77 protein-coding genes are annotated in these 85845 nt (G+C 71.8%); 28 read left to right on the top strand and 49 right to left on the bottom strand.

The window, feature by feature from the left end:
• The coding region (locus AB0I91_RS31630; RefSeq protein WP_499640234.1) for a hypothetical protein at window positions 1-241 on the bottom strand (241 nt) is incomplete at its 3' end.
• Between the two features lie 212 nt (window positions 242-453).
• On the bottom strand, window positions 454-2013 hold the full coding sequence (gene dnaA, locus AB0I91_RS31625) for a chromosomal replication initiator protein DnaA (RefSeq protein ID WP_498771360.1): 1560 nt from the start codon (window positions 2011-2013) through the stop codon (window positions 454-456).
• A 464-nt stretch (window positions 2014-2477) separates the two neighbouring features.
• On the opposite strand from dnaA, the gene rpmH reads away from it, so the two are divergent.
• Genes rpmH through AB0I91_RS31600 form a run of 5 tightly spaced genes read left to right on the top strand, consistent with a single transcriptional unit; the run spans window position 2478 to window position 4853 of the window.
• On the top strand, window positions 2478-2621 hold the full coding sequence (rpmH, locus tag AB0I91_RS31620; protein ID WP_073897783.1) for a 50S ribosomal protein L34: 144 nt from the start codon (window positions 2478-2480) through the stop codon (window positions 2619-2621).
• A gap of 13 nt (window positions 2622-2634) precedes the next feature.
• The gene (gene rnpA / locus AB0I91_RS31615) at window positions 2635-2976 is read left to right on the top strand and encodes a ribonuclease P protein component (RefSeq protein WP_230569488.1); all 342 of its coding nucleotides are present in this window, start codon (window positions 2635-2637) and stop codon (window positions 2974-2976) included.
• The gene (gene yidD / locus AB0I91_RS31610) at window positions 2973-3245 is read left to right on the top strand and encodes a membrane protein insertion efficiency factor YidD (RefSeq protein WP_230569489.1); all 273 of its coding nucleotides are present in this window, start codon (window positions 2973-2975) and stop codon (window positions 3243-3245) included. Before rnpA ends, yidD begins: the two co-directional genes overlap by 4 nt.
• A 3-nt stretch (window positions 3246-3248) precedes the next feature.
• Window positions 3249-4292, top strand: coding sequence for a membrane protein insertase YidC (gene yidC / locus AB0I91_RS31605; RefSeq protein WP_498771363.1), 1044 nt, complete (start codon window positions 3249-3251; stop codon window positions 4290-4292).
• A gap of 18 nt (window positions 4293-4310) precedes the next feature.
• Window positions 4311-4853, top strand: coding sequence for a Jag family protein (locus AB0I91_RS31600; RefSeq protein ID WP_498771365.1), 543 nt, complete (start codon window positions 4311-4313; stop codon window positions 4851-4853).
• Window positions 4854-4949: 96 nt separating this feature from the next.
• Here the strand turns inward: AB0I91_RS31600 and AB0I91_RS31595 are convergent, their stop codons facing one another.
• A complete protein-coding gene (locus AB0I91_RS31595; protein WP_499640232.1) occupies window positions 4950-5939 on the bottom strand; it encodes a methyltransferase domain-containing protein in 990 nt (329 codons plus the stop codon).
• A 45-nt stretch (window positions 5940-5984) separates the two neighbouring features.
• Here AB0I91_RS31595 and AB0I91_RS31590 point away from each other — a divergent pair, with 45 nt between their 5' ends.
• The 4 genes from AB0I91_RS31590 (at window position 5985) to AB0I91_RS31575 (ending at window position 9318) form a co-directional block, all read left to right on the top strand.
• Entirely contained in the window at window positions 5985-6443 is a 459-nt protein-coding gene (locus AB0I91_RS31590; protein WP_499640230.1) for an NUDIX hydrolase, read from the top strand.
• A gap of 165 nt (window positions 6444-6608) precedes the next feature.
• Window positions 6609-7286, top strand: a complete 678-nt coding sequence (gene rsmG, locus AB0I91_RS31585) for a 16S rRNA (guanine(527)-N(7))-methyltransferase RsmG (protein WP_498771371.1) — start codon at window positions 6609-6611, stop codon at window positions 7284-7286.
• 128 nt (window positions 7287-7414) lie between these two features.
• Entirely contained in the window at window positions 7415-8311 is an 897-nt protein-coding gene (locus AB0I91_RS31580) for a ParA family protein (RefSeq protein WP_170185177.1), read from the top strand.
• A complete protein-coding gene (locus tag AB0I91_RS31575; protein ID WP_498771373.1) occupies window positions 8308-9318 on the top strand; it encodes a ParB/RepB/Spo0J family partition protein in 1011 nt (336 codons plus the stop codon). The genes AB0I91_RS31580 and AB0I91_RS31575 overlap by 4 nt, the downstream gene beginning before the upstream one ends.
• 372 nt (window positions 9319-9690) lie before the next feature.
• Here AB0I91_RS31575 and AB0I91_RS31570 read toward each other — a convergent pair whose 3' ends face one another.
• Window positions 9691-10635, bottom strand: a complete 945-nt coding sequence (locus AB0I91_RS31570) for a D-alanine--D-alanine ligase family protein (RefSeq protein ID WP_499607646.1) — start codon at window positions 10633-10635, stop codon at window positions 9691-9693.
• A gap of 13 nt (window positions 10636-10648) precedes the next feature.
• Window positions 10649-11941, bottom strand: a complete 1293-nt coding sequence (locus tag AB0I91_RS31565; RefSeq protein WP_230569496.1) for an aminotransferase-like domain-containing protein — start codon at window positions 11939-11941, stop codon at window positions 10649-10651.
• Window positions 11942-12110: 169 nt separating this feature from the next.
• Between AB0I91_RS31565 and AB0I91_RS31560 the strand changes: the two genes are divergently transcribed.
• Both AB0I91_RS31560 and AB0I91_RS31555 read left to right on the top strand, forming a co-directional pair.
• A complete protein-coding gene (locus AB0I91_RS31560; protein WP_498771378.1) occupies window positions 12111-12749 on the top strand; it encodes a GNAT family N-acetyltransferase in 639 nt (212 codons plus the stop codon).
• 69 nt (window positions 12750-12818) lie between these two features.
• Window positions 12819-13571: an ArsR/SmtB family transcription factor gene (locus AB0I91_RS31555; protein ID WP_498771380.1), complete on the top strand. Its 753-nt coding sequence runs from the start codon at window positions 12819-12821 to the stop codon at window positions 13569-13571.
• Here the strand turns inward: AB0I91_RS31555 and AB0I91_RS31550 are convergent.
• Window positions 13568-13987: a hypothetical protein gene (locus AB0I91_RS31550; protein ID WP_498771382.1), complete on the bottom strand. Its 420-nt coding sequence runs from the start codon at window positions 13985-13987 to the stop codon at window positions 13568-13570. The genes AB0I91_RS31555 and AB0I91_RS31550 overlap by 4 nt on opposite strands.
• A gap of 40 nt (window positions 13988-14027) precedes the next feature.
• Between AB0I91_RS31550 and AB0I91_RS31545 the strand changes: the two genes are divergently transcribed.
• Entirely contained in the window at window positions 14028-14252 is a 225-nt protein-coding gene (locus AB0I91_RS31545) for a hypothetical protein (protein WP_230569500.1), read from the top strand.
• A gap of 4 nt (window positions 14253-14256) precedes the next feature.
• On the opposite strand, the gene AB0I91_RS31540 is transcribed toward AB0I91_RS31545, so the two are convergent.
• The 7 genes from AB0I91_RS31540 to AB0I91_RS31510 all read right to left on the bottom strand — a co-directional run bounded on the left by AB0I91_RS31540 (window position 14257) and on the right by AB0I91_RS31510 (window position 19364).
• Complete coding sequence (locus tag AB0I91_RS31540; RefSeq protein ID WP_499640228.1) at window positions 14257-14535, bottom strand: hypothetical protein; 279 nt, start codon at window positions 14533-14535, stop codon at window positions 14257-14259.
• 205 nt (window positions 14536-14740) lie between these two features.
• Entirely contained in the window at window positions 14741-15883 is a 1143-nt protein-coding gene (locus tag AB0I91_RS31535) for an N-acetylmuramoyl-L-alanine amidase (protein ID WP_498771386.1), read from the bottom strand.
• Window positions 15884-16053: 170 nt separating this feature from the next.
• Window positions 16054-16380: a thioredoxin gene (trxA, locus tag AB0I91_RS31530; RefSeq protein WP_498771388.1), complete on the bottom strand. Its 327-nt coding sequence runs from the start codon at window positions 16378-16380 to the stop codon at window positions 16054-16056.
• A gap of 29 nt (window positions 16381-16409) precedes the next feature.
• Entirely contained in the window at window positions 16410-17408 is a 999-nt protein-coding gene (trxB, locus tag AB0I91_RS31525) for a thioredoxin-disulfide reductase (protein WP_498771390.1), read from the bottom strand.
• 116 nt (window positions 17409-17524) lie between these two features.
• The gene (locus tag AB0I91_RS31520) at window positions 17525-18283 is read right to left on the bottom strand and encodes an RsmA family anti-sigma factor (protein WP_498771392.1); all 759 of its coding nucleotides are present in this window, start codon (window positions 18281-18283) and stop codon (window positions 17525-17527) included.
• On the bottom strand, window positions 18280-18897 hold the full coding sequence (gene sigM / locus AB0I91_RS31515; protein ID WP_053714533.1) for an RNA polymerase sigma factor SigM: 618 nt from the start codon (window positions 18895-18897) through the stop codon (window positions 18280-18282). Before sigM ends, AB0I91_RS31520 begins: the two co-directional genes overlap by 4 nt.
• A gap of 92 nt (window positions 18898-18989) precedes the next feature.
• Window positions 18990-19364 (bottom strand): VOC family protein, encoded by a 375-nt coding sequence (locus tag AB0I91_RS31510; RefSeq protein WP_498771394.1) that lies wholly within the window; start codon window positions 19362-19364, stop codon window positions 18990-18992.
• Between the two features lie 256 nt (window positions 19365-19620).
• Between AB0I91_RS31510 and AB0I91_RS31505 the strand changes: the two genes are divergently transcribed.
• Complete coding sequence (locus AB0I91_RS31505; RefSeq protein ID WP_499607659.1) at window positions 19621-20259, top strand: TetR/AcrR family transcriptional regulator; 639 nt, start codon at window positions 19621-19623, stop codon at window positions 20257-20259.
• 3 nt (window positions 20260-20262) lie between these two features.
• On the opposite strand, the gene AB0I91_RS31500 is transcribed toward AB0I91_RS31505, so the two are convergent.
• Genes AB0I91_RS31500 through AB0I91_RS31485 form a run of 4 tightly spaced genes read right to left on the bottom strand, consistent with a single transcriptional unit; the run spans window position 20263 to window position 26237 of the window.
• Window positions 20263-21792: a protein kinase family protein gene (locus tag AB0I91_RS31500; protein WP_498771398.1), complete on the bottom strand. Its 1530-nt coding sequence runs from the start codon at window positions 21790-21792 to the stop codon at window positions 20263-20265.
• A 37-nt stretch (window positions 21793-21829) separates the two neighbouring features.
• Complete coding sequence (murJ, locus tag AB0I91_RS31495; RefSeq protein ID WP_498771400.1) at window positions 21830-23443, bottom strand: murein biosynthesis integral membrane protein MurJ; 1614 nt, start codon at window positions 23441-23443, stop codon at window positions 21830-21832.
• A 14-nt stretch (window positions 23444-23457) separates the two neighbouring features.
• The gene (locus AB0I91_RS31490) at window positions 23458-25722 is read right to left on the bottom strand and encodes a DUF6049 family protein (protein ID WP_499640226.1); all 2265 of its coding nucleotides are present in this window, start codon (window positions 25720-25722) and stop codon (window positions 23458-23460) included.
• Window positions 25719-26237 (bottom strand): NUDIX hydrolase, encoded by a 519-nt coding sequence (locus AB0I91_RS31485; protein WP_123744843.1) that lies wholly within the window; start codon window positions 26235-26237, stop codon window positions 25719-25721. Before AB0I91_RS31485 ends, AB0I91_RS31490 begins: the two co-directional genes overlap by 4 nt.
• A gap of 111 nt (window positions 26238-26348) precedes the next feature.
• Between AB0I91_RS31485 and AB0I91_RS31480 the strand changes: the two genes are divergently transcribed.
• Together AB0I91_RS31480 and AB0I91_RS31475 are read left to right on the top strand one after the other, a co-directional pair.
• The gene (locus tag AB0I91_RS31480; protein ID WP_499640236.1) at window positions 26349-27812 is read left to right on the top strand and encodes a CCA tRNA nucleotidyltransferase; all 1464 of its coding nucleotides are present in this window, start codon (window positions 26349-26351) and stop codon (window positions 27810-27812) included.
• 97 nt (window positions 27813-27909) lie between these two features.
• Window positions 27910-28170 (top strand): response regulator transcription factor, encoded by a 261-nt coding sequence (locus AB0I91_RS31475; RefSeq protein ID WP_123744844.1) that lies wholly within the window; start codon window positions 27910-27912, stop codon window positions 28168-28170.
• A gap of 33 nt (window positions 28171-28203) precedes the next feature.
• On the opposite strand, the gene AB0I91_RS31470 is transcribed toward AB0I91_RS31475, so the two are convergent.
• Window positions 28204-29511 carry an MFS transporter gene (locus AB0I91_RS31470; RefSeq protein ID WP_499640224.1) on the bottom strand — a complete coding sequence of 436 codons (1308 nt, stop codon included), beginning with the start codon at window positions 29509-29511 and terminating at the stop codon, window positions 28204-28206.
• Window positions 29512-29794: 283 nt separating this feature from the next.
• Here AB0I91_RS31470 and AB0I91_RS31465 point away from each other — a divergent pair, with 283 nt between their 5' ends.
• Window positions 29795-30376, top strand: coding sequence for a YqgE/AlgH family protein (locus AB0I91_RS31465; protein ID WP_498771409.1), 582 nt, complete (start codon window positions 29795-29797; stop codon window positions 30374-30376).
• Here AB0I91_RS31465 and AB0I91_RS31460 read toward each other — a convergent pair.
• Window positions 30373-30777, bottom strand: a complete 405-nt coding sequence (locus AB0I91_RS31460) for an SdpI family protein (protein WP_499640222.1) — start codon at window positions 30775-30777, stop codon at window positions 30373-30375. The two genes, AB0I91_RS31465 and AB0I91_RS31460, sit on opposite strands and share 4 nt — an antisense overlap.
• 250 nt (window positions 30778-31027) lie before the next feature.
• On the opposite strand from AB0I91_RS31460, the gene leuS reads away from it, so the two are divergent.
• Complete coding sequence (gene leuS, locus AB0I91_RS31455; protein WP_499607670.1) at window positions 31028-33829, top strand: leucine--tRNA ligase; 2802 nt, start codon at window positions 31028-31030, stop codon at window positions 33827-33829.
• Window positions 33830-33850: 21 nt separating this feature from the next.
• On the opposite strand, the gene AB0I91_RS31450 is transcribed toward leuS, so the two are convergent.
• Together AB0I91_RS31450 and AB0I91_RS31445 are read right to left on the bottom strand one after the other, a co-directional pair.
• A complete protein-coding gene (locus AB0I91_RS31450) occupies window positions 33851-34456 on the bottom strand; it encodes a hypothetical protein (protein WP_498771415.1) in 606 nt (201 codons plus the stop codon).
• Between the two features lie 164 nt (window positions 34457-34620).
• Window positions 34621-35370, bottom strand: coding sequence for a TetR/AcrR family transcriptional regulator (locus AB0I91_RS31445; protein WP_499607673.1), 750 nt, complete (start codon window positions 35368-35370; stop codon window positions 34621-34623).
• A gap of 122 nt (window positions 35371-35492) precedes the next feature.
• Here AB0I91_RS31445 and AB0I91_RS31440 point away from each other — a divergent pair, with 122 nt between their 5' ends.
• A complete protein-coding gene (locus AB0I91_RS31440; RefSeq protein WP_499640220.1) occupies window positions 35493-37622 on the top strand; it encodes an MMPL family transporter in 2130 nt (709 codons plus the stop codon).
• Between the two features lie 16 nt (window positions 37623-37638).
• Here the strand turns inward: AB0I91_RS31440 and AB0I91_RS31435 are convergent, their stop codons facing one another.
• Together AB0I91_RS31435 and AB0I91_RS31430 are read right to left on the bottom strand one after the other, a co-directional pair.
• Window positions 37639-38652 carry an outer membrane protein assembly factor BamB family protein gene (locus AB0I91_RS31435; RefSeq protein ID WP_499607678.1) on the bottom strand — a complete coding sequence of 338 codons (1014 nt, stop codon included), beginning with the start codon at window positions 38650-38652 and terminating at the stop codon, window positions 37639-37641.
• 270 nt (window positions 38653-38922) lie between these two features.
• Complete coding sequence (locus AB0I91_RS31430) at window positions 38923-40965, bottom strand: DUF2339 domain-containing protein (protein WP_499640218.1); 2043 nt, start codon at window positions 40963-40965, stop codon at window positions 38923-38925.
• 96 nt (window positions 40966-41061) lie between these two features.
• Between AB0I91_RS31430 and AB0I91_RS31425 the strand changes: the two genes are divergently transcribed.
• Window positions 41062-41922: a ribokinase gene (locus tag AB0I91_RS31425; protein WP_499640216.1), complete on the top strand. Its 861-nt coding sequence runs from the start codon at window positions 41062-41064 to the stop codon at window positions 41920-41922.
• A gap of 277 nt (window positions 41923-42199) precedes the next feature.
• Complete coding sequence (gene ptsP, locus AB0I91_RS31420; protein ID WP_498771428.1) at window positions 42200-43831, top strand: phosphoenolpyruvate--protein phosphotransferase; 1632 nt, start codon at window positions 42200-42202, stop codon at window positions 43829-43831.
• Here the strand turns inward: ptsP and AB0I91_RS31415 are convergent.
• Window positions 43825-44697: a LysR family transcriptional regulator gene (locus AB0I91_RS31415; protein WP_498771430.1), complete on the bottom strand. Its 873-nt coding sequence runs from the start codon at window positions 44695-44697 to the stop codon at window positions 43825-43827. The genes ptsP and AB0I91_RS31415 overlap by 7 nt on opposite strands.
• 51 nt (window positions 44698-44748) lie before the next feature.
• On the opposite strand from AB0I91_RS31415, the gene AB0I91_RS31410 reads away from it, so the two are divergent.
• The gene (locus AB0I91_RS31410; RefSeq protein ID WP_498771432.1) at window positions 44749-44943 is read left to right on the top strand and encodes a hypothetical protein; all 195 of its coding nucleotides are present in this window, start codon (window positions 44749-44751) and stop codon (window positions 44941-44943) included.
• A 4-nt stretch (window positions 44944-44947) separates the two neighbouring features.
• Here the strand turns inward: AB0I91_RS31410 and AB0I91_RS31405 are convergent, their stop codons facing one another.
• Genes AB0I91_RS31405 through macS form a run of 6 tightly spaced genes read right to left on the bottom strand, consistent with a single transcriptional unit; the run spans window position 44948 to window position 51029 of the window.
• Window positions 44948-46126 carry a glycine C-acetyltransferase gene (locus AB0I91_RS31405; protein WP_499607688.1) on the bottom strand — a complete coding sequence of 393 codons (1179 nt, stop codon included), beginning with the start codon at window positions 46124-46126 and terminating at the stop codon, window positions 44948-44950.
• Entirely contained in the window at window positions 46126-47160 is a 1035-nt protein-coding gene (gene tdh, locus AB0I91_RS31400; RefSeq protein ID WP_498771436.1) for an L-threonine 3-dehydrogenase, read from the bottom strand. Before tdh ends, AB0I91_RS31405 begins: the two co-directional genes overlap by 1 nt.
• 36 nt (window positions 47161-47196) lie before the next feature.
• On the bottom strand, window positions 47197-48660 hold the full coding sequence (locus AB0I91_RS31395) for an SDR family oxidoreductase (protein WP_499640214.1): 1464 nt from the start codon (window positions 48658-48660) through the stop codon (window positions 47197-47199).
• 42 nt (window positions 48661-48702) lie between these two features.
• Window positions 48703-49272, bottom strand: coding sequence for a DUF1707 SHOCT-like domain-containing protein (locus AB0I91_RS31390; RefSeq protein ID WP_498771440.1), 570 nt, complete (start codon window positions 49270-49272; stop codon window positions 48703-48705).
• A gap of 3 nt (window positions 49273-49275) precedes the next feature.
• Complete coding sequence (locus AB0I91_RS31385) at window positions 49276-49926, bottom strand: response regulator (protein ID WP_498771442.1); 651 nt, start codon at window positions 49924-49926, stop codon at window positions 49276-49278.
• Entirely contained in the window at window positions 49923-51029 is a 1107-nt protein-coding gene (gene macS, locus AB0I91_RS31380) for a MacS family sensor histidine kinase (protein WP_498771444.1), read from the bottom strand. The genes AB0I91_RS31385 and macS overlap by 4 nt, the downstream gene beginning before the upstream one ends.
• 223 nt (window positions 51030-51252) lie before the next feature.
• On the opposite strand from macS, the gene AB0I91_RS31375 reads away from it, so the two are divergent.
• Window positions 51253-52449, top strand: coding sequence for a GGDEF domain-containing protein (locus AB0I91_RS31375; protein WP_498771446.1), 1197 nt, complete (start codon window positions 51253-51255; stop codon window positions 52447-52449).
• On the opposite strand, the gene AB0I91_RS31370 is transcribed toward AB0I91_RS31375, so the two are convergent.
• On the bottom strand, window positions 52450-53631 hold the full coding sequence (locus AB0I91_RS31370) for an AI-2E family transporter (protein ID WP_498771958.1): 1182 nt from the start codon (window positions 53629-53631) through the stop codon (window positions 52450-52452).
• A gap of 170 nt (window positions 53632-53801) precedes the next feature.
• Between AB0I91_RS31370 and AB0I91_RS31365 the strand changes: the two genes are divergently transcribed.
• From AB0I91_RS31365 to AB0I91_RS31355, 3 genes are all read left to right on the top strand, one after another.
• Window positions 53802-55997, top strand: coding sequence for a hypothetical protein (locus tag AB0I91_RS31365; protein WP_498771448.1), 2196 nt, complete (start codon window positions 53802-53804; stop codon window positions 55995-55997).
• A gap of 169 nt (window positions 55998-56166) precedes the next feature.
• The gene (locus AB0I91_RS31360; RefSeq protein ID WP_498771450.1) at window positions 56167-56964 is read left to right on the top strand and encodes a hypothetical protein; all 798 of its coding nucleotides are present in this window, start codon (window positions 56167-56169) and stop codon (window positions 56962-56964) included.
• Between the two features lie 199 nt (window positions 56965-57163).
• The gene (locus tag AB0I91_RS31355; protein WP_499640212.1) at window positions 57164-60595 is read left to right on the top strand and encodes a beta strand repeat-containing protein; all 3432 of its coding nucleotides are present in this window, start codon (window positions 57164-57166) and stop codon (window positions 60593-60595) included.
• A 77-nt stretch (window positions 60596-60672) separates the two neighbouring features.
• Here AB0I91_RS31355 and AB0I91_RS31350 read toward each other — a convergent pair whose 3' ends face one another.
• The 3 genes from AB0I91_RS31350 to AB0I91_RS31340 form a co-directional block, all read right to left on the bottom strand.
• Entirely contained in the window at window positions 60673-61455 is a 783-nt protein-coding gene (locus AB0I91_RS31350; RefSeq protein ID WP_498771454.1) for a GGDEF domain-containing protein, read from the bottom strand.
• A 66-nt stretch (window positions 61456-61521) separates the two neighbouring features.
• The gene (locus tag AB0I91_RS31345; RefSeq protein WP_498771456.1) at window positions 61522-62406 is read right to left on the bottom strand and encodes an exonuclease domain-containing protein; all 885 of its coding nucleotides are present in this window, start codon (window positions 62404-62406) and stop codon (window positions 61522-61524) included.
• 25 nt (window positions 62407-62431) lie between these two features.
• Entirely contained in the window at window positions 62432-62989 is a 558-nt protein-coding gene (locus AB0I91_RS31340) for a TetR/AcrR family transcriptional regulator (RefSeq protein ID WP_498771458.1), read from the bottom strand.
• Window positions 62990-63331: 342 nt separating this feature from the next.
• Between AB0I91_RS31340 and AB0I91_RS31335 the strand changes: the two genes are divergently transcribed.
• Window positions 63332-64582 (top strand): hypothetical protein, encoded by a 1251-nt coding sequence (locus AB0I91_RS31335; protein ID WP_499640210.1) that lies wholly within the window; start codon window positions 63332-63334, stop codon window positions 64580-64582.
• Window positions 64583-64843: 261 nt separating this feature from the next.
• On the opposite strand, the gene AB0I91_RS31330 is transcribed toward AB0I91_RS31335, so the two are convergent.
• The 8 genes from AB0I91_RS31330 to AB0I91_RS31295 all read right to left on the bottom strand — a co-directional run bounded on the left by AB0I91_RS31330 (window position 64844) and on the right by AB0I91_RS31295 (window position 70910).
• On the bottom strand, window positions 64844-65254 hold the full coding sequence (locus AB0I91_RS31330) for a VOC family protein (RefSeq protein WP_498771462.1): 411 nt from the start codon (window positions 65252-65254) through the stop codon (window positions 64844-64846).
• A 112-nt stretch (window positions 65255-65366) separates the two neighbouring features.
• Window positions 65367-66728, bottom strand: a complete 1362-nt coding sequence (gene dnaB, locus AB0I91_RS31325) for a replicative DNA helicase (RefSeq protein WP_073897890.1) — start codon at window positions 66726-66728, stop codon at window positions 65367-65369.
• Between the two features lie 412 nt (window positions 66729-67140).
• Window positions 67141-67599 carry a 50S ribosomal protein L9 gene (rplI, locus tag AB0I91_RS31320; protein ID WP_498771960.1) on the bottom strand — a complete coding sequence of 153 codons (459 nt, stop codon included), beginning with the start codon at window positions 67597-67599 and terminating at the stop codon, window positions 67141-67143.
• Between the two features lie 13 nt (window positions 67600-67612).
• Window positions 67613-67852, bottom strand: a complete 240-nt coding sequence (gene rpsR, locus AB0I91_RS31315; RefSeq protein ID WP_015805710.1) for a 30S ribosomal protein S18 — start codon at window positions 67850-67852, stop codon at window positions 67613-67615.
• 51 nt (window positions 67853-67903) lie between these two features.
• The gene (locus tag AB0I91_RS31310) at window positions 67904-68401 is read right to left on the bottom strand and encodes a single-stranded DNA-binding protein (RefSeq protein ID WP_053714490.1); all 498 of its coding nucleotides are present in this window, start codon (window positions 68399-68401) and stop codon (window positions 67904-67906) included.
• A gap of 12 nt (window positions 68402-68413) precedes the next feature.
• Window positions 68414-68755 (bottom strand): 30S ribosomal protein S6, encoded by a 342-nt coding sequence (rpsF, locus tag AB0I91_RS31305; RefSeq protein WP_123748234.1) that lies wholly within the window; start codon window positions 68753-68755, stop codon window positions 68414-68416.
• 127 nt (window positions 68756-68882) lie between these two features.
• A complete protein-coding gene (locus AB0I91_RS31300; RefSeq protein ID WP_498771468.1) occupies window positions 68883-69818 on the bottom strand; it encodes a trypsin-like serine peptidase in 936 nt (311 codons plus the stop codon).
• A gap of 84 nt (window positions 69819-69902) precedes the next feature.
• A complete protein-coding gene (locus AB0I91_RS31295) occupies window positions 69903-70910 on the bottom strand; it encodes a hypothetical protein (RefSeq protein WP_498771470.1) in 1008 nt (335 codons plus the stop codon).
• A 156-nt stretch (window positions 70911-71066) separates the two neighbouring features.
• Here AB0I91_RS31295 and AB0I91_RS31290 point away from each other — a divergent pair, with 156 nt between their 5' ends.
• Both AB0I91_RS31290 and AB0I91_RS31285 read left to right on the top strand, forming a co-directional pair.
• A complete protein-coding gene (locus AB0I91_RS31290) occupies window positions 71067-71837 on the top strand; it encodes a deoxyribonuclease IV (protein ID WP_498771472.1) in 771 nt (256 codons plus the stop codon).
• 23 nt (window positions 71838-71860) lie between these two features.
• Entirely contained in the window at window positions 71861-73243 is a 1383-nt protein-coding gene (locus AB0I91_RS31285; protein ID WP_499640208.1) for a glycosyltransferase family 87 protein, read from the top strand.
• 1 nt (window position 73244) lies between these two features.
• Here the strand turns inward: AB0I91_RS31285 and AB0I91_RS31280 are convergent, their stop codons facing one another.
• The 7 genes from AB0I91_RS31280 to AB0I91_RS31250 form a co-directional block, all read right to left on the bottom strand.
• Complete coding sequence (locus AB0I91_RS31280; RefSeq protein WP_499640206.1) at window positions 73245-74840, bottom strand: glycosyltransferase family 87 protein; 1596 nt, start codon at window positions 74838-74840, stop codon at window positions 73245-73247.
• A 90-nt stretch (window positions 74841-74930) separates the two neighbouring features.
• A complete protein-coding gene (locus AB0I91_RS31275; RefSeq protein WP_498771478.1) occupies window positions 74931-76112 on the bottom strand; it encodes a hypothetical protein in 1182 nt (393 codons plus the stop codon).
• Window positions 76113-76176: 64 nt separating this feature from the next.
• Complete coding sequence (locus AB0I91_RS31270) at window positions 76177-76626, bottom strand: hypothetical protein (RefSeq protein ID WP_499607714.1); 450 nt, start codon at window positions 76624-76626, stop codon at window positions 76177-76179.
• Window positions 76623-80396 carry a golvesin C-terminal-like domain-containing protein gene (locus tag AB0I91_RS31265; protein WP_498771482.1) on the bottom strand — a complete coding sequence of 1258 codons (3774 nt, stop codon included), beginning with the start codon at window positions 80394-80396 and terminating at the stop codon, window positions 76623-76625. The genes AB0I91_RS31270 and AB0I91_RS31265 overlap by 4 nt, the downstream gene beginning before the upstream one ends.
• Window positions 80397-80525: 129 nt before the next feature.
• Entirely contained in the window at window positions 80526-81029 is a 504-nt protein-coding gene (locus AB0I91_RS31260) for a hypothetical protein (RefSeq protein WP_498771484.1), read from the bottom strand.
• Window positions 81026-81994 (bottom strand): S8 family serine peptidase, encoded by a 969-nt coding sequence (locus AB0I91_RS31255; protein WP_498771486.1) that lies wholly within the window; start codon window positions 81992-81994, stop codon window positions 81026-81028. The genes AB0I91_RS31260 and AB0I91_RS31255 overlap by 4 nt, the downstream gene beginning before the upstream one ends.
• Before the next feature lie 22 nt (window positions 81995-82016).
• Complete coding sequence (locus AB0I91_RS31250; protein ID WP_499640204.1) at window positions 82017-85331, bottom strand: hypothetical protein; 3315 nt, start codon at window positions 85329-85331, stop codon at window positions 82017-82019.
• Window positions 85332-85845: the final 514 nt, after the last annotated feature.

The raw sequence follows: 85845 nt of genomic DNA, 5'->3' as shown, positions 1-85845 counted from the left end.
GGTGGCTGCCCGAACGCGTCGACCCACTGGCGCGCGCCGCGTTCCTGCCGTTCGGCATCGGGCGCACCCGGGTGCGACCCGGATCCGCGGCGGACGATGTCCGGCCGACCGCCACCCGCCGAGCCACCTGCCCGCCGAGCACGCCGGCCGCCCGCCGAGCCGGCTGCCGGATGGCCGTCGACTGGGTGCCCGCGACCGCACGCCGGCCCGACTGCTGGGGGGCGTGCCGGGACGCCGCCATGGCGGTCTGCCGGATGCGGGCGGCCGGGTACGGCGGATGCGAGGACGGCTGTCGACCACCGGAGCGGTGGGGCCGGGGTGGGAGAAGCCGGGTCCACCGGGATGCGCGGCGCCGGGTGCAGGAGGTCCAGGCGCGGTTGAGGGGCGTCCGGCGCTTGGACCGAGCTGACCGTCAGGCGCGGCGGCGGGAGGGTGGACGCAAGCGTTTGCGGGTCAGGGGGTGTGGCGGGCGCGCTGCTTGATGCGCGACGTCAGCTCCTGCACCTGCTCGTACACCCGGCGGCGCTCGGCCATCTCCTTGCGGATCTTCTTGTCCGCGTGCATGACGGTCGTGTGGTCGCGGCCGCCGAACGTCTGGCCGATCTTCGGCAGCGACAGGTCCGTCAGCTCGCGGCACAGGTACATGGAGATCTGCCGCGCCTGGGCCAGGACCTTCGTCTTGCCGGGCCCGCACAGGTCGTCTATGGACACGGAGAAGAACTCCGCGGTGACCGCCATGATCGTGGGCGCGGTGATCTCCGGGGCGTGCGAGTCCGGGATCAGGTCGCGCAGGACGATCTCGGCCAGCTGCACGTCGACCGGCTGCCGGTTGAGCGAGGCGAACGCGGTGACGCGGATGAGCGCGCCCTCGAGCTCGCGGATGTTCCGCTCGATCCGGGCCGCGATGAACTCCAGCACCTCGGCGGGCGCGGCCAGCCGGTCCTGCGCGGCCTTCTTGCGCAGGATGGCGATGCGCGTCTCCAGCTCGGGCGGCTGGATGTCGGTGATGAGGCCCCACTCGAACCGCGTCCGCAGCCGGTCCTCCAGGGTCTCCAGCCGCTTGGGCGGCCGGTCGGAGGACACCACGATCTGCTTGTTCGCGTTGTGCAGCGTGTTGAAGGTGTGGAAGAACTCCTCCTGCGTGCCTTCCTTGCCCTCCAGGAACTGGATGTCGTCGACCAGCAGCACGTCGATGTCCCGGTACCGGCGTTGGAAGGCGACCTTGCGGTCGTCACGCAGGGAGTTGATGAAGTCGTTGGTGAACTCCTCCGTCGACACGTACCGCACGCGCATGCCGGGGAACAGCCGCTGGGCGTAGTGCCCGACCGCGTGCAGCAGGTGCGTCTTGCCGAGCCCGGACTCACCCCAGATGAACAGCGGGTTGTACGCGCGGGCGGGCGCCTCGGCGACGGCCACCGCGGCGGCGTGCGCGAAGCGGTTGGACGCGCCGATGACGAAGGTGTCGAAGTTGTACTTCTCGTTCAGCCTGGTCTGCGAGGCCACCGGGTTGGCGGGCCGGGTGTAGGGCATGCCGCTCGGCGCGGCGTGACCACCGCTGAACGTGGGCCAGATCTCGGTGACGGCGGCGAGCGCCTCGCCCTCCTCGTCGACCTCTTCGCCTTCACCCTCGGTGTCGCCCTCGGTCTCCGCGTCGAAGGCCGGCACACCGTTGATGGGCACGGCGCCGGGCGGCGGTCCGGGGACCGGTCCGGGCACGGGCACGGCCACCGGGATCTGCGCCGTCGGCGGGTCGGGCGAGTCGACCTTCACGGCCAGCGAGACGGCTCGGCCGAGCCGGCGGGAGAGGGCGGCGGTGATCGGTTCGCGCAGCGCGCGCTCGATGGCTTCCTTGGCGAAGTCACTCGGCGCGGCGAGCAGCGCGGTCCCGTCGAGCAGCCCGATGGGCCGGGTCACGCGCATCCAAGCGCGCTGTTGGGGGGACAACGTGCTGGCTGCGAGCTCCTGCACGACCTGCTCCCACACGAGACCCAGATCGGTCTGGTGGTCGGACACCTCCGCGCTCCCCTCCCCTCGGTGACGTCTCCGCGGTCAGTCCCCGGGGAACTTCCACGACGTGGACACGGAGAATAGAGGCATCCACAGAGTTATCCACAACTGTGCACGAACGCGGCCCGGAGCGCAGCGGATCCCCCCGTTGCTCCCGAGCACCTGCGGCCGGCGTGGCGGGGGCTGTCGTCCCTCGTGCAACCCGGCCCGCGCCAACCCGCATCACCCGCGAAGGCAGCACGCTAACAAGGTGCGGGCCTTGCCACAAGGCGTACCGCCGCGCAAGCCTTTTCCGTGCCTGGAACGCCGCCCGGCCCGCCCCGGGTGCGACCCCGATTTGGCCCGCGCCCCGGGGCTGCGTACCCTCGTAACCGTCTCCCGCTTGCGTGGGGTGCTTTTCGCGCGCCTAAGGCTTGATCGCTGGGGACAACCACAGACCTGCTTGGCAGTTAAGCACCGGGAGTCCGACCGTGAGCAAGGGTAAGCGCACCTTCCAGCCCAACAACCGCCGCCGTGCCAAGACCCACGGGTTCCGGCTGCGCATGCGCACCCGCGCCGGTCGCGCCATCCTGGCCGCGCGCCGTGGCAAGGGCCGCAAGCAGCTGTCCGCCTGATCGCCGCAGCGCCGTGCTACCCGCGGCCAATCGGCTGACCCGCAGCCAGGACTTCGGCCTGGTGGTCCGCCGAGGCCGCCGGGCCGGCCGGTCCCGGCTGGTGGTGCACGTCCTGACGTCGGCGCAGCCCACCTTGGACCCGTCCAAGGTGGGCTTCGTCGTGAGCAAGGCCGTGGGCAACTCCGTGGTCCGGCACCGCGTGAGCCGCAAGCTCCGGCACGTGGTCCGGGACCGGCTCGACGTGCTGCCGCCCGGAACTTCACTGGTCGTGCGCGCGTTGGCACCGTCAGCCGATGCGGACAGCGCCGAGCTCGGCCGTGACCTCGACGCGGCGCTGCACAAGGTGCTGCGATGACGACCGTCCAGGTGAGCCCCGTCGTGCGGGTGCTGCTGCTACCGGTGCGCTTCTACCGGAAGTTCATCTCACCGGCACTGCCCCCGACCTGCCGTTTCCACCCGAGTTGCAGTGCGTACGCGGTGGAGGCGTTGACCGTCCACGGTGCGTTGCGCGGTTCCTGGCTGACCCTGCGCCGGCTGGGTCGCTGCGGACCCTGGCACCCTGGTGGCCTGGACCCGGTTCCGCCGAGGCGAAACGCGGTCCCCGACCTTCCTGCCGAGGAGTAGCTAGTGCTCAACTTCATCTACTACCCGGTGTCCTTCATCCTGTGGTGTTGGCACTGGGTGTTCGGCCACATCTTCGGCGAGTCGAGCGGGTTCGCGTGGGCCCTGGCCGTGGTGTTCCTCGTCTTCACGCTGCGCGCGATCCTGTTCAAGCCGTTCGTCGGCCAGGTCCGCTCGATGCGCAAGATGCAGGAGTTCGCGCCCGAGCTGCAGAAGATCAAGAAGAAGTACGCGAACGACAAGCAGCGCCAGGCGCAGGAGATGCAGAAGCTCCAGTCGGAGCACGGCGTCAACCCGCTGGGCGGCTGCCTGCCGATGCTGGTGCAGATCCCGGTCTTCATCGGCCTGTTCCACGTGCTGCGCTCGTTCCGGCCCGGCTGGGGCGAGGTCTACTTCTTCGACGCGCAGGGCGTGGAGTCGTTCGTCAACGCGAAGCTGTTCGGCGCGAACCTGTCGACCTTCATCACGATGCCGGCCCAGGAGCTGGAGCAGTTCGCCACCAGCCGCAACGCGGTGCTGCTGGTCTCGATCCCGTTGATGATCATCGCCTCGATCGCGACGCACTTCACCGCGCGGCACTCGGTGGCCCGGCAGACGCAGGCGGCGGCGGACAACCCGCAGACCGCGATCATGAACAAGCTGACGCTCTACATCTTCCCGCTCGGCGTGCTCGTCGGTGGTCTCTTCTTCCCCGTCGCGATCCTGCTCTACTGGCTGAGCAACAACGCGTGGACGCTGGGCCAGCAGTACGTCGTGTACCACCGCATCGACCGCGAGGAAGAGGCGAAGAAGGTCGAGGCCACCGCGCAGCGGTCGGCGCTCGCGCCGAAGCCGGGCGTGAAGCCCGCGACCAAGCCCAAGCCCGGCCAGAAGCCGCAGCCGCAGCGCAAGCCCGCGGGCGCCCAGCCCGCCTCCGGTGCTGCCTCCGAGGCCAAGGCCACCCCGGACGCGAGCGAGTCGACGCCGACCGCGAAGCCGTCCACCGAGGTTCCCGGTCTGAGCCCAGACCGATCCCCAGGCAAGAAGCAGGGCAACAAGAAGCGTCGTTGACCCTGGAGAGGAGACATCGTGTCGGAGACGTTGCAGGCGGCCGACGTGGACGCACCGGAGGCCGACAAGGCTCCGCCGGCGCGCTCGGGGAGTTCGGAGGACCTGCTCGTCCAGGAGGGCGACATCGCCGGGGACTACCTCGAGCGGCTGTTGGACCTGCTCGACTACGACGGCGACATCGACCTCGACGTCGAGGCGGGTCGGGCGATCGTGAGCATCGACGGCGGTGACGACCTGGAGAAGCTGGTCGGTCCCCGCGGCACGGTCCTGGAGTCGTTGCAGGAGCTGACCCGGCTCGCGGTGCAGCAGGAGACGGGTGTGCGCAGCCGCCTCATGCTCGACATCGCCGGGTGGCGCGCCGGACGACGTGCCGAACTCGCCGACCTCGGCCGGACCACGGCGGAGAAGGTGGTGGCGACGGGTGAGAAGGTGCGGCTGCACCCGATGACCCCGTTCGAGCGGAAGGTCGTGCACGACGCCGTCGCCGCCGTGGCGGGCGTGCACAGCGAGAGCGAGGGCGAGGAGCCCCAGCGCCGCGTGGTGGTGCTGCCGAAGCCCTGAGCGGGTGCTCGAAGCGGTTTGGCCGAACGGCCCCGGTCCCTGGTGGGACCGGGGCCGTTCTGGTTGGCGGGTGGGGTGGGCGGTCGGTGGGTGGGGTTAAGAAGACTCGATCAGGTAGCGCTCGTCGGTGATCTCCCGGCCCCAGAGGGTCGGGTCCGTGAGCGGGTGGACGTTGCCCTCCCCCAGCAGCGCCACGCACTCGGCGGCGGTGAGGCCGGCGCCCGTGGACCAGCGGCCCTCGATCAGGATCAGGCGGCCGTTCGGCTTGAGGAGCGCGCGCCACCGGTCGAGCGCGGCGGCCGGGTCGGGCAGCGCCCAGAGGACGTGCCGGGCCAGCACGACGTCGAAGCTGCCCGGCGGGTACGGCGGGTCGGCCGCGTCGCCCTGGCGGAAGTCGACGCCGGGAGCCTTGGCGCGGGCCGCCGAGAGCATCCGTTCGGAGAGGTCGAGGCCGCTCGCGTGGTGGCCGGCCTCGGCGAGCAACGCGGTGAGGCTGCCCGTGCCGCACCCGAGGTCGACCACCGCGGCGGGAGCGGGTGGGAGTCGTGGGAGGAGCACGTCGGCCCACGCCTGGCGGACGGCTGGGTCGCGCAGTCCGTGGTCGGCGTCCTCGTCGAACGTCGCGGCCTGGGCGTCCCAGAACCGGGCTGGGGCGAAGGTGGTCAGCCACGCGCGCTGCTCGTCGGTCTCGGGCACGTCCCGGCCGCGCGCCTCGGAGATCGCCTGCCACGCCGCTTCCGGTGACGCGCCGTCCATGACGAGGAGCGCGCCGGCGAGCAACGAGGAGCGGCCGATCCCGCCCCAGCAGTGGACGACGACGTGCCGGCCCGCGCGCATGTCGCGGAGCACGGGGTCGAGGTCCGGAGTGGTGGCGGGGATGCCGAAGTCCGGGATCGGCAGCCAGTGGAAGGTGATGCCGGCGTCGCGGGCGGCCTCGGGTTCGTCGGTCAGGTCGAGCTCGGCCAGCTCCGTCTCGGTGAGCGCGCACACGATCACCTCCACGCCGGCCGCCGCGAGGTCGGCGATGTGCTGGAGGCCGTAGGGGTGACCCATCGTGCTCAGCACCCCCGGTCTGATCTTGTACATCCCTGTCTCTTCCCCTCGTCGTGTTTCACGTGAAACGGTCGCGGCATGACTGGGAACATCCGCAAGCTCCGCGTCGCCGCCTACGCCGTGATCATCGAAGACGGCCGGCTGCTCCTCTCCCGCTGGCTCGGACCGGACCGGCCGATGTGGATCCTGCCCGGCGGCGGGCTCGACCACGGTGAGGACCCGTACGACGCGGTGGTCCGCGAGGTGTTCGAGGAGACCGGCTACCGGGCGGAGGTGGACCGGCTGCTCGGCATCCAGAACGTCCACGGTCCGCTGGCGCGGGACGGGGTCGACTTGGACTACCACCGCATCCGGATCATGTACGAGGCGCACGTCGTCGGCGGCGAGCTGACGTTCGAGGTCGGCGGGAGCACGGACCATGCGGCGTGGTTCCCGCTCGAGGAAGTGTCGGAGTTGGATCACGTCGAGTCGGTCGACTACGCGTTGGAGCTCCTCCGGGTGCTCCCCAAGGACGGTCGGATTGAAAGTTTCACGTGAAACGCGACTCGGATTTGGCGTGTCGCCGGGGTGATCCGTCATAGTGGGGACCGGCACATCTCGTGGGGCTCATCGCCTCCTTGGCGAGACGCCCAACCCCATCGCCCACACCCGGCCGCCGCCGGCGTCTGGTGTGGTTTCACGTGAAACGTCCCGGACGGAGACATGGCCGCAGAGGTGGAAGACCGCGCGAAGAAGGTCTTCGGTGACCACTACGACAAGGCGGTCGCCTTCACGGCACTGCTCACCGAGCACGGCGTCGAACGCGGGCTCATCGGCCCGCGGGAGGTCGACCGGCTCTGGGAGCGGCACATCCTCAACTCGGCCGTCGTGGCGGAGTTGCTGCCCCAGGGCTCACGCGTCGTGGACGTGGGCTCGGGCGCGGGCCTGCCGGGGATCCCCCTGGCGATCGCGCGGCCGGACCTGGAGCTGACGCTCCTGGAGCCGATGGCACGGCGGGTGGCGTGGCTGACCGAGTGCGTCGACGCGCTCGGGCTGAACGTCGCCGTGGTGCGTGGCCGGGCCGAGGAGCCGCCGGTGCGGGAGCAGCTGGGTGACAGCGACGTCGTGACGGCGCGCGCGGTGGCCCCGCTGGAACGGCTGACGCGGTGGTGCCTGCCGCTGCTCCGGCCGGGTGGACGTCTGGTCGCTCTCAAGGGCGAGAGCGCCGCGGAAGAACTGGAACGCGACGCCGAGGCGGTGCGCCGGGCCGGAGGGATCCGACCGCGCGTCATCACCTGCGGTGGTGAAGTACTCGAACTGCCGACGACGGTCGTGCTCGTGGAGCGCGATGAGCAGGCGAGCCGCCGTGAAGGCGCGCGTCGCAGAAGGAAGGATCGGTGAACGTGTACCCCGACCCCCTGCAACCGGTGTTCCAAGCGGCCGGTGTTTCACGTGAAACCGAACCCGAAGGCGTGGTGGACGCGGGTGAAGTGCTCCGTCCCGCATCCGAGTCGAACTTGGCAAACAACGTGGAACCGGCAGGAGACAGCACCGTGTGGACCCCCATCGCGGAAGAAGCGGCACGCGCCACCCGCGTCCTGCACCCCGACTCCCTCCAACTCCCCCGTCCGGACCGGCGCCGGGTCATGGTGGTCGCCAACCAGAAGGGTGGCGTCGGCAAGACCACGAGCACGGTGAACCTGGCCGCCGCGCTCGCCATCCACGGTCTCAAGGTGCTCGTCATCGACCTCGACCCGCAGGGCAACGCGAGCACGGCGCTGGCCGTCGAGCACCGCTCCGGCACGCCGTCGGTGTACGAGGTGCTCATCGGTGAGCTGTCCGTGGCCGAAGCGGCTCAGGTCAGCAACCAGTCCCCCAACCTGTACTGCGTGCCGGCCACGATCGACCTGGCGGGCGCGGAGATCGAGTTGGTCTCGATGGTCGCCCGCGAGTCGCGGCTGAAGGAAGCGCTGAGCCCCGAGGCGCTGGACTCCATCAAGCCGGACTACGTGTTCATCGACTGCCCGCCGTCGCTCGGCCTGCTGACCGTCAACGCGATGGTCGCCGCGCAGGAGGTGCTGATCCCGATCCAGTGCGAGTACTACGCGTTGGAGGGGTTGGGTCAGCTGCTGCGGAACATCGAGCTGGTGCAGGCGCACCTGAACCCGACGCTCAACGTGTCCACGATCCTGCTGACGATGTACGACGGCCGCACGAAGCTGGCCGACCAGGTGACCAGCGAGGTGCGCGGCCACTTCGGCGACACGGTCCTCAAAACGGTGATCCCGCGCAGCGTGAAGGTCTCCGAGGCACCAGGATTCGGTCAGACGGTGCTCACCTACGATCCCGGCTCACGGGGCGCGATGAGCTACCTCGACGCGGCACGGGAGATCGCCGAGTTCGGCGCGGAGATGGGGTCGGCATGACGGAACAGCGCAAGGGTGGCCTCGGCCGCGGGCTCGCGGCCCTGATCCCGAGCGGCCCACCGCCCGGCACACCGTCGCCGTCGCCGGCGCGGTCGGGTTCCAACGGGTCGGCGAACGGGTCGTCCAACGGGGCGTCCACCCCTGCGCCCTCCCCTGGCCCGACCGGGGAGGTGGCCGGCGCGGTGTACCAGGAGCTGCCGGTCACGGCTATTCGAACGAATCCGAAGCAGCCGCGGCAGGTGTTCGACGAAGAGGCGCTGCGGGAGCTGGAGCACTCGATCCGCGAGTTCGGGCTGATGCAGCCCATCGTGGTGCGGGCGACCGGGACCGACACCTACGAGCTCGTCATGGGCGAGCGGCGGTGGCGGGCGACCCAGCTGGCGGGGTTGAAGACGATCCCGGCGATCGTCCGGCACACGGCCGACGACGTGATGCTGCGTGACGCGCTGCTGGAGAACATCCACCGCGTGCAGCTGAACCCGTTGGAAGAGGCGTCCGCCTACCAGCAGCTGCTGGAGGAGTTCGGGGTGACGCACGAGGAGCTGGCCGACCGGATCGGCCGGAGCCGGCCGGTGGTGACGAACACGATCCGGCTGCTGAAGCTGCCGCTGCCGGTGCAGCGGCGGGTGGCGGCCGGGGTGCTGTCGGCGGGGCACGCCCGGGCGTTGTTGGGGGTCGAGGACCCGGGGGTGCAGGAGGAGCTGGCTGCCCGGATCGTCGCCGAGGGCATGTCGGTCCGGGCTACCGAGGAAGCGGTGACGCTGGCCAAGGGCGCGGAGCCGGCCAAGGCGAAGGCCGTGCGGCGCAAGCCGATGCAGGCGCCCGGGTTGCAGGAGCTGGCGGAGCGGTTGTCGGACAACTTCGACACTCGGGTGAAGGTCGAGTTGGGGCAGCGGAAGGGGCGGATCGTGGTGGAGTTCGGGTCCGTCGACGATCTGGAGCGGATCATTCAGCTCATGTCGCCGGAGGCTGGGCAGAGGGAGCGGTCGGGGCCTGGGTCGGTGTGACGGGTCGGGGCAGGTTCGGGTCGGTGGTCACGCTCAGGTCCGGCTGCTCGGGTCAGGTCCGGCTCGATTTGACATGGGGCCCTTACGGGCACTCCAGGCAGGCCAAAGCCGGCAGGCCCGGCGGGGAAAAGCGTCCCGCCAGGCCTGCCGGCTTCGACCAGCCTAAAGCACCCGAACCCATGTCAAATCGGGCCTCGGTGGGGTGCGCTGCGGGTCCGCTGGGGTGATTTTTGAGGGTTGGTTGGATCTTGGGTGGAAACGGACAAATGGGATTCGTTTGGGGTGTAAGGGATCACCCAGGGGTCTTTTGTCACGGTGACGATGACGGCCCGTGTCCAGTTGGACACGGGCCGTTGTGGTTGGTTGGAGGGTTTAACGGGTGACTGCGCGCTCGATGAGGCCGGCGTAGATGTCGCCCAAGGACTGGCCGGCGGCCTCCACCGCCATCGGGAGGAGGGAGGTCTCCGTGAGGCCGGGTGAGACGTTGACTTCCAGGAAGTTGACGGTGCCGTCCGGGGCGACGATGGCGTCGGTGCGGGAGACGTCGCGCAGGCCTAGGAGGCGGTGGGCGGAGACGGCCAGTTCGCCGACTGCTTGGGCGGCCTTCTCGTCGAGGCGTGCCGGGGCGTGGAAGTCGGTCAGGCCGGCGGTGTAGCGGGCGGTGTAGTCGTAGACGCCGTTTTCCGGGACGATCTCGACCGGCGGGAGGGCGTAGGGGCCGTCCGGGCCGTCGACGACCGAGACGGCGACTTCGACGCCTTCCACGAAGCGTTCGGCCAGGACGGTGTTGCCGTAGGCCAGGCAGCCGACCATGGCGGTCGGGAGTTCGGCCGCGTCCCGCACTACCTGGGCGCCCAGGGCGGAGCCGCCTTGGTCCGGCTTGAGCATCAGTGGCAGGCCGAGTCGGTCGACCATGGCGTCCAGGACGGGTTGGGCGCCGAGTTCGCGGAACGTGGCGTGCGGCAGCACGGCCCACTCCGGGGTGGCCAGGCCGGCGCGGGCCAGTTCGCCCTTCGCGGTCGGCTTGTCCCAGGCACGGCGGCAGGCGCGCGAGTCCGTGCCGACGAACGGGACGTCCATCAGCTCCAGGATGGTCTGCACGGAGCCGTTCTCGCCCTCGCCGCCGTGCAGTGCCACCACGACGGCGTCGGGACGGTGCTCCTTCAGCCGGGTGAGCAGGGTGCCGTCGGCGTCCCACTCCTCCACGACCAGGCCGACCGAGCGCAGCGCGGCGGACAGCCTGCGACCGGATCGCAGGGACACCTCCCGCTCGTGCGAAAGGCCCCCGGACAGGACTGCGACCCAGCGGTTGGACAACGTGTGCTCCTGATCAAGCGGTGTCGGGCGAGGGGCTGTGCGGGCCGGAGACGGCGCGGCCCACGGTCGGGCCGAACGTCTCGTGCAGCTCGATCTCGTCCTTGATGACGTTCGCGAGCCGTCGCACGCCCTCGCGGATGCGTTCTGGCGTCGGGTAGCAGTACGAGATGCGGAGCTGGCGGCTGCCGAGGCCGTCGGCGTAGAAGCCGGTGCCCGAGGCGTACGCCACGCGTTGCGTGATGGCGCGGGGCAGCATGGCCTTGGTGTCGATGCCCTCGGGGACGGTCACCCAGACGTAGAAGCCGCCGTTCGGCTTGTTCCACGTGGAACCAAGCGGCATGTGCTGTTCGAGTGACGAGATCGCCGCGTCACGGCGTTCCCGGTAGGCCTCGCGGTAGGTCTTGATCTGACCCTGCCAGTCGTGCGTCTTGAGGTAGCGCGACACGATCAGCTGGTTCAGGGTCGGGGGGCAGAGGGTGGCCGACTCGGCCGCCAGGACGAGCTTCTCGCGGACGGCGTGCGGCGCGAGGACCCAGCCGACCCGGAGGCCCGCGGCGAAGGTCTTGGAGAACGAGCCCAGGTAGACGACGTTGTCCGGGTCGGTCGCGCGCAGGGCCGGGTACGTGACGCCGTCGAAGCCCAGCAGGCCGTACGGGTTGTCCTCCACCACGAGGATGCCGTGCGTGCGGCAGATGTCGAGCACCTCGGCACGGCGCTGGACGGCGAGCGTGACGCCGGCCGGGTTGTGGAAGTTGGGGATCGTGTAGAGGAACTTGATCCGGCGGCCGGAGCGCTCCACCGAGGCGATGGCCTCGCGGAGGGCCTCGGGCATGAGGCCGTCGGCGTCCATGCCCACGTGGACGACCTGGGCCTGGTAGGCGGCGAAGGAGCCCAGGGCCCCCACGTAGGACGGGCCCTCGGCCAGCACGACGTCACCGGGGTCGCAGAAGATGCGGGTGACCATGTCCAGGCCCATCTGGGAGCCGACGGTCACCACGACGTCGTCCGGGTGGGCGTTGATGCCCTCCAGCGCCATCACGTCGCAGATCTGCTCACGCAGCTCGGGCACGCCGTGCGCGCTGCCGTACTGGAGCGCGACGAGTCCCTCGGTGGCCACGACGTCGGCCACTTCCGCGCTGAGGGACTCCAGCGGCAGTGCTGCCAGGTGCGGCATCCCACCCGCCAGGGACACCACCTCAGGCCTGCTCGCCACCGCGAAGAGCGCCCGGATCTCCGATGCCGTCATGCCCGCCGTGCGCGCCGCGTACCGGCGCAGGTGGGGGTCGAGGCTTCTGGCTCCCTGCATAGGGGGCAATCCGGGTAGGTTCACGGGAAACTCCGTAGGTGGGGCGTTACCGGCGGGTTTGTTCCCGCCCGAGTGTAACGGCCGTCCCGTTCGGGGCATCTGCCTTCCGGGCGGGGGTCACATCCGCCTATCCTCGTGGGGGGATCTGTTCGGGGGCTTGGAGGTCGGGGTGTCGCGTCGTGTCGTTGGCGTCACCTTGGACAACCTGGAGCACCTCTCCAAGCACAGTCGGACCTGCGTGTTCTGGGAGCTCGCGCCCCATCTGAAGGAGCAGGCCGAGGAATTCGGGGACACCGAGTTCGAGAAGGAGGCCTGGGTCTCCAGCGTGCTGTTGGAGTGGGGTTCCTGCGGTCGGATCATCTACCTGGACGGGATTCCCGCCGGGTCCGTGTTCTATGCGCCTCCCGCGGCCGTGCCGAGGTCGTTGGCCTTCCCCACCTCCCCCGCCAGCCCCGACGCGGTGCTGATGACCGGGCTCGAGGTGCTGCCGGAGTTCCGCGGTGGCGGTCTCGGGCGGGTGCTGGTGCAGACGGTGGCCAAGGACCTCACGCGTCGCGGCGTGAAGGCGATCGAGGCGTTCGGCGACAACCGGCCGGAGGTCGACGGGCCGAGTTGCGTCACGCCCGCCGACTTCCTGTTGCAGGTCGGCTTCAAGACGGTGCGCCCCCACCCCCGCTGGCCGCGGTTGCGGCTGGAGCTGCGCAGCGCGTCGTCCTGGAAGGAAGACGTGGAGGCGGCGTTGGAGCGCCTGCTCAGCTCGGTGACGGTGACCGCCGCGCCCGCGGAGCCCAGTTTCAAGCCTGTGTGAGACCTGCGGTGACCTGCGGGTTCTTCGTCGTGGGTTGACATGCAGGTAAATGCCTGCATAACGTGCGGCGTGGACAAGGTGTTCAAGGCCCTGGCCGACGAGACCCGCCGCTACCTGCTGGACCGGCTGCACGAGGAGAACGGCCAGACCCTCGGCGAGCTGTGCGCCCGGCTGGGCATGACCAGGCAGTCCGTCACCCAGCACCTGGCCGTGCTGGAGGCGGCGAACCTGGTGAGCACCACCCGCCGCGGCCGGGAGAAGTTGCACTACCTCAACCCGGTGCCGCTGCACGAGGTGCAGGAGCGGTGGATCGACAAGTTCGAGCGGCCGCGGTTGCGGCTGCTCAGCGACGTGAAACGACGAGCGGAGGAACCGGTGAAGCCGGAGTTCGTGTACGTGACGTACATCGAGAGCACGCCTGAGCGGGTGTGGGAGGCCCTCACGGACGCGGACGTGACGGCGCAGTACTGGGGCCACCGCAACGTCTCGGACTGGCAGGTGGGCTCGGCGTGGGCGCACCGGCGCGTGGACGGGTCGGAGGTGGACGACGTGGTGGGCCAGGTCGTCGAGGCCGACCCGCCGCGCCTGCTGGTGACGACGTGGGCCGACCCGGCGGAGCCGGCCGTGACGTCGACGGTGACGTTCCGGGTCGACGTGTACGGCGAGATCGTGCGGCTGACCGTGACGCACGCGGACCTGGCCGACGAGGCCGAGCGCGCGCAGGCGGCGTCCGGCTGGGCGGCCGTGCTGTCGAACCTGAAGTCGCTGCTGGAGACCGGCCACGTGCTGCCGAGCATCCCGTGGGAGATGCCCGCCCGCTAGAAGCGGTCGACGTCGCAGTTCTCCAGCGTGCCGGACTGCAGCAGGTCGAGCGCCTGCTCGCTGACGACGAGCTGGCCCTGGTCGGTGACGCCGACGTCGTCCACGCCCGCCTGACCGGTCACTTCCAGCCAGTGGAAGGTGGGCAGCTCCTTGCCCTCCAGCATCTCCTGCGCCTCGTCCGAGACGGTCACCGTGGCGCGGCGGATGCGGAACGCGTCCAGCCCGCTGTCGACCAGCGTGTCGGCCAGGTCGTCGGTGACCAGGTAGACGGGGAACGCCTCGATCAGGTCGTCGCCCGCCCAGTCGGTGATCTCGTAGTGCACCGCCTCGATGCGCGGCGGCTGGGCCGCGGCGTCGATCACGGTTCCTTCGTCCAACGCGCCGGCGACCTCGGGTTCGAGGCGGTAGAACTCCATCGTGCTCCTCACCGGCGGCGCCGGCCAATAAGATCGACTCGTGGACGTGGGTGTCGAGATCCAGGGCAAAGTACTCGCGATCATCGAGGGCTCGCGGGACTTCGTGAAGATTCGCACACTGCTCGACGGGTGGCAGGCCGAGGGCATCCCGGCCGAGCAGCTGGTCGACGAGCTGACCGACCTGATGCTGGACCTGCGCGCCCAGAACCGCGCGGACGACGAGGACGCAGTGGCCGAGGTGCTGGACGTGCTGACGGGCTGGTAGTCGGCTACTCCGTCGCCTTCGGGTGCCCTGTGCCGGCCGCCACGACCCACACGATGCACCTGTCCGGGTCGGGGCAGAACCAGATCCGCCCACCGGCAGTGACCTCGTACTGCCGCTGAACGAGCGGTCGCCCGGCGAGCACGATCCACGCCTCCCGGACGTTCGATCGGGCGGCTTGGCGGAGTTCTTCCCAGCCCTTGGCCGCCTCGGACGTGGCGAAGCGCGCTTCCCAGTGTCCGGGGCGGCCGGGCGGCGCGACCCGATCACCTCGTTTCGCGGGCACGCCGTCAACTCCCGGCAGGGGCGGGGACGGGGCCGGAGTCGTCGTTCAGCGGGCCGGAGAGTCGATCCGCGAGGGTCGGGTCCGCGTGGATCGCGGCGGTGCTCTGCCACGCCCGTGCCGCCGCGACCGAGCCTCCGCGGCGGACCGCACCCGGTCCTCACGGGTGAGGATCAGGTCCACGCCGTCACGGCGGCGGACCCTGACGTCAGCGGAGCTTGCCGGTGGCCACCTCGTGCCGCAGCAGGTCGTCCATGGTGAACGTGCCGGTCGGCTGGTCGTCCTTGCCCAGCAGGTACAGGCGCTTCACCGCGACCAGGATGCCCTCGGCGACCACGTCGCGGAACGACGGGTTGGCCAGCCGCTGCCGGTCGCCCGCGTTGGTCAGGTAGCCGACCTCGACGCGGACCGCCGTGCAGCGGGTCATCCGGAGCATGTCCCACGTCTTCGGGTGCGTGCGGCAGTCGAGCATGCCGGTGCGCGCGACGATCTCGCGCTGGATGAACCCCGCCAGCGCCTCGCCGACCGTGGACGACGTGCCGTTGCCCGTACCGAAGTGGAACGTCGCCACGCCGGAGGCCAGGGGCGAGGAGTTGCGGTCGGTGTGCAGGGACAGGATCAGGTCGGCGCCCGCCTCGTTGGCGAACCGGGCCCGTTCGCCCTCGTCCGGGTTGTGGTTCGGCCCCCGCGTGAGCAGGGCCTCCATGCCGGTGGCGGCCATCTTGCCCTCGAGCAGCCTGGCCAGGTCGAGCATGACGTCGGCCTCGGACACGCCGTCGACCACGACACCGCGGTCCTCGCCGCCGTGACCGGGGTCGATGATGATGCGCTTGCCGGACAGCCTCGGCCCGGCCCGGCGGACCCGCTCCTGCTCGCGCAGGAACACCGGTCGGCCGCCGCGCACCTTGGGCTGCAGCTGGCGCAGCGCGCGGACCGTGTCGGGGCCGCACATGCCGTCGACGATCAGGCCGTAGTCGCGTTGGAAGCTCCGCAACGCCAGCTCGGTCTGGTGACCGAACTCGCCGTTGGCCCGGCCGGCGTCGTAACCCAGCTCCAGCAGGCGCTCCTGCAACGCGAACACGTCGTCACCGGTCACCGGCTGCGCCATGAGGAACGCGAGCGGGCGGTCGCCGAGCCGGTACGTCGCGTCGCGCAGGGCGCGGTAGGTGGCGGGGCCGACGACACCGTCGGTGATGAGACCCCGCTGCTGCTGGAACGCGCGCACCGCGTGCTCGACCGGCAGGTCGAACACCTGGGACGGCTGCGGATCGGACAGCAGACCGAGCTTCGTCAGCGTTGCCCTGACCTCGGCGACGTCCGGACCGAAATCCCCGCGGCGGAGTAGCAGCATGCACCCCTCGCTCACTAAGGCGCCGACATCCGTCGACGCGAACTTGACGACCTATTGTGCCTTGCTCGCGCCGATGCCACGGACGGGGCTACTGCGAGTGGTTGCGAGTCCACAAACGAGTGACCCGCCCATCTCCTCTGAAGACGGACGGGTCACTTGATCGGTTGCGCTCAGAGGACGTCGGAGAGGTCCTTGAGCAGCGCGGCCTTCGGCTTGGCGCCGACGATCTGCTTCACCGGCTTGCCGTTCTGGAACAGGATCATCGTCGGCACCGACATGATCTGGTAGTCCCGCGCGATCGACGGGTTGGCGTCGATGTCGAGCTTCGCGATGGTGATCTTGTCGGGGTTCTCGGCGGCGATCTCCTCGAGCACCGGGGCGACCATCTTGCACGGGCCGCACCAGGTCGCCCAGAAGTCGACCAGAACCGGCTTGTCGCTGGTCAGGACGTCATCGACGAACGTCTTGTCGGAGGTGACCACGGGGGTGCCTGCCATGTCGTGTTTCTCCCTCGGAAAAGGTGGGTTCAGCTGGTGGAGACGGGCTCGCCGTAGCCGCCGCCGACGTGCTCGGCGGTGACGGCTGCCTCCGTGGTCCCGTGTTCGGCGAGCCAGCGCTCCGCGTCGATCGCGGCGGCGCAGCCCGACCCGGCGGCGGTGATCGCCTGGCGGTAGGTGTGGTCGACGAGGTCGCCCGCGGCGAACACCCCGTCCACGTTCGTGTGAGTCGTGCGGCCGACGACCTGGACGTAGCCCTCGCCGTCCAGCTCGACCTGGCCCTTGACCAGTTCGCTGCGGGGGTCGTGGCCGATGGCGACGAAGAAGCCCGTGAACGGGTGCTCGGTCACCTCACCGGTGCGGGTGTCGCGGGTCTTCACGCCGGACACGGAGCCCGCGTCCTGGCCCAGCACCTCGACGACCTCGGCGTTCAGCAGCCACTTGATCTTCTCGTTGGCCCGCGCGCGCTCCAGCATGATCTTGGAGGCGCGGAACTCCTCACGGCGGTGGATGACCGTGACGGACCGGGCGAACTTGGTGAGGAACGTCGCCTCCTCCATCGCCGAGTCGCCGCCGCCGATCACCGCGATGTCCTGGTCGCGGAAGAAGAAGCCGTCGCACGTGGCGCAGGCCGACACGCCGCGGCCGAGCAGCTCCTGCTCACCGGGAACGTGCAGGTAGCGCGCCGCGGCGCCCATGGCGAGGACCACCGAACGGGCGGCGTACCGCTTGCCGTTCGCGGTGACGTACTTCACCGGGCCGTCGAGCTCGAGCTGCTCGACGTCCTCCGCGCGCAGCTCGGCGCCGAAGCGCTTCGCCTGCTCCCGCATCTGCTCCATGAGGTCGGGGCCCATGATGCCGTCGCGGAAACCGGGGTAGTTCTCGACTTCGGTCGTGGTCATCAGCGCGCCGCCGTACTGCGAGCCCTCGAACACCAGTGGTTCGAGCTGGGCACGCGCCGCGTAGACCGCCGCGGTGTACCCGGCGGGCCCCGATCCCACGACGATCAGGTTCCGAACGTCCGACACCCTCGACCTCCGTTAGTCGCTCCCGGGCCCGGATCACCCGGCCCGGCTCTTCGCACAACGGATCGTAGGGTGCGGTAATTCCGCCCCGTCGAGGTGAGTTGGGCTACGCGGCCCGGCTACGGCTCGATCGTGCTGTTCGCCAGGACGCCGTCGGGGTTGTCCGGGCCGCAGGTCTGGGGGTCGACCACCACGATCCGGTACGCGCCGGGGGCGCCCGCGGGCAGGATCGCCATCACGGCCGGCTTGTCGTCCAGCGTGATGGGGCTGACCCCGAGCGGCTTGCCCGCGGTGATGTTCGCCCCGCGCAGGCAGTCGGCCAGCTGCTCCTGGTTCTCCAGCGGTCCGTAGTTCTGCGCCTTGAGCACGTCGCCGAACACCGGGCCGAAGTTCTCGCCGCGCACGGCGGGCATCCGGTCGGTGCTGCCGGGCGGCACGGCGCTGCCCGTGACCGGCGCGTTCGTGGTCTTGTCCTGCTGCGCGACGTTGTCACCGGCGGTGTTGTCCCCGGGCAGCGTCACCACGGCGACGCCGACGGCGACCGCGGCCGCCGCGAGCAGCCCCGCGCCCCAGCCGAGGCGCTTGGCGCGACGGGCCTTGGCCTGCGCGAAGTCGACCACCGGCGCGACCGGGCGCGCCTCCTCGGCGAGGGCGGCGTCGATCCGCTCGGCCACGTGGCGCGGCATGGGGATCGGCGGCAGGTTGTGCAGGTCGTCGAGCGTCGCGTCGAGGGCGGCGAGGATCTCGCGGGCCTCGGGGTCGTTCTCGACCAGTGGCCGCAACTCGGCCTCGGTCCGCGGGTCCAGAGCCCCCGCGTGCAGATCAGCCAGCAGGTCGACGGACCACGGCGGCCCTGAACGCCGCGCATTGCCGGTCATCGTTCCTCCAACTGACGTCCCTGTTGCACCTGCACATCGTTCATTGGGACGTTCGCATCTGCACTCTGGTTCCGGAGGTGTCCCAGAACTTTGGCGAGCTTGGCACGCCCGCGGGCGCACCTCGACTTCACGGTGCCCTCCGCGATGCCCAGCAGCTGCGCCGTTTCGGCCACCGAGTAGCCCTCCACGTCGACCAGCACGATCGGGGCGCGCTGCTCTTCCGGCAGCTCGTTGAGGGCGGCCTGGACGACCAGGCGGGTCTCGCGCTCGGCCATCGCGTCCCTGGGCGCCACGGGCTCGCCGGGGCCTGCCTCGGGGAGGGGGACGGTCGGCCTGGTTTGTCGCCTGCGCATCCGGTCCAGGCAGGCGTTCACGACTATTCGGTGCAGCCAGGTCGTGACCTGGGACTCGGCCCGGAAGCTGGCCGCTGCCCGGAAGGCGGAGATGAACGCCTCCTGCAGCGCGTCCGCGGCCTCCTCGGGGTCGCGCAGCGTGCGCAGCGCGACGGCCCACATGCGATCTCGGTGCCTGCGCACGAGCTCGGAGAAGGCGTGCGGATCACCGGCGGCGTGCGCAGTGATGAGGTCTGCGTCCGAGCTGGCTGCGGCGGTCACGCCGGGAGCCTATCGGGCCTGGGCAACCCCGCTCCGTTCACCTGCACGGGCGAGTGCCTCGGGTACCGGCACTCGCCCGCCGCGACCGCGCGTCACAACTTCACCCATTCGACGAGCTGGACGATGACGCCGTTCGGGTCGGTCACCTGGAACAGGCGCTCACCCCACGGTTCCTCGCGCAGCGGCATGGTGATCCCGACGCCCGCCGCGCGGAGCCGGTCGTGCTCCGCGGCCAGGTCGGCGACCGTGAAGGCGACGATCAGCCCGGCGGCGCGCTGGTCGCGGAAGCCCTCGGGCAGCACCTCGGTGCCGCGGCGCAGCAGGACGAGGTCGACCGCGTCGTCGTGGGCCAGCGACGCGAACCCGTCGGCGGCCATCTGCTCGGTGTAGCCGAAGTGGGCGGTGAAGAAGTCGCTGGACGCGGTGACGTCGTCGACGTTCAGCGACAGCGTGGACTTGGTGATCAAGCGGGTCTCCTCGGGTGTGAGTCGTGCGCGGGTCAGTACGAGCGGCGGCGCGGCACGCCCGGTGCCCGCGTCGGCCTGGTCGGTTGGTGCTTGCCGCCGAACGGCTGGTGGTTGATCCGGACCGGGCGGCGGCCCTGGTGCTCTCGTCGCAAGGTGTCTCCTCCGTTGTGCTTGCTACGAGCGTAATTATAGTCCGGTGGTACGAAACGTCAAGAGGAAGTTTGCCCCCGACGTAAAACTCTGCCAGGCTAGGCCCATGACCAGCACCAACACCGGCCTGCGCGAGCAGAAGAAGCAGGAGACGCGGCAGGCGATCTCCGACCACGCCACCCGGCTGTTCATCGAGCGGGGGTTCGAGGAGACGACCATCGCCGACATCGCCGACGCGGCGCGGGTGGCCAAGAAGACCGTCACGAACTACTTCGCGCGCAAGGAGGACCTGGCCCTCGACCAGCACGAGGAGTTCACCGCCGGCCTCGCCCGCACGGTCGTCGAACGCGCGGTCGGCGAGTCGGCGCTGGCCGCGCTGCGCACCGCGTTCCTCCAGGCCGCGGCCCGGCACGACCCGGTGATCGGGTTCTCCGGCCTGCCGTTCGCCCGGATGATCGTCGACAGCCCCACCCTCACCGCCCGCCTGCGCGAACTGCACGAGGCCCGCGAGGAGGCACTGGCCGCCGCCCTCGCCGAGGCCACCGGCGCCGAGCCCGACGACATCACGCCGAGGGCCGCCGCCACCCAGCTCGGCGGCGCGAACCGGCTGTTGTTCGGTGAGGTGCTCCGGCTGACCGTCGAGGGTCACGACAACGACCACATCGCGGCCACCGTGGCGCGGTCCGCACGGCGCGTCTTCGACCTGCTGGAACCGGCGCTGGGCGACTACGCGACCCGCGCCTGAGGGCTACTGCGCGCGGGTGTAGACGAGCTCCGCGATCTCGGAGCGGTTGTTCTTGCCGCTGCCCGAGAGCTTCGTGATCCACACCAGCAGGTGCTGGGTCGGGTCGTGGTCGGTCAGCTGGATCTGGGTCTGCCCCGGCGACAGGGTCGCGGTCGCGATGACCTTCGTCTCCGGCAGCGGCGCGCCCGGCGCGCCCGCGACGCGGATCTCCACCACCGTGCCCTCGCTCGGCGACGTGATCGTCACCGACGACAGCTTCACCGGTTCGGCGAAGCCCGCCATCAGCCCGATGCCCGGCTTGAGCGCCGGGAACGGCTGGAAGTAGTTCTCCGTCTGCCACACCGTGGTCGGGTTGTTGTCGACCGCGCGGTTGGCCCGGTTGGCGTTGTCGGGCTGGTTGGTCGCGTCGTACACGCCGATGGACGCGGGCTGCACGGGACCGGCGGGCTGGGGCGCGGGCGGCGCGGGCTGGCCGCTCTGCCCCGGCGTGGTGGACTGGCCGATCACCACGGTCGGCCCTCCACCCCCGGTCGGCTCGTCGCTGAAGAAGCTCACGATCTGCACGCCGAGCCAGACGATCACGGCGAGCGTCGCGACCGCGAGCACGGCCACGCTGATCATCAGCTTCCGCTTGCGGTCCTTGTCGCGGACCGGCCGTTGGGTGGTCCACACCGCGCCGTCGTCCGCCGCGTCCTCCTGGACCGGCTGGATCAGCGCGGTCTGGGCCTCGGACTGGGCGATCTGGTCGAGCACCTGCAGGATCGCCGCGCTGGTCCGGATGCCGCCGACGCTGGTGTCCTCCAGGCTGCGCACGGCGACCGACGACAGCTCGTGCGGCACGTACGGGTGCAGCGCGCTCGGCGCGAGCACGGAGCCGTCCGGGCCCGTCGGCGCGGCGGGCACGCCGTCCGGACCGTTCGGCAGCGCCCACTTGCCGGTCAGCAGCAGGTACAGGATCGCGCCGAGGCCCTTGACGTCGTCGCGGGCGATCGCGTCCGGCCGGGGTCCGGGGAACGCGAGCCGCAGCCTGCCGTCCGCCGTCACCCGGATGCGCTGCGGGTGGTCCGCGCCGAGCACGAGACCGGCGTGGTGCGCGCCCTCGATCGCCGCGCCCAGCGGCTCGAGCAGCCGCGTCGCGGCGCCGGCGGGCAGCGGCCCTTCGGCGACCAGGTCCAGCAGGTCGGTGCCCTGGGTCCACTCGGCGACGATCACGCCGAGGATGCCCTCGTCGAGCCTGATCCCGGCGCCCGGCGTCAACACGTCGATCACCCGGGAAACGCCCGGGTGGGTGAAGCTGGCGGCGTGCATCGCGCGTTCGGCGGTCCGCTTGGCCCGCGCCGCGGCGGCGTGGTCGGCCGGGTCGCCCACCAGGACGGTCAGCGCCACGTCCCGGTTGAGCTGCCCGTCCCTGGCCCGCCACAGGTGCGCGTCGCACCGCCGGTCCACACCGGACCGGGCCAGCAGCCGGTACCGGCCGTCGCCGATCACCCCGCCGGGCACCAGCGAGGCGTTCTGGATCGGACCGCTGCTCACGGGGCCGAGGGTACGTGACCGCGTGGTGTCACAGGTGTCATCGCCGACCCACCAAACGACTGATCTTGCCGATCGCGGGCTTCACTTCGGGTACCCGGAACAGCGCCAGCAGCAGGAAGCTCAACGGCAGCCCGACGACCGCCTGGATCACCACTTCGACCCAGGCACCCGCCACGGGGGACTCGATTCCCACCACCCGGACGGCGAGCCACGCGAGCCCGGTCGCTGCTCCGAACGCGATCGCGGACGCCACGACCGTGAGGCAGATCGTCCACGCTGTGTAACCGGTGCGCAGCCGGCCGAGCCGCAGCCGCAGCCACAGCTGCCCGACCAGGGCGCCGACCACGAAGCTCAGCGACATCGCGATCGACACGCCGACCGCCAGCTTGTCCGGCGGCGAGATCGCCAGGAACCCGTACAGCAGCCCGATCCGCACCACCACGATGATCGCCTGGATGATCGTGGGCGTCCGGGCGTCCTTCAACGCGTAGAAGACCCTCAGCTGCAACAACGTGATCGCGTACGGCACCAGCCCGAACGCCGACAGCGCGAGCGCCGTGCCGATCGCCTCGCCGCCACCGACGCCGGACCGGCCGTGGGCGAACAGCGCCAGGCCGATCGACACGCCGGACACCGTCATCAACGCGCTGAACGGCATCAGCAGGATCGACGACATCCGGTTGCCGAACGCCAGGTCGCCGACCAGCGCGTCGGTGTCGTGCGCCGCCGCCGCGCGGCTCATCTTCGGCATCAACGCGGTCAGCAGCGACACGCCGAGCACCCCGTAGGGCACCTGGGCGATCAACCACTGCATGTTGTAGACCGTGATGGCGCCGTCGTGGTGCGTGGCGACCTTCGTCAGCACGACCATGCTGGCGAAGCCGAGCGCCACGTACAGCAGCACCCAGAACGCCAGCCCGCCGAACTCCGACAGCCGCCGGTCCCAGCCCCACCGCCACCGGAACCGGAACCCGGTCCGGCGCAGCGCGGGCACCAGCACCGACGCCTGCAACGCCACGCCGAGCATCGTGCCCAGGCCCAGGACCAGCAGCTTCGGCTCGCCCATCCGCACGGGGTCCAGCGAGATCTCGCCCGGCATCAGCCAGTAGACGACCAGCGTCAGGATCACCACGAGGTTGTTCAGCACCGGCGCCCACGTGGGCAGGCCGAACACGTGCCGGGTGTTGAGCACCGCGCCGATCAGCGCGGACAGCCCGTAGAACACGATGCCCGGCAGCACCAGGTAGGCGAACGCGGTGACCAGCTCGGGCTTGGCCTCGGGCGAGTCGATGAACAGCGCGGTCAGCAGCGGCGCGCAGGCGACGGCGATGATCGTGCCGACGCCGAGGATCACCGTGGACATCGTGATCATCCACTGCGCGTAGGACTCGCCGCGGTCGCCGTCCTCCTTCTCGGCGCGCACCAGCAGCGGGATCGCCACGCTGGTCAGCACGCCGCCGAGCAGCAGCTCGTTGATCATCGTGGGCAGCGTGGTGGCGACCTGGTAGGAGTCGTTGAGCGCGTCGACGCCGAGGATCGTGATCAGCAGCAGCTTGGACAGCAGCCCGGAGGCGCGGCTGACGATCGTGGCGATGGCCATCGAGCCGCCGGCGCGCGCCAGCGACGGGCCCTGCGACTGCTCCTGCGTCACCGTTGTTGTTCCGCTCAACTCGTGCTCGACCTCTCCGGCGGCGTGACCCCACTCGCGTCGTTCGGCACCTGCGCGGAGGCGGCCCGGGCGGCGCGCACCCGACGGTAGATGCGCCTGGCGGACAGCAGCACCAGCGCGGCGCCCGCCAGACCGGTGATGACGACCGTGATCGTCCCGTACGCCGAGGACGACACCTCCAGCCGAGCCCGTTCGCCCAGCTCGACGCCACTGGTGGTGACCAGGCGGATGTGCACCGGGAACCGCCCGGACCGCTGCACCTCCACCGGCACCCGCACCAGCCGGTCGCCGCGCGCGGGCAGCTCGATGTCGGTCAGGTCCCTGGCCACGATGCCCGGCGTGTCCTCGATCACGATCCGCACCGTGATCCGCACGTCGAGCCGGTTCTTGATGGACAGCGGGATGGGGCTGTCGCCCGAGCCGAGCAGGATCGGGCTGTTCGGCTCGGTCACCGTGACCTGGCCGCGCAAGCCGTCGATCTGCTCGCGGCCCGCCGCCAGCGCGGCCCGCGCGCCGTCCTCGTTGCCGCGCCACGCGCCCGACACCGCGCGCAGCAGCGCCAGCCGCAGCGGGTCGATCAGGTCGCCCACCTCGGCGGACGCCGCGTCCGGCTGGCTCATCGACTCCGACAGCTGCTGCAACCGGGCCCACGACTCGGCCACCGAGGCGGTCACCGACGGCGGCACCTCGCGGGCGCCGGCCTCGACCGGGTAGCTCAGCGCGGCGGTCTGCTCGGGCGGCACCGCCAGCAGGGACTCCAGGCCGACGGGGGTCGCGAACCCGTCCGCGACCAGGGACTTCGCCGCGCGCAGGAGCGTGTCGACCTCGCCGGTCGGGGCGTTCCACCGGCGTGGCGGCGCGATGACCACGTGCTGGCCGGTGTTCTGGAACCCGGCCCGGAACGTGAGCGCGGCCAGCGCGTTCTGCACCGACACCGGCCGGGTCTCGCTGGGCGTGGTCACGCCCGCGACCGGCCTGGTCGTCGCCGCGCCGTACAACGCGTCGGACACCATGCCGTCGACGCGCACCGCCGTGACCGGCTTGCCCTCGGCCACGTCGAACCGGACCGGTCCCGTGCCGGGGGTGCCGGCGACGGCCGACTGGTCGAGTACCAGGGACGTGACGCCCCGATTGGTCAGGTCCGCCAGCGTCGGCTGGTCGAGCACGCCGTCCTCGGGCCAGGTCAGGCCCTGCGTCGGCTGCACCCCGAGGACGTCGCGGACCACCTCGGCGCCGTTGAGCGCGAGGTCGGTGAGGCCGGCGAGCTGGGCGCGGGACAGCGCGACGAGGTCGGCGTCCGCGTCCGGCAGCGCGATCACGCACCGGCCGGCGACCAGCAGGCGCAACCGGTCGCGCCACAGCTCGGCCGCGCTCTTGCCCTTGCCCGCGCCCTGGCCGCGCACCTCGTAGCCCTGGGTCATCGCCTCGACGGTGCGCAGCAGGTCGGGGTCGACGGCCAGGCACACGCCGGTGCCCAACGGGCCGGTCAGCGCCGACTCGTAGGCCATGAGCAGGCCGTAGAGCCTGCCGCCCATGGCCAGCGAGCCCGCCAGCTCGTCGTCGGTGAGCACGGTCGGGTTGGCGGTGAGGACGCGCGGCCGGTCGGCCAGCGGCCACAGCAGGGTGAGCTTGGCCGGGTTCGCGGGCGGGGACGGCGCCTGCCCGCCGGGCATCGCGAGCACCGGCAGCAGGGTGCTCAGCGCGGCCAGCCGGGCCCGCCCGCCGTAGGCCGGGACGCCGTTGATGTTGGCCAGGATCGGGTAGATGCCCGGTTCGGTGATGCGCAGCGAGGTCGGGCCCGTGCCGCGCAGGGGCACGGTGAGCTGGAACGGCTTCGACTCGTTCTGCTCGAGGCGGTCGGTGACGGGGGTGAAGTTCGGCTGGACGAACTCGGCGTCGGTCGGCTCGCGCAGCGCCTCGCGGACCTCGTCCTCGCCGGTCAGCGGCTGACCGCGTTCCAGGCGCAGCTCGATGTCCTCGATCGGCCGGTCGCCGACGTTGACCACCTTGCCGGAGATGGTGATCGAGTCCGGCCCGTCCGCGGTGATCACCCGGGGGGTCATCTCCTCGACGTCCAGGCGCAGCCACACCTGCGACTGCTGGCCCGGTTGGCTGGACAGCGCCCTGGTCGCCCACACCTGCGTGGCGGGCGCCGGTCGCACGGGCAGCCGCCCGCTGTCGGCGGGCGCGGCGGGCGCCGCGGACGCCGTCGTCACGAGGAGGACCCCCGCCGCCGCTAGTGCGGACAGCAGCCGTTTCACGCGGACTCCGCTCCGTCCGTCTGGTACTCGGAGAGCAGTTCGGCGGCTCGGCGCACGAGTCGACGCTCGTCCGCGTAGGCGAGCCGGTCGTCCAGCTCGCCAAGGGGCACCCACGCCACCTCGGTGACCTCCACGTCTTCGTCGGAAAGCTCGCCGCCCAGCGCTTCCAGGAGGAAGTGGTGGACGGTCTTGTGCACCCGCCGGTCCTCGGCGACGAACCAGTAGTCGATCGAGCCGAGCGGGCGCAGGACCTTGCTATGAATACCGGTCTCCTCGGCGACCTCGCGCACCGCGGTCTGTTCCGCGGTCTCACCGGCCTCGATGTGACCCTTCGGCAACGACCACAACAGCCTGCCGCGCCGGTCGAGCCGCCCGATGATCGCGGCGACGTGCTGCTCGAAGTCGAGCACCAGTCCACCCGCCGAGGTCTCGTCGACGGTCTTCAGCCGCCGACCGCGACGCCGGTTCCGGCGCCTCGGCTTGGGACCGCCGGAGCGACCGGACGACTGGGGCATGCCCTGATGGTAGTGGCGACCAGCGGGTACCGGACGTGACCGCCCGGTGGCGGGCGGTGATCGACCGCCGGGCAACTCGTTCGAGCCGCACGCCGCCGACCAGTAGGCTGGCTGCTCGTGTCCGGACCCATCGCCTCCACCACCACTTCTCCTGGGCAGGACAATGCCGTGGTGGAACTGCTGAGCTCGCTCCCCGTCGCCGACGACCTGGCCGCCCGCTTCGCCGCGGCCGGTCATCGCCTGTACCTGGTGGGCGGCAGCGTGCGGGACGCCGTGCTCGGCCGGCTGTCCGGCGACCTCGACTTCACCACCGACGCCCGGCCGCCGCAGATCATGGCGCTGCTCAAGGGCTGGGCGGACGCGATCTGGGACACCGGCATCGCCTTCGGCACCGTCGGCGCGACCAAGCACGGGCAGACCGTCGAGGTCACCACGTTCCGCGCGGACAGCTACGACGGCGTCACCCGCAACCCCGAGGTGACCTTCGGCGACAGCATCGAGGGCGACCTGGTGCGCCGCGACTTCACCGTCAACGCGATGGCCTACGACGTGGTGAACCGGCAGCTCATCGACCCGACCGGCGGGCGCGAGGCGCTGCGGGCCAAGACCCTGGACACCCCCGCGACGCCGCAGGAGTCGTTCTCCGACGACCCGCTGCGGATGCTGCGCGCGGCCCGGTTCGTGTCCCAGCTGGGCTTCACCGTCGCGCCACGCGTGCTCGACGCCATGTCGGCCATGGCGGGCGAGCTGACCCGCATCACCGCCGAACGCGTGCAGGTCGAGGTGTCCAAGCTGCTCACGGGCGCGCACCCGCGGGCGGGCGTGGAGCTGATGGTCGAGGCGAAGCTCGCCGACGTGGTGCTGCCCGAGCTGCCCGCGATGAAGCTGGAGATCGACGAGCACCACCAGCACAAGGACGTGTTCCACCACTCGCTCGTCGTGCTCGACCAGGCCATCGACCTGGAGGACGGCCCGGAGCCGGACCTCGTGCTGCGGCTGGCCGCGTTGCTGCACGACATCGGCAAGCCGGACACCCGGCGGTTCGAGGAGGGCGGCGGGGTGTCGTTCCACCACCACGAGGTGGTCGGCGCGAAGATGGTCCGCAAGCGTTTGCGCGCGCTGAAGTACTCGAAGGAGATCGTCGAGGACGTCGCCCAGCTCGTGTACCTCCACCTGCGGTTCCACGGCTACGGCAGCGGCGAGTGGACCGACTCGGCGGTGCGCCGGTACGTCACCGACGCCGAGCACCTGCTCCCCCGCCTGCACAAGCTGGTCCGCGCCGACTGCACCACGCGCAACCGGCGCAAGGCCAACGCGCTGCAGCGGACGTACGACGACCTGGAGCGCCGCATCGAGCGGATCGCCGCCGAGGAGGACCTCAAGCGGGTCCGGCCGGACCTCGACGGCAACGAGATCATGCGGCTGCTGGGCCTGCCACCGGGGCCGGTGGTCGGCAAGGCGTGGAAGTTCCTCAAGGAGCTGCGCCTGGACCGCGGCCCGCTGGAGCACGACGAGGCGGTCGCCGAGCTGCTCGAGTGGGCGCGCGCGGAGGGCGTCCGGCCGCCTGGTGACTGACACCAAGTGACCAATCTCCGACTTCGGGCTTGGCCAGTGACAGCCTGTTGCGGGACCATGACTGTGTGCGTCAGACGCGCACTGGGGGTGGTGTCGCATGAACGCTTGGGGATTGTCCGAGGGGGGCACCCGGGCACAACAGGGGTTGGACGAGCTGTCCGACCGGCAGCGGGCCGTGCTCCGCTGCCTGGCCAGGGGGCTCGCGGACCACGAGATAGCGCGGGTGCTGGCGTTGAGCCAGCACCAGGTGGGGGCGGTGGTGTCGGAGATCCTCCGCGCGCTGAACCTGCGTGATCGGATGGCGGCGGTCGTCTACGCGCACGAGACCGGGATCATCCGCCTGCCGCTGCCGCGGTGACCTGGCCGCTGCTCCGCAGACGGGCGGGGCAGGTCAGTGGGCGGGGGCTGTCGCCGATCGCTTGACCAGCAACAAGTAGCCGAGCAGACCGAGCAGGTAGGCCGCCGTCGCGGCGATCACGAGGCCCGGGGACCGACCGTCCAAGGGCACCACGGCCGCCGCGGCGGTGACGGCTGCCACCTGCGTGACGTTGAACAACGTGTCGTACAGGGCGAACACCCGGCCGCGGACCTCGTCGCCGATGTCGCCCTGCACGGCCGCGTCCACGCAGAGCTTCACCACCTGGCCCGCGAACGTCAGCACGAACGACGCGACCAGGATGGTCGGCAGCAGCATGGGCAGGCCGAGGCCGAGCTGGGTGGCGGCGGCCAGCACGAGCGCGGCGCAGACCGTGCCCCGCCGGCCGAGCACGTCCACCACCCGGTCGGTCACGAGTCCCGCCAGCAGGATGCCCGCGCCACCGGCGACGGCGACCTCGCCCAGCCCCGCCATGCCCGCCTTGAGCGGGCCGTAGTCGGTGAACGAGTTGCGCATCAGCAGCAGCGTGAGCAGCAACGACGCGCCGAATGCGAGCCGGTGCGCGAGCAGCGCCACCAGGGCGGCGGCGACGCTGGGCGCCCGCCACGCGGCCCGTGCGCCGTCCAGCAGGCCCAGGGCGACCGCGGTGACGGTCCGGCTGGGCTCGTCCACCTCGTCGGGTCCGAGCGCGCCACGCGCGAAGCGGGAGGCCACGAAGGCTGCCCCGAGCGAGCCCACGACGGCGAACGTCGTGGTCCACGCCGAGCCGCCGTCACCGGAGCCGAACACCGACCGCAACCCCACCGCGCAGCCCGCCCCCAGCACCGCGGTCAACGCGCCCAGCGTGGTGACGAACGCGTTCGCCTCCACGAGGTGGTCGCCGTCCACCACGTGCGGCAGGGACGCGGACAGGCCGGAGCCGACGAACCGGCTCACCCCCGTGACGAACAGCGCCGAGGCGTACAGCGGCACGCCGGCGAGCCCGAGCCCGACGGCCGCCGCGGTGAGCAGGACGAACACCGCGCGGGTGAGGTTCGCCACCACCAGCACCCGGCGGCGGTCCCACCGGTCGAGCAGGGCGCCCGCGAACGGGCCGACGACCGAGTACGGGAGCAGCAGCACGGCGAACCCGGCCGCGACGGCGAGCGGGTCGGCGTGGCGCTCGGGGTTGAACAGGACCGCGCCGGCGAGGCCCGCCTGGAAGAGGCCGTCGCCCCACTGGGCGGCCAGCCGCGAGGCCAGCAACCTGCGGAAGTCCGCCAGCGCGAGGAGTTTCCGGACACCGAGGTGGTGCTTCGCCGCGGTGGTGCCGGCAGTGGTCACGGTGGTGAGCCTATGCCTCCGGACCTCCGGACCACGAAGGCCGGACCCGCGTGGGGTCCGGCCTCCCTGGTGCCAGGCGCCCGGTCGCCTCTCGGCGGGTGGCACTACGCGGCTCCAGCCGAACGGTATTCCGCGTAGGCGTTTCAGTGGGCCCGGGGGACTCGATGGCGCCTGACGCTCACTACAACGAACACGGTAACCCGGATGTTCCGCCGACGGCGGAATGGCGCGTCCGCGCGGTGCGCGTGCTGCGTCGCCTGGCCCGCGGTCGTCGTCTGGGATCATGCGTGGTGTGCGCCCTGATGCCGACGTCGAACCGGGTTCCCTGCTGGTCGCGGCACCGACTCTGACCGACCCCAACTTCCTCCGGACGGTGGTCTACGTCATCGACCACCGGGACGAGGGCAGCCTCGGCGTGGTGCTGAACCGCCCGAGCGAGGTCGCCGTCCACGACGTGCTGCCCGCGTGGGGCCCGCACGTGAGCAGGCCGCAGGCCGTCTACATCGGCGGGCCGGTGGAGCAGAAGACGGCGCTGTGCCTGGCCGCGCTGCGCACCGGCGAGGACCTGGCGTCACTCGACGGTGTGGTCGGCGTGCACGGGCCGGTGGCGCTGGTCGACCTGGACGCGGACCCGGACGTGCTGGTGGCGAAGGTGCGCGGGATGCGCGTGTTCGCCGGCTACTCCGGCTGGGGCGAGGGCCAGCTCGGCAACGAGGTCGCGCGCGGCGACTGGATCGTGGTGAAGGGCCTGCCCGACGACGTGCTCACGCCGCCGAACGTCGACCTGTGGGGACGGGTGCTGCGCCGTCAGGGCATGCCGACGGCGCTTATGGCGACGTTCCCGACGGACATCCGCCGGAACTAGGCGCGGGTCAGGACGCTGCAGCCGCCGCCACCGCACGCGCAGCCGCCGCAGCCGGCGGGCGCCGCCTGCTCGGGCATCGCCTCGGCGGCCCGGTGGCCGAGCACGCCGCCCGCGCTCGCGACCACGACGCTGCCGACCAGCCCGACCAGGCCGATGACCAGCGCCGACGCCGGGTTGACCGCCGCCGCGAAGGCCGCCACGAGGGCGATCGCGCCCGCGGTCGCGGTCGGCACGCCGGCGATCTTGTTGGCCAGCGCGAACGTTTCGTCGTCGCGCAGCGTGGCCTTGGTGCGCACACCGAAGAAGCGGTTGCGCCGCAGCAGGCCACGCACGCCGAGGAAGCCGATGGTCGCGAACGCGACACCGATCAGACCCAGCACCACTGGCAGCACGATGTTCACCCTGACGAGGGTAGGCCGGTCCTCCGATCCGGGTGGGGCCGGCCCCGGGTTCGCGGGCCCACCGCGGCCTCACCCGGTGCAACGCACTTGCGCTGCGCTGATACCGTGGAGGACATGAGCAAGGCCCGCCTGCTCCTTAGCTAGCCGCGCAGACCTCGTCAGCCAGGTCCGCGCGGCAACCCCTCATGCCCTTCCGGGCTGGGGGGTTTCGTCATGTCAGGGGCAGGTACCGATGGAGAGGGACATCCCGATGAGCACCGACGCGGCGGACGCGACGCCCGCCTACCGCTACACCGCCCAGTTGGCGGGCGAGATCGAGCGGCGCTGGCAGCAGCACTGGGAGGAGGAGGGGACCTTCCACGCGCCGAACCCGGTCGGGCCGCTCAAGGGCGAGGTGCCAGCGGACAAGCTGTTCGTGCAGGACATGTTCCCCTACCCGTCGGGCGCGGGCCTGCACGTGGGCCACCCGCTGGGCTTCATCGGCACGGACGTGTTCGCCCGGTACCACCGGATGAACGGCCGCAACGTGCTGCACACGATGGGCTTCGACGCGTTCGGCCTGCCCGCCGAGCAGTACGCCGTGCAGACCGGGCAGCACCCGCGCAAGACCACCGAGGACAACATCCAGACCTACCTGCGGCAGATCCGCAGGCTGGGCCTGGGCCACGACGAGCGCCGCCGGATCTCCACCATCGACCCGGGCTACTACAAGTGGACCCAGTGGATCTTCCTGCAGATCTTCAACTCCTGGTACGACCCGGCGGCGGGCAAGGCCAGGCCGATCGCCGAGCTGGAGGCGCAGTTCGCGTCCGGTGAGCGGGCCACGCCCGACAAGCCGTGGGCCGAGATGACCCGCCCGGAGCGGGAGAAGCTGCTGGGGCAGCACCGCCTGGTGTACCTGTCCGAGGCGCCGGTGAACTGGTGCCCCGGCCTGGGCACCGTGCTGGCGAACGAGGAGGTCACCGCAGACGGCCGCAGCGAGCGCGGCAACTTCCCGGTGTTCCGGCGCTCCCTGCGCCAGTGGATGATGCGGATCACCGCGTACTCCGACCGGCTGATCGACGACCTGGACCGGCTGGACTGGCCGGACAAGATCAAGGCGATGCAGCGCAACTGGATCGGGCGCTCGCACGGCGCCCGGGTCAAGTTCGCCGTGGCCGGGCACGACGGCGTCGACGTCGAGGTGTTCACCACCCGGCCCGACACGCTGTTCGGCGCGACGTACATGGTGCTGGCGCCCGAGCACCCGCTGGTGGACGTGATCGCGTCCGCCGAGCAGGCCGACGCGATCGCCGCGTACCGCGCCGAGGTGTCGCGCAAGTCCGAGCTGGACCGGCAGGAGAACAAGGAGAAGACCGGCGTCTTCACCGGCGCGCACGCGGTCAACCCGGTCAACGGCGCGCGGATCCCGGTGTACCTGGCGGACTACGTGCTGATGGGCTACGGCACCGGCGCGATCATGGCGGTGCCCGGCCAGGACCAGCGCGACTGGGACTTCGCCAAGGCGTTCGACCTGCCGATCATCCGGACCGTGCAGCCGCCGGAGGACTTCGACGGCGAGGCGTACACGGGCTCCGGTCCGGCGGTGAACTCCAGCCACGAGAGCAGCGTGAGCCTGGACGGCCTGGACGTCGACGAGGCCAAGAAGAAGATCATCGCCTGGCTGGAGGAGCAGGGCCGGGGCGAGGGCACGGTGCAGTTCAAGCTGCGCGACTGGCTGTTCTCCCGGCAGCGGTACTGGGGCGAGCCGTTCCCGGTCGTGTACGACGCCGACGGCACGCCGATCGCGGTGCCGGAGTCGATGCTGCCGATCGAGCTGCCCGACGTGGACGACTACTCGCCGCGCACGTTCGACCCGGACGACGCGAACTCCGAGCCGTCGCCGCCGCTGTCGCGCGCCGAGGACTGGGTCACCGTCGAGCTGGACCTGGGCGACGGGCCCAAGCAGTACCGGCGCGAGACCAACACCATGCCCAACTGGGCCGGTTCGTGCTGGTACCAGCTGCGGTACGTGGACCCGACGGAGTCCGAGCGGTTCGTCAACGCGGAGAACGAGCGGTACTGGCTGGGCCCGCGCACCGACGAGCACGGCCCGTCCGACCCCGGCGGCGTCGACCTGTACATCGGCGGCGTGGAGCACGCGGTGCTGCACCTGCTGTACGCGCGGTTCTGGCAGAAGGTGCTGTTCGACCTGGGCCACGTGTCCGGCGACGAGCCGTACCGGCGGCTGTTCAACCAGGGCTACATCGAGGCCTACGCCTACCGCGACTCGCGCGGCACCCCCGTGCCCGCCGAGGAGGTGGAGGAGCGCGACGGCAAGTACTTCTTCGACGGCGAAGAGGTCAAGCGCGAGTACGGCAAGATGGGCAAGAGCCTGAAGAACGTCGTCACGCCGGACGAGATGTGCGAGAAGTACGGCGCCGACACGTTCCGGCTGTACGAGATGTCGATGGGCCCGATGGACGTCTCGCGGCCGTGGGCGACCAAGGACGTCGTCGGCGCGCAGCGGTTCCTGCAGCGGCTGTGGCGCAACCTGGTCGACGAGACCACGGGCGAGCCGCGGGTCACCGACGAGGACCCGGGCGAGGACGCGCTGCGGCTGCTGCACAAGACGATCGCGGGCGTGCACGACGACTTCGCGAACCTGCGCTACAACACGGCGGGCGCGAAGCTGATCGAGCTGAACAACCACGTCACCAAGCACTTCCCGGGCGGCGCGCCGCGCGCGCTGGCCGAGCCGCTGGCGCTGATGCTGGCGCCGTTGAGCCCGCACGTCGCCGAGGAGCTGTGGGCCAAGCTGGGCCACACCGACTCGCTGGCGCACGGCCCGTTCCCGGCGGCGGACGAGAAGTACCTGGTCGAGGACACGGTCGAGTACCCGATCCAGGTCAACGGCAAGGTGAAGGCGCGCGTGGTCGTGGCGGCGTCGGCGTCGGCGACCGAGGTGGAGGCGGCGGCGCTGGCCGAGGAGAAGGTGGCCGAGCTGCTGAACGGCGGCTCGCCGCGCAAGGTGATCGTCGTGCCGGGCCGGTTGGTCAACGTGGTGCTGTAGCGGGGTTCGCGGACAGCCGGTTCACGGACGGGGCAACTGGGCGGCCACTTCGGTCATCGCGTCGAGCAGGTCCGGCTCGACGTGCCCGGTTGCCGGTTCGGACTCGGCGATCGTGATCGTGGTGTCCTTGATCTCCGACCAGTAGTGCGTGGCGGTGAACCGGACGTCCGGCATGCCGACCACCCCGCCGCCGAGCGGTTGCACGTCGCCGGAGCCCGCGACGTCGATGACCCGGTCGAACTGCCGGGCGTGGTTGCGGCCCGGGAACGTCACCCACACCACCGACACCACGGCCGCGTTGCCCGCCTGGTCGCCGACGGCGAGCAGGAGGCGGTCCAGCGACGTGCACGGGGTCTGGGCGAGGAAGTCGCGCACCTGGCCGAACGAGTTCGCCACGCAGTCGAGCTCCTGCTTGACCGCCTGCTTGCTGATCCCGACACCGAGGTGGCTCATCGCGCCTTCGGTGTCACCGCCGCGCGCCGCGCGCTTGGCGTCCCACTTGCGGACGCCGATGCTCTCCACCGGGGCCGCCGCCCCGCCTCCGCCGCTCGCGCCCGAGTTCAGCGCCGCGCCACCGGCCCCGCCCGCGCCCGCGAGGACGACGAGCACCGCGGCCACTAACGCCACGCCGCCGGATCCCTTGTCGGAACTCTTCCCCGCCACCATCCCCCCGCCCCGAGTCGTTCTCGCCGCTGCGGCCACCACATGCAACCCCGCCCGGGTGCCCCTGGTTGTGCCGCGGACGCGAAAAGCCCTCGAACGGCCCAGCAGGTATGCCCGGAAGTCGCAGCTCACGGACGCGTCAGGTGACGAAAACCCATCTCTCCCAGGATCTGCGCGAGCATCGAGTCGAACATCGGCTCGGGGTTGGACACCGCGAACGGGAAGCGGCCGAAGACCTCCAGGGCCACGTGACCGTAGATCCGCACCCACGACTGCGTGATGTGGTAGACCGCGCCGAGCGGCAGCACGCTCGCGTCCACCGCGACGCCGCGGTCGTTCACGGTGGCCAGCAGCACCTGCTGGAACGCCGCCAGGTCGGCGTGCAGGTTCTCCGGCGCGTCGTGGCCGAGGTCCTCCGGCAGCGGGTGGCTCGCGATCAGCCTGCCCGCGACCTCCAGGAACACGCGGCCGAACTGGTCGCCGACCTGGCCTCGGCCGTCCGGGGTGCAGGAGCCGAGCGCGTCCTCGGTGGAGGCGAACACCAGCGTGAACTCCTGCGGGTGCGCGAGCGCCCAGCGCCGGAAGCCCCGGCACACCGCGTAGACCTGCGCGCTGACGTCGTCCTCGTCGATGCCGTCGAGGTCGGCGTCGAGCTCGGCGGCCAGGTCCGTGCAGATGTCCTCGGCGAGCCGGCGGAGCAGGTCCTCGCGCGAGTCGTAGTACCGGTACAGCGCGGGGGCGGTGATGCCGACTTCACGTGCGATCGCACGCAGAGTGACGGCGTCCCGGCCGTGCTCCACGAGCAGGGCACGGGCCTGTCGCCGGATGTCACGCTCGGTCTCAGCGCGTAGCCGCTCACGGCGAGTGGCCTCGGTCATAAGTCACCCAATCAGGTTGTAAACACCGTTCACCCGGGTATAACTTCGGGACAGGTGAGTGAACACCGTTTACGTAGTTGACGCCATTCACCCAACCGTAACCCATCTGCCTGGGAGGACGCGTGTTCGCGAAGTGGGGATCGCTGGCGTACCGCCGCAGATGGGTGGTGTTGATCGCGACGGTGGCCCTGGCGGTGGTCGGCGGCATCTGGGGGCTCGGCGTGTTCGACCGCCTCAGCCAGGGCGGCTACGAGGCGCCGACGAGCGAGGCCGCGCGGGCCAACCAGGTCGCGCAGGACGCGTTCGGCCGACAGGGCGGCGACGTGCTGGTGGTCTACAACACCACCGACCCCGCCAAGCTCCAGCAGATCGCCGGCGAGCTGGCCGACCTCCCGGCGGACGCCGTGCTGAAGGTGCAGCCGCCGTTCCCGTCGCCGCAGAGCGGCAAGTCGCTCGTCGTGATCACGCTGACCTCGGGTGACTCGAACACGCAGCTCAAGCAGTACGACCAGATCGCCGACCGGCTCCAGGTCGACGGGCTGGAGGCGCAGGTGGGCGGCCTGGTGCCGACCCAGAAGGCGATCAGCGACATGTCCGCCTCCGACCTGACCAAGGCCGAGGCCGTCTCGCTGCCGATCGTGCTCGTCCTGCTCGTGATCATCTTCGGCGGCCTGGTCGCCGCGTCGCTGCCGGTGCTGGTGGGCGGTCTCGCGATCATGGGCTCGCTCGGCGTGCTGCACGCCGTCTCGCTGGTCGCCGACGTGAACTCGTTCGCGGTCAACGTGGCCAGCCTGCTCGGCCTCGGCATGGCGATCGACTACGGCCTGTTCATGGTCGGCCGGTTCCGCGAGGAGCTGGCCGCCGGCCGCGACACGCCGGACGCCGTGCGCCGGACGGTCATGTCGGCGGGCCGCACCGTGCTGTTCTCCGCGACGCTGCTGGTGATCGCGCTCGCCGGGCTCCTGCTGTTCCCGCACGGCTTCCTGAAGTCCTTGAGCTACGGCGGCATGTCGGCGGTGGCCATCGCGGCGGTCGTGTCGCTCACCCTGCTCCCCGCGTTGCTGGCCGTCCTGGGCCACCGCGTGGACAAGCTCGCTCTGCCGTGGCGCAAGAAGGCCGCGGGTGGGGCGGGCAACCAGCCGAAGGTGCCGTCCGAGGCAGGCTGGCGCAGGCTCGCCGCCCGGGTGATGAAGCGGCCGGTGCTGTTCGCGCTGCCGATCGTGCTGGTCCTGCTCGCGCTCGGCTCGCCGTTCCTCGGCGTGAAGTTCGGCGAGGTCACCGAGAAGGTGCTGCCCGAGGGCAACCCGGCGCGCGTCGCCGCGGAGACGGTCAACGAGGACTTCGCCGCGCTGTCCAACTCCGGCTTCAAGATCGTGATCACCGGCGACCCGTCGCGCGCCGCCGTGCAGGAGTTCGTCGGCGACGTCGCCGCGGTGCCCGGTGTCGGCGAGGCGCAGGTCGCGGCGGAGCCGGCCGACGGCGTCTGGCTGGTCAACGCCGGGCTGGACCAGGACGCGTTGAGCGACGAGTCCAAGCAGGCGCTGCGGGACGTGCGGGCGCTCGCCGGGCCCGGTGACGAGGTGCTCGTCGGCGGCAGCACGGCGATGGTGAGCGACAGCCTCGACGCCATCGGCGAGAAGCTGCCGCTGATGATCGTGCTGCTGGTCGGCGCGACGTTCGTGCTGATGTTCCTGGCGTTCGGGTCCGTGCTGCTGCCGATCAAGGCCGTGGTGATGAGCGCGCTGAGCCTGTCGGCCACGTTCGGCGTGCTGGTGTGGGTGTTCCAGGACGGGCACGGCGCGTCGCTGCTCGGCGTCACGCCCGCGCCGCTGGAGTCCGGGATCGTGGTGCTGATGGCGGCCGTGGTCTTCGGGTTGTCCACGGACTACGAGGTGTTCCTGCTGTCCCGGATGGTCGAGGCGCGCGGTCGCGGCGCGTCGACCGAGGAGGCGGTGACCACCGGTCTGGCGAAGACCGGCCGGGTGATCACGGCTGCGGCGCTGCTGCTGATCGTGGTGACGGGCGCGTTCGCGTTCTCGCAGATCACGATGATGCGGTTCGTCGGCGTCGGCATGATCCTCGCGCTCGCGCTGGACGCCACCGTGGTGCGGATGCTGCTCGTGCCCGCCGTGATGAAGATGCTCGGCGACGCCGCGTGGTGGGCCCCGGGGCCGTTGCGGCGGATCCAGGAGCGGATGGCGATCCACGAGGAGGCGCCGGTGGAGGACGAGCGGCTGCCGCAGCACGTCTAGGCGGTCGGTCGGCGTCTCAGGAGTGGTCGACCGGTTCGAACGCGATGGCCGTGGCGGTGACGCCGCGGCCACCGTCGTTCAACCCGCCGAGCTGGAACGTGGTCAGCACCCGGTTGTCGGCGCTGTCCAGCACGGTCGCGGTGTTGCCGCTGGACAGGAACACGCGGCGGTCGCCGGGCGCGATGGCCAGCGCCTTCGCCCTGAGCCGCAACGACTTCGCGGCGCGGGTCGTGGTGTCGACGACGGCCACGCGGCGGTTGAGCGCCACGTAGACGCGGCGGCCGTCCGGGGTGACCGCGATGCTGCCCGCGCCCTTGCCGACCGGCGTCGACCAGCGCAGCTCGTCGGTGCGCGCGTCGATCATGGAGACGGTGCCGCCGCCCTCGCCGACGTCGAGCGAGCTGACGTAGACCGCGGCGCCGTCCGGGCTGACCGCGACGTGCTGCGGCATCCCCTCGACGTCGATCGTGGTCCGCGGGCTCGCGGTCTCGGTGTCGAGCACGCTCACCGTGCCGTCCTGCGCGTTGGCCACGTACAGCCGGCGGCCGTCGGGCGTGACCGCGATGCCCTGCGGCTGCCCGCCCGCCCTGATCGCCGCGACCAGGCGGAACGTCGACGGGTCGACCACCGCCACCGCGCCGCTGCCGGTGACGTAGAGGCGTTCGCCGTCCGGGCGCAGCACCGCCTGCGCGAGCTGCGCGCGGGCGTCGATGCGGCCGACGACCTTGCCCGCCACCGGGTCGACCGCCGTGATCACGCCCGCCCAGCCGTTGACCACGTACACCCGCCGGCCACCCGGCGCGACCGCCGCGCCCGTGGTCCACGCGCCGGTGTTGGCGCTCGCCACGACCCGGCCGTCGGTGGTGTCGAGCACCTGCACCCGGCCGTCGTGGGTGATCACGTAGGCCCGGGGCGCGGGTGTGCCGGCGACGGTGACGACGTGCGACCGCTCCTGGCCGGCGGCGGAGAGCGCGGCGGCGAGGAGGACGGCTGCGGTGCCCAGGGCTGCGGTGCGTCGTCGTCCCCACATGGCTGGATGGGAACACCGCCGCGCGGTCGGGTTCCACCCTCGTCCTACGGACGGGTGCCTTTTGGTGCCGGACCGGGTGATGGGGTCGGGCTGCCGCCCGCGGCGGCGGGACGGGCGGCAACGGCGGCGGTGCGCCCGGCGCCGGTCGCTCGGGGGGCGAAACGACCGACGCCGGACCCCTGCCGGTGCCGGAGCACCGGTGGTCGTACCCCGACGACGTAGACCTCTACACCAGGTTGACGCAGTCCGGGCCGTTTTGGATCCCGAGAGCTACGAATCAGCCGAAATTCGCCGAGTTGCCACCAGCTTGGCGTAACGCGTGCCCGCCGTCAGGAGGACGAGGCCCGCGCCGATGAACGCGAGCACGCGCGCGATGCCGTCCAACGCGGCCATGTCGAACAGCAGCAACTTCGCCACCGCCGCGCCGACCAGCACCAACCCGGCCACCCGCAGGGACTTCCGGTCGATGCCGCGCACCAGCAGCACCAGCGCGGCGACCGTCCACGACACCGTCACGATCGAGTGACCGAAGAGGAATCCGGTCACGTCCTGCGACACCAGCAGCGCACCGCACAACACGACACCGGCCGCCGCGTACAGCAGGACGACACCCGTGACGATCCACGGGAACGGGTGCCTGCCCAGGATCCCCAGGCCCGAAGCGACCCACGGCAGCACGACCACGAGCACCCCGAGGACCAGCGCGGTCAGCATGCCGGACACCAGGAACCCCGAGCTGTCCACGCGCCACGGTTCGTCCAGCAGCAGTCGCGGCGGCACGGCGTGCGCGACGGTGAGCAGGAAACCGATGGCGCCGAACACGAGCGAGCCGAGCAGCGGACCGCGTGACGCGAGGACCTTGGCCAGGAACGCCAGCGCCAGGGCCTCGGCCAGCACCACCGCGGCCCGCGTGCCGCCGTCCAGGGCGATCGTCGTGGCCTGGAACAACGCGAACACGCCGACCGCGCCGACGGCCGCGGTGAAGTTCTTCGGCAACGAGCGCCGACCGGCCGCCCACAGCGCGAGCATCAGCACCGCGACCGCGCCGGCGACACCCGCGCCGAGGGTGCGGTCCAGGACGGCGGTGGTGAGCAGGGCGGGCAGCGGCGAGCCGACGGCGAGGGCGAGCGCGGTGGTGTCGGCGGGTCGGACGTTGATGGTGAGCACGGCGGCGGCCACGCCGATCACGGCGGCGAGCAAGGAGATCCCGGCCAGCGCGTACTCGTCCGTGCGGCCGATCACCAGGACCGAGGCGATCAGCGGCGGCACGCCCGCGGTGACCGCGAGCCACGGCCAGTCGCGCTTGAGGTGCACCGGGCTCGCCGCGATCTTCAGGACCAGCAGGAACGCCACGAGCAGCGGCGTGAACCCCTGCGTGAGGACGGGTGCGCACACGGCGCAGGCCGCGACCACGCCGATGGCGAGGGCGGCCGAGTCCCAGCGCAGCGCGAGCAGCAGCCCGCCGCCCGCGATGAGCAGGCCCGCGGCCAGACCCCCGCCTTCGGGCAGGTAGTCGTAGATCGAGGTGGCGGCGATGACGTCCAGGTAGAGCACGGCGATGCCGGTGGCGGCGAGGGCGAACGCGCCGGTGCGGCCGGCCGGGGTGCGGTGCAGCCACAGGCCGAGGCCGACCAGCACGCCGCCGAGCGCGGCGCCGCCGAGGACGCGGGGCAGGGGGCCGAGGTAGCCGCGTTGGACGGCCAGGACCAGGAGGAGGACGACGCCGAGCAGCGTGACCGCGCCGCCGACCCAGGCGAGGAGCTTGCTGCCCGCGCCGTCCTTGGCGAGGCGGTCGAAGAGGGTGGGGCCGGGCGGCGGCGGAGGGGTCGGTGGCCAGTACGGGGCGGGTTGGCCCCAGCCCTGCGGCGGGCCCTGGAGTGGACCCTGCGGTGGTGGTGCGTAGCCGGGCTGGGGCGCGGGGTAGGCCGCCGGGCCGTTCGGGTGGGCGGGCGGTCGGGGCGCCGTCGGGTAGGTGGGAGCGGCCGGCTGGGCCGGGGCGTGCGCGGTCTGGGCTGGAGCGTGCGCGGTCTGGGCCGGCTCGGTCTGCAGTGGGGCGGGCGCGGTCGGCTCACTCGCGGGCGCGCCCGTCACCGGCGCACTGGTCACCGGCGCATTGGTCACGGGCGCGCTGGTCACGGGCGTGCCGGAGGTAGGTGCGGCCGCCGTGCCGGGGGCGAGCGGAGCGGTCGACGTCGTCACCGCTTGGGCGCTGCCGACCCGGTGCAGTTCCTGGCCCACCGCCTCCAAGCGGCGGCCGAGGTGCCCGAGTTCGTCCGCGAGCCTCGTCAACGGGTCCTGCCCAGTACCGGTCATGTGACCAGAGTCGCCCGGATCCGGTGTATCCGGAATCCGTACCACTACTCAACCCGGTACCGAACCGGTCACGCCGGGACCTGGCACAGTGCCACCGTGACTGTTCTCGTGCTCGGTTCGGCCAACGCGGACCTCGTCGTCTCGGTGCCACGCCGACCCGCCGGCGGTGAGACTGTGCTCGGCGGCGACACCGTCGTCCTGCCCGGTGGCAAGGGCGCGAACACCGCCGTGGCCGCCGCTCGGCTGGGCGCGTCGGTGGCGTTCGCAGGTGCGGTGGGCGGGGACCAGTACGGGGAGTTGTTGTTGGCCTCCCTGTCGTCGTCGGGTGTGCGGACCGATTTCGTGCGCACGTCCTCCCGGCCCACGGGCTTGGCCTACATCACCGTGACGCCGGACGGTGAGAACTCGATCGTCGTCGCCCCCGGCGCCAACTCCGACCTCGGTGTGTCCGATGTGGACGCCCTGACCTGGGACGACGTGTCGGTGCTGGTGTGCTCCCTGGAGGTGCCCGTGCCGACCGTGTCGCACGCCGTGCGGGTGGCGGCGTCCCACGGCGTCCGGCCGGTGCTGAACCTGTCGCCGGTGGTCGAGGTGCCCGCGGAGACGATGGCGCTGCTGGACCCGCTGATCGTGAACGAGCACGAGGCGGCGTCGCTGGCGTCGTCGTTCGAAGGGCTGCTGGCGTTGGGCCCGAAGTCCGCCGTGGTCACGCTGGGCGCCCGCGGCGCGGCCGTCATCACACCCTCCGGTGTCGTCGAGGTCGGCGCGCCCGCGGTGTCCGTTGTGGACACGACGGGTGCCGGCGACGCGTTCGCCGGCGCCCTGGCGGTCGCCCTGTCGTCCGACTCGTCACTACCGGAAGCCGCCACCTTCGCCGCCCGCGTCGCCGCCCACTCGGTGACCTCGCCCGGCGCCCAACCCTCCTACCCGACCCTGGCCCAACTGCGAACCGGATGAACCCGCACCACCGACCACCCGAAAATGTCGGACCTCGCCGGCAGAATGAAAGCAAGGGATCCCCTTGGCGGGGACCCCTGCGAAGCCCTTCCGCACAGTTTCGGCCGGTTCCGGCCGGGGCGAAGGCGGGGCGAGGGCAGGGGTGGGCGTGTGCTGGGGTGGCTGGGCGCTGCTGCCGTGGCCGGGCTGCCGATGTCGCGGGCCGGGTAGCGGGTTCGGGGTCGGTGGCGTTGGCTTGTCCTTCACGTCCCGTCGACCTGAGGGTATGGTCTAGACCATGTCGAGTGCGCGGCTGAGTGGTGTCGGGGTGAGTTCCGGGCGGGCGTCGGGGCCCGTGGTCCGGGTCGCCGAGCCCCTGGGGGAACCGCCGGTCGGGCCCGCGCCGGCGGATCCGGTGGCCGAGGCGGCGCGGATCAGGCCCGCGGCGGAGGTCGTGGTGGCCCGGTTGCGCGAACGGGCCGCCGCGGCGAGCGGTGACGCGAAGGACGTGTTGGAGACCACGGCGGCGATGGCGGCCGACCCCGCGTTGCTGTCCCAGGCCGAGAAGCTGGTCACGTCCGACTCCCTGCCCGCCGCACGGGCCGTGCACCAGGCCGCCGGCGGGTTCATCACGGCACTCGAAGCGGCGGGCGGGTACATGGCCGAACGGGCCCGCGACGTCCGCGACGTCCGAGACCGGCTGGTCGCCGAACTGCTCGGCGTGGCCGCGCCCGGTGTGCCGTCGCTTGCCTCGCCGTCCGTGCTGGTGGCCCGCGACCTGGCCCCCGCCGACACCGCCGGCCTCGACCCGGCCAAGGTGCTGGCCCTGGTCACCGAGGAGGGCGGACCCACCTCGCACACCGCGATCCTGGCCCGGTCGCTCGGCATCCCGGCCGTGGTCGCCTGCCGCGGCGTGCTCGACCTCGACGTGCCCGCCCTGCTCGTGGACGGCGACACCGGCGTGGTGCAGGCCTCCGACGGCACGGTCCGCGCGGCGCACGTCGCGGGCCGGGCGGAGTGGAACGGCGTCGGCGTGCTGCGCGACGGGTACCGGGTGAAGGTGCTCGGCAACGTCGGCTCCCCCGCCGACGCGGTCGCGGCGGCGGCCGGTGGCGCGGAGGGCGTCGGCCTGTTCCGGACCGAGTTCTGCTTCCTGTCCGCCGCGACCGAGCCGTCGGTGGCCGAGCAGCGCGAGGCGTACGCGGCGGTGCTGGCGCCGTTCGCGGGCAAGCCCGTCGTGGTCCGCACGCTGGACGCGGGCGCGGACAAGCCGCTGCCGTTCCTGGCGCCCGAGCCGGAGCCGAACCCCGCCCTGGGCGTGCGCGGCCTCCGGGTCGCCTTCGACCGCCCCGACGTGCTGGAACGCCAGCTCGAAGCGATCGCGCTCGCGGCCGCCGACACCGACGCCGACGTGTCGGTGATGGCGCCGATGGTCGCCACCGCCGCCGAGGCCGCGTGGTTCGCCGAACGGGCGCGCGCGGCCGGCATCCGGCGCGCGGGCGTGATGATCGAGATCCCGGCGGCGGCCCTGAGCGCCCACGAGGTGCTGGCCGCGGTCGACTTCGTCTCCATCGGCACCAACGACCTGGCCCAGTACGTGTTCGCGGCGGACCGGCAGGTCGGCGCGGTGGCCGCGCTCAACGACCCGTGGCAGCCCGCCCTGCTGCGGCTGATCAAGCTGGTCGGCGACGCGGGCACGGCCGCGGGCAAGCCGGTGGGCGTCTGCGGTGAGGCCGCCGCCGACCCGCTGCTGGCGTGCGTGCTGACCGGGTTGGGCGTGACGAGCCTGTCGATGAACCACACGGCGCTGGCGGGCGTGGGCGCGAAGCTCGCCTCGACCAGCTTCGACCTGTGCCAGCTGGCGGCGCGCGGCGCGGTGGCGGCGGCGGACCCGGCGTCGGCGAAGCTGGCGGCCCGCGCCCCTCACTGACCGACGGCGTCCAGCAGGGCGTCCCGGACCAGCTGGATCAACGGGTGGTCCTCGCTGCCCCGGCGAACGGCCGCGACCACCCGCCGCAACGGCGCCGTGCCGCGGACGGGCACACCGCGCACGGCGTTGCGGGGCACCAGAGCCACCCCCGCGCCCGCCCGCACCAACGCGCCGATGGCCCGGAAGTCGTCGGACGTGTGCGTGATCCGCGGCGCGAAACCGGCGTCCTCGCACGCCAGCTGCACGACGTCGCGCACCGGGTTGCCGGGCAGCGTCACGACCCAGTCGTCGTCCGCGAGGTCGGCCAGGTCCACCTCCGCCCGACCGGCCAACGGGTGCGCCGGCGGCAGCACCACGTCGAACGGCTCGGTGTAGAGCGGGAACCGGGTCAGCCGCCGGTCGTCGGTGCGCAGCCGGTACTCCTCGGTGATCGCCAGGTCGATCTCGCCGTCGAGCAGCAGCGGCACGCTGGCGTGCCCCTCCACGTCGCGCACCCGCAGCGTCACGTCCGGCGCGGTCACCCGCAGCGCGGCCAGCGCGGGCGCGACGACCTGCGTGATCGCCGACGCGAAGCTGCCGACCTCGACCCGCCCGGTCGCGCCGGAGGTGAACGCGGCCAGCGTCGCCTGCGCCCGCTCCAGCTCCGCGGCCACCGCGTTGGCGTGCCGGACCAGCAGCTCGCCGGCGGCGGTCAACGACACCCGCCGGCCACGCCGCCGCAGCAGCTCGTGCCCCACCTCGGACTCCAGGGCGGCCAGCTGCTGCGACACCGCGGACGGCGTGAGGTGCAGGGCCTGCGCCGCCGCCGTCACGGTGCCGTGGTCGGCGAGCGCGCGCAGCACCCGCAGCCGTCGTGGGTCGATCACGGGTACGTCGTCACGACGTGCACGCCCAGCCCGCGTGCGGTACCAAGAGCCATGCGTTCGCTCCGCGCCACGGAATCGATCATCGCCGGTCTCGGCCTGCTCGTGCTGGTCGTGTTCGGCTTCGTCGTGCCCAGCGCCCGGGCGGGCGAGCCGGAGATGAACGGCGTCGTGGTGACCCTCACGATCCTGGTGTCGGCGATCCTGCTCGTGTTCGCCGGCATCTGGGGCCCCGGCGGCAAGAAGTGAGCCCTCACATCCGGTCGCGGGCCGCGATGAACGCGTCCACGGCGCGGTTCACGTCGTCGGTCGAGTGGGCCGCCGACATCTGGGTCCGGATCCGCGCCTTGCCGTGCGGCACGACGGGGTACGAGAAGCCGATCACGTAGATGCCCTGCTCCAGCAGCAGGTCGGCCATCCGGGACGCCTCGGCCGCGTCGCCGATCATCACCGGGATGATCGGGTGCTCGCCCGGCAGCAGGTCGAAGCCCGCCTCGGTCATCCGCGAGCGGAACAGCGCGGTGTTCTCGCGCAGCCTGGTCAGCAGCTCGCCGGACGAGCTGAGCAGGTCGAGCGCGGCGATCGCGGCGGCGGTGATCGACGGCGCCAGCGAGTTGGAGAACAGGTACGGCCGCGACCGCTGCCGCAGCATCTCCACGATCTCCGCCCGCCCGGAGGTGTAGCCGCCGGACGCGCCGCCCAGCGCCTTGCCGAGCGTGCCGGTGACGATGTCCACCCGGTCCTGCACGCCGAACAGCTCGGGCGTGCCGCGACCGTTCGGGCCGGTGAAGCCGACCGCGTGCGAGTCGTCGACCATCACCAGCGCGTCGTACCGCTCGGCCAGGTCGCAGATCTCGTCCAGCGGCGCGAGGTAGCCGTCCATGGAGAACACGCCGTCGGTCGCGATCAGCCGGTAGCGGGCGTCGGCGGAGTCCTTGAGCTGCCGCTCCAGGTCGTCCATGTCCCGGTTCTTGTAGCGGTACCGGCGGGCCTTGGACAGCCGCACGCCGTCGATGATCGACGCGTGGTTCAGCTCGTCGGAGATGATCGCGTCGTCCGCGCCGAGCAGGGTCTCGAACAGGCCGCCGTTGGCGTCGAAGCACGAGCTGTAGAGGATCGTGTCCTCGGTGCCCAGGAACTGCGAGAGCCGCAGCTCCAGCTCCTTGTGGGGTTCCTGCGTGCCGCAGATGAACCGCACGGACGCCATGCCGAAGCCCCACCGGTCCAACGCCTCGTGCGCGGCCTCGACCAGCCGCGGGTGGTCGGCCAGGCCCAGGTAGTTGTTGGCGCAGAAGTTCAGCACCTCGGCGCCGGAGCCGACGCGCACGGCGGCGTTCTGCGGCGTGCCGATCACCCGTTCCGCCTTGTAGAGCCCGGCCGCGCGGATCTCGTCCAGGCCGGTCCGCAGGTCCTCGCGCATCGCGCCGTACATCAGTGAGCTCCCGTCCAGTCGAGGATGACCTTGCCGCACTTGCCCTCGCGCGCCGTCGCGAACGCCTCGTCGAAGGCCGTGTAGTCGAACCGGTGCGTGATCACCGGCGACAGGTCGAGGCCGCGTTGCAGCAGCACGGACATCGAGTACCAGGTCTCGAACATCTCCCGGCCGTAGATGCCCTTGATCTGGAGCATCTTGAGCACGACGCTGCTCCAGTCGACCGCGAACTCCTCGGCGGGCAGGCCGAGGATGGCGACCCGGCCGCCGTGCGCCATGTTGCCGATCATCTCCTGCAGCGCGACCGGCTTGCCGGACATCTCCATGCCGACGTCGAAGCCCTCGGACATGCCGAGCTCGGTCTGCGCGTCGGCGATCGTGCGCTCGGTGACGTCGAGCGCGAGGTCGACGCCGACCTTGCGGGCCAGGTCCAGCCGGTGCTCGCTGACGTCGGTGATGACGACGTTGCGCGCGCCCGCGTGCTTGGCCACGGCCGCCGCCATGATCCCGATCGGGCCGGCGCCGGTGATCAGCACGTCCTCGCCGATGACCGGGAACGACAGCGCGGTGTGCACGGCGTTGCCGAAGGGGTCGAAGATCGCGGCCACGTCCAGGTCGACGGGCGCGCGGTGCACCCAGGCGTTCTGCTCGGGCAGCACCACGTACTGCGCGAACGCGCCGTCGCTGTGCACGCCGAGGCCGCGGGTGTTGGCGCACAGGTGCCGCCGGCCCGCCTTGCAGTTGCGGCACGTGCCGCAGACCAGGTGGCCCTCGCCGCTGACCAGGTCGCCGACCTTCACCCCGGTCACCGCGGCGCCCGTCTCGACCACCTCGCCGACGAACTCGTGCCCGAGCACGAGCGGCGCGCTGATGTTGTGCGCGGCCCACTCGTCCCACGAGTCGATGTGCAGGTCCGTGCCGCAGATGCCGGTGCGCAGGACCCGGACCACCACGTCACCGGTGCCGGGGGTGGGGTCCGGGACGTCGGTCAACGACAACCCCGGCCCGGCGGTCGCCTTGACCAGTGCCTTCATGCGGGCGAGTGTGCTCCCACCCTCTTGTGCAGTCCATCAGGACTTTCTGAATTCACTCGTAAGTTCAGCTTCACAGGTGATGTTGCGGGCCATGCCGCCGAACACCACCCCGTGGAACGGCCACACCAGCCACCAGTACACGTGCCCGGCCAGCCCGCGCGGCACGAACACCGCCCGTTGCCGGTAGGTCGACCCGCCGCCGTCGGCCGCCGCGACCCGCAGCTCCAGCCAGGCCAGCCCCGGCACCCGCATCTCCGCGCGCAACCGCAGCAGCCGTCCCCGGTCGAGCTCCTCCACCCGCCAGAAGTCCAGCGCCTCGCCGACGTGCAGGCGCCGGGGGTCACGCCGCCCGCGCCGCAGCCCGACACCGCCGACCAGCCGGTCGAGCCACCCGCGCACCGCCCAGGCCAGGGGGAACGAGTACCAGCCGTGCTCGCCGCCGATGCCCTCCACGACCTGCCACAGCCGCTCCGGTGACGCGGCGGTCCGCCGTTCCCGCACGTCCACGTACGACGAGCCGCCGGACCAGTCGGGGTCGGACGGCAGCGGGTCGGCGGGCGCGCCCGGCACCGACGCCCCCGACCAGCGGGTCTCCACGTCCGCGTCGCGGACCTTCGCCAGCGCGAGCGCCACCGCCCGGTCGTAGCCGGTGTTCGCGCCCGGCAGGTACGCCTCGATGTCGTGCTCCCGGCACACCACCTCGTGCACCAGCGACTCGATCAGCGGCGACGCGATCGACCGCGGCACCGGCGTGACCAGGTTGACCCAGTGCGCGGACAGGCGCGGCGTGAGCACCGGCACCGGCAGCACGCGCCGCCGGCGCAGCCCGGCCACCTCCGCGTACCGGAGCATCATCTCCAGGTAGGTCAGCACGTCCGGGCCGCCGATGTCGAACGTCCGGTTCACCTCGGCCGGCAGCCCCACCGCGTCGACCAGGTACCGCAGCACGTCCCGCACCGCGATCGGCTGGACCCGGTTGCGCACCCAGCGCGGCGTGACCATGACCGGCAGGCGTTCGGCGAGGTAGCGCAGCATCTCGAAGCTCGCCGAGCCGGACCCGATGACCACCGCCGCCTGCAGCACCACCGCGGGCGCCGGGCCGCGCAGGAACACGTCCCCGACCTCCTTGCGCGAGGCCAGGTGGGGCGACAGCGCCACGCCCGGCGGGTGCAGTCCGCCCAGGTAGACGATCCGCCGCACCCCCGCGTCCGCCGCGGCGCGCGCGGTGTTCTCCGCGGCACGCCGGTCCGCGTCGACGAAGTCCGGATCGCTCAACGAGTGCACGAGGTAGTGCACGACGTCGACGTCCCGCATCGCGGCGTCCAGCGAGGCCGGGTCGAGCACGTCGCCGCGCACGACCTCGACCTGCCCGGCCCACGGCACGTCCCGCAGCTTGCGCGGGTCGCGGACCAGGCACCTGACCCGGTGGCCCGCCGCGACCAGCCGGGGCACGAGCCGTCCGCCGAGGTAGCCGGTCGCGCCGGTGACGAGGCAGTGCACCCCACGATCCTCACCGCGCGACGGCCGGAGCGCACGACGGGGTCAGGCGTGCCGGAACCAGCGGGTCTTCTTCTTGATCTCCACGTTGCCCGCGCGCACCAGGCCGTGCACGACGAAGTGCGGTCGGCCGTTCACGCCCGTGCCGACCTTGTCCTTCAGGTTGCTCGCGGCCAGCTCCACGCCGTCGGCGTTGACCGTCGCGCCCTCCGGCAGCACCAGCTTCACCGAACCGGCCGTCACGTCCAGCTCGATGTCCACCACCGCGTGCGGGATGGACGCCTCGCGGAAGTCCAGGTCCGTCGACCCCATCCGGCTGCGCACGACGAGCTGCCGCGGCACCGTCCAGTTGCCCTTGCGGTTGACCGTCGACATGGTCGCCTTCAGCTCCTGCCGGTCGGCGGGCACGGCGAGCACCTGCTCGTTGTGCACCATGCCCGGCAGGTCCAGCAGCACGGCGTTGAGCTGGCCGCGGGTCCGCGCGGCCAGCGCCGTGTCGGTGCGCTCGGTGAACTCGTCCAGCGTGATCAGGCCGCGGCCGATCGCCTTCTGCAGCAGGCCGACGACGTGCTCCCGCTCGGCGTCGGACACCCGGAAGTCCCTGGGGTCGGTCATGGGTCAGCCCTCCGGCTCGACGTCGAGCCCGTGCTCGATCGCGTACCGCGCCAGCTCGACGCGGTTGTGCAGTTGCAGCTTGCGCAGGGTGGACTGCACGTGGTTCTCCACCGTGCGGTGCGAGATGACCAGCCGGTTCGCGATCTGCCGCGCCGTCAGGCCCTTGGCCACCAGCCGCAGCACCTCGGTCTCGCGCTCGGTGAGCTGCGGCTTGTCGTCGTCGGGCGTGGCGGCCATCCGCCGGTACTCGCCGAGCACCAGCCCCGCCAGCCCGGCGGTGAACACCGCGTCACCGGCCGCGGTCCGGTTCACCGCCTCCACCAGCTCCTCGGCCGACGCCGACTTCACCAGGTAACCGGACGCGCCCGCCTTCACCGCCTCCAGCACGTCGCTGTGCTCGCCGCTCGCGGACAGCACCAGCACCCGGGTGCCCTCCAGCGACCCGGTGATCATCGTGGTCGCCTCCACCCCCGTCGTCTCGCCGAGGTTGAGGTCCATCAGCACCACGTCGGGACGCACCGCGCGGGCGATCCGCACGGCCGACGCGGCGTCGCCCGCGGTCGCGACCACCTCGAAACCGCGTTCGGCCAGGTCGCGCGCGACACCGTCGCGCCACAGCGGGTGGTCGTCCACCACCATCACGGACACGCTCATCTGTAGACCCGCACCTCCCACTCGGCGCCCTCCCCCGGCCCCGTCTGCAGCTCAAGGGTCCCACGCAGCGCCTCGACCCGGCCCCGGATGGACTGGGCGACGCCCATCCGCCCCTCCGCCTCGGCGGATGCCAGCCGGCCCTCGGGGATGCCGGGGCCGTCGTCGCGCACGCTGATCACGACCTCGTCGCCGAGGTCCTCCAGCAGCACCCACGCCCGCGCGTCCGGGCCCGCGTGCTTGTCCACGTTGGACAGGGCCTCGCGCACCACGGCGGTCAGCTCGAACGCCGTGCCCGCGGGCAGCATCACCCGGGTGGCCGGTGTGGACACGTGGAACCGGGACGTGGCGAGCAGCTGCAACGCCGGCCGCAGGTCCGCGTCGCCGTCCACGGTGGACTCGGTCGGCGCGGCGGCCACCAGCGACCGCAGCGCGACTTCCTGCTCACCGGCCAGCTCGGCCAGTTCCGCCGCCTCGCCGCCGAGCTCCGCGCCGCGCTTGCGCACGCGGGCCAGCACTTGCAGCACACCGTCGTGAATGGACCGGGCCAGCCGCTCGCGCTCCGCCGTGGCCGCCTCGGTCCGCAACGCCTGCGCCAGCCGCACCGCCGTGCGGCGCGCCGTGGACGACGCCATGCCGACCACGAAACCCGCGCCCGCCAACAGGACCACGTCCCGCACCAGGTCGACGGTGAGCCCGCCCCGGTTGAGGTAGGTGCTCAGGCCGACCGCGAACCCGGACACCGCGCCCGCGACCTGCCCGCCGAGCGCGCCCGCCGCCACCGGCGGCCCGGCCGCCCAGATCGTGGTGATCAGCGGGACGTCGAACAGGAACTGAGCATCCGTCATGATCAGCGGCGAGAGGGACATCAGGCCGCACGTGACCGCGACGTCCGCCACCACGATCCACGTCCGGCGCCCGCTCTCCCGGCTGTACGCCTGGATGGTGAACACCGACCAGAGGGCCATCGCCGCGATCGTCGCCCACGCGAGCCACTGGCGCTCGTAGTAGTTGTGCTGGACGATCACGTTGCCCAAAGCGAACAGGAACGTCACTACGCGTAGCGCTACCGTTCCCCGCCAGAGGTGCGCGACCGGGTCCTCCATGGCCGCTGTCCCCTGGTCGGATGGCTTTGTGTGCACGGTGTGCTCCCTTCACCCCCAATATTGCCGTGTCGGAGTGGCGTAGCTAACCCCCAGGTGGCCGTCTGTTCCGATACCGACACATGTGGAAGGCTGGCGGGAGTCACCGAGCGTGATCTCACGGGTCTGATCGTCTCCGGGGGTGGGGATCACGTCGGCGGGCTGCTGCGGCGAGGGAGGGCCGAGCGTGCGCCACTGGCCACTGTGGACGCTGAAGCGCTCCGCGCTGGCCTACTGGCTGCTCGTGGACCTGCTCGCGCTGGCCGTCGTGGTCTACGCGATCGTCACGTCGCCGCAGCCCTCGCCCGGCGAGGTCGGCCGGTTCGCGGCGATCGCGGGCACCGCCGGCGCGGTGATCATCGGCAGCTCGATCTACAGCCACCGGGCGGGCGAGGCCGCGCGCAACCCGTGGGCCGCCCACCTGTGCTACCTCACCGCGGGCCTGGTCGCGCTGCCGTGCAACCTGCTCGTCCTGCTCCTCTTCGGCCCCGCGCTGCACGGCGTGCTGACCCAGCGCCCCGAGTCGCACCGCTGGGTGTTCACGCTGTCCGCGACCACGCTGGCCGTGTTCGCCACCCGCTACGTCATCGGCTGGGCCGAGCCGCGCACGGACCTCGTCGTCATGGTGCTCGGCGCGACCGTGCTGCTGGTGCTCCGCGCCGGCGTGATCGCGACCGGCCTGAAGCTGCGCAGCCCGCGCGCCCGCGGCGAGGAGGTCATCGGCGAGCCGATCGACGTGGTGCTCGGCATCGTCGCGGTGAGCATCGGCGGCCTGATGGGCTTCGTCGCCGTCACCACCCCGGTGCACGCGCTGATGGCCGGCCCGCCGCTGGCCCTGCTGGAACGGGCGGCGCAGCTGCCGCAGTGGCGGCGCTCGGCCCAGCGCGACGCGAAGACCGGCCTGGCCAACGCCGTGCACTGGGACAGCCGGGCCCGGTACGAGCTGTCCAAGGCACGGGCGCGCGAGCGTCCGATGGCCGTGATGCTGCTCGACCTCGACCACTTCAAGCGGGTCAACGACGAGGTCGGCCACCTGGCGGGCGACTCGGCGCTCAGCGCGGTCGCCCTGCTGCTGACCGGCACGGTCCGGCGCGGCGACCTGGTCGGCCGCTTCGGCGGCGAGGAGTTCGTCGTGCTCCTGCCGGATGCGGAGCCCGCCGTCGCCCGGTCCGTCGCCCAGCGCGTGCGGCACGCCGTGGCCGGCCTGGCCGTGCCCACCGTCGGCACGGACGGCCGGGAGCACCTGCTCACCGGCCTCACCGTGAGCATCGGCGTGGCGACCACCCAGCGGTTCGGCTACGAGCTGCCGGACCTGCTGGTGGCCGCCGACGCCGCGCTGCTCGCGGCCAAGGGCTACGGCCGCAACCTGGTCGAGATGGCCTGACTACGGCCGCCCGGCGTCCGGGCGCCCGCGGTCGGTGTCGTCCGACAGGGCGTCCTGGATCCGGTCGACGACTCCTTCGTCGTCGACGCGCTCACCGCCCGTGTCGACCGGACCGCTCTCCTGCGGCTCCAGCACGTCGACCTGGCGCGGCTCCACGTCCCGGTCCGACTCCGACAGCAACGACCTGATCCCCGAGTTCAGCACCGCCAGCAGCGGCACGGACAGCAGCGCGCCCGCGATGCCGCCCACGACGAGGCCGGTGGTGATCGCCAGCACCACGGCCAGCGGGTGCAGCTTCACCGCGCGCCCCAGCAGCAGCGGTTGCAGCACGTGGCTCTCCAGCTGCATCACGCCGATGAGCACGGCCAGGATGATCAGCGCCTCGATCGGCCCGTTGGCCACCAGCGCCACCAGCACCGCCACCGCGCCGGTGATCACCGCGCCCACGATCGGGATGAACGCGCCGAGGAACACCAGCGCCGACAGCGGCACCACCAGCGGCACGTCCACGATCCACAGGCCGATGCCGACGCCGACCGCGTCCACGACCGCCACCAGCGCGGTCGCCCGCACGTACGACACGAGCGAGGCGAAACCGCGCCGCCCCGCCACGTCGGCCCGACCGCGCACGTCGCGCGGCACGATCCGGATCAGGAACCGCCAGATCGCGTCACCGTCGTGCAGGAAGAAGATGAGCGTGAACAGGGCGAGGATCAGCCCGGTCAGCAGCTCGCCGACGGTGGCCGCCGTGGTGAGCGCCCCCGAGGTGATCTCGGTCTGGTTCTCCTTGACCGTCTCCACCACCCGGTCCAGGTACTGCTGGAGCTGGACGTCGCTCAGGTGCAGCGGCCCGTCCTTGAGCCAGCCGCGGATGGTGTCCAGGCTCGCGCTGACCTGCTCCTGCAGCTGCGGCAGGCCCTTGGAGAACTCGGTGATCACGAACGTCAGCACGCCGCCCACGACCGCGATGCCGCCGACGAGCACCACGCCCGTGGCCACGCCGCGCGGGATGCCCGCCCGGTTCAACTGCGACACCGCGGGCGACAGCAGCGCCGCCAGCAGCAGCGCCACCCCGGTCGGGATGACGATCGTGGCCATGAACCCGACCACGTGGAACACCACGTAGAGCGCCGCGACCACGGCCACGAACCGCCAACTCAGGGCAGCCGAGACGCGCAGCATCCGCGGCACCCTCTCGCTGATCTCATCACTCCTGGTCACGCCGATCACGGTAGCCGCACCGATCCTCGCGAGTGGGCCGGTCGGAGACGGTCGGGTGCATGTCGAAAGCCACGTTTCGGATTGCGGCAAACGCCGGCGGAACCGGCGTGGCGGGTGATCGGATCGCAGGCGTGACCGCCGAGGAGACTGCCGAGGACGCCGTCCGCGCCGCGTTCGCCGCCGGACGTTCGCTGCGGTTCGACCCCAGGAGGCCCCAGCGCGAGCGCACGGTCCGCGGCGAGCTGCTGTCCGGGCTGCTCACCGAGGGCGGCCCGCGGACCGCCGCGCTGAGGCTGGTCGGCGCGAACGTCGTCGGCTCGTTCGCGCTGGAGGGCGCGCGGGTCGACCACGTGGTCGACTTCCTGGACTGCTCCTTCGAACGGCCGCCGGACCTGCGCATGGCCCGCCTGGTCGGCCTGCGCATGCGCGGCTGCAAGGTGCCCGGCCTGTGGGGCCGCAACCTGCGCGTCGGCAGCGACCTGGTGCTGGAGGCGGGCTTCACCAGCGACGGCGTGGTCGACCTGACCGACGCCTCGGTCGACGGCACGTTCCGGCTGGCCGGCGCCGTGCTGCGGAACCGGGGCGGCGACCACGCCCTGCTCGCCGCGCGCATCCGCCTGTCCGGCTCGTTGCAGGCCATCGCGCTGCGCGCGGGCGGCGAGGTGCGGCTGCGCGGCGCGGACGTCGGCGGCAACGTGCACCTCGGCGGCGCCCGCCTGCTCAACGCCGGCCAGAACGCCCTGGACGCCACCGGCGTCGCCATCGCGGGCACCCTGTTCTGCGACGCCGAGGGCGGCCGGTTCACCGCCGAGGGCCGCATCCTGCTCGACGGCGCGCGGATCGGCGGCAGCGCCGTGTTCTCCGGCGCCCGCCTGCACGCCAGCGTCGTCGACCGACCGGTCCTGGTGATCCCGCGCGGCACCGCCGACGAGGCCGCCGCGCTCGTCGCCGACCGGATGCGGGTGGAGGGCAACGTCGAGCTGGACGACGGCTTCACCTCCTCCGGCACGGTCCGCCTGCCCAACGCCGAGATCGGCGGCTACCTGCGGCTGTCCGGCGCGGTGATCGGCCGCCGGGACGCGGTGGAGGACCAGGCGGAGGACACCGGCGAGGTCGTCCAGCGCATCCCGGTCGCCCTGCACGCGGACGGCATCCAGGTGCGCGGCGACCTCGAAGCGCGCGGCGCGGTCAACGGCGGCTTCCACGGCGACGGCGAGCGCGACGCCGCGCTGAAGGCCTACGGCCAGGTGCGCCTGGTGGACGCGCACGTGCGGGGGAGCGCGTCCCTGTCCGGCGTCGAGCTGCACGGGCCGGGCATCGACGTCCTGTTCGCCGACCGGCTGCGCGTCGGCGGCACGCTGTTCCTCCGCGACCTGCGCGCCCGCGGCTCGCTGCGCCTGCAGAACGCCGAGATCGGCTCCACCCTCGACTGCTCCGGCGCGTCGCTGCTCGCGCCGCGCCGCCGCCCCGACGGCACGGTGAAGCCGTCGCTGGACGCCCGCGTGGCCACCATCGGCAAGGACTTCCTGTGCAGCCACGGGTTCACCGCCGCGGGCGGCGTCCGGATCAGGCTCGCCGAGGTCGGCAAGATGGCCACGTTCGCGGGCGCGCGCCTGGGCGGTCCGGGCAGCGACATCGCGTTGAACGCCTACGGCCTCACGGTGAGCCAGCTCGTGCTGAGGCTCTCGGAGGACCGGATCCCGGTGGGCCGGGTCGTGCTGACGCGGGTCGGCGCGGCGACCGTGATGGACGGGCCGGGGCTGTGGGCGGCCACCGGCGGCGTCGACGTGGAGGACTTCACGTTCAGCTCGATCTCGTCCACGCCGCACGTGGACGTGCGCACCCGGCTGCGCTGGCTGCGCGAGGTGCAGCCGGACTTCGCGCCCGGACCCTACGAGCAGCTGGCCGCGGTGTACCGCGACGGCGGCGAGGAGGAGCTGGCGCAGCTCGTGCAGCTGGAGAAGCAGCACCGGCGCTACTCGGAGCTCGGCGTGGCCGGCCGGGTCTGGGGCTTCCTGCAGCGCTGGACGGTCGGCTACGGCTACCGGCCGTGGCTCGCGATCGCCTGGCTGACCGCGTTCTGGCTGGTGGGCACGGCCTGGTTCCTCGGGCACGAGATGCCGAAGCTCAACGAGGACGAGTCGCCGTCCTGGAACGCCTGGCTGCTGTCGATGGACCTGCTGATCCCGATCGTGGACCTCGGCCAGGACGGCAAGTGGAAGTTCAGCGGCGCCTCGCAGTGGATCTCCAGCACCCTGATCGCGGTCGGCTGGATCCTGGCGTCCACGGCCGCCGCCGGCGCGGCCAGGGTCCTCAAGCGCGTCTGATCACTCACCGTCACGGTCGGGAACACAGTGTGTTCGTCACACGATCCGGCGAACCAGGTGTGAATGGAGTGCGCCCGCGCCTCGCCTGCTGGCAGTCTCTCGTCGTCGGCTTGATCACCTCGATCACGTCGCCGGCGAATCCCAGTGCTCTTCGGCGGAGGTTCCAGCGATGTCGTGCGTTGACCAGCGAGCGGGAACGGGGGCGGGCCGCGTTCGGCGGCTGCTCTCCCGCGCCCTGCTGGTCGTCGGCGGCACCCTGGCCGGCACCGCCGCGGCCTGGGCGTTGTCCGCCACGGCGGCGTCGGCGCAGATCCCGGTCGTCGACCCGGTCACCGGGATCGCGCACGACTCGCTGCCGCCACGTGCGGCGGAGGGCCCGGTCGAGGCCGCGTTGGCCCCGGTCGGCCGGGCCGTGCACGACCTCGACACGGCGCTGAGCACCCCCCGGGTGCCCGAGCCGAGCCCGCCCGACCTGCGTCGGGTCGCGGAGGACATCCGCGACACCGTCGGGGGCGTGCGCGACTGGTTCCGGCACCCCGCGTCCGAGCAGGCGCCCGTCGACGTGGTCGTCGGCGGCACCGTGACGCGGCACGTCACCGAGACCACCCCGGCCGCCACCGCCGTGCCGGTTCCCGCCGGCACCCCGGTGGTGCAGGGGGTGTTCGGCAAGCTCAGCCGATCCTGGCTGGACGCGCCGCGGCCGCAGGTCGTCGCGCCGTCCGGCGACGACGGGCCCTCCCTGCCGGGAGACCCGTCCGGACTGCCGTCCATGCCGTTCGCGCCGCTCGGCGCGCCGGCCCACTGCTCCTGCGGTGGCGACGGCTCCGGCTCCTCCGGCGGCGGCAACGGCTCGTACACGGCCGCCTCCGCCGACCGCCTCGACCCCGCGGTGGCCCGGGCCTCGTCCCCCGCCACCGAGCGGAACACCGTGACGCCGGGCAAGCAGCCCGGCAGCACGCCCGACTGACCACAGCGCGCGGTCCGCGGCAGCTCATCGACGAGCTGACCCGGTGCTCGACCGTCGCGCCGCTCGCGTGCGCTCCCACACCGGTCGAGATGCCGCGCTCCCCCTGAAGAACAGACCCGGGTGGTCGTCGCCCCCGACGCGGTCGCCGCGTCCGACCACCCCTCACCTCCCGCAAGGGACACCGGAAGAAGGAGAACCCATGCAAACCTGGGCCAAGCGCGGTCTCCAGACCGCACTTGTCACTGGTGGTTTGCTGATGCTCGGCACGGGCATCGCTTCAGCCCAGGAGAACGTCAACCCCGACGCGAAACCGAACCCGCTCGACGCGAAGGTGCGCGTGCCGGTCGACGTCGACCACAACAACCTGGGCACCCTGGTCGGCAACCACGACCTGCCGACCATCCACGAGGAGATCGGCACGCCGAGCGCGGCCGACCTGCCCGTCCGCGACGTCGCCGTCCCGGCCAACCCCCTGGTCCGCACCGCGCAGGAGCGGACGGCGGGCGTCGAGGCCACGGGCCTGACCCGCGGCAACACCGCCGACGCCGACGTGGTCGTGCCGGTCAGCGTCTGCGGCAACGCGGTCGCCGCCGGCGGCAACGCCTACAGCGACGGCGTGTGCACCCAGTCGGCCACCAGCGCCGGCGAGATCAGGGCCGACGGTTCGCGCGGCACGCTGTCCGGCAACGTGGCGCACGCCGCCGCCGCCGTCTCGCCCCAGGTCAACGGCAACGCCGTCGCGGTCCTGGCCAACGCCGAGTCGCACGCCACGTCCTACCAGCGCGCGGTCGCGGGCGACCGCGTCCACACCTCGGGCGAGGACGGCTCGCTGTCGGGCAACATCGCCGCCGTGCAGGGCGCGGTGCCCGCGCAGGTGACCAACAACGCGGTCGCCGCGGGCGGCAACTCCTTCAGCGGGGCCTCGTCGTCGAACGACGCCCAGGCCACCGGCTCGCTGAGCACCACCGGCGAGCGCGGCACCGGCGCCGGCAACGTCCTCGGCGCACCGGTCGCACCGGTCGTCGCGGTCACCGGCAACGGCGTCGGCGCCGCGGGCAACGCGGACACCGCCACCGAGAACCGGGCGTCCGCCGACGCGGGCACCACCCAGCGCGACCGGACCGACCTCCCGATGTGGTCGTCCACCACGGGTGACGACGGCACCCTCGCGGGCAACGTGGTCCAGCCCGCGTTCGCCGGCCCTGTCGCCGCGGGCGACAACGCCGTGGCCGGCGGCGGCAACGCGCAGGTCGCCAACGCGATGGCGCACGACGCCGAAGCGGGCGGCAACAGCTACACCTCCGGCCAGGACGCGGTGCTGTCCGGCACCTTCGCCGACGCGCCCGTCGCCCTGCCGGTCTCCGGCGCGGGCAACTCGATCTCGGGCGTGGGCACCACGTCGGCCCGGCACTCGAACGAGGCCACCGCGGTCTCCGGCGGCGACACCTACACCAACGGCGACCGGTCCGTGCTGTCGGCCAACGCGGCGAACCTGCCGCCGGCCGGCGCGGCCGACCTGTGCGGCAACGGCGTGGCGGGCGGCGGCATCGCCGACGCGGACTGCCACAACGACGTCGTCGCGGACTCCGGCGGCTACAACGGCACGACCGGCAACGACGCGGTCGGCTCCGGCAACATCGGCCAGGTGCCGCTCGGCGCGCCCGCCGAGGCGTTCGGCAACGGCGTAGGCGCGGCGGGCACGCCCACCGGCCGGGCCACCGAGAACAAGACCGTGCGCTCCGGCAAGGTCGCGACCAGCGTCGACGACAACGGCACCGTCTCCAGCAACGTGGTGTCCGCGCCGACCGCGCTGGGCGGCCAGGTGTTCGGCAACGCGGGCGGCGTGGTCGCCAACCCGACGTCGAGGACCGACAGCGACACCGAGATCGACCTCGGCAACGCGCCGACGGCCAACGGCAAGCACGGCTCCGCGTCGGGCAACATCGTGCACGTCCCCACCTCGAACCCGGCCCAGGTCTTCGGCGACTCCGCGGTCGCGGTCGGCAACGGCTCGGCCGAGACCGACAGCAAGCTCGACTCGCGCTCCGGCGGCGCGGCCACCACCACCGGCGACGAGGGCTCGCTGTCGGGCAACGTGCTGTCGCTGCCCGAGGCGTCCTCGCCGCAGGTGTTCGGCAGCGCCATCGGCGCGGGCAGCAACGTCGAGTCGGAGAGCCGCAACCAGTTCGGCTCGCACTCCGGCGGCGACGTGCAGACCTCCGGCGACGACGCGTCGTTCTCGGGCAACGGCATCGGCGCGCAGCCGTCGATCCCGCTGCAGGTGTTCGGCGACGCCGTCACCGCCGCGGGCAACGGCGAGTCCCGGACGGACAACACCACCGGCCTGATCGCCGGTGGCCGGCACCTGACCTCCGCCGAGGACAGCGCGTGGTCGGGCAACCTGCTCACCGCGCCCGCCGCGCTCACGCCGTCGGTGCACGGTGACGCCGTGACCGTCGCCGGTCTCGCGGACGCCGCGACCGCCAGCCGGTCGAGCAGCAAGTCCGGTGGCGTGACCACCACCGAGGGCAGCGGCTCGGTCACCTCCTACGACGTCGAAGCGCCGACCGAGGCGTTCGCCCGCCTGTTCGGCATCCCGGTGGAGGTGCTCGGCACCGCCACCACGAACACGCAGGACAGCAACGACGTGCGCACCGGCGACGACCGGGGCGAGCCCGCGCCGGTCGCCGACGCGAGCCGGGGCATCCAGCTCCCGGCGAGCCTCGACAGCCTGATGCGGGTCACCGAGCTGCCGGCGCTGGACCTCGTGGGCGCACTGGCCCAGTACTCCGTGCCGCTGGGCCTGCCGGGGATCGGCGAGCTGCGCGGTCTGCCCCTCGACCGCCTGCACCAGGTCCAGCTGCCGGGCAGCGGCCTGCTGGCCCGTGCGGTCCCGAAGCCGGAGGCGCCGGACCTGGACGCGCCGGACCTCGACGCGCCGGACCTGGACGCGCCGAAGCCCGACCTGCGCAAGCGGGAGCTGTCGAAGGCCGCGCCGGTCGCCGCGCTGTCGAAGGCGGAGCTGCCGGAGGCGTCCGCGCCGATCGGCGCGCTGTCCCAGGCCCGGCTGCCCGAGGCGTCCGCGCCGGTCGGCGCGCTGTCGCAGGCCGAGCTGCCGACCCAGCAGCTGCCCCGGCTCGACACCCTCGAGCAGGTGTTCCGCCACGGCCTGCCCCCGGTCGCCGAGGCGACCCGCGCCGCCCTGAGCGCGGCGCCCTTCGCGGGGGTGCTGACCCGTTCGGTGTCCTCGGAGTCGGACGAGCGCTCGTTCGGCGGCAGCCTGCCGCTGGCCGGTGACCTCACCGCTACGCAGGGCCTGCCGGTCGTCGAGGACCTGCCGCTGCACAGCGTGCCCGCCGGTATCACCCCGGACGGTCGCGCCCTGTCGTCGCTGCCCGTCGCGGCGCCGGCCGGCCTGCCGTTCGTGCTGCCCGTGCCCGGTGTGGCGCAGCCCCGCAGCGAGTCCCCGATGGTGCCGCCGCTGGCGCTGAGCGGTATGAACGTCAACCCGGTGCAGGGTGGCGCCGGTCCGGCGCGGTTCACCGAGACCCAGGCGCCCGCCCTGGCGGGCATCGACGCGCGCAGCGTGTTCAGCTCGCTCGAGGACACCACCGTGATGCCGCGGATCTGATCCACCGATCCACACCTCCCGCGACCGGGCCCCTGGCACCTCAGTGCCAGGGGCCCGGTCCCGTTCACGGGGTCGGCTCAGCGGCGCAGGCGTTCCTCGACGTGCGCGATCACCGAGTGCAGCGGCGCCTCGCCGTCGCTGGTCACCCAGCACACCCGGACCCCGGTGCGCACGCGCTCGCCGCCGAGCCGCACCGCCCGCCCGGCCAGCTCGCGCACCCGGGCCGCGACCGCCTCGCCGCTGCCGTTCGGGTGCTCCGCGACCACGGCGAACGAGTCGCCGCCGTACCGCGCCACCGTGTAGTCGGCCCGTAAACCCTGCCGCAGCCGTTTCGCCAGCACGGCCAGCAGCTCGTCGCCGCGCTTGAAGCCGTGGGCCGCGTTCACCGCCGCCATCCGGTGCACGTCCGCCAGCACCAGGGTCGCCAACGTGCCCTGGGTCCGCGCCCGGATCAACGCCTGGTCCAGCCGGTCGAGCAGCAGCGCCCGTCCCGGCAGCCCGGTCAGCGCGTCGAGCAGCCCGGCGCTGTGCGGCACGTCCGCCTGCACCGGCCGCAGCAGCACCAGCACCTGCCCGCGCACCCCGATCGGGTAGTACTCGGCCCACACGTTGGCGTGCGGCAGCACCATCGGGATGGTCAGCGGTGATCCGGTGCGCAGCACCTGCGCGGCCAGCTCGGCGCAGCTGGGCAGCGGGGCGCCGGAGTCGTCGCGGGCGCAGGCGTCACCGAGCAGCGACGACGCCATCGGGTTCGCGGCGAGCACCACGCCGTTCTCGTCCTGGAGCAGTACCCCGACCGGCAGTTCCGAGACGAACTCGTCCCACACCGCACGGGAAGCCGTTGTCTGCACGGTACTCATAGGACTCGTGCCTTCCGCTGAGGCATGGCCTGTCCGTGAAGAGCCTCCCCGCAGGTAGCGGGCTTTTCAATAGGCCCGACGCCACCCGGTCCGGTGATCTTTGGCCGGCGGTGTAACGCCGAGCAGGTCCAGCATCCCGGCGAAGTCCTCTTCGGACACGATGGGCACCCGGTATGCCCGCGCCCGACGCGCCTTGCTCGACAGCGTGAACGGGTCGGCGGCCACGACCAGGCGGGTCGACTTGGTGACGTACCCCTGGCTGACCAGCCCGGCCGACGCGGCGCGGTCGACCCACTCCTCGCGCGGCGCGTCCATCTGGCCGGTGAACACGACCCGGTCGCCGCGCACCAACGTCACCAGCTCCGGCCGTCGTGGCGCCGGAGCCGCCGTGCCGCGGCGCACCTCGACCACGTCGTCGGCCGGCGGCACGCGCGGCACGGGTTCGGCCTCCGGCACGCCGAACCCCAGGTAGTGGGCGAACAACCGGGCCGTGGCGCGGGCGTCGTGCAACGCGGAGTGCGCCGAGTCGAGCGTCACCCCGACCGCCTCGCAGCACGCCGCCAGCGATCGGCCGGCCCGGCCCGGCAGGTACCGGTCGGCCAGGCGCATCGTGCACAGGCCCGTCACCGGCAGGTCCACCCCGGCGCGGGCGAACTCGGCGGTCAGGAACCGGGCGTCGAACGACAGGTTGTGCGCGACCACGACCCGTTCGGCGAGCCGTGCCGCCAGGGCGCCCGCGGCCTGCGCGAACGTCGGCGCGTGCCACACGTCGGCCGCGCGGATCCGGTGCACGTGCTGCGGCCCGAGGTCGCGCCCGGGGTTGAGCAGGGTGCACCACTCGTCGGTCACCCGGCCCGCGTCGTCCAGCCCGACGACGGCCACCTCGACCACCCGGTCCGCACCGCGCGCGGCGAACCCGGTCGTCTCCACGTCGACCACCGCGTACCCCATGATCGACGAACCCTACCGATCATGGTCACGTGCTCAGCGCGCGGAGCACGAGATCGACCACCGCGTCCGCGAACTCACCGGTCAGCGGGGCCGTGCGCAAGAACCACCGCTGGTAGACCGGTCCCAACAACAACTCCACCGCCGCCGACACGTCGACGTCGGGCCGCACGTCCCCCAACCGCCGGGCCGCGTGTAATCGCTCCTCCAGCGCCATCCGGCGCGGCATCAGCAGCAACGTCACCAGGTCCGTGCGGGACTCGTGCACCAACAGCCGGCACACCTGGTCGAACCGCCGTTCGGCCAGCTCCTCGGCCGCGGCCCGCAACTCCCGCTTGAGGTCGACGGCCAGCACACCGCTCGGCAACTCGTCCGCACCGGCCGGCCCGAACTCCACGAACGCGTCGAACAGCAACGGCCCCTTCGACGGCCACCACCGGTAGATCGTCTGCTTGCCGACCCCGGCCCTGGCCGCGACCGCCTCGATGGTCAACCGGGAGTGGCCGAGCGCCTCGACCAACTCCAACGCGGCCAAGAGGATCGCCCGCCTCGAACGGTCGCTGCGCCGCGCCGCGTCGGGTGGCATCCATCGATCGTAGGCGCAGTCGGGGAATGACTCACCACGGACGCAACCGGTGGCCCCGGAGCACCCCGAACGCCGGGCCCCGGTGTCGGTAGTTCGCCTGACATCGCGGCCGTCGCGGAGATCGTATGGTGCCGGAGTCGCCCGGCGGCCCTACCCGCCCGTCGTGACTCCCAGGGGGATCGCAGCTTGTCCTACCAACCTCGAAGTCCTCAACACCACCCGCAACAGCCGTACCCGCAGCCGCCGTACCCGCAGCCGCCGTACCCGCCACCGCACCATCCGCAGCCGCCGTCGCCGTGGACCGGGGTTCCGCCCGGCCCGCCGAAGAAGCGCACGGGCCGCGTGGTCGCCGTGATCGTCGTGGTGCTGGTGGTGCTCGCCGGCGCCGGCGGCGTGTGGTTCTGGCAGTCGGGTGGCGGGTCGTCGGCGGTCGGCGAGGACCTCCCGAAGAACCCGGCGCTGGACCGGCTCGCGTTCCCCGACCTGGGCGCCCTCCGGCACGGCGACGGGGTCGACGCGCTGTGCGGCTCGATGGCGGAGGTGATGACGGGCCGCGGTTACCGGCCGATCTCCCGGGGGAAGACGGAGGGCGGGATCAACTGCCGCTTCATCACGCCCGGGCTGTCCTTGTTGACCGACGGCGCGCTCATGATGAGCTCCGACGTCGCCACCTGGCGAGGCGACGCGGACGACCGCTACCAGCGCTTCTACGACCTGGCCGTGCGCCAGCGGGACGCGCAGCTGAAGAACCCCGGCTACGCGTCGAGCAAGATCGAGCACTTCCCCGCCGGCGACGGGGGGTACGTCTTCCACCGGGAGACGAAGGCGGTCGGCGCCACCGGCGCGCGGACCGACACCGAGGCGGTGTTCCGGTCGGGTGAGGACCTCATGTGGGTCGCGCTCTGGGGCAACGTGCACCGCGCGGCCAAGGGCGGCGAGCGCGTCCTGGCCGACCCGCTCACCGAGGAGGTCACCTACGGGGAGATCTCCGACATCGTCAAGTCGCTCAGCGGCGAGGGGCAGCCGGGCGCGCCGCGGATCACCAAGCCGGAACTGGCGCAGCAGCCGACCCTGGCCGCGACCAAGGCGAAGCCGGTTGCCGGTGGCACCACGACCAAGGACGTGTGCGCGAAGTTCGACGCGGCGGCCGGGCAACTCGGTGTCACCGCCGTGCCCAACCGCGGTGGTTGCGTGTACGACCCGCCGGACGGCGCGTCGTACGGCGAAGGTTCCGTGCACCGCACCGTCGAGATCGCCGTCGGAGTGGAGGAGAAGGACTCCAACACCCCCGCCGAGGAAGAGCTGGCGAGGGAGCTGAGGAGCCTGCTGGGACGGACCTCCGACGATAAGTACGAGTTCGGGAAGGTGTGCGAGCTCCCGGTGGGAGACACCGGGTACGCCGTCTACTACACCCTGAAGGGTGGCGGGGGCAGCAGCTCGGGTTACGTGCAGGCCGGTTACGTGGTCGACGGCACGACGCACGTCGTGGTCAAGGTCACCAGCCGGGTCAAGAAGGGCCGTGACCTGGTCGCACCGCCCGAGGATGCCCTGGTCGCGGACCTGGTGACCGTCCTGACCGCGATCGGCGGCTGACGAAGAGCGGCCGCCGCCCGCTCGGCGCGCCGCGCCACCAGGTACGCGTGCGGGGACTTGCCGTACGCGTCGCGGAACTCGCGGCTGAGGAGTCCGGCGGGCAGGCCCGCGGCGCGGGCGAGCGCCAGGACGTCCAGCGGCCGTGCGTGCTCGCGGTCGATCCGGTCGCGCACCCGGCGCAACCGCGCCAGGTCTTCGAGTCGCTTCGCCTCGGCGCGTGCGCGCGCCCACGCGGGGTGGCACATGGCGGGACCTCCCCGTTCAGCGGAGCTCTTGGATGCGGATCAGGTTGCCCGCGGGGTCGCGGAAGGCGCAGTCGCGCACGCCGTACGGCTGCACGGTCGGCTCCTGGACCACCTCCGCGTCGCCCGCCTGCACCTTCTCGAACGTCGCGTCGAGGTCCCGGGTGGCCAGCAGGATCCAGCCGTAGGTGCCCTTGGCCATCATCTCGGTGATGGTGCGGCGCTCGTCCTCGGTGACGTTGGGGTCGGCGGCGGGCGGCGCGAGGAGGATGGACGTGTCGGGCCGGCCGACGGGACCGACCGTGATCCAGCGCATCCGACCCTGGCCGACGTCGCTGCGGACCTCGAAGCCGAGGGTGTCGCGGTAGAAGGCGAGGGACGCCTCCGGGTCGTCGTGCGGGAGGAAGCTGGTGTTGATCGTGAGGTCCATGCGTTCAGCCTAAGCACGCCTCTTGACCTGCGCTTCTCGATTCGTGATCGCTCACGGGTCGGGTCAGCGGCCCAACCCGTCCACCCGACCCGCCGACCGCCGCCGCCGGGCGTCAGCCCTGGGCCAGGTCGGCGAAGCGGCTGTAGTGGAGCTGGTGGGCGACGGTGATGGTGGCCGTCGGGCCGGCGCGGTGCTTGGCGATGATCAGGTCCGCCTCGCCGGCGCGCGGGTCGTCGCGTTCCCAGGCGTCCGGGCGGTTGATCAGGATCACCATGTCGGCGTCCTGCTCCAGCGAGCCGGACTCACGCAGGTCGGACAGCTGGGGGCGCTTGTCGGTGCGCTGTTCCGGACCGCGGTTGAGCTGGCTGATCGCGATCACCGGCACCTCGAGCTCCTTGGCGATCAGCTTCAGGTTCCGGGAGAACTCCGAGACCTCCTGCTGACGCGACTCGGTGCGCTTGCCCGACGACATCAGCTGGAGGTAGTCGACCACCACCAGCCGCAGGTCGTGGCGCTGCTTCAACCGCCGCGCCTTGGCCCGGATCTCCATCATGGTCAGGTTCGGCGAGTCGTCGACGAACAGCGGCGCCTCGCTGATCTCGCTCATCCGCCGCGCCAACCGGGTCCAGTCGTCGTCGCTCATCCGCCCACCGCGCATGTCGCCGAGCCGGATGCGCGCCTCGGCGGAGAGCATGCGCATGACGATCTCCGTGCGCGACATCTCCAGCGAGAAGATCGCGCTGGTCAAGCCGTGCTTCACCGAGCACGACCTGGCGAAGTCCAGGCCCAGCGTCGACTTGCCCACACCGGGCCTGGCCGCGACGATGATCATCTGGCCCGGGTGCAGGCCGTTGGTCAGCTCGTCCAGGTCCGCGAAGCCGGTGGGGATGCCGAGCGACGAGCCGCCGCGCGAGGCGATGGCGTCGATCTCGTCCATGGTCGGCTGGAGCAGCTCCTCCAGCACCACGTAGTCCTCGGTGGTGCGGCGCTCGGTGACCTCGTAGATCGCCGCCTGCGCCCGGTCGACCACCTCGTCCACGTCCGCGCCCTCGGCGCCGTTGTAGCCGAGCTGCACGATCCTCGTGCCCGCCTCCACCAACCGCCGCAGCACGGCCTTCTCCGCCACGATCTCGGCGTAGTAGGAGGCGTTGGCCGCCGTGGGCACGGTGGCGATCAGGGTGTGCAGGTACGGCGCGCCGCCGACGCGCAGCAGCTCGCCCCGGCGTTCCAGCTCGGCGGACACCGTGATCGGGTCGGCCGGCTCGCCGCGCCCGTACAGGTCGAGGATGCAGTCGTACACGGCCTGGTGCGCGGGCCGGTAGAAGTCGTTGGGGGCCAGGACCTCGACCACGTCGGCGATCGCGTCCTTGCTCAGCAGCATCCCGCCCAGCACCGACTGCTCGGCGGCGAGGTCCTGCGGCGGCTGCCGTTCGAAGCCGGGCTCGGCCATGCCCCGGTCGTCCACCAGCGCCACCGTGAGCTCACCCCAATCTGCTGCCGTGCGGATGTTGTACCTCGTGGGTCCGACAAAGTCCGCCGCGCCACGCCCCGTGGTCCAGCGACGCTAGAGCCACCTGGATGGCGTAGGCAAACCCACCTGTGGACAACTCGGTGGACAGCTTGGGGATGGTCGCGCCCAGCTGACCACAGGGCTGGGGAAACCTGTGGACAACCTGGGTACAACTCAGGCCCAGACAAAAGTTTGGCCTGGTCAAGTCCTGTGGATAAGTTTGTGGAAAAGTAGTGCGTCACACCTTCGGCGTGTCGCGTGTAACCGCCGGCACGGCGTGTCGCGCACAACGTGTCACAAGAGTTGTCCACAGCCGGACGTGCGAAAGCGCCGCCCGACCAGAACACCTGGTCGAACGGCGCTTCCGGGAAAAACGTCAGACCGCGCTCGCGACCTCGACCGAGAGCGACACGGTGACCTCCGGGTGGAGCCGGACGTTCACCGAGTGCTTGCCGAGGGTCTTGATGTGGCCCGCGATCTCGACGGACCGCTTGTCCAGCGTCGGGCCGCCGGCCGCGCGCACGGCCGACACGACGTCGGACGAGGTGACGGAGCCGAACAGCTTCTTCGAGCCGGCCGCGGACTTGGCCTTCAGCGTCACGGAGCCGAGGCCCTCGAGCGTGGCCTTGATCTCCTTGGCGTGGTCCAGGTCGCGCACCCGGCGGGTGTCCTGCGCCCGGCGGATGACCTCGACCTGCTTGGTCGCGCCCTTGGTGGCCATGATCGCCAGGCCGCGGGGCAGCAGGTAGTTGCGGCCGTAGCCGTCCTTGACCTCGACGATGTCGCCGGGGCCACCGAGGCCGGTCACGTCAGCGGTGAGGATGAGCTTCACGATGCCGTCCCCTTTCTCAGCGAGCGGTCGAGGTGTAGGGCAGCAGCGCCATCTCGCGGGCGTTCTTGACGGCGACCGCGACGTCGCGCTGGTGCTGGGAGCAGTTGCCGGTGACCCGGCGGGCGCGGATCTTGCCCCGGTCCGAGATGTACTTCCGGAGCAGGGTGGTGTCCTTGTAGTCGATCAGGTTGGCGTTCTTGTCCTTGCAGAACGCGCAGACCTTCTTCTTGGGCTTGCGCACAGGCGGCTTGGCCATGTGTGGACTCCTGGTATTACGCAGTGAAGTGTGGAGTGGACCGGTGCCGGTCTAGAAGGGGGGCTCGTCGGCGAAGCCACCGGAGCCGGCCGGGGGCGCGGAGCCCCACGGGTCGTCGGCCGGTGCGCCGCCGCCGCCACCGCGAGACTGACCGCCGCCGCCGAAGCCGCCGCCGCCGTCTCCACGGCTGACCTTGTTGACCTTCGCGGTCGCGTAGCGCAGCGAGGGGCCGATCTCGTCGACCTCAAGCTCGATGACGGTGCGCTTCTCGCCTTCCTTCGTCTCGAAGGAGCGCTGGCGCAGCCGCCCGGACACGAGCACGCGCGAACCGCGGGTGAGGGACTCGGCCACGTTCTCCGCGACCTGCCGCCACACGTTGCACCGCAGGAACAGCGCTTCGCCGTCCTTCCACTCGCCGCTCGCCTTGTCGAACGTGCGGGGGGTGGAGGCCACGGTGAAGCTCGCCACCGCGGCGCCGGACTGGGTGAAGCGGAGTTCGGGATCGGCGGTCAGGTTCCCGACCACCGTGATCGTCGTCTCGCCTGCCATGTCTCGGCGCTCCTAGGCCTTGGCCGCGGCCTTGGCGGCGATCCGAGCCGCGGTCTTCGCGGCCTTGGCGGGATCGCGCCGGATGACCTTCGTCCGGAGCACCGTCTCCTGCAGGCCGAGCTGGCGGTCCAGCTCCTTCACCGCGTCGGGGGTCGAGATCAGGTCGAGGACGGCGTAGATGCCCTCGGCGCTCTTGTTGATCTCGAAGCTCAGCCGGCGCTTGCCCCACACCTCGACCTTCTCCACGTTGCCACCCGTGGTGCGGATGACGTTGAGGAACGTGTCAAGGGACGGCGCGATCGTGCGCTCGTCGAGACTGGGGTCGAGGATGACCATCACTTCGTAATGACGCATGAAGACCACTCACCTCCTGTGGACTCGGCGGCCACGGACGTTCCGTGGCAGGAGGGTCGTCGCGTCAGCAACCCGTGAAGGGTAACAGGCCGCCGGGCGGTGCTTCCCGGCGGCCTGTTCACGCAGGTCAGAGGCCCCAGCTGAGGAGGTTCTGGCGGACCTCCTCGATGATCCGGGTGCCCCGGTTGTGGCTGGTGTAGCCGTAGGCGTGGATGGCCACCGCGCAGGCCGCGGAGCAACCGCTGTCGTAGTTGTAGACGGGCGAGCCGCTCTGCCCGCCGATGGTGTCCAGCAGGTAGTGGAGCTGGCGGGCGTTGGTGGCGGTCACGGTGTTCGAGGTGTACCACTGCGTGGCGTAGGGCTTGTCCTGCGGGTAGCCCCGGGTGGTGACCGTGGTGCCGTCGAGCGAGGCGGTGGACGTGCTCAGGCCGAACCAGCCGGTGGTGTCGCCGATGGTGCAGGTGAGCTTGAGGGTGGCGTAGTCGTACTCGGTGTTCCGGTCCTGGGTCCACCCGGTGACGGTGTAGGCGTTGGACACGCCGCAGCTCCCGTACGGCGACGAGTCGCCGTTGCGGCCGGGGTACACGGTGAAGTCGGTGTTCCACGCGGCCGCGTCGAGGTTGTAGACGCAGTGGGCCGCGGTCGCCACCGCGTCCGCCTCGTACAGCCACCCCGTGCACCAGCTCGTCGTGCCGGTGGGCTTGGTGTAGGTGAAGCGGACCGTGGCGCGGGCCGGGTAGTCGAAGGTGTAGGTGGCCTGGACGCGCTCGTCCGGGGCGATGATCGACTGGACGGAGAACTCGTCGGGGTTCACCGTCGCGGGCTCCGGCCCGGCCACCCGGCGCACGCCCTTGGCGTCGGACAGGTCGCCGGTGCCGGTGAACCCGTCGCTCGTGCCGAGCTCGCCCGCGGGTATCCGTTTGATCGCCGGACCCACGCGGCCGTCGGCGGAGACCGGCGTGTTCGGGTCGAGGGCGGGCGCGGCGACCGAGGTCGGGGCCGAGGCGAGGGTCAGGGTCAGGCACAAGGCGGCGAGCGCGGGCACGGTTCTCGTGATCATCATGCTGGGAACGCTCCCAGCACCCGAGGCCGCTGGACAGCGAGCAGACGCACGAAGAACGGGCGTCCGGTTGGTCCTTCTGGGGCCTTACGCGGAGGCGACGGCCCGGCGCAGCACCCAGGTGCGCACGAGAGCGCCCGTCACGCACGACAGCAGCAGCACGGCCAGCAGCACGGGAGCCGCCACGCCGCCGCCCATCCGACCCGAGCCGGGCAGCGCCTGCGCCCGGCCGGCGGTCTGCACGCCGTCGGAGTCGTCCCCGCCCGGCACGCCGTAGCCGGGCCGGTAGCCGCTCACGCCGCCGCCGTAGCGCACGCCCGGTGACGGCGCGTACTGACCGGGCACGGCGAACGGCAGGGAGCCGTAGCTGAACAGCGGCACGCGGCCGAAGTTGCCGCCCCACGGGTTCGAGCCGTACAGCGGCACGTCGAGCCCGCCGACGCCGCCGACCGGGCTGTTCGCCGGCGCCTGGCCGTTCGGGGTGGCGCCGGGGTTCGAGGTGCCGGGGTTCGCGCCCGGCCGGCCGGTCTGCGGTGGCTGGTTCGGCGTCGGCTTGGTCCCGGGCAGCCCGGGAAGCTGGCCGGTGGCCTGCTGGGAGGCGTCCGCGAGCGCCTTGGACCCGTCCTGGACGGGCGCGGCGGCGGCGTTGACGCCCTGCACGGTGACGCCGCACAGCTTGGTCAGCTCGGCGCGCACCCCGTTGGAGAGCGTGACGATGATCGGCCCGAGCAGCGGCAGCTTGATCAGCTCCGCGTTGACCTTGTTCGCGATGTCGCCGCCGGTGATGACGCCCGAGCCGGTGGGGATCGCGCCGATCGCGATGGGCGGCAGCGCCGAGAACGCCTGGCGGAACGGCTCCGCGAGCGGCGGGCCGAGCAGCGGGATCGCGCGGATCAGCTGCACGATCGGGTCGAGGACCGCGGTCGGGCTCAGCGCCACCGGTGTGCCCGGCTCGCCCTGCACGGTGGTCGCGCAGCTGCCCACCACGACGGGTTCGGCGGCCACGGCCGAACCGGAACCGGCCGCGGCGCCGGCCGTGCCGACCGCGAGCACGACGGCCGCCGCGCTCACCAGCCGAATGAGCCGGATCCGCATGTCTGGCCTCCTGGCGTGGCGGCTGCGCTTCTCGTTTCCTACTTGCAAGTAACGAGCGTAGGTGCTCGTGGTGACGCGGGCCATCCCCCTCGACGACAAATTTGGTATCGGCGGCGGGCGGCGGTGCGTTTCGGCGCCCGACTACCCTCCACACCCATGCGAATCGGGGCCCACGTCCGCGACGACGACCCGCTCGGCGCCGCCGTCGACCGCGGCGCCGACGTCGTGCAGTTCTTCCTGGCCGATCCCCAGGGGTGGAAGGCGCCGAAGCCGCACCCCCAGACCGAGGGACTGCTGGCCTCCGACCTGGACGTCTTCATCCACGCGCCGTACCTGGCCAACGTCGCGTCGCTCAACAACCGCATCCGCATCCCGTCGCGGAAGATGGTGCTCCAGCACGCCGAGGGCGCGGCCGAGGTCGGCGCGAAGGGCCTGATCGTGCACGGCGGGCACGTCGCCAAGGGCGAGGACCCGGGCGACGGCATCGCCAACTGGCGCAAGATGTTCGAGCGCCAGGCCGACAGCGGTGGCTTCGCGGTCCCGATCCTGATCGAGAACACCGCGGGCGGCGAGAACGCCATGGCGCGGACGTTCGACATGCTCGGCAGGCTGTGGGACGCGGTCGGCGAGTTCGGCGCGGGGTTCTGCCTGGACACCTGCCACGCGTTCGCCTCGGGCGAGGACCTGGTCGGCATCGTGGACCGGGTGAAGGCCATCACCGGGCGCATCGACCTGGTCCACCTCAACAGCTCCCGCGACGAGTTCGGCTCCTCGCGGGACCGGCACGCCAACATCGCGTCCGGCACCATCGAGCCCGAGCAGCTGGTCGCGGTGGCCGCCGCCGCCGGGTCGCCGGTGCTGGTCGAGACACCGGACGAAGGGCAGGCGGCGGACATCGCGTTCCTCCGCGAGCACTTGGGCGGCTGAGCGTGACCCGGGAGGTGGTGGCCGTGGCGGAACGCGCGGACGCCGGGTCGTCCCCGCCGCGGTTCGGCCGGGTGGCGCTGGCCGCGGTCGTCCTCCTGTGCGGGCTGACGATGTTCGCCGGCTTCCTCAACAAGGACCGCTGCACCGGACCGGAGTTCGACCAGTGGGGCCGCAGCGCGCCGGACTACGAGCGGCGCAACAAGGCCGAGGTCTGCTACTCCGACATCCAGCACCTGTGGATCGGCCGTGACATCGACCGGCACGTCTTCCCGTACGTGCACGGGGGCATCAACAGCAAGGGCGTGCTGGTCGGCGGCGTGGTCGAGTACCCGGTGCTGACCGGGCTGACGATCTGGGCGGGCGCGATCCTCGCGGACGACGACGCCGCGTTCCTGCTGTTCTCGGCGCTGCTGATGGCGCCGTTCGGGTTGGCCACCGGGTGGTTGCTGGGGAAGTTGAGCCGGTGGCGCGCGCTGATCTGGGCGCTCGGCCCGCCGATGGTGCTCTACGCGTTCCACAACTGGGACCTGCCGGTCGTGCTCTGCGCGGTGGCGGCGGTGTACGTGGTGCACCGGGGCTGGGGGCGGCGCGAGCGCCCGCTGGTCGACCGCGCGGTGGCCGCGTCCGTGCTGCTGGGCCTCGGGTTCGCGTTCAAGATCTACCCGGCGATCTTCGTGCTGCCGCTGTGCCTGTACGTGCTGACCGGCGGTCCCGGCGGCCGGTGGCTGCCGCGCGGCGCCCGGTACGACCTCGCCGGCGCGGTGAAGGTGGCGCTGGCGTCCGTGGTGACGGTGGTGCTGGTCAACCTGCCGTTCGCGGTGGCCGGGCTGGAGGGCTGGAAGGCGTCGTTCGCGTTCCAGGGCCTGCGGCGGGTCGACATCACCACGAACTCGATCTGGTTCTGGTCGATGCGGCCGTTCCTGTCCGACGGCGTCATGCAGTCGCTGGTGGCAGTGCTGTCGCCGGTCGGGATCCTGCTGTCGTTCGCGCTGGCGTGCGGGCTCGGGTGGCGGCGGTACCTGAGCGAGGGCAGCTACCCGTGGGTGCCCGTGTCGGCGGCGATGCTGTGCGGTTTCCTGTTGCTGCACAAGGTGCACTCGCCGCAGTACACGTTGTGGCTGGTGCCGATGTTCGTGCTGCTGCGGGTGGACTGGGGCTGGGTGGCGGCGTACTTCGTGGCGGACCTCGCCATGGGCGTCGGCATCTTCCGCTGGTTCTACGCGATCGAGTTCGGCGAGCCGTCCGGGATCTACGACGGGTTCTCGGCGCAGGCCGTGGTGATCGGGGTGTGGGGCCGGGCGGCGCTGCTGGTGGCGTTGTTCTTCGTCTTCCTGCGCTCCGAGGTCACCTTCACCGACCACCTCCTGCCCACCCGCCGACGTCCGGCGCCCAGGACCCCCGCGTAGGTCAGCCGCCCACGCCGGCGGGCACCGGCGCGTCGTCCCGGCGGCGCCGGCCGAACCGCAGCGCGAACCGGTCCGGCGCGCCGTCGATGAAGCCGCCGCACGGGTCGTCGTCGCCGGCCTGGCGCACCTTGTCCAGGGCGGGCCGGTAGATCTCGCGCACGATGAACCCGCACAGCACGATCACCGCGACGTCGCGCGCCACCACCGCGCCGAGGAACCAGTCGATCGGCAGGCCCTTGTTGTCCACGCCCAGGTAGAAGAACATCCGGGGCACCCAGACCAGTGCGTCCACCGTCATCCACACCAGCAGCAGCTTCCACCGCGGCAGCGCCAGCACGGCCAGCGGCACGAGCCACAGCGAGTACTGCGGGCTCCACACCTTGTTCGTCAGCAGGAACGCGGCCACCACGAGGAACGCCAGCTGCGCGAACCTCGGCCGCCGCGGCGCGGACATCGCCACGAACCCGACCGCCGCGCAGCACACCAGGAACAGCACCGCGCTGACCGTGTTCAACACCTCGGGCGCCTGCCCGTGCGGCAGACCGGGGTCGAAGCCCGGCCACCCGGTCCACTGCGCGACCACGTTGTAGAGCGAGTCGGGGTCGACGCCGCGCTCGGTGTTCAGCCGGAAGAACTCGCGCCAGCCGTCCGGGTAGAGCCACGCGATGGGCGCGTTCACCAGGCCCCAGGTGGCCAGGGTCGCGCCGAGCGTGGTCCACCCGGCCCGCAGTTTGCCCGCCCGCCAGCACAACAGCAGCAACGGTCCGAGCAGGAACAGCGGGTACAGCTTCGCCGCGCCGCCCAGCCCGAGCAGCACGCCCGCCAGCACCGGCTTCTTGCGCGCCCACGCGAGCATGCCCGCCGTCGCGAACGCCGTGGCGAGCGTGTCGAAGTTGGTGAACGCGTGCACGATGACCAGCGGCGACACCGCCACCAGCACCGCGTCGTACGGCCGTCGCCTGGCCAGTTGCGCCACCGCGAAGGCGGTCACCAGCCACGCCAGCGCCAGCCACAGCGCGGTGATGTTGAAGTACACGATCACGGTCATCGGGTTCGGCAGCCACCCGGACGAGGCGATCACCGTCCAGCCCTGCGCCATGCGCGCGTTGAGCAGCTGGAACATGCCCGTCAGCACGGGGTACTCCATGTACCGCACGTGCGCCGTCGGCTTGCCCTCGTCGTCCACCCACGAGGTCTTGTAGGGGAACGTGTCCGGCTTGTCCAACCGCTCCGCGGTGTACAGCGGCACCGTGTCGGAGTAGCACATCGCGGTGAACTGCTTGCTGCCGCGCCAGTCCAGCTGCACCACGCCGTTGTCGTCCACGTACTGCTGCACGCACGGCGACTTCTGGAACCACGCCAGCGCCAGCGTCACCACCGCGAACAGCAGCACGACCCGCAGCGGCGTCCAGAACCACTGCCGCCCGACCGACGCGTGCCGACCGACCGGTCCGCCCAGCGGCTTGCTCGCCGCCCGCGCCAGCGGCTCGGTCCACGTCGGGTTGACCCGCTCGTCGGGGCTGAGCGAGTCGGTGTCGTCGGCGTTCGCCTGCGAGCCGTCGGGGGTCGCCTGCGAGTGCTGCGAAGGGCTGGCCACGGTGACGGATGCTACGGGCAGGGGTCAACGGGCGTTGTGAGGTCGGGGTGGGCCCGCCACGAATCCCCGAGGTCGTGGCGGGCCCGCGGGTCAGCTCGCAGGCCAGAGCACGGCGTGCGCCACGAACCCGGGCATGACCGCGAGGCCGACCGCGGTGCCGCCGTCGTTCGCCCCGTACACGCTGGCCGAGGTCGCACCGGACGGTGCGCCGAGGTCCTGGGCGACGCCGGCGGTCCAGCGCACCGGGCGGTCGGTCTCACCGGCCGAGCCGGAGTTGCCGACGATGGAACCGTCCTCGGCGACCGCCACGGCACGGCTCGACACGTCCTCCGCCAGCGGGGGCAGTTCGGTCAGTTGCCCGGCCGCGTCCCAGGACATCGCCAGGTAGCGCCAGCTGCCGACCACGGCGTTGCCCACGACCACGCCTGCCTCGTTCAGCCCCGTCACGCCGGCGAAGTTCCTGCCCGCCGTGTTCAGCGTGCCGGCGCCGGCGCCGGTCCACAGCACCGGCACCAGCCCCGTGTTCGTCAGGATCGAACCGACCACAACGCCTGCCTCGTTCACGGAGTCCGTCCAGGCGAGTTCACCGCCCGGTGCGCCGAGCTCGCTGATCGTCCCGCTCGCATCCCACCGCACCGCGTGGTTGTCGGAGTCGGGCGTGAACACCGTGCCGACGATGACGCCGGCGTCATTGATCGACGTCGCTCGATCGGAGATGATCGGCAAACCTCCCGGCACGAACGGGCCGCCGGGAAGCACGCCCAGGTCGGTCACCGTGCCGTCGGCCGCCCACTTCACCGCGTGTGACCGGCCGTCCGCGGCGAACGAGTGGCCGACCGCGACCCCGGACGCGTTGACTTCCGACACTTCGCCCGTGATACCGCCGGGCAGCAGCGACAGCGCGGTGATCGCGCCGTTCCCGTCCCACCGGACCGGCCGCCGCTGACCCGACAACCGTGCGACGCCGATGATCGCGGTGCCCGTGTCGTTGATGTCGACGGCGGTGCTCCACGTGCTGCCCGCCAACGTCCCGAGCTGACTGATGGTGTGGTCGGCGCCCCAGCGCACGGCGTGCGTCTGGCCACCGGCCGTGGTCGCCTCACCCACGATCACACCGGTCTCGCTGATGTCGACCGCCTTGCTCTCCGTTCCGCCGGGCAAAGTGCCCAGGTCGATCGGCCCGGTCGTGTCGGCGCCGGCGGGTTGGACACCCAGCAGCGCGACCCCTGCCGCAGCGAGCACTCCCGCCACGAAGACCCTGTTCTTGCGCACGCCAAATCCCCCTACTGTCGTTCGTTCGGTGAAAGCGCGCCGTCCCACCGCAGGACGGCGACGACTAATCGGTGAGTCGGACGGTTCGGTCGAACGTGCCGAACCCCGGCGCCGCCGACGGCAGCGAAGCGGCGCACTCCACGTCCGCGGCCTCTACCACCGGTTCCGGGTCCAGGCGTGCGGTGAACCGGACGCACAGTCGCACCGATCGGCTTTCGGCGGTCCACCCGCCGCCCGCCTGGCCCTGGCCGTAGTACACGACGTCCAACTCGAACCCGGTCGGCGTGGTGCGGCTGCCGAAAACCCGATCCGGGTCGCCGGCCACGGCTTCCGCCAACGCCGCCCCGGGGCCCTGGCCCCGCGTCCTGCGGACGGTTCCCTCGACCCGATCCCGACCGCGTTCCGCGTCGTCGCGGGCGTGGCGGGTGGCGTAGTCGAACGCCTGGTCGGCCTCGGAGGCACAGCCGGCGGTGGTGGCCGCGACGGCGGCCACCACCAGCAGGCCGCGGATCACAACCCGAGCTTCCGCAGCGCGGAGGTGAACACCTCGCCGTACAACTGGAAGCCCTCCCTGGTCGGGTGGAAGCTCTCGGAGGGAATGGCCAGCAGCGGGTCCGAGTCCGTCTTGGTCTCCACGATCGCGTTGATCCGCGCCGGTGCGCCGCACGCGCCCTTGCCGTCGAAGGCGGTGTACGGGTCGGCGAACACCATCTCGATGCCCTCGTTGCGCAGGTCGATGGTCATGCTCGTGTAGGCCACGGTCAGCACGTCCCCGATCTCCTTGAACCAGTCGATCGTGCGACCCGAGAACAGCGCGTCGCAGAGCACGTCGTGCTCCAGGAACTTCGGGTAGCCCATCAGCACGATCTTGGCGTTCGGCGCCCGCTTGTGGATCTCGCGGATGGTGGTCGCCACCGACGGGATCACCTTGTTCCGGATCAGGGCGGGCTCCGCGTCCTTCAGCGGCACCCCGTTGTCCTCGTCCAGCACCTCGTCAGGGCAGTCGAACAGGTAGGTGAGGCACGACTTCATGATCTGGGTGAACCGCGCGTCGTTCCCGCCGACGGACATCGTCACCAGCGTGGTGGACTCGTCCAGGAAGCCGCGGTCCATCTGCGACACCTCGTGGTAGAAGGACCGCCCGGTGTTGCCCCAGGCGTCGACGGGCTTGGGCTCACCGGCGGGCACCGTCTCGAACGGCAGCACGTGGTGCGTGCGCGCCCCGCTGCACGCCAGCAGTTGGTAGTCCATCGTCGGGTCGTTGTAGAAGTCCGCTATCTGCCCGATGGTGTTGCCCGCGTACTGGGCGAGCTTGCCCTGCCGCGACCACGTGTGCGGCGAGCGGTGGCAGGCGTTGCGCAGGTTCTCGTCGTCGCCGTAGACGTTGGTCTCCCGGTAGTACGCGGCGTTGCCACCCGCGCCCTCACCCGACGAGTAGGAGTCGCCCAGCGCGACGACGACGTTCGCCGGCTTCTGCGCCATCGGCTGGAATGCGACCGCGTCCCAAGCCACGTCCTCCGTGCCCTCGCCGTCGAGGGTGGTGGTGGACAGCCTCACCTTCGGCGTGCCGGAGAACTGCATGACGCCCAGCGACACCCACTTGTTGGCCTCGGTGCGCTGCAGGACGACCCGGGTCTTGGTGGCGGAGCCGGTCTCGACCTCGTACTTGGCCTGCCTGGTGTGCGCGCCGTGGTCCGGGATGTGCACGAGGACCCGAGCCCACCCGGTGAGCGGCCTGTTCAACGTCCACGTGCCGGTCACCTTGCTCATGTTGCCGGCCGGATCGTCCCTGCGGGTGTGACCGAAGTAGAAGTGGTTGTCGAAGGCCGCGCCTAGCTGATGGAAGTCGATCTTCGCCGAGGGCGTGGAGAACTGGAGCTGGAAGCTGCCCTGGCTGGTCCAGTCCCTGGTGCAGCGCCGGTTCGGGTCGGCCCACTTCGCGGGCAGGGCGGCCGCGGTGGCGGGCAGGTCATCGATGATCAGCGCGTTCGCGGGCAGGGTGTCCTGCGCGCACCGCGGCGGGTAGTTGGCGCCCCACGCGGGCGCGGGCTCCACGTCGTAAGTGAAGTTCCAGACACCGCAGGTCTGGTCGCAGTCGGCCTTCCAGGTGGCGGGCAGGTGCCACCAGCACTTCAGGTCGCGCTTGCCGGTCTCCGGGTTCTTGTGGTCGCACGGCCCCGGCGGTTCCGGGTCGTCACCGGGACCGGGCAGCACCGACGGGTCGTCGGGCACCCACGCCTGGCCGCGGTAGCAGTCGTTCTGCGGTGTGCAGAACAACTCGACCGGGGGCTTCACGTTCTCCCGGTTGAGGTTGCCGTTGCTGCCGGCCGCGTTCCACCAGGCGGGTGCGAAGCCCGGCCCGGTCGGCGTGGCGATCGAGTGGGCCGCCCAACCCATGACCTTCTCCGGGTACGGCCACCGGTTCGGGTACTTGGCGTCGGCCTGGGTGAACTCCAGGAACGGCAACCGGTTCGCCGGGTAGCGGGGGTTGATCGGGTTGTTCGTCCAGCCGACGCCCCACGGGGAGCCGTCACCCTTGTCCGCGTTGAAACCGGAGTTGTAGGCCCAGACCGCGAGGAACCAGTTCTCGATCTTGCGCGGGCTGCCGTTGTTGACCACCATCCCCGCCGCCCGGGTCTGGTTCCACTTCTCCTGCAGGATCTGCAGGCCGCGTGCGATGTTCGTCTTGTGGTCCAGCGCGATGGCCCGCTGCTGGGCCGCCGGGAGCGCCGGCGCGAACGTGCCCTCGCGGCCTGCCATGCGCATGCCGTCGGTGACCTGGGTGATGCCGTACCCGCAGTCGGCGTCGTCCCAGTTGATGGCCCAGTCGTCGTCGTCCTCTTTGTTGTAGATGGCGAGGCCGAAGTAGTTGCCGATCAGCGGGTTCGCGGGCACGCCGGGCAGCGCGAACCGGGCCGCCTGCCACAGGTTCGACTCCTGCGCCATGATGCCGAGCAGGATCTGCGGCGGCACCTTCTCCCCGCCGATCAACGCCTTGGACGGGAACATCGCCTGCGCGCCGTCGGTGTTCTCCAACGTGCCGAGCACGGCTCGGTCGGCCGCCCACTCCGCCTGCGCGGGCGTGGGCTGCGTAGCCATCGCCGACGCGTCGCCGCGGGGGATGGCGCAGGTGCGCTCGGCGTCCACGGGGTTGGTCAGGTCGGTGGTCGCCGACAGCTCTCCCGCGGATCGGCCGGACTTCGGGTTCGGCTCGCGCCCGGTCGCGGCGTGTGAGCCGACCGCTCCCCGCGGGTTGACGGTGAAGCCGACGCGCGCACCCGTGGCGAGGACCTTCAGGTCGATCTTCGCGCGACGGGCGGCCGCCAGGTCCTTGCCGGGCGGCTCGGCGTACTCGGACCTCTCCACGGCCACCCGGCCCGCGGTCGACACCGCGGCGTCCCGGGACACGTCGAGCTTGACCACCGATGGCGGCAGCGCGCCGACGGTGTCGGCCTTGCCCGTCAGGAATACCGCACCGGCCTTGCCGGACGTGACTCCGAGGTCCTTGAGACCGCCGGTGGCCAGGGTGGACACCTTCGCCCGCGGGTCGGAGGGCAGCGCCCGCCGTGCCCGTACCCGGTCACCGAGGCGTTCCAGGAACACCACGCCGCCGTCGGCGTCCGGCTGCAGCATGAAGGGCGACCCGGTCGTGACCGCCAGGCGGTGGGCGCGACCCTTGTCGTCGACCTTCACCAACGTCGATCCGGCCGCCGCGACGACGCCCGCCGCAGTCGGCACCGCGGAGGTCACCTGTCCTTCGACCTCGACCGGCGCGGCCGCCGTGGACGTGCCCGCCTCGAGCCTGGTCAACCGGGTCCGGCCCAGGTCGTCGCCCTCCTCGGTGAGCACGGCGGCCTCACCTGTGCCGCAGCCGGGGTTGAAGTAGGCCAGGCTCGACCGGACCGGCAGCTTGGTCACCACACCGGTGTCCAGGTCGACCGTCGCGCTGAACCCGCCGCGGCCGGCCAGCTTGTCCTTGTTCGTGAAGATGCGCGGTGCGTACACCACTACCGCGCGCTTTCCCGACTCCGTCACGCAGGCGTTGCCGATCCACTGGTCGGAGTCGAAGCCCGGTTCGGACAGGGTCGCCGCCGTGCGCCACGTGTAGCCCGTGGCGGCGTCGGCGACCAGGAGGTGGAAGCCGTCCGCGTCACCGCTGGTCGTCCACGCCCGGTCGGTCGACTGCTGCCAACCCCGTCCGAGCAGGTGGTCGCGTTCACCCGGATCGGTCGTGTGCTGCGCCCGCGGCTCAACCGGTGTCGCGGGCGCCTGCGGTCGGGACACCGGTTGGGCGGTGGCGCCGATCGGGGCACCCGAAGCCAGCAGTGCCAGGGATATCAACGATGTGCCTAACATGCGTCGTGCACGTCTCTTCGGCATGGTTTTCCGTTTCGAATCCGGTGCGCCGATCGGTCAGCGCGGCGAGGTGACCCAGAATCCTTCGGTGTGATCGTTCATGAGATCGCCGACGTAGTAGGTGTCGCCGTCGTACCGGGCATGTCCTTCGAAGGGGTCGTAGGCCACGGCGAACGCCACCGTGGTCCAACAACCGCCGTGCACGGTGAAAGACGAGATGCGGTCCTTCCAGGCGGGGAAGTTGTTCTCGTCGAAGTAGAGGAGGTAGCCTTCCGCGTCGCAGGTCCCGGCGTACCCGTACCAGGTGAACTCGCCGTTGCTGCCGTCCCAGTGCCAATTGTCGTACCACGTCATGAGCGGTACCGCGGCCGCTGAAAGGGCTTTCAGCTCCTGGGCTTCCGGGTCGGTCGAGCAAGCGGTCCGAACCGGGTCCTTCGGCGTCCTCCCGGTCACCGCGACGCAGTGTTCCTCAACCGGTTCGGCTTGTGCCGGACCGCTGAGCGCCGCTATCCCGAAGAGTGCGGCAGAAATAGTGCCCATGATCTTGCCGGCTGGTTTCACTTTCGATTCCTTCCGATTGGTGTGGTGCTCGGTCGGCGTGCCGACCGCGTGCTGCGGTCCCGCATCCTCTTCGCTCTTCGTCGGATCAGGACCGATCCGACGAGCAGTGCCGCGCAGACCCCGGCCGGCGCACCCAGCGAGGTGCCGGACGCGGCCGGTGACCGAGGTGGTGGGCCGGCCAGCGCGCGAACCGGATCGACGACGCCGAACCCGTACTGAGGATCGCGGCCCGGCGGTCCGGCTTCCCGAGCCGTCGTTTCGAGCAGTTCCGCCACTTCCGGCGCGGTCAGTTCCGGGTACCTCGCCCGGACCAGCGCCGCCGTGCCCGAGACGATCGCGGCGGCGTAGCTGGTGCCGCTGCGCTCCCCCCGTGAGGTCGCGATGTCCACACCCGGCGCGGCCAGCGCGATCTCCGGTCCGGACACGCTGACCTCCGGGCGGAACAGGCCGTTGCGGTCCACCGCCGACACGGCGAGCGCACCGGCGGTGCGGGCCAAGGCGGTGACGCCTTGGTCAACACCGGTGTTGCCCGCCGCGACGACCACCAGCACGTCCCGCTCGGCCGCGTACCGCAGCGCTTCGCCGTACGAGCCGTACGAGCCGCCGAGCGACATGTTGATCACCTGCGCACCGCGGTCCACCGCCCACCGGACGGCCGCGTCGGCGTCCGCGCTGTTGCCGGTGAGCTTCACCGGAAGCACCTCGGCCTCCGGTGCGACGCCGTGGCGGCCCGCGACCAGCGCCGCCACCTCCGTGCCGTGGCCGACGAGGTCGCGGCCCCCGGTGCCGAGATCGGGGAACTCGGCACCGGGCAGCACCCGCCCGGTGAGGTCCGGGTGGTCGTCGTCGACTCCTGTGTCGATGACGGCGACCGTCGCCCCGTCACCGCGAGAGGTCGTCCAGGCTTCTGCCAAGCCGAGCTGACCGACCCAGAACGCCACCACCGCCACCAGGACGGCGACCACGGTTACCTCACTCCCGACCAGGTCACCAGCTGTACGCCTCCTCGATGCCGTTCCTGACCTTGGTCAGCACGACCGGCGTGCCCTCGCCCGCGTTGAGACCTTCCGGGAAGAGGCACGACGGCTCGACGTAGTGGCTGCACACGCCCGACGTCTGCGGCATGTTCATGTCCTTGCCGTTGGCCCACAGCGATTCCAGGTCGGTGAACGGGTTGGGGCCGCACTGCCTGGTCTCGGCGAGGTACCGGTTGTTCGGCGCGTCGAACTTCGGCGCCAGGCACAGCCCGGTGGCCCGCTGGATGATCCGGTACTCCTTGCGGTTCTCCGCGTTGGTGTTCGGGACGTAGCGGACCAGCCAGTCGTCGCTGAAGTTGCCGGTGCACTGCCGGTGCACGACCGGCGCCGGGTATGCCGTCGTCGTGGCCGTGAGGCAGTTCTGGGTGATCAGGTGCACGAACCGCGAGATGTAGTCCGTGCTCTGCTGGAACCCGTCCTCGGGACTGAACGCGATCGCGTCGAACGCCACGATGCGACCGGTCGTCCCGTCACCGGTGAGCGTGCTCAGCGTGACCTTCGGGATGTTGTCGAAGTCGAACTTGCCCAGCGGCATCCACTGGCCGCGGTAGTCGTGCTGGCTCTTCGTGACGGTCTGCTTGCCCAGCGCCGTCTCGATCTCGTAGACCGCCGCCGTGGTCTTCGTGGAGCCGTGCGGTGGGATGTAGGCCCACACACCGGCCCTGGTGCGCATCTTCTGGCTCAGCGTCCAGTCGGCCGTCGTCACGGCCTTCAACTCGGTGGGCGTGTTCTGCTTGGTGTGGCTGATCCACGTGTGCCCGCCGAACCCGCTGCCGAGCTGGTGCAGGTCCACCCACGCCGCCGGCTTGTCGTAGCGGAACGCCATGGTGCCCGTCGACGTCATCTGCGTGCAGGCCGGACGCCTGGTCGGGGCGCCGTGGTCAACCACCAGCGTGCGCGTGCTGACCGGGCCCTGCGCGTCGCACTGGGGCACGTAGCTGACGCCGTTCGCGGGCTCCTGCGAGTAGTCCGGCCAGTCGTACCGGATGAACTCGTAGCCGCACGTCGTCGCGCAGTCGGTCTTCCACGTGGCCGCGTCGTGCCACCAGCAGCGCAGGTCGTACTGCCCGGCGGCGTTCTGGTGCGCGCACGGCCCGGTGTCCCGCAGCGGGTCGTCGTCCACGTCGGGATCCGTCGGCGTGAACAGACCGCCGGGCACGCACTGGTTGGCGCTGGTGCAGAACAGGAACCGGTCGGGCTTGACCTTGTGCCGGTTGTACGCGCCGGTGCCGGGCGTGCTCACCGGGCCGTCGCCGCCGTCCCAGTTCGCCGGCCTGAAGAAGGGCACTTCGGTGTTCTCGTCCTCAAGACCCCACGGCGGGTTGGCCGCGAAACCCATCACCTTCTCCGGGTAGGGCCAGAACTGCGGGCGCGCGAAGTCGTGCGGGTCCTCGCCGAAGGGCTGTCGGTTGGGGTCGTACTGCGGGTTGGCGGGGTTGTTGCCCCAGCCGAGGCCGTGCGCGCCGTTCGTGTTCGGCTCACCCGGCGGGTGGTAACCGGAGTTGTAGGCCCACGCGGCGAAGAACCAGTTCTCGATGCTGGTGACGTCGTTGTTGTTCACCCTCATGCCGGCTGCCTGGAGCTGGTTCCACTTGTCCTGCAGCAGGGCCAGGCCCGCCGCGACGTTCGCCGCGTAGTCGGTGCCGATGGCGAGCTGCTTGTCGTAGGACAGCGCGACCTCGCCGGGACGGGTGCGCCCGGCCGTGCGCATGCCGTCGGTCATCTGGGTGACGCCGTAGCCGCAGTCGGCCTCCGTGAAGTCCACGTTCCAGTCGTCGGACTCGTCGCCGTTGTAGACGTCCACCCCGTAGTAGTTGCCGATCAGGGGGTTGCCGGTCTCGCCGGGCAGCGTGTGCCGGCTGGCCTGCCACATGTTCGACTCCTGGCCGATGATGCCGAGCATGACCTGGGCCGGCACCTGGCCGCCGTTGGCGTTGGTCATGGCGCGCTGCGGGAACATCACCTGCGGCCGGTAGTTGCCCTGGTGACCGCCCCAGCCCGCGGGCCGGAGGACGTCCAAGTGGTTCTTCACCGCCATGTCCACCGCCCACTCGACCTGTTTGGGCTTGGGCTGGATCACCTGCGTCTGCCCGTCGTTGCGAGGCACCGCGCAGGTGCGGTCGGCCTCGACCTCGCGGGGTTTGAGCACGTCGGCGGGGTTGACCCCGAAGGCCAGGTCGCGGCCGGTCTTGAGGCTCTTGGCCCGGATGCTCCAAGGCTGCGACTCGACCTGCACCGGCGACTTGGTCGGGGCCACCCCGGTGACCGCTGCCTCGGCGTTGGTGGACACCGCCGAGCCCGCGGGGAGGTCGAGCTTGGTCACGACCGCCGGCAGCGCTTCGAGCTTCGCGTCACCGGTGATGAACACCCTGCCGCCGGTCGCGGTCAGGTCGACCTCACCGGTCGCACCCCTGGCGAGCAGGGACGTCTTGCCGCGCACGCCGGTCGAGCGCTGGACGTTGACCGCCTCTTCGCTCTCCGCTGCCATGAACACGACGCCGCCGTCGGCGTCGGCCTTGAGGTGGAACGGCACGCCGGCGGTCTTGGCGATCCGTTCCTTCGTGCCGTCGCGTTCGATCTTCAGCACGCCGGTGCCACCGGCGACGGCGAAGCCGTCCCGCAGCGGGACGGCCGAGGTGAACTGACCGGTGACCTCGGTGCGGTCGCTCACCTTCCCGGTGGTCGCGTCGACGGTGCGCAGACCGGTCTTGCCGAGGTCGAGGTCGGCGGCCTGGGTGAGCGCGACCTCCTCCCCGAGGCCGCAGCCGGGGTTGTAGTACGCCAACGTGGTGCGGACCGGCAGGTCGGTGACCGCGCCCGTGACCAGGTCGACGACGGCGGTGAAGCCGCCGCGGGCGGACAGCTTCTCGTCGTTGGTGAACGTCCGCGGCGCGTAGACCACGACGGCCTTGGTGCCGGAGCCGGTGACGCACGCGTTGCCGATCCAGGTGTCGGCGTCCACCGCGGGCTTGACCAGCGTGGCCGCCGTGCGCCACGAGTAGCCGGTCTTGGCGTCGGCCACCAGCACGTGGAAGCCGGTTCCGTCGCCGGTGGTCGTCCACAGCCGGTCGCCGGACGACTGCCAGCCGTTGCCCAGCAGCTCGCCGCGCTTCTCGGCGGCGACCACCGGGGGTTCGATCACCGCGACTTCTCGCACCGCGTTCCAGTCGGGGTCGGTCGCCGGCGCGGCGGCGCCCGGTGGGGCCGTTGCCAACGCGGCGATCGCGATTGTCGTCGCGCACAGCGGTGCCAATTTTCTTCGCACGTGTCCATCGCTCCGTTCGATCAGTGCCTGATCTTTTTGAACGTGGGGAATTAATTCGGGCGCACTCGCCATGCGGATGTGCCGAGTGCACATCCGCATGGCGTGGTGTATTGGCGGGGATCGCCGCGCTGCGCAGGCGACCTCGATCGAGGCCGCCTGATTTCGGTCCGCGGTGCCGGCTCAGTGGTTTTGCGTTCTACCGGTCGATGTGGCGAATAGGCCGAGAATGGCCGTCGATCCCGATCACGGTGCCCCCTGGCGTACTGAATGCCCGGCACGAGCAAACTACACAGATCAATGCACGGTCAATGCATCGGAACATGGCGCAGATCACATGCGTCCATTTGTGTGACGGCGAGAATGTCCGATAAGCCGGCCACGTGGTCTGATCGGGTGAAATAGAGCGGAATGCAAAGGAGGGGTGGGGGGGGGCGGGCCCCCCCCCCCCCGGGGGGGGGGATTGGTGGTCACCCCGGGGGTGTTTGGGAGAGGCCACCGGGGAAAAACACACACC

The sequence above is a fragment of the Actinosynnema sp. NPDC049800 genome (assembly GCF_040656635.1).
In the GTDB taxonomy this organism is placed as follows: domain Bacteria; phylum Actinomycetota; class Actinomycetes; order Mycobacteriales; family Pseudonocardiaceae; genus Actinosynnema.
The sequence above is the reverse complement of the archived record's forward strand: the minus strand, read 5'-3'. Positions and strand labels throughout refer to the sequence as shown.

Excerpts from the sequence above, each read along its gene's own strand:
- AB0I91_RS31390 (WP_498771440.1), bottom strand. The coding sequence starts at position 49,272 with ATGACCGACCCCAGGGACTTCCGGGTGTCCGACGCCGAGCGGGAGCAC.
- AB0I91_RS31590 (WP_499640230.1), top strand. The coding sequence starts at position 5,985 with ATGACTGGGAACATCCGCAAGCTCCGCGTCGCCGCCTACGCCGTGATC.
- AB0I91_RS31295 (WP_498771470.1), bottom strand. The coding sequence starts at position 70,910 with ATGCGGATCCGGCTCATTCGGCTGGTGAGCGCGGCGGCCGTCGTGCTC.
- tdh (WP_498771436.1), bottom strand. The coding sequence starts at position 47,160 with ATGAAGGCACTGGTCAAGGCGACCGCCGGGCCGGGGTTGTCGTTGACC.
- AB0I91_RS31430 (WP_499640218.1), bottom strand. The coding sequence starts at position 40,965 with ATGACCGGTACTGGGCAGGACCCGTTGACGAGGCTCGCGGACGAACTC.
- rpsF (WP_123748234.1), bottom strand. The coding sequence starts at position 68,755 with ATGCGTCATTACGAAGTGATGGTCATCCTCGACCCCAGTCTCGACGAG.
- AB0I91_RS31340 (WP_498771458.1), bottom strand. The coding sequence starts at position 62,989 with ATGCCACCCGACGCGGCGCGGCGCAGCGACCGTTCGAGGCGGGCGATC.
- AB0I91_RS31535 (WP_498771386.1), bottom strand. The coding sequence starts at position 15,883 with ATGCTGCTACTCCGCCGCGGGGATTTCGGTCCGGACGTCGCCGAGGTC.
- yidD (WP_230569489.1), top strand. The coding sequence starts at position 2,973 with ATGACGACCGTCCAGGTGAGCCCCGTCGTGCGGGTGCTGCTGCTACCG.
- AB0I91_RS31345 (WP_498771456.1), bottom strand. The coding sequence starts at position 62,406 with ATGGGGTACGCGGTGGTCGACGTGGAGACGACCGGGTTCGCCGCGCGC.
- AB0I91_RS31505 (WP_499607659.1), top strand. The coding sequence starts at position 19,621 with ATGACCAGCACCAACACCGGCCTGCGCGAGCAGAAGAAGCAGGAGACG.
- AB0I91_RS31565 (WP_230569496.1), bottom strand. The coding sequence starts at position 11,941 with ATGCAGGGAGCCAGAAGCCTCGACCCCCACCTGCGCCGGTACGCGGCG.
- AB0I91_RS31385 (WP_498771442.1), bottom strand. The coding sequence starts at position 49,926 with ATGAGCGTGTCCGTGATGGTGGTGGACGACCACCCGCTGTGGCGCGAC.
- AB0I91_RS31360 (WP_498771450.1), top strand. The coding sequence starts at position 56,167 with ATGTCGTGCGTTGACCAGCGAGCGGGAACGGGGGCGGGCCGCGTTCGG.
- AB0I91_RS31465 (WP_498771409.1), top strand. The coding sequence starts at position 29,795 with ATGCGTGGTGTGCGCCCTGATGCCGACGTCGAACCGGGTTCCCTGCTG.
- AB0I91_RS31370 (WP_498771958.1), bottom strand. The coding sequence starts at position 53,631 with ATGCTGCGCGTCTCGGCTGCCCTGAGTTGGCGGTTCGTGGCCGTGGTC.
- AB0I91_RS31435 (WP_499607678.1), bottom strand. The coding sequence starts at position 38,652 with ATGTGGGGACGACGACGCACCGCAGCCCTGGGCACCGCAGCCGTCCTC.
- AB0I91_RS31445 (WP_499607673.1), bottom strand. The coding sequence starts at position 35,370 with ATGACCGAGGCCACTCGCCGTGAGCGGCTACGCGCTGAGACCGAGCGT.
- AB0I91_RS31355 (WP_499640212.1), top strand. The coding sequence starts at position 57,164 with ATGCAAACCTGGGCCAAGCGCGGTCTCCAGACCGCACTTGTCACTGGT.
- AB0I91_RS31475 (WP_123744844.1), top strand. The coding sequence starts at position 27,910 with ATGAACGCTTGGGGATTGTCCGAGGGGGGCACCCGGGCACAACAGGGG.
- AB0I91_RS31485 (WP_123744843.1), bottom strand. The coding sequence starts at position 26,237 with ATGCCCCAGTCGTCCGGTCGCTCCGGCGGTCCCAAGCCGAGGCGCCGG.
- AB0I91_RS31310 (WP_053714490.1), bottom strand. The coding sequence starts at position 68,401 with ATGGCAGGCGAGACGACGATCACGGTGGTCGGGAACCTGACCGCCGAT.
- AB0I91_RS31290 (WP_498771472.1), top strand. The coding sequence starts at position 71,067 with ATGCGAATCGGGGCCCACGTCCGCGACGACGACCCGCTCGGCGCCGCC.
- leuS (WP_499607670.1), top strand. The coding sequence starts at position 31,028 with ATGAGCACCGACGCGGCGGACGCGACGCCCGCCTACCGCTACACCGCC.
- ptsP (WP_498771428.1), top strand. The coding sequence starts at position 42,200 with ATGTCGAGTGCGCGGCTGAGTGGTGTCGGGGTGAGTTCCGGGCGGGCG.
- AB0I91_RS31520 (WP_498771392.1), bottom strand. The coding sequence starts at position 18,283 with ATGACCGGCAATGCGCGGCGTTCAGGGCCGCCGTGGTCCGTCGACCTG.
- AB0I91_RS31550 (WP_498771382.1), bottom strand. The coding sequence starts at position 13,987 with ATGGAGTTCTACCGCCTCGAACCCGAGGTCGCCGGCGCGTTGGACGAA.
- rpsR (WP_015805710.1), bottom strand. The coding sequence starts at position 67,852 with ATGGCCAAGCCGCCTGTGCGCAAGCCCAAGAAGAAGGTCTGCGCGTTC.
- AB0I91_RS31350 (WP_498771454.1), bottom strand. The coding sequence starts at position 61,455 with ATGAGTACCGTGCAGACAACGGCTTCCCGTGCGGTGTGGGACGAGTTC.
- trxA (WP_498771388.1), bottom strand. The coding sequence starts at position 16,380 with ATGGCAGGCACCCCCGTGGTCACCTCCGACAAGACGTTCGTCGATGAC.
- AB0I91_RS31300 (WP_498771468.1), bottom strand. The coding sequence starts at position 69,818 with ATGATGATCACGAGAACCGTGCCCGCGCTCGCCGCCTTGTGCCTGACC.
- AB0I91_RS31410 (WP_498771432.1), top strand. The coding sequence starts at position 44,749 with ATGCGTTCGCTCCGCGCCACGGAATCGATCATCGCCGGTCTCGGCCTG.
- rsmG (WP_498771371.1), top strand. The coding sequence starts at position 6,609 with ATGGCCGCAGAGGTGGAAGACCGCGCGAAGAAGGTCTTCGGTGACCAC.
- AB0I91_RS31330 (WP_498771462.1), bottom strand. The coding sequence starts at position 65,254 with ATGGACCTCACGATCAACACCAGCTTCCTCCCGCACGACGACCCGGAG.
- macS (WP_498771444.1), bottom strand. The coding sequence starts at position 51,029 with ATGGAGGACCCGGTCGCGCACCTCTGGCGGGGAACGGTAGCGCTACGC.
- AB0I91_RS31405 (WP_499607688.1), bottom strand. The coding sequence starts at position 46,126 with ATGTACGGCGCGATGCGCGAGGACCTGCGGACCGGCCTGGACGAGATC.
- AB0I91_RS31595 (WP_499640232.1), bottom strand. The coding sequence starts at position 5,939 with ATGTACAAGATCAGACCGGGGGTGCTGAGCACGATGGGTCACCCCTAC.
- AB0I91_RS31575 (WP_498771373.1), top strand. The coding sequence starts at position 8,308 with ATGACGGAACAGCGCAAGGGTGGCCTCGGCCGCGGGCTCGCGGCCCTG.